We start from the raw sequence: 115,343 nt of genomic DNA on the forward strand, positions 1-115,343 counted from the left end.
CTCCCTCGTCAGCAGGTGCACCGGAATGCCGTCCCCGCTGAAGGCATCCACCGCTAAAATATCGAACTGCTGTCGATGTCCGTTCTCCAATTCCCGCTCGAGAGAAATTCGTCCATCTCCAAGGACAACCTGCTGGGCTCCCTTGGCATCTTTGAGAAACGTGAAGTACTCCCTGGCCATTCGTTCCACCTCAGGATTGATTTCATAAAATCGATACGTATCCCCGGGCCTGGCATACACTGCGGTAGTGCCAACCCCCAACCCGATGTTCCCAACCCGCAAGCCTCCTTGCCCTTTCCTGTCCTCGAGGGCGTTCAACCTCAGTTGTTGAGGATGACGGCTGATGGCTAAGCTGATTCCACTGAACGGCCCGTAATAGGCAGTGGGGTACGAGTGCCGGGGGGGAGACAGGAATTGCCTGCCATGGTTGATGCGACCGTGATAGAGGAAACGGCTGGCGGACTTCGTACCTTTATCCGTCTCCTTTATTCGCAGGACACCATAAAAATTACGCGATGTCAGAATAGTACTCGCTTGCTGCTCGTGAATATGCAGTGCCAGAAAACCTGCAAGAGTGGCAATTCCCCCAACAAACACAACCCTTTCTGACCAGAACATGAGTGGCGATCTGAGCGGATCCCTCGTCCGGAACAGACAGATTCCCAGGAGCATCATCGTGGCCACCAGCCCAAAATGAAATTCCCAGTATCCTTGAAAGAGAACGGGTGCGACCAGGTTGACAAACACCCCACCCAACGCTCCCCCTAACGCAACCATGAGATAGAAGGATGTGAGAAATCTGGCGGAAGGCTTCAAGCGAGCCAGTTCGCCATGACACACCATGCAGCAGGCAAAGAGAACGGCCGAGTAGATGAAAATCTGGAGGTAGAGATTGATCTCGGTCTCCGCATATTCCTGGTGCAATAGGTAGACAACTGCGGAGAGCAATACCAGCAACACGGGCACCCAGATCCGTCGGTCGTACCATCGCGGATGATCGAAACACAGAATGAAGGAGATAAGGTAGAGGCCCAGCGGGAGAACCCAAAGAAATGGGATGACCGCGATATCCCGACAAATCTGATTCGTGCTTGCGAGGAGGACCACCGATCCGCAAGCAGCGAGAGCGAGGGTCAAGAGCCTCTCAGGCCGACGCAGCTTCGTGTCTGTTCGAGACTCAGGATTTTCAGAGAATCCACTCCTCGTGGCCAATCGAAACAGCGGCCTGGCGCCCCAGGCGCACATAACCGCGTACAGGCCGTACCCGGCCGACCAGAAGAAGGTCTGCGTGCGCAACCCCATTTGCGGCTCGATAAAAAAAGGATAGGAGACCAATCCCAAGAGTGAGCCCAGATTCGATAATGCAAAAAGCCGATACGGTGACACAGTGGGATGGACCCGGTTGAACCAATGTTGCAGAAGAGGGCCAGAAGCCGAGATGAGGAGAAACGGCACCCCAATGGTCACCATGAGGAGCAGAATAATCGCCAGCATCGGATTTTGTGTGCCATCCGGCTTCCATCCATCCCCTGGGGTGATAGGGAGAAAGACCAGAGAACACACCACCAGACCCAGGTGAACCAGGGCCTGATGCCGAGGAGAGAGGTGGCTTGCGAGAAGATGGGCATAGGCATACCCGACCAGTAGAAAGACCTGAAAGAAAAGCATGCACGTCGTCCAGACCGCCGGGGTGCCTCCAAACCAGGGAAGAATATACCGGGCGATGATGGGCTCTACTTGAAACAACAGAAATGCACTGAGAAAAATCGCAACGGCATACGGAAGGACAGACACCTGGGGCATTTTTGGTGGAAAGAAAGTCATGGCCCTCATGTTGACAGACGATGGCGATGGGGCATTGTTCATACACACAGCCGATTTTGGATGGTCATTGCGGGATTAGTACTAGCCTGGCTCGAATACGGCCTTCTATCAACTCTTTCTTCCGTTCATACCCATGCACTCGATCCGCCCCTAAACGCGCTGAGCATCGGACCGATGAGCCCTGAGACGGAACCATGAGTCTATCTGCGTGCTCCGCCAAGCCCTGTCCTATAAAATACATGGCCTAAATGTCGGGCATCATACTATTCTTTTTCTAGACGATCCACGCTCCACAGGTTCAATGTGGCACATTTGGATGAGACCAAACATTCCAACTGCTGAATTTTGACAAAAAAAGGGAGAGATCGTATTGACCTCTCCCTTTTATGAAACGTATTGGTGTTCTGGTTAGAACCGGCTGCGACGTTTATCGCCACCAAAATCTCCACCGCCGCCGCCATAACCTCCGCCACCCGTGCGTGGGGCCTGGGGTTTAGCTTCGTTGACCGTCAATGTGCGACCACCAAACTCGGTAGAGTTCAGAGCTGAAATTGCGGCTTGCGCTTCCTCTCCCGAAGACATTTCGACAAATCCAAACCCGCGCGATTGGCCGGTAAACTTGTCGCTGATGACATTGGCTGACTCGACGGTGCCGTGTGCCGAAAACAAGTCGGTTAATTCTGTTTGAGTCGCGGAATACGGCAAACCACCTACATACAATTTTGAACCCATGGGGGTCCTCCTTTTGAAAAATGATATTGTCTTAGGCTCGAGAAAGGGTAAAACCTGGAGAAGGAGTAGGCCGCGGACGCTGCATTCATGCGACAGTGGACAGACACTTTCGAGTAATATCTCTCGGGCAAAACAACACCGGTTACGGGCTTTGGTAATTTGATTGCTCATCGCCAAGCCCTGGGCGTTAAGTTCATTTAAACTAGCACAAGAGAAGGGAAGAAGATAGTTAATTCCAGGAAGAGGGAACGGAAAGTGTTGACTGAAATATGGGCCTGGCTCTGAGCAATTGAGGCGAGAAAGTCTTTTTCTTTAGCATTTTCAGCTTTCTACGAGAGGGCCACCCCTTCCTGGCACGACAGTGCAGCGTGGGAACACGCCAGAAAGATCGTATCCAAACAGGAACTTCCATCGGCTTCCATGCGAGTTTTCCTCGGAATTCCGAAATGGTCCGACGGCTCCCGGCCAGAAGAACGGATTTCGCTTCAGTTACCCTGGCTTGAATGCCGATTTGTCGTCGTGAAGAGAGAGGAATTTGCTTTATTTTCTAACGAAACGAGGGACATAAATATTTAATAGGAGTGGCTGACCCGTTCAATTGGCTTCCCCATGATGGAATGAATTCACAGATATCGCATTCAAATCTGAAACCCGAGTGAAATCTATTCCTAGACACCTTGGAGTTCCTGTTCATAACAATTCCAAATACGAAGGGCATAATACAGGGGAGCGTGATCATTGAAACAATCAATGGGTATGTCACTAAACTCGCCATTGGACCATTGATTCATCACCTCACGAAGAAGTTGAACCTGGCCTCCCACACCACGCTGTACCCTTTCCAACATGGAGGGATTATCAAAAAGCTTACCAGTTTCATCAATGTATTTAAGGAGACCGACATGTTCATAACGACCCCACTTCATCAGGTTCAACGCATTGGAACCCCAAAGAGGGATTCGAGCAACCACATCGTTGTTGTTCACAAACCGATACCCACTGACATAGAAATCCCTCGCAAATCCCTCATCCCCTACCAGCGGAGACCCAAAGGTATAGAGACCTTGCACATCCCCATAACGATCGGCAGCTAATGTCGCTAGAGCCGCCCCAAGACTGTGCCCGGTAAACCAAAAAGTTCGATCCCGCTTTTCCTCTTTCAATCCATCTAAATATGCCTTGAGGGATTCCCACACTTCGTCCAATGCCTTTTTAAAACCCTCATGCACAGACCCACCTTGACCAGATACGATTAACCGAAATTTCCCGTCTGTCCACAAATCCTTTACGACCTGACGCCAGATCTCCCCAGGGAGCTTACTTCCTACCGGTTTCAGCACTTGCGTGCCACGAAAGGCCACAATCACAACATCCTGATTATGGGCCACATAGCATTGGGTACTTCCACCAATGCTAAAAGGCTGACTGCCTTCCACGGTTAAACCGGCCTTTGTGTATTGAGGAATAGCAAATTCTTTTTCGGCATAGGCCAGCAAGGCGGCTTCCGCCAACCACCAGGCATTCACCAGTTGAAAGCTTTGGGACCTAAACCGGAACGGATGCTGGCTGGCCTCGGCGAAATATGTATGATTCAAATTTGGAGGTAACACCACTTCTAAATTGGGACCAGGAATAATTTTTGGCATAGGCGTAGACTTGTTATGTCCTGAACGTATGTTCCCATGTGCCTGGAAACAGCGCCATTGCCAGAGAATGATTTCGAACGATGACGTTTACGAATTGCCCGTAGCAGGCGTAGATGGAGGGGTAGTCGCACTCTGCCATGCATCCTTGAAGGAGAAGAGGGAACGCTCTTTGAAGTTTGACTACAGACATCGCGAGTGCTGCATTCAAATGGAGGAATAGAAAATTTTGAATTACTCTTCTATCCCGCTGCTTATAACGCGAATCTTTTCTTTAAACTGTGCCAAAATTGTCAATTAAAAGCTAGACATGAAACGGGTAAGAATCATGGATTTGAGAGCCCGATCACAATAAGAATCTGTCATTCATCCACAGGACAAGGAAGGGATTCGGTCACGAAAAGTCTAATGGCTAAACGGAACGTCACTTGAACACGATTTTCCGTCGCGTAGGGGAAACTTAAACAACGTACACTTCAGACCCATGTTGGCCCTCAACATACAAGTCCGTCCCTCACTTTTTAAACAGACCACAATGTGGCATTCTCTCAGCCCGTAGACGCACCCTTCCCGGAATAGGCTGCATCCTGCAATACGACCCTCCTCCCCAAAGGCAAATCAAACGTCCCCGTGGCTGAAATCTGTCCCCCTTCGCTGTTTTCCGTCACAAATTGAAATGTTCCGGTAATATTGCTATCACCCGAATCAGCACTATGAGGAGCGAAATCCTCTAAAGTAATGGTCCCCTCGGTATTGGATTGGTATGAAATGGATCTTCCATCTTCTACCATTTCAACCTGCACATCAAAATTTTCCCCCACCCTCAAAGGATCGGGTGTCACCAAATCATAATGGCCAGGCTGCGCCTCACCAGGGACTCGAAAAATAATGAGAAACTCCCTTTTGTCATTACTCTCTGAATTGAGATTCGCAACCAGAAAGTAACCGGGACGCACTCCAGTCACGGGGTCCCCTTCCTTTGGGGGCAGATAGGTCACCACACCTGCCCCCGACACTTCACCACTCACAGATCCGGATAGGCTTGCGGTAAATCCTGCCTGATCCACCCCAGGCTCCTGGGAAGCAGGGGCAGTGGATGAGTCGGAACATCCACTGCTGACAAGCAACATAATCAAGGCCGCTGTTTGTCCAAGAATCTGATACATTGCTGGCATTTGCTCCCTCCCATCTGAATGCCTCTCCCACTCTGAAAAACCGGGCTTTTGTTGTTTGAGGCGTTCTTCTTTATCAAACAATCGGGTAGAGCGGGGATTATGACATTCTTTTATTGCGTTCGATTCAGTACCGTCATGAATTCTTCTTTGAGGGCCGGATCATTTTGAATTGATTGAAAAATGGCATTGTAGTCCTTGATGGTCAATCCATGATCCGTCACGGCCTGGCTCATCTTCCGGTTGGCCTCTTCTTGAAGAGCTTCACTTTTGCCAGGGTCACCTGCCTGGATGATACGCTCTTTGTATGTCGTATGGATCTGGGAGATTTCTTTGTAGGCTCCAGCAAAGGGTTCAAGATTCGGCTCAATTAATTCCTTCTGCATAGGCCGGGATTCAACTTTCTGAGGTTGGGAATTCACATTTTGCGCGTGTACCACAGAAAAAATTCCCAAGCCACATAGACTCGGAATCACTAGCAGCACACTCAATTTCTGTAAACTCGATGCCATGGAATTCATACCGGCTCTCCTTTGTTAGTTTGAATAAATATTCCCCAGCAAGCTGAGATCGAGCAACCATTCATGACACGTCTTTTTATCTTTTCGAAACGGAAACGTTGCAAACTCAAATAAGAGGTTTCCCGAAAAACTTTTTCTACAGCAATGAATTGGATCAGAGAAACGTGAAATCCATTCATAACCGTATTTTTCATCCCATACTTTTGTATATCAGGCAAAAGGCAGGCCAAAACTAGCGGCCGAAGTGAGGAAGTACCCTTTGGAAGGCATAACTTAAGTCATGGGCGCAAAATCCGCGTTGAAGGTTTCTTTTGTGGTGATCCTGATTTTTCTATAGGAAGCGTAGGGAAGACCCTACGAATACACATAAAAACCCTACAGTTTTCAAAAGAATTTAAACCAGGAGGATCTGAATAGTCATCGATATTGTGACCATAAAAATCCATATCTTATCCATTGCTTGGGTCTTTTTTCTTTCGGGGAGCAATCCCCTTTGCCTGAATTCCATTGGGTGAAAAAGAAATTTTCGTCCTATGCACAAAGGGATAACCCAAGAAGGAGTTGAAATGGCTTAAATGAAATACAAGAATGTATGGACCATGCTTGATCAATGACGCTAGGCAGAATATCAAATGATATGAGCTGGATTGAACCACAAGTCTTAGAACAATTTCTTAATCACGGGCCCGAAGGATTCTTGAAAAATAGCCCTTTCGATTCACAGGTCTCATGCACCTCTTTGCTCAGATAATTCGACCAATAGAGCCATCACCGGAAAGTATGGGAAGGGCAGGAGATTTGATTACCGATTAATCCTTTGCGCAAGAACTTCACGACTGCAAGCTACAGGGCTACCACCAGGCATGATTGAGAGATCAATTGAAAAAAAACAGGAAGATGGTGAGGAGAATTTTTTAACCCAGGAGATGCCCGAACACGAAAAGCCCTTCCCCGCATCCCCCTCTTAGACCTGCCTGCAAACAATAAAGGAAGGCTTGTCTTCAATTGCAGAGAGCACTAACACTCGAACCCCGAAGCAGGCCACGCGACGACTAGGCGATAATTTCATAACACGGCTTAAAGTTCTGTTGATCAATTTTCATGCGGTGTTGATTGATGAAGGATTGCAGGAGCTCATCCATGAGTTTCATAATCGTTGAATCCCCGTGTATGGTGAATGGCCCATTTATTTCAATGGCATTGAGCACTTGGGATTTCACATGGCCAGCGACGATTCCTGAAAATGCCCGACGCAAATTCGCGGCCAACATATGGATGGGTTGGTCGACATGGAGGTCCAATTGCGCCATCGACTCATGTGTGGGCGCAAACGGTTTTTGGAATTCATGGTCGATGGTTAGATGCCAGTTGAAATAGAAGGCGTCATGGGTTCGTTTTCGAAACTCCCGTACGCGTTGTATGCCTGTTGTCAATTCATAGGCCCCACGCTGAGGATCGTCAATAATGATTTGATATCGTTGCGCGGCTTGAGGTCCGAGCGTTTGCCTGATAAAGATATCAATCGTTTCAAAATAGCTGGCACTATTTTTGGGGCCGGTAAAGATAAGTGGAAAAGGTACCTCATTATTGTTTGGATGTAACAGGACGCCGAGCAGGTAAAGAATTTCTTCCAAGGTTCCCGCCCCGCCGGGAAACACGATAAATCCATGTCCGACACGAACAAACGCTTCAAGGCGTTTTTCAATATCCGGCATGATGACCAGTTCATTCACAATGGGATTCGGAGCTTCAGCCGTAATGATACCTGGTTCCGTGATGCCCAAATATCGACCGTTTTTAATACGTTGTTTCGCATGAGCAATCGTGGCTCCTTTCATCGGTCCCTTCATCGCCCCTGGCCCACAGCCCGTACAAATATCCATGGAACGTAGGCCGAGTTGATGCCCCACTTCTTTTGTGTAACGATATTCGGCCTCGCTGATCGAATGGCCTCCCCAGCACACCACCAAATGCGGATCATCAACAGAATGAATGATCTCGGCGTTTCGTAAGATATGGAAAATCGCGTTGGTGATCCCATTGGATGTCGTTAAATCAAATTTTTTGTTGTGCTGTATTTCGTTATGGACATAGATGATGTCACGCAGCACGGCAAAGAGATGCTCTTTAATTCCTTGAATAATCTTCCCATCCACAAACGCACTGGCCGGAGCATTGATGAGCTCAAGCTTCACTCCGCGATCCCGTTGCTCCAAGGCAATGTCGAAATCTGCATAACGGGCGAAAAATGCTTTTGTGTCGTCCGTATCATTGCCACTCGTCAGAACCGCCAAGGCGCTGCTTCTGAAAAGTTCATGAAGGCCGCCCTCACTGGTCTCTCTGAGCTTCTCAACTTCATGCTGCGACAGCATGTGCATTGAGGTATCCGGAGTGATACTCACACTCACACCCTGACCTGAGGATGTGCGCTTCGACGTTATGTACTCTCGATTGTTTTCCATTCTTACGCCCTAACTCCTAGTCAAATGAGAGCCCTTTTTTGTGTAAACGTTGCCCGATGCTGATCACGAGAAATGGATCAATTTATCACACCAGCGTGTTCAGGCTCTATGGGCGGTGTCAAACCACGCCCTATTGCGCAAATGAAATAGGGACGCATCCGGCAGAATATACCGCGCTATGATGATGTAAAGAATCTGGAAAGTCCGTAGAGGGCAGTTAGACGATTGCATTGTTCGATATGAGCGCGAGGCGGAATTTGAAATTCAGCACCTCTTTACCGGTAATTTTTTCGGCTTTTGTGTTCCCTCCCTTTTGCCATGATTGCTCAAAAGGTGCTCTCACTCCCCGAGCCATACCTTAACCCGTGTAACCAGTGCCCGCCAAAAATAGGGCTCTTGTTTCAACAAGAAGTAAACTGCATGAAGGAACGTTCTTTGCCTCGCTTCCAACTCATTCCTTATCTTAAAGCCATCCTCTTATGGGTTGGGGCTTTTTCAGCATCTCGGTTTTGCTAACACCGAAAAATCCTTATGTGTCCGCCTGGAAGACTATGATACGATCTCCGCCGTAGTTGATGTCTTTTTGACAAAGATTTGGGACGACCCGATCGTAAGTCAGTTTTAGTATGGAAATGGGAACTGCCAGCCTGGATCAATTACAACAAAAAAATAAAAATCCCTTGCGCTTCAACACAGGGAGACCCTTCCCGAAGAGCAATCGACCATGAGCACTGACCCATAAGGGCCTGGGGATCTCCGGCACCGCGCTCGATATCCCGGTTAACCATTTGGCTGCGACACTTCTGATATTTAACGTAGCTGAACGCAAGCATGATAAAGTGATGGCCAAAATCGGCAATCTGCGATCCGATATTGTTTGACGGAACAGTGAAAAAACATCGCGGGCTATCCAAATCATGTCCTGATTTTGGGGCACGCGCGCATGGCGTGCAGCTTCAGATCCGCCATACACCTTCCCACAACAACATGGAGACATTGTTCACGTGAGTCCGCTTAGGAACTAAGCAACCAGCCTAATCGTTGGCGATCATCCTCATATTGTGGGAGCCGATAGGTCAGATCGATTTGCACGACACGCTCCAGACAGCGAAGCGCCGAGATGTGATCATTTCGCTCCAAATAGACGTCAGCCAGTAGGCGCAAGGCTCCAGCCTCTCCCGTACTATTTCCCAATTTAATGAAATGTTCAGTCGCATTATTGAGACAGGCCTCGGCCCGGCTGAGATTGCCCAGATGAAAAAAGGTTTTCCCAAGTTGACCATAGGTGGTCGCCAATCCGTCTTCATTTCCGACTTTACGGTGATGGTCTAAAGCCGTATGAAAGGCTTGAATCGCTAGTTCGGACCGACGTAGCTTCAATTCTTGCAGAGCCAGATTGCTATATAAAATTCCCAAAGCCCGCTCATGGCCTAGAGGGGCCAAATAATCTATTGCTTCCAAATAGAACGCACGAGCCGTTTCCGGCTCACCCATGTCGGCTTTGAGACTTCCTAAATTCACCAGTGTTTCCCCGATAGCATGCCCTTCTTGCAAGGTTCGTTGAATTCCAAGGACTTCTCGATAACAGGCCTCGGCTTGTTCATAGTGTTCCAACAAGGCGCTGACATTTCCCAGATTGCCCAAAGCATCCGACAAGGCCTTCAGTGATCCCAGCTGCCTTGCCTCTGCAATAGCCTGTTCATAGCACTCACGCGCTTTTGACAGATCGCCACGATGGAGGAAAATTTCGCCGAGCCGAGAAGCAGAGCTTGCCATACGAGCAAAGAAAATCCCCTAAAAATTATACAGTTCTCAGACGAGAGCCGGTAAAACATCCATCCTGACCGACTCCCTGGGCTTGTCCCTCCATGAAAACCTATGACAGTTAAGTGCGCCTTAGCAAGCTTGCGCCTTTTCTCTGACAAGGGTCAGGGAGACCTCACCGGATCACAGGACTGTTGCGACATTCAGCCTGAAAAGCGCTCCATCTCCGTTGGTCTGCCCGGGGCCCCCTTAGCCTAAAAACACAACAGCCGAGTCCAGACATCTGGACTCGGCTGTTGTGAGACACTCAAAATAAAAAGGCAGGACCTCGCCTTTTCATTCATTCAAACCAACCGGCTTAGAGAGGGGAAAGCCGACAGGATAATGCCTTGAGAAGGGTACAGTTACTTTTTGACCCCCAAGATCGCATCTTTAGCTGCCTTGGCTACGCGGAACTTCACGACACGTTTGGCTGGGATTTTAATCGCAGCACCAGTTTGGGGATTTCTGCCCATTCTGGCTTTTCGGTGTGCAAGGACCAACTTACCAATTCCAGGTACCACAAACGCATTTTTGGCTTCCTTGTAAGCCAGCGCGGCAAAATCATCAAGAATTTGCGTGGCAATTTTCTTGGTAACATCCGCTTTTTTAGCCAGGTGATCGGCAATCTGCGACTTTGTCATGGCCTTTCCCATACACATTTCCTCCTCATTTGAATTGTTTTAGTAAGAGACACCATTTGTTGATTCTAAAATTCCAAGGAAGGATTGCCTTGTCTGTCATTTTGGAAGAAGGGTTAAACGCGGGAACACCTTTCCCCTCTGTCACAACGGCGGCAGAGTCTACCGAATGCCTCAAAAACTGTCAACAAAAAACAAGCCCAGTGCGGCGAATAATCTTTTGTCATAAGTTTTCCAATGATTTTTCTGTCTTGCTGCCTCGGCTTTTGTCACGGTAAAGTAGCCAAAATACATATTTTACTTACTTTAGTCATTTGTGCAAATGGCACAACACACACGAGGCATCGATCATGGCAAAAGAATTACCTGTTATTCCATTTCCCAAACAATCAGAATCCTCAGAACAAGAAGAGCTGATATATTCCAGGGTGTTTTGCACACGGGAGGATAGCCCACCCCTGAAGTTGCTTCTGGACTTTCTCAAATCCAAAAATCAGATTCCCCTGATTCCCAAAATGGACCCCGCCGCACTGGAAGATTGGGATTGGGTTCATGTATCGCTTGGTTATAGCCGGGAGAGGAAGCCCATCCGGTTATTTTGCCTGCGCGATCGGGGTACCTATCAGGACGTCTTTGAGGGAGAAAAAACCTCATTTTTCAACCGCATATCCGTCTTTGATGATATCGAAGCCGGGATTGCTCGTGAATGCATTTCAAAAGCCCGCTTCATTGCCACCACCCAAATGGTGAAAAAAGACATGACGGATGAGGGCTATGATTTTAACGGATGGATTCTGGAATTTTTTCAAGAAAACTGTAATGGCATTGTGCAAATCGATGGACAGGGATTTTATTCTCCGAAGGGCGAACTCATTGTGGATATGGAAGAAGTCGCTGAAACTGGCGATGATATAGCCCCTACACCCAAAACTGATACCCAAACATTGGCATAAGAATTAATATAGTTCACTCCTGCTCTAAAAAGAGCCTCAGGAAGAGCTCGAACTAAGGGCCAAGTCCACGCAATCCGGAAAGGTCCGTTGCCTCACACCCGGAAGTCCATTGCGGTAGGCCCAGCCATCTTTCAACACCTCCAGTAGGGCTCCGTTTTCAAATCGTGACGGGTCCTCCACCACATCTTCCTTGCAGACCAGGATATCGGCGCGTTTTCCCTCAGCGAGTGTTCCTGTATCGGTTTGGCCAAGTTGATCTGCCGCCAACCCCGTCGCTCCGAACCATGCTGCCAGAGGCGGTACGCCCTCTGCGATCAATGCCACCAACTCCATGTAATTCCGGCCATGCATATCGGGTAATACCGGATCAGTGCCAGCCAACAGTTTGAGCCCGCTGGCTTGCGCAGATTTGACTGCCTGGGCATGGCTTTCGGCCACCTGTTGAACTTTGGCCCGAATGAAGGCATTAAACTCATCTGACATGGCCAATCTTTGCCCCACCCATGCAGTCGGCGTGACCACGCACCCCTTCGCATAGGCCAATTCGGCCAGGTCCTCATTCATAAATGAAATGTGTTGGATATCTTTCACTCCAGCTTGAATAGCCAATTTGATACCATTTTGACTATGGGCATGGGCCGCCACATACATCCCCCGCCCAGCGGCTTCGTCACAGATCGCTTCCAGTTCCTCAAGGGTAAAATCCCGATGCTCCAAATGGTCGGTAGGAGACACCACACCCGGGCTGGCACAAACTTTCACAAGATCGCCCCCGCAGGCGGCAATCTCCCTTACCCGCTTTCGACATTCCCACGGCCCATCGACGATACTGGACGGACGACCGGGACCGGCAGGCCACAAACGGGAAAGCTCCCCACAGCATCGATCCGGCCCTCGAAAATCCGCATGTCCTCCAGTAGTGGAGAGCATGCAAATGGCCAACTTGAGACGTGGACCCAACACCGCCCCCTGATCCACAAGTCGCTTCAGAACAGAGGTGGCTCCACCCACATCCCGCAGGGTCGTCACACCTCCCTGAACTAGGGTGCGAAATAAGATGCGTTCGGCCCAAAACGGGGCCTCCGGGGAATTCATTCGGTCCAGTTCAGCACTTCCCACTCCCCAAAGTGTCACATGCCCATGACAGTCGATAAGCCCTGGGGTGACGGTATAGGTTGCGCAGTCGATCCGATGAACATCAGATCCCTGAGGACGGGCAGGGTTATGAGGAGAAACGGCCTTGATGGTTCCCTCATCTATCCACAGGTCAACTCGTTCGTGAATAGACCTGGTTGTTGCAGAGGTCCCATCATAAAGTTTGTGTATATTTGAGAGAACAATCATTACAATCCTCTCTTCAAGATGGAAATCTTATGAACCCTCCACTTTTTCTTTACCGTATATACCTCAATATCTGCAACACATTCGATATCCAGGGCAAATCCTTCTGACAAACAGGTGATGTTCAGCGAGCACCCTTCATCTGGTCGCGTTCATTTTTTCACACCCGGTCATAAATCACATCAATAAAATTTGTCGGCATCGAAATTTTGCGGATTCATCATAAACATGATAATCTTCGAGGATAGTGACTCATCTCTTTTCTCTATTTATGAGAGACGCATTTGTCAGTTATGTGTTCTTTCCGAATACCTCTCGAAGTCTTTCACCATTGGTCCCGAACTAGAAATCATCATTTCCTCAATACGGTTAACGCAACACATTTCCCATCTGCTTGAGGGATAACCTTCACATCACATGAGGTGTAGCCAGGCATGACCACGTTCGCCCACCGCCATATCGGATCCAGTGAGAGCCAAATTCAAGAAATGTTGGGGGCACTGGGACTTTCTTCCCTCGATGCCCTCATGCAAGCCACGGTTCCCCAGGATATTCGCCTCGCCCGGTCCTTGGACTTGCCCCCGGCACAATCGGAAGAAGAGGTGCTTGACGAACTTCGCCGCCTCAGCACACGAAATCGAGTCTATCGATCATTTCTCGGCATGGGTTATTACGATTGTCTGACCCCACCGGTGATTGGACGAAACATTCTGGAAAATCCCGCCTGGTATACCCAATATACGCCCTATCAAGCGGAAATTGCCCAGGGACGACTGGAGGCGTTACTGAATTTCCAAACCATGGTTGCCGACCTGACTGCGCTTCCCCTGGCTAATGCTTCATTGTTGGACGAAGCCACGGCGGCGGCGGAAGCCATGAGTATGTGCCGGGCACTCAGCACCCTGCAGGGACGTACCTTTTTCGTCGCGGAGGATTGTCACCCGCAAATCATTGGCGTCCTGCAGACACGGGCCAAGCCCTTGAATATCTCAATTAGCATAGGGAATCCAGATACATTCAAGTTTTCAAACGATGAGGTCTTCGGCATTCTCCTTTCCTATCCATCCACTGACGGGACCCTCCGCTCCTATGAAGTCCTGGTCCAGAAGGCGCATGAATCCGGTGCGCTCGTCGTGGTCAGTACGGATCTTCTCGCCTTAACCCTTTTAGTGCCACCGGGAGAATGGGGAGCAGATATTGCGGTGGGATCATCGCAACGATTTGGAGTTCCCCTGGGCTATGGCGGTCCCCATGCGGCATTTCTGGCCACAAAAGAGGCCTTTAAACGACATATCCCAGGCCGGATGGTGGGAGTATCCAAAGACGCTCACGGCCAAACGGCCTATCGCCTGGCTCTCCAAACCCGGGAGCAACATATCCGGCGCGATCGAGCCACGAGTAACATTTGTACCGCACAGGTGCTGCTGGCAAATATGGCCGGCATGTATGCGGTCTACCATGGGCCTGAAGGTTTAAAGAACATCGCCACCACTGTTCATCGCCTCACTGCGCTCACAGCCGAAGGACTTCGTCGCTTGGGATGTCAACTCGATTCCAATGCCTTTTTTGATACCCTCCGGGTTCGGTGCCCGCACCTGAGCCCGGCCCAAATCCTGAAGAAGGGTCAGCAAAATTTCATCAATCTTCGACAATTTCCGGACGGGTCCTTTGGCATCGCGTTGGACGAAGCGACCACCATCACAGACGTGAGTCAGCTCCTGACCCTTTTCACCGACAGTCCATCACTTCCCTTCTCCTTAAACGATCTGGCGGAGCAAGTCGGTTCCTCCATCCCAAGCACCTTTCAGCGACATTCTCCTTTTCTCACACATCCTGTTTTTCACGACTATCATTCCGAGCACGAATTGCTCAGATATATGTATCGGCTCCAATCGAAGGACCTCTCCCTCGTCCACTCCATGATTCCCCTGGGGTCATGCACCATGAAGCTCAATGCGACGGCGGAGATGGTTCCCGTGACATGGCCGGAATTCAGTCGGATTCACCCCTTTGCCCCCAGTGACCAGGCGCAAGGGTATCAATTATTGTTTCAGCAATTAGAAGCATGGCTGGCCGAGATCACCGGATTTGAGGCTGTTTCACTTCAACCCAACGCCGGCTCTCAAGGTGAATATACCGGATTGATGGTCATTCGGGCCTATCAAGATGAGCGAGGGCAGAAAGAACGAAATATCTGCCTTATTCCGGTATCCGCGCACGGGACCAACCCGGCGAGTGCGGTCATCGCCGGATTGAAGGTCGTTCCTGTCGCCTGTGATACCCATGGAAACATCGACATTCAGGATTTAGAAGCCAAGTCAGCCCAATACCATGACACCCTCTCCTGTTTAATGGTGACATACCCCTCTACCCATGGCGTCTTCGAAGAAGGCATTCGCAAGGTCTGTGAAATCGTGCACACGCATGGAGGCCAAGTCTATTTGGATGGCGCCAATATGAATGCCATGGTTGGCTTGGTGCATCCAGGTGCATTCGGGGCCGATGTGTGCCATCTCAACCTGCACAAAACCTTTTGTATCCCCCACGGTGGCGGAGGCCCAGGGATGGGCCCCATTGCCGTCGCATCGCACTTGGCCCCCTTTCTACCAGGTCATCCCTTGGTCCAGGTGGGAGGACCAAAAGGAATCGGGCCCATCGCCGCCGCCCCGTATGGCAGCCCCAATATTCTTCCTATCTCTTGGGTCTTCATTAAACTTATGGGCGGAGAGGGACTCACGAAAGCCTCACAAGTGGCCATCCTCAATGCAAATTATATGGCCAACAAATTGGATAAATATTATTCGATGCTCTTTGCCGGTAAAAACGGTATGGCGGCCCACGAATTTATTTTAGATCTTCGCCCTTTCAAAAAATCAGCGGATATTGAAGTGGAAGATGTGGCCAAACGGCTCATGGATTTCGGCTTCCATGCTCCCACGATTTCATGGCCGGTCCCCGGCACCATGATGATCGAGCCAACTGAAAGTGAATCCAAGGCGGAGTTAGACCGGTATTGCGATGCGCTCATCCTGATCCGCCAGGAAATTGCCGAGATTGAAGCAGGTCGCCTCCCTCGCGACAATAATCCTTTAAAACATGCGCCTCATACGATTGAAACCATCGCACAATCCGACTGGCCGCACCCCTATTCCCGTGAAACTGCGGCATTTCCAGCCCCCTGGTTACGGCAGCATAAATTTTGGCCATCTGTTTCGAGGATAGATAATGTCTACGGAGATCGGAACCTGATTTGTACCTGTCCACCCATGGACACCTATTCATCCTAGACGTCCTCTAGGCTTTTCATCGACCATTGGATAGCCCGTTCCTATTCTTGATGGGGAAACAGCATCCAACCACATGAAAGCCTCCAGCCCGCATCATCTGCTCATCGGCATGCTTTTGGGCATTGTCGTCGGCATTCTCCTGGGTGGGCTTGCACCATCCATCGGATTGAGCTTCGCATTTATCGGTGACCTGTTTTTACAAGCCTTGTTCGCGCTCGTCGTCCCCTTGGTCATGAGTTCAATGATTGTCGGCATTGCCAGCCTAGGCGATGTGCGGCAACTCGGATCAATTGGCCTTCGCACCATCCTATTTTTCATGACCACGACCGGACTGGCGGTGTTGGTCGGCCTGATCTTGGTCATCGTCATTCACCCTGGCACACCAACCGGACAAGCCGACCCTGATACGCCAACGGTACAGACCACAAGCCTGTCAGAACGCATGGAAGACAAACCCACCACCCTGGGTGATTTGTTTAAATCCATCCTCACGAGCTTAGTCCCCAAAAATTTATTCGCGGCCATGGCCGAAACACAAATCCTGCCGTTGATCCTCTTTGCCTTAGTCTTTGGTGCCGTCCTCACCACGATTGGAGAAAAAGGCACGTTAGTCATTCGGGTCTTTGAAGGCATCAATGAGGCGATGATGGCCATTGTCCACCTGCTCATGTGGGTCGCCCCGGTAGGCATTGGCGCCTTGTTAGCCGGGCGGTTAGGCGAAGCCGGGGGGTTCACAGGATTTGGGCCCCAATTGGCGAGCTTAGGAACCTATGTAGGTACAGTGCTTCTTGCCTTAGCCATTCATGGGTTGGTCATGCTTCCTTTATCTTTACGATTTCTCGGTCAACGATCCGTCCCGGCCTATGCCAAAGCCATGAGTACCCCACTGATGACCGCCTTCTCAACCAGTTCCAGTTCGGCCACCCTACCTCTCACGATGGAAGGCCTGATTGAGGAAGCAAAGGTTTCTCGACGGGTCGTGAGTTTCGTGGTCCCCTTAGGAGCCACCATTAACATGAATGGGACCGCACTTTATGAAGCGGTAGCCGCCATGTTTATCGCACAAACCTATGGGATTGAAATGGGTGTGGGGGAAACCATTGTGGTGTTGCTCACCGCCACCCTCTCTGCGATAGGCGCTGCAGGCATTCCAGAGGCCGGACTCGTGACGATGATCATTGTGCTCAAAGCCGTGGACCTGCCAATCGAAGGTATTTCCCTGATCTTGGTGGTGGATTGGTTTCTGGACCGCTGCCGAACAACGGTGAATGTCTGGGGTGACGCAGTCGGCGCCGCCGTCATTGATCGCTGGGAATCTGCGAACAAGACATAAAGCTTCTCTTCGTCTCAACCATCCTTTCGTTCCCGTAACTACCCCAAAGGAATGCCCACTCTAGGGATCATGAAATAGCTTGATCAACTTTTTCATTTGATGTTTGCCGGGTTTCGGCCCGGCAGCCGATCTACTTTTCTTTCGGGAAAAGTAGACAAAACCATTGACGCTCAGTCAGGCCAAATCAGATGGGACGGACGCCAGAGAGAGAGCGGCCCAACTCGCGGAGCCTGCCCTGAGGTTTCTCGAAGGACTCAAACAAGGCCCGCAAGATGAGCAAGAGCGTCCGTCCCTAAGCCCTGACTGCAGGCGTCGAACTTTTGAAGAGGGAGTAATATAGGGATGCGTGACACGAATACGTCAGATTGATGAGCAAGAACAAGGAAAGGCCCCCGCTTGCAGAACAGGGAAGAACGGGAACCGCATCAAACGGCCTCTTAGGACTCAAGATTTCTCTTATACAATATCAACAATACTTGCCCCTAACCCGACATTGTTAATCGAGAATCCATTCGGGATTCTTTCAAACAAATGTTGATGCTTTACGAGGTGCACAGATTGGAATAACTATGGCGTCAAATCCGTTTTCTGTGTTGCCGGGTTTCGGCCCGGCAGCCGAGCCACTTTTGTTTCGGCAAAAGTAGCCAAAACCATGTTGGCCGTGGCGTGGCCCTTCGGGTGCCCTGCGCGGTTCGCTGACTCCGGCGGCGCGCAAACTCGCTACGCTCAAACAGTGCGCGCCTTCTCTCCGGAGTCAGCTGTACTGCTCGGCCATGCCACCAGGCCAGAGGAACCAAAGAAAAGAGTCTCTCAAGTATCTGATGGTGGGATTTGGTCATGCTACATCTGGCGCTTAGTTTGGCCAAAGCTTCGGTAACGTAGTGTAAGAGGCAAAACGACTTGAAGGTAGGGGGATGACATGACATGGGAAAGGAATTCAGGCGTCCGGATCTTGGATTGCAGGACTCGACCCCGCGCTCCTCAGGGAATCTTCCCACTCATTCTGGGGCTTTACTCCAACTGCTGCGCGAGACACATTTAAGAAGGTTTCAAGAAACAGATGGAATAGATGGCGACGTCAATTAGTCAACAAAGGTTTTGCCCCGTATTTTTGTGCAACGACAGACTGGAATTGCAGGGACTAGCTTTTTTCCAGAAGAGTCGATGGCATGTTATTCTGACAGGAAATCGAAGACCCGCATCTTATGCCGAGCAGACTAATTATTGTTAGGGGAATTCCATTGTGCAATGCCGCCTTTGCCTGAAAAATCGCAAGTTGTGCGATTCGCACATCGTCCCAGAGTTTTTATATGGCGACCTCTACAACGATGATCACAAGATGATGGGGATTAATGGGCTGGGAAACCGAGGATGGAAAACTCTTCAAAAAGGAAGCCGTGAGCATTTGCTGTGCAGCGATTGCGAGCAACACTTGAACGAAAAGTATGAGAAACCGTTTCATAAACAGTGGTTGGTGGATCTCCCGTTGCCAGATCGTATCGCGGAAAATGCTGCGCATACTGTCGTCTATGACTACCTGACGTTCAAGCTCTTTCATTTAAGCATTCTTTTCCGCACTTCTGTGAGTTCTCTGCCTACCTTTCGAGAGGTAAATCTTGGAGTGCATGAAGAGCGCATTCGTAAGATGCTCATCTCCGAAAGTCTTGGCCAGGATTGGGAATACCCAATTCTCGCCTTTGCAGTGCTAAATGGGCATGGCGAAGTGGAGAAACGGCTAATTTCATGCCCTATCTCTGGACGGCACGAGGGGCATATCGCCTATGGGCAGATATACGGCGGTGCAATGTGGTGGATATTGGTCTCTTCCCATCGCAACGATCCATTTTGTCGCGCGGGACTACAATTATCCGGCCAGATAACGATGCTCGCGGTACCATGGAATGAAATTGGAGTGGTGCAAGATGCAAGCGAAGCGCTCAGGCGTAGACACCCCTAATACGGCACTCAACACAAACGCGGCAAAAGCACCGCGTCGATTAGTTTTCCGTTATTCGGATAGAATTATGAGTGCGAGATTAAAAAGGGGAGGCTACCTTTTAATGAACAGTACAGTTAAAAAAGTCTGGTTTTATGGTAGACTAACGCTTCTTAAGAAGCTGGCGCAGCGAGCGGGAAACAAGGGCTCAAACATAGTCGGCCAGGGCGGCCGAAGGCTCATAGCAAGAAAAGGTAGCGTCTCCTTTGCTGGCATTCTAAGGGCTCTTCTTTTATACACCCTGCCCTTATGTGTCAGCCTTTCCGGGTGTGCTTCTCCACGTTACTACGAAAGTCTTCCGGCAGCGCGATCAGGCATTCTCGCTTATCATGATGTCTCAGATCCTGAGGCGACGCGCGCTGTCTTAATAACACGTCGTCTTCTTGCGTCTCGCCCCATTCCTGTGGAAAATGTTTTTATCATCACGAGTAATTTAAAAAATCCTAAAACCGGCAACCAATTTTTTACTCTGGAAGATAATGCAGGGTCGCTCCGTTGCGGTGATGACTCGCCTCTCGACGGGTGTATTTTTGTTGGAATGAAGTTAATCCAGGGGCTTTCTGACGATGCACTGGCTGGCGTTCTCGCTCATGAGCTTGGACACCTGGAAAAAGGGCATATTGGCTCGGATCGAGTCAATACAGCTCTCGGTGTGGCCCGCTCCGCACCTCAATTCTGTACGCCGAGTCAAGATCCTACAGCAACATTGATAATGTGTGGAATAGGTTTGGGAATATCTCTCGTAAGTTTTGCTGTGGCTGCTGAAACTGCGGGGATGGACCGTGACATAGAACGGGAAACAGACCAGGCCGCATGGGATCGTCTGGCTCTCTCCGGGTATTGCGCTGGCCGGACAATGAAAACAGCGTTTGAAGAACTATCGAAACTTACTCCTGAAGGAGGTAAGAGCGATTTATTTTCGACCCATCCTAGTTACAGCGAACGATGGGCGAACGCAGATCCTAGTTGTGGAAGCTTAGCGACAGCCAGGGAACCAGTGAAGAAGCAAGACTATCTTGCAGAGAAACAGAAAACTATCGAAGAAGCGCGCGAGTATTACGTGAAAGCGGCTGCCCAGGGCAACGCGGAGGCGCAGTACAATCTCGGAGTGCTGTATGCCAATGGAAATGGCGGTCCCCAGGACTATGCCATAGCACGCGGATGGTACGAGAAAGCCGCAGCCCAGGGCTACGCGGGGGCACAGAACAACCTCGGGATACTGTATGAGCACGGGTGGGGCGTCCCCCAGGATTATGCCATGGCACAGCAATGGTGGGAGAAAGCTGCTGCGCAGGGCAACGCGGAGGCACAGTTCAACCTCGGGCTGCTATATCAGGATGGGTGGGGCGTCCCCCAGGACTATGCCATGGGACGGCAGTGGTATGAGAAAGCCGCAGCCCAGGGCTATGCGGGGGCACAGTACAACCTCGGGTTGCTGTATCAGAACGGGTGGGGCGTCTCCCAGGACTATGCGGCGGCGCGTGAATGGTATAAGAAAGCCGCAGCCCAGGGCGACGCGGGGGCACAGAACAACCTCGGGGTGCTGTATCAGAACGGGTGGGGCGTCCCCCAGGACTATGCCACGGCGCGCGGATGGTACGAGAAAGCTGCTACGCAGGGCTACGCGGGGGCACAGAACAACCTCGGGGTACTGTATGCCAACGGAAATGGCGTCCCCCAGGATTATGCCATGGCACGGCGATGGTTGGAGAAAGCCGCTGCGCAGGGCTACGCGCCGGCACAAAACAACCTCAGGAGGCTGTAAGCCAACGGAAATGGCGTCTCACAGGACAATGCCATGAAACGGGAGTGGTACGAGAAAGCTGCTGGGCAGGGCAACGCGGACGCCAGAACAACCTCGGGTGCTATATCAGAACGGGTGGGGCGTCCCACAGGACAATGTGCGTGCGTATATGTGGTTTACCCTCGCGGTCGAGCAAGATCAACGACAGGGTAGAAATATGTTGGAATTAGGCGCACAACGAGATGCTATTAGGAATCAGTTGACACCCGCGCAGGTTGCGGAAGCACTGCGGCTGGTGAATCAATGTCAGACACAGCAGCTCAAGGGCTGCTGAGTAGTACTCCCTAGCGTGGAGGCCACAGGCGGTGCGCAGCGGCTTTACTGCCCATGGACGGGTGGACCGCAGAATTATGTTTCAGCAAAACGGAGGAGAACATGAATTTTCTCCTCAATGATTTCACCGCTTGCAACCTCTCGCCCTTCCTCGTCTTGACGTGCCCATTCACCTCCTGTTCTGTCATAAACGTTTTGACACGCATCCTTGCGATAGTTCTCCCATGCAGATTGATATTCCTCGCGTTTGTCTTCGGGAATGAATACACGGAACTCCTCAACTGCGGCAGCTTGCCTGAGGAGTTCGCTCTTGATGAACTTAACCTCATCAGGCCGATCATGGGTTCCATGTTGCCTGGCAAGGTAAATCATAGCCAGAGCGGGAGCGAAGGCGGCTCGCAATTGTGCACAAGCTGCCCAATGTTTTTTGAGTTTTTCAAGGCGAGTGGCGAGCCAATATGCGGAGAGTGCCCCGATAACTCCGCCAATGACTGTAAATCCTCCACCAATGATTGCAAGCGTGTAGGCATCTATTTCCATGGAACAGTACCCCAGTTCTTTGGCACGTTAGTCATTGGGTTTATAGTTACCCTTATACGCATATTGGCGCTAAATGGAAAGTATGCAGGCAGATGAAACTTAACGTCACGGATGTTTAGCTGGAGCAGGCGACGCGGAGCGGCACTGGCGACGGCATATTTCCATTCGGTTGTTAGAGTTCTGTACGAAAAACCTGCGCCCATTCATGTAGCTTTTCCATTGCTTCTAAATCGTTCAAGCGCGAAAGTAGGTCGTTGCCTATTCTCACGCGAATCTCATTTCCAAATTCAATCAATTGCACCAACTCCTGTTCGGGATAGCTCGGTTCCACTGAACCGACTCTATTTCTGCGCAAGACATGCTCGGATCCGCCGTGGGTTAGGTCATGAAATGCCTTTAAATTTTTCTCCACAGTCGCATGAATCCAAGCGCCGCCAGATTCCGCATCCTTAGGAATTTCTGCAAGGAGATCACGGAATTTGGGGCATTTACCGTTATTGAATTTGAAGACCTGATCATCAGATGCATATTTGGATATCCAAAAACCACGAACATACGCTTCAAAGAGCGGTCGGGCGAGAGATAAAGCAGGCCCCGGAAACTGGGCATCGAGCAACACAATGATCGCGTTGGCGATATCCTCCGAGTGCTGGAGAAGAGCGTGCCCCGTCCGCTCCCTTATGCCATCGGGAAACATCCTTTCGTTCGTCTTCTCGTGCAGCCACACTCCGAAAGCCTTGGCCTGATTAATGCTTTGCGCAAGGGACATTGTTTGGAGCCCTAACTATTGAGCAAATTAGTCAGTAGCACTCACTGGCTTATGCAGTCTATCCGGCTAAATCCGAATCCGTTTAACTGGGATTCCTTCATGTTTCTCACCCCTTAGGACCATCCCACATTCCATTGTCAAAAACAAATACTGCAAGTCCGGTCAGCCTATCCTGGTCTCCGCATATAGCGGAATGATGGAACCCATCTACCTGGGGTTGTGAGTTGGTTTCACATCTTTAAATCCTGATTTTGGCCAACCGTATGCTGGAAAACCTCGTGGCTCCGTCCCGCGCCCATTCACCATTGATCGTCCCACCCCTCACTCTTTTCCCTCCCCGCTGGGGCGAGATTTAAAGCAATCTGGCCTGTGGCCGTGGCAAACCATACAGAGTATACGCATAAAAAAAGCAAATACGTCTTATTTGAATGTCTCAAATTCCTCCCTTTCCCTCCTCTTCCCAATGTCCGATGCCTGCTGGCCGGCCCTCGGGGCGGACGCTCTTTGTATCCGGCGGGCCTTGTTTGAGCGGAGCGAGTTGGTCCGCTCTTCAATCCTGCGTCCGACCCTTCCAATTTGGCCGGACTGGGCGTCAATGGTTTTGCCTACTTTTCCCGAAAGAAAAGTAGGTCGCCTGCCGGGGCGAAACCCGGCAATACAGAAAATCGACTACACTCTATGGGTAGATCAATAAGAGCAAAGGTCAACTTGCGAGGATTTTTGAATGAATAAACGAGATGGATTCTCGATAACTATTGTCGGGAATGGCAGCGAAGGAATTGACTGAATACAAGGTCATGGAATGAGACAACCACACATGACTGACCCATTGGATTGAACGAGGACTCTACCTCCCCTAGCCCCCTCCTTACAAAGGAGGGGAACTTCCAGATACCGGGAAGACTCTCACTTACCATAGGAAATTCAGAGGGATCGCATCCTAGAGCCCTTTGCGATCTTCTCGCGGAATAGCCAGCTTGGCATCAAGAAAATCCTGGTGACTAAGGTCCATGCCTTTCGCAATGCTTCGAATTTCCTCAATTTCCTCAAATGAGGTCTGTTCGGCCGCATTGGCCACTTCAAATAAACAATGGAGAAACTCTTGCCGTTCAGTCCTCGTCGTTAATTCTTTAAAACGTTTCACCAATCGCACGCTATCCAAACCCCGGAAAATCCGGTGATGACTAATTTCCGCCACCAGTTGTGCCTGTTCTTCTGTTAATCCCCAGTGACGTTTGAGTACAGCACTCATGGCCGTGGTTTCTACTGCATCCACCACATGATCAACGCCGGCTACCCGTGCCATCAATCCCGCGGCGAGACACAGCTTGCGAATCTCGGCGTCAGGGAGATCAAAGGTGATGCCCCGATCCCGTAATTCCATTGTGACCTGGAAATAGATGGTGTTTTTAATGAAATCCTCCAATCGGCTCTCACGATCATGCTCGCCGGTATAACGCTGCCCCCGCAGATTCAAGATTTGTCGAAATGGTCGTCGAAGGTGTTCTAAAAATCCGCTACTCCCCTCCTCAAGATCGTTCCTAAGCTGTTGGACCACTTCTGTCTGTTGATCCCCACCTGATGGCTCTGAGGACAGAAGTTTTTCAAGCGTTCCTAAAGCCAAGGCTTTATCCTCAGCCGATCCCATACGTCCTAGCACGCGATGTAAAAGACGTTGCCGTTCTTCCTCGCTCACCGGGGAAACCATATACAGCTCCAATTCCATCCATTCCTCTCCGGAAATATCCGGCAATTGAAACAAGAGTTCTTTTAACCCGTTCACTTCGGTGGACGACAGTTTCCCATCAGCCCATGCGGCACCGATCAAAAGTTTACCAAGTTCAAGAACAAAGCTTTTATCGACCATCCTTATCCTCCCTTTCTGTGGACTCTAGACATGGCATACCTGTAAATCATCAGGCTCGCCTGCCTTGTCAACAACATTCATAATGCTGTGGGAAATGCTAGGGTCAGTATACCGAAGGGAATCCAGAGGCTAAAGAAGCCGGTGAGATAAGATACAAGGGGCATCCCCCAACACCGTTATCTGTAGGAGGATACTTATGAATCACCGGCGAAAACAGGGGATTCCAGAATAGCTCTCAACACATCTTTCCACGTGACAATCCCCAGAACCTCACCACCAATAGTCGTGATCGGAAGGCAAGAGACCCCTCGGGCTAACATCAATTCGGCCGCTTCCTGCAAAGTGCAGGATGAACGAACCGTCACCGGATGATGCGACATAATTTGATGAGCACGTTTATTGAGGGTCGCTCGATCCCGGGTGGTTTCCGACATCGTTCCGACAAACGGACTGACGGCTTTTAACATATCCCGGTCGGAAATGATTCCCACTAGCCTGTTATTGTCCACGACAAGTAGATGATGAAACCGGACTTTCTTAAAAATGTCCCGGACCACCTCGAGTGAATCATCCATCTCAATGGTCACAACTCTGGTGGTCATAATTCTGCCGATTACCCTGGTTCTCGTCTCTGATTCCAACTTACGAGGTCCTCATGGTAGGGGGTGACTGAAATCAGACCTTTCCACAAAACTTGGCCGTCAGCGGCTATCGCCGTTACCCTTCCTCTTCGGTATCCGAGAATTAAAAGTTTACAGGGGGGTCTTCATCCCATGAACATGGCAACGGACAAGGAGATGTCAATCATGTGGAAAGCTCTGCTGTCCGCAGGATTCCACAGAGCACTGATGGAAGTATCCGCGACTAGGACTGCCATTACTGAGTTCACTCAGGCATCGCACACCAGACTCAATGACCTGTTCACCTCATGATGGGGCCATTCCTCATTCCGGTCTTCCCACCACCGTCCGTCCGTTCAGCATATTGCAGATTCATGGAATCTTTGCACACATCGCCCATCGGAGGTAAACAAAAGATTCACGTCGATGAATCAGGCAGAGTACTCAGCAGTTCTTTCACAAGGCTCACCAGATCATTCAGGAGAAAAGGCTTGGGGAGTGTGCGGGTGGCACCAAACTCAGCCGCCTCTACCAAAAATTCCAAATCACGATTCCCACCTCCCGACATGGCAATCATTAATGGAGGAGAAGGTTTCCCAGCAAGTGCCCGTATCACTTCTAGGCCGTCCATTTCAGGCATGAGCACATCAGTAATGACCAGATCAACGGGACTCTCATGATAAAGCCTTAGCCCCAGTCGGCCATCGGAAGCAGTCTGAACATCATAGCCTTCCATCACCAACCGATCTCGCAAGGTTGAACATAATTCGGGGTCATCTTCCAAGAGTAAAATTTTCGCTTTCACATATCCACCTCACCAAGGTCTCGATTACCGTTATCTCACGACGCAATTTTGCATATTTTTGAGGTTTTTATCGGATTTCATGAGCAAAAATTTCAAACCACTCCCTCACAAAACGGCTTGGGGGAGGTTATGGCTTGCCGGCTCGGGATACCAAGGCCAGAAGCTCATGATAATCAATCGGTTTTTCCAGAAACGCAAAAGCCCCTGCTTGCATTGCTTCTTTTTCAATTTCCCTTGTCATATTACCACTCACAAGTATGACTCGCACATCCTGTCCCTTCACACGGTAGGACAGGGCTTTCAGAAAATCCAGCCCATTGAGAACGGGCATATGATAATCTGATATGACAATATCCACGTCGAGCCCTCCATCCAACAAAACCAGGGCCTCCCGACCATCCTCGGCTTCCTTCGCAGTAAACCCGTGACTCTCCAAATACAGACGCAAGGCCTGCCTGAAAGGCCGGTCGTCTTCAATTAATAAAATTGGTTTTTTCATAATTTGGTACGCCAATGGACTAGCCACATAGATGTCGGGGATCGTCACATGGCCTGTGACATCGCCTATCGTTTCCATGCTCATGAATCGCAACCTGATAAAAGGTTATGAATCAATTGATCCCTGCTCGATCCAACTTCCTAAAGAAGCAAAAGTATTGCCAAGCTCTTTCTTTATAGCTTTCAATAGAATTTTCAAAGTAACGCATTGAAATTAAAAGTAAATTTTTCTTAGAACTCGACCCACTGCCCATTTAGAGTGAGGGAAGTCTCAATTCAGTTATCTAAATAGATAAGGGGCGTATCCCTTGGAATGCTTATAGAACGATGCATTTATCCTCCTCCCTAAAACCTCCCTGGATTTCTCAAGAAAGGAGAAGGCATCTCTACCGATAAGACGGGCCCACAGTCCTTTAACCCAGTAAACCCTTAAAGGGGTACTTTTGCGGAACATGCATCTCATTTCTCATTTGATACCCTATGGGAAACTTGCTAAAAGAAGGCTCCAAGTTTTATGAATCCAACCCTAACTTTTGATGTCCTCTGAAGCATGAAAGCCAATTTCTCCCAATTTCATCCTGACCAATTTTCGTTTGCCAAGGACCCCGTGTTGATCCTGGAAAATTTTTGGAGTCAGGAAGAACGGAAGGTTGTTCGGGAAGCCATGGCACAATCGAAATGGATTGCCTTGGCGGATATGCCAGCCGTAGCTCAAGCCTTTCCCAATTGCGGCAATTGGAAGAAATCAGACATTGGCCCCTCTGAGGCTACTCATTTCATCCAACGGGTCGGAATGTCCTGCATTGCCGCCTATGTTGAATCCTTCCCAAACATCAAAAAGCGGCACGTTAATTTTAACTATTATTCGTATAGTGCGGGTGACTGTCTCCCTACCCACGACGATACGGACGACCTCTATACCTATGCCAAGGGCCGTCGACCACCAACCCGTCGTCTCGCCTTGGTCACCTATTTCCACGAAGAGTGGCATCCGGATTGGGGAGGGGAACTTATTTTGTATGGTCCTCCCACGAATTCTAAAAAGAATACGTCCTTACAGGTGACACATTGCATTCCTCCATTGCCGGGATCTTTGGCCATTTTCGCAGTGCCTCGACAACATCGAGTCTGCCGGGTAGACGTTCTTGCTGGAGACCATACCCGCCTTTCCATCGCCGGATGGTTCATGACAGAACATTGAAACACTTCACAGCACCCAAACCTTTTTCAGTCTTTTCATTTCAAATCCGGAAGAGATCCCACTTCCCGAAGCTGTGATGCAGCAGGGCCTTCCCAGCTTGAAGCTCCTGCCATGAAGGCTCACAACGTGTCCCGATTGGGTGAGACGTTGCCGTACCCTAGCGAATGGTTGAAAAACTCAAAATTTTTTGAGAGCTTATCGGGATCAAAATTTTTACAATCATCCATGAGCGAAACAGGATACGCAAAAAGGCCCGTCCAGCAAGGCCGGGATGACCATATTACGCAGGGGGAATCTGAGGGCTGGCCACACAACCGCCTTGGGGATTACAATCGCACGACGGCTTCTTTGGGCAAAAGGGATGGAAAGACTGAGTACGCAATGGAGTGGAGAGGGTGCCATTTCAAGCTTCCACCTGCGACGTCAGACATCTGAATTTCAAGGAGATGCGCAATGGATAAGGTATCGGATTATATTTTTGTGACGAACGTGATTCCTCGACATATTTGCCAGGAAGTTCTGGAGGAAATTAAAAACAAAGCGTGGAAACCTCATACCTGGTATAACTATTCAGCCGATAATTTCAAATCCGAGCCTGAAAAAGAATTAGATACCCTCAATACCACCCAGGCCCTACAGGATAAGTTAGCCCCGTTTATCTGCCAATCCGTCGAAGAATACATGATGAAGTTTGCGAAGCAGGAAGATGAACGCATTAAAAGTTTTATCCAAACCTTCACGCCCATACGGTTTAACCGGTACCGCACCGGAACCATGATGAGGAAACATTACGATCATATTCATTCGATTTTTGACGGGAAATATAAAGGCATCCCCATCTTGTCCTTATTAGGGGTGCTGAACGAGGGCTATGAAGGGGGCGAATTTCTCTTCTCTTCCCACCATGAGGTGAAACTGAAAACCGGGGATATGCTTGTCTTTCCTTCCAACTTCATGTATCCACATGAAGTCAAAGAAGTCACCAAGGGTGAACGGTACACCTTTGTAGGTTGGGCATTTTAAATTGTGAGACTACGGGAAATCGCCACCTTCATGATTTACCCCATTTCCTCAATGCCTCGGCGCAGATGACCCATTCCACGCTCCTCTTCGGCGCGACCTCCATTCTTGGGTTCAACCTCGCCAGATTATTTCCGGACACCATTCTGCCGTTTATCTCCCCGGGCAATTCTTCGAAATCAGTTTGTGAGTGGCCGGTCCTTCAGTTGGAAAATTCAGATTGGGTGGAACGCACCTTGGCTCAATATCAGCCGAAAGTCCTGTTGTATTGCCATGCGGTGTGTGATGTGCCGAAGTGTGAAGCCGACCCCGATTGGGCGCATGAGATCAACGTCCAACATCTCGGTCGTGTGGTGGAGAAACTACCAGCCCATATCCGATTAGTGTATGTGTCCTCGGATCATGTCTTTGGCGGGGATGGGGAGTACCATGAATATTCTCCCCCATGCCCAATTAGTGTGTATGGCCAGACCCGTGTCAACGCAGAAAAGCTGGTTTTGAATCGACACGGGTCGCTGGTGATTCGGACGGGTCTGGCGATTGGCCCTTCCCCGAACGGGCGCACAGGGCATTTGGATTGGCTTCGTTACCGCACTCAACAGCATCTACCCATTACCATTGTTGAGGATGAATCTCGCTCCGTTGTGTGGGTGACAGATCTGGCCAGACGCGTCATGAAATTCGCACAGAGCACTGAGACAGGCATCCGGCATATCTCCGCCACTCGGGCTGTATCAAGAGTGGAATTGGCCAAGCATCTGATGTCGATTTTGGGAGCACCTCCCACTTTCCGGTGCGAGAGCCGTCATCAACGGCCGGCCCCACATTTGGGCCGGGTGGCATTAACCAGCGCCTATGCAGATAACCTTTCTCTGCCCTTGGCAAGCGTCCTGGATGGCTGAAGAATCTAATTCTCAAATACGCCATCCCCTAGATTGTCTTACAGATTAAGCTTGTGGCACACCAACCCCTCTGGCTTTCTAAACAAACAAATCCGGCCAACGCGCAGATGACTGGTTTTTGGAAAATTGAACTGTAGGGTTCAACAGCGTCCTGGAAGTTTCTTCCTAATTGTGTGGCGGGTGTATCCAATGCGAGGAGTCTGGGCCCTTTCGATCAACCTGTGACCGGCTAGGCGGATGAAGAATGAGAGGCTAGAAATACGAGCTGCAACCCGATAATTGTTTTGGCATCACGAATAGTGCCGTCCTGAATAGCGGCCAACGCCTTTTCAAGCGGCCATTCCACCACTTCCAACACTTCATCGTGGTCCAAATTCTGGCGTCCTTCCTTCAGATCCGTTCCCCGATAGATATGGATGACTTCATCCGTAAATCCTGGAGCGGTCCAAATACTGGTGAATAACTCCAACCGACCGGCCTGATAGCCAATTTCTTCCTCCAGCTCGCGTGCGGCACAGATGAGCGGGTCTTCCTGGGGATGTAGTTTGCCCGCGGGGATTTCATAAATAAACCCTCCCGCTGCATGGCGAAATTGCCGAATGAGGATAACGGTACCGTCATCTTTGACCGGAACAACAGCCGAGGCGCCAGGATGGCGAATTACTTCTAAGTCAGTGGACTGCCCATTGGGCAATGTTACCGTTTCGCGGTTGAGAATTAAGACTTTTCCGGCATAGATATGTTCAATCGACAAAGGAGTTCTCGTTTCAGTCAGATTGATGAATACAATGGCGTTTTAAGATTTTGGACGCTTGTAAAACGGAAGTGTGACGATCTTGGCTTGTACCCGTTTTCCACGAATGTCGATTTCAAGCGACATGCCTTCCTTGCACAGCGCAGGGGGCACATATCCTAAGCCAATCCCTTTTTGCAAAATTGGCGAAAAATTTCCACTGGTGACCTTACCCACCAATTGTTCCTTGCTGGAAATAGTCATGTCGTGGCGTGGAATACCGCGTTCCACCATTTCAAAGGCAGCAAGCTGACGAGTGAGACCATCCTTCTGTTGTTTGCGTAACGCGAGGTGTCCTTGAAACTCGCCTTTATCCCAGGCCACTACCCACTCGGCACTTGCTTCCAGCGGGGAGGTGTTCTCATCTATATCGTTGCCATACAGCAAGTAGCCCACGTCTAACCGCAAAAGATCTCGCGCCCCTAGCCCTGCGGGTTTGGCTTCGAATTCCGCTCCCGCCTTCAATAGTCGATCCCACGCGGAGGCCGCTTGCGCCGCAGGCACATACCATTCATATCCAAGCTCTCCGGTATATCCCGTTCGACTCAGCAAACCGGAAAATTCCATGCCCTCCAGCGCCAAACAATTTCGGGGCTTCAGGGTTTCAATTTGTACTCCCATGAGGTTTTGCATGATGGCTTTTGATGCCGGCCCTTGAATGGCAATTTGGGCCAACTCTGCTGATTGATCACGAATGATCGCTCGCGGAAATCTTTCCGACTGCTGCTTCAAGAACCACTGGAGCATCTTTTCCCGATTGGAGGCATTGACGCAAACCAAAAACGAGGCGGACCCGGTTTTATAGACAAATACGTCATCGAGAATGCCACCGGAGGGTTGGCAGGCCATACCATATTGGGCCTGCCCTTTCTGGAGGCGACTGATGTCATTGGTACTGACCCATTGAAGAAAGGCTTCAGCCTGGTCTCCTGATACCTCGATGCGTCCCATGTGACTGACGTCGAAGAAACCAGCCGCTTTCCTGACCGCAAAATACTCCTCAAGGACACCGGTATATTGGATGGGCATGAGCCAGCCGGCGAAATCCACCAGCTTGGCATTGAGCGCACGATGGGCGTGAACGAGCGGGGTTTCGTTCATCAACGCAGATCGAGCAGTTCGACTTCAAAGATGAGAGTGGCATTGGGGGGAACAGCTGCTCCGGCACCTCGAGAACCGTATCCCAATTGCGGCGGAATTACCAATTTGCGGATACCGCCGATTTTCATCCCTTCGACGCCCTCGTCCCAACCCTTAATCACCCGGCCCGCCCCTAATCGAAAGGAAAATGGTGAATTACGATCTTTAGAACTATCGAATTTTTTTCCGTCGGTGAGTGTCCCCGTGTAATGGACAATGGCGGTTTCTCCGGCATGGGCTTCACGCCCGGAACCAATGACGAGATCGACATATTGTAATCCAGAAGGCGTGGTCACCATCGCTTCTTCCGCCGCCTTACCAGCCAGAGGATTCAATACAAATATAATAAGAAGGATGATCCAAGACCCTATAATGAATACGGGTAATCGAAGACCTGATTGTAATGGTATACCGTTTTTCATGAACCTCTCTCTTTGCTAATGTGAAACGTATCCGATGCCATGCCCGTTTTTGATGGGCGAGACACTTCGTCGTAAAACAGGGCCATACTGGCCGTATAACCATGCAAAAAATTCTTCCCGCTCACGGGGCCAATTTCTCCACCTGCAAAGAACCCCGCTATTGGCATGGTTCCCATTTGTTGTTGCAGAGTGGACACATCATGGTGAGGAGTTTCGAAAAATCGCCGCCCGCGCCCATTACAACTAAATAGCAACGCGCCTTTAGGCAGGCTGTCCGGATGGGTCATTCGCTCCTTCGATAAAAGTAAATGGAAGTCTTCACTCGCGGCATGAGCATCCCGCACATGGAACTGAATCGTTTGGCCCTCCTGGACAAAGTCCGCGATGGCGAGACTCCCAGATTCCCGATCGGCTCCTAACAGGCCACGGATCAAAAAGTCCCCTTGGCCGAATTCGGGGCGATGTTCGTCCATGGCAATACCCACTTGCAGTCCGTGCGCCACTTGTTGTTGTTCGTGTTCATCCAACGCTTTCAAGGTGGTTTCCAACCGCTCCAACGGCGGAATTCCCCCAAGCTCCTGAATGATATTTCGATCGACCTTGGTCACAACATACCGTTCACCAATAGGTTGGCACCCTTGAGACACCACCGTCCGGATTTCCAATCCACCCTGAACGGCCACACCTACAACCCCGGACCCGATAATGTCGCGATTCAAGACCAGGCGGCTTTCCCCAACATCCATGCCTCCACTGGCAATTCCTCCAATAGCGGACGAGCCGGGAGCATGCTCCTCCAACTGAAACAATAATTCATCTATGGGGGTAGAAAACGGATCGGCAAAGAGGAAAAACGTGTAAGGATGGGTAATGTCTTCCAATGCCACCGGCCAGCCATCTAGTGACGCTTCCTCACCCTCTGTATCTGGCGTTAACTTGAAGGGCACCACTCGCAGATTAGTGGTTCTCAAGCCCCAGAGCACCAGACCAGGATGTTCTTCAATTTCCTGATCGCCTCCAATTACCCCTTGTCCCATACACCCCACCAGTACCTGAGGACGAAGGTTCTCGTGGATAATGTCGACCATGCGTTGAATATCCGAGGAATAATGGGGAGAAAAAAAGACAAATGCGAGATGACACTCCGCTTGGCCTAATGCCTCATACACCGATACTGCTACCGCCTGGGCGGCCGCTTCTGGATGAGCTTCTTGGGAAAGGGCAACGTGACACTGCATCATAATTCAATAGTTTCGAAGTCTAGCAATCCCCGCCAAACGATGTCCATGAAAGAGATTTGGTGAATTTTTTCCTCTTTGCCTACCCATTTGCGATAAAGCCAAAAAAACATTCATCCTGGACGGAAGCTGTTTACTGAATTGGGCGGCCATAGGTATTTAAAATCGAACGGAGTCTTTCAACAGAGATCGCCTCAAAGCGTCGTCCATCTCTACCTGTAACCGTCGTGGCTTGCAACAAGGCATTGAGAATGGCCTCTTCCGTGGCCTCTACCGCGGCTTGAAACAGGGGGTTGATATGGGTATCGGCAAGGTGGGCCATAAAAAATGTCCGGTGTTCCGGATAATGAGGAATAACATTGCCGGTGGAAAACGCCAGGACAAAATCTCCACTGCCATGATGGGAGATGGACCCGGTTCGTGCCAATCCTATGGTAGCCCGGCGCGAGAGTCTAGACAGTTGCCGTGCATCAAGGGGAGCATCCGTCGCAATAATGATAATAATGGACCCACTGTCCTGTCGTCTTTGAAGGATCTCTCCCGGAAGCTCGCCCAGAGCTGTTACAATCGACTCTTCGTGGGCTTTGCGTGAAACGGTTGACAGATCCGTATTATAGATTTTTCCCACCGGCACTCCCTCGATCGTTAATTCATGGCGACGGCCATGGTTCGCATTCACCAACACGCCGACACGATATCCTCCTTCTTCGGATGGAAGCACTCGAGAGGCGGTACCAATGCCACCTTTAAATTGATAGGACACCATTCCTGTCCCTGCCCCGACAGACCCCTCTGGAACAGGACCTATTGTTGCCGTTTCCAGGGCGTGAATCACATCTTCCGGAGACACATGTCTTCCCTGACTATCATTCAGTCGACTATCGTCGCATTCAGCCACCACAGGGGTGAGCGTATCATCAGTTATCCCAATGTCGGGATAGCGCTGAATCATCCAGCTCATGACCCCATCGGCCACGCGAGGGACATTCAAGGTATTCGTTAACGCGATGGGATATTCTAAAAACCCTGATTCCGCAACCCAGGCCAACCCCGTCATTTCCCCTGTCCCATTTAATACAAACGCACCAGCTGGAACTTTATGATGCCAAACATCTTCACGCGGGATAATAACGGTGACACCGGTCCGAACCGGGCCTTGACCTGCCTGCAAAGCCCCCTCGCCTTCATGAATGGTGACATGTCCCACTTTCACCCCTTGGACATCGGTGATGGCATTCATTTCCCCCGAAGCATACCGGCCAATGGTGATTCCAAGATCTTTCACATGGGGGCGGGGTTCTACAAAATCCTGTGTGGCAGAGGCATTGGCCACTACGGCAGAGGCAGTCCATACACAGCCAATTCCTAACATGCTCAAAAGAAAGACCTGTACGCCGTGATTCAATCCGGGAAAACGCATATTTCCAGTCCTATCTGTCCTCCAGCCCATTCACCCATAGCAGGGAAGATACAGGAAGATACATATCCGCCATTTATTATGGAAAGGACGGGGATGCCCAGGAAAACTCTTTCTCATACATATGGTAGGCGGTTTCTTGAAATCCGAGATGGGCATAGGCCTGGTGAGCCGGATGATTTTTCTCTTCTACATAAAGGCGACATCCACAAACCTGTTCCTGGCTCAAATGGGCTTGGCTTTGCACATACTCATAAAGCTGCCGAAAGATTTGCTGTTGACGCTGTTCTGGATGCACATACACACTTTGAAGCCACCAAAAATTCCCGTTTCGCCAATCACTCCACTCAAAGGTGACCAGTATTTGCCCAACTACTTTGAGCCGGTCACCATGAATAGACTTTTCTGCAACTGCATACCATCCCTTGGCAGAATCTTTGAGAAGTGCCTCTACACCTGACTCGAGAATCCGACAATCTAATGCGCGATTTTCAGTTTCCTTGGCTAAAGCCATGTTAAAACTTACAATAGTATTCAGATCAGACATGGTTGCCCGCCTGATTATCACTGGGGATGACATATCCATTCCCAGATCAACTATCCCTCGTCGGAACATGTGCTGGTGACAACCATCCCGGTCGGGGGCGGTAGAGTCCGGCAGAAAACTCCATTTTCATTGCCTCCTCTGGTCGTAACTGAATTCGATTCACACTTTCTTCTGGGACAAAGGCCAGATAGCCGGTAAACGGATGAATGGCTGTCGGAACAAAGACCATCATTAGAGGTCCGTCAGGGGATACTTGTAGCCTAGGTGGAGGTACTCCCATGTCAAAACCTAATGCCCAAAGCCCGTCACGTGGAAACGGAAATGCGACGACCTTGCTTTGACCAAATCGATCGCGGAACTTGAGGACATCCGCCATACTTTTAAGGGTGTAATAAATACTACGCACAAAGGGAATACGCTCCAAAGAATCTTCCAATTTTCGATGAATCTGCTGGCCAAGTAAATGTGTCGCTCCCATGCCCACCCAGAGGACAAGAAGGCAAAAAAATGTGATCCCTGAACCGGGAATCCTCACACCATATAACGCCCACACAATGTCTACCGTCATATGCTCTAAGGCTTCGAGTAGCGTATAGAGGATTAATAAGGTTCCCCAGGCTGGAATAATAAGAAATAGCCCAGTCAGGAGATACCGTTTGAAAGTATGATCAGAAAGGGTGTGCATAGAAAAAAAGAGGATTGAAATTCAATCAGTCTAGCAAAAACCCGCCCCCTCCGCAGCATCCAGGGACACAATGTTTTGTGTTCCCACAAATCCGAATTTTCTGAAAAATTCTTGCTACAAAGGAAGGTCAGTGCTACTCTTCATTTTGGGAAGAGTTGGTGATTTTGCTGCCACATTTTGAAAGGAGTTATATGGTGCGCCCTGAAGATTCAGCTAAAGGAAAAGGTGAGATCGCTGCTGACCTATTGGCAATACTCTGTTGTCCAGAGACAAAGCAAGAAGTGTGTTTATTGGATCAAACCGTTGTTCAACGATTGAACCAAAGAATTTCAAAAGGAGAATTGAAGACGAAGGGAGGTCAACAGGTCACTGAACAGATCGATGGAGGACTGCTTCGAAAAGACAAGAGCGTGGTCTACCCTATCCGTGACCAAATTCCAATTATGCTTATTGAAGAAGGCATTCCCATAGAGAAATCGGATCTTTCGTCCATATAAGTCTTTAGTTCCAGGGTTTTCTGAGGAAAATTCCATGATAGTTTTTCAGGGAATAGCCTTTTTATAGACCTTGAGTACTCCGACCTCCTTTTTTAAGCCACCATAGTGATCGACCAATCTGGACTACCACATAGATAAAGACTCCAAAAAAAATCCCGTAGTATCCATACGATTCAATCGGCCAATTCTGTCCACCATGCAGAAGAAATCCCAATGCCACATGGGCCCCCAACCCTAAACATAGGGCTAAGACAATCCACTCACGGACCATTGTTTTTCGAGACAATCCCATGTTAGTTCCGAGTACTCAGTTCAGAGAGCAGAACTTGGACCATTCCAGGAATGGTCCAACAATGATGGGCAGGCAATTACACAGGGCTTTTTGTTGATTCGATTTCCGTGGCAGTGATCAAACTGACGAGATAATCAGTTACAAAAATTAGGGCTTCTTCTCTTCCATCGGCGCGACGCCCTTTTTCCCTACGTTGAATGGAGAGCTCATGTTCCAGATCCGACTTGACGTCCCCTAATAACTTTTGGAGAGAAGCTGTCGTCAGGTTCATATCCACATCCTCTAATTCTTGACAGCGATCCAAAACCCAATTGAGCCCTTCTACCCGACCAAAATACCTTTCTTGTTCAGCTGCATCAATTCGGGCCATGGTTGAAGCAAATGCTTGCCCTTCATAAATGAGGTTGTAAAAACTCGCCACGGCACGATGTAAAATTGAATTCATTATCCGTTCCTCACAAAAAAAATTATTGTACTCTCTCTTCGATTATATACTGCCAACCAGAATCCTTCTAGGACTTTTTCATTATAATTGTACAGCTAGGTGGTCTTTTTATTGGTATGGTGGCCTCAGGTAAATAATAAGGGATGAAATTCAGCCATAAACCCATAATATAAGGGAGCAAATTGTTTCAGACTACTAGGGCTATTTTCTTTGAGCCGTTTAAAAAAGAACACTTGGTGAGTTGGGTCCATCTTTTCCAAAAGTTTCCCTAACTCCGACATTGAGAATTTCCCTTGCGGAACACTTAAGATATAGTGAACCAAACGTTCTACAAATTGATGCATAACATATTCACTGTCCAAATATTGTTTGGGAATTTCTCCATTTTTAATGATTTCGGCAAAGGATACAGCTTGAGCCGAAAACGGAAGTTCTTCTAGGGTTTTTGCAAATTTCGTCACGCTTCTTTATAACTCCAACTTTGTGCCATCGCCTAAGAAATCAACATTTTCAAATAGTTAATATGTAATTGTATCAGGGGTTCCCTGTATAGCAAAACATTTATAACAATTTTTACCCAAATTTTTGTAAATCTTTCCTAAAAGTCAAAAAATTAAAAATTTTTAAACCCACTCGACCACCCAATTCCGTTCTAAGTCAAATGCAATCGATTTTATAGTTCATCCCAAAATTTTATAGAGCGCCAATACATAAATTTTGTCTGGCAACTATAATAGGAACTCGGTAAATCCTCCCTTAACAATAAAGGCAGTTTCAGTTCAAAGATCTCCGTTCATTTTTAAATACAAGATCCTTTCTAAAAGTGGTTCGGCACCCCAGAAAAAAAAAGCAGGGGGCGACGAATGTCGCCCCCTGCTCTTCGGGTTCCCCTCTGGGCTCCCTGCTTACAGCCAGTTCACCCGCTCCGCCGGGCGGATGTAAATCGGCTCTTCCACTTGCTGCCGCACCGCTTCCTTGCCCGACTTGTTGAAGCCCAACACCGTGTCGTTGTACATCTCAAACTTCCGTCCATGGATCTGGGTTTCAAACACTTTCGGCCCCGGAATCACGTCATACCGGAAGATGATCTGCTGGCTCGCCCGCCACAACTGCAGCACCGCCAACAACTCCCGGCTCGGCACCAGATACTTCTCAATCGCATTATCCACCCCCGGCCCGAACATCTGCCGGATGTAGCCCCGCGGTGCCTGCCGCGGGGGGATGTAATACCCGTTGGGTTCCGTGCCCCATTGCGGATACAACGGCAACGCCACTTGTTCCACCCGAATGGCATAGTACAACGGATTCCAGCGATCTTCCGCCCAGAGCCCGTCATCGCCCACCTTCACCAACCCTTGCAGCCGGATTTTCCCCACGCACGCCGCCATACACCGCGTCTCCATCGGCTCGCCCCCCGTTAAGGGGTCTTTGCCTTCCACCCGCGGATAGCACGCGATACACTTCTCACTCACCCGCGTCGTGCCCCGGTACATCGGCTTTTTAAACGGGCATTGCTCCACACACTTCTTGTACCCCCGGCACCGGTTCTGGTCGATCAACACAATCCCGTCTTCCGGCCGCTTGTAGATGGCCTTCCGCGGACACGCCGCCAGACACCCCGGATACGTACAGTGGTTACAGATGCGTTGCAGATAGAAGAAGTACGTCTCATGCTCCGGCAAGCTGCTGCCTTGCATTTTCCACGGCTCTTCTTTCGTAAACCCCGTCTTGTCCACCCCTTCCACAATCGCCCGCATCGAGGTGGCCGTATCTTCATAAATATTCACAAACCGCCATTCCTGGTCGGTCGGGATGTAGCCAATGGCCGCCTGCCCGATCTTGGCGCCCGCATCAAAGATCGTCATCCCTTCAAACACCCCATACGGCGCATGGTGTTTGCGGCCCACCCGCACGTTCCACACCTGCCCGCCCGGATTGACCTGCTCAATCAACTGCGTGATCTTCACATCGTAGAACTGCGGATAGCCCCCGTACGGCTTCGTCTCCACATTGTTCCACCACATGTATTCCTGCCCTTTGCTGAACAGCCACGTCGACTTGTCCGCCATCGAACAGGTTTGACACGCCAAACACCGGTTGATGTTAAAGACAAACGCGAACTGCCATTTCGGATGCCGCTCCTCATACGGATACAGCATCTTTCGTCCTAACTGCCAGTTATACACTTCAGGCATTGTCGTCCTCCGTTTCTATTGTTTGAATTACCAAGTGAACGAGGCGGGAACCCAAAGGAATTGCTTTCTTTGGGTTCCCATGAACCCGTTCCTACACCTTAATCTTAATATGGTCACCCTTCAGCCATTTGATCATGAACTCATTCTCCTGGCCTGGAGTGAACCCGGTTCGAACCGGTTCCCACGGTCCCCGACCACCGATGCCGCCGTCTTCCGCCTTGGTAATACGGATCAGACATTCCTTCGGCACTGTATTGACCGCATGATTGTCCACTTGATAGCCAAATTTGAACTTCCAACCGACAGCATGTTTGCCAGGCAGCGAATCTAACTGCTGCATGGGCATTAACCAGTCACGGGTAAAGGACTGTTGCGCCCCATACCGGAAATTCGATTGATACCCGGTATCCAGCGCAATCGCCCGTCCATCCGGCCGGGTTTCATGCCCCTTCACCGATTTCGCCGTCGACACATACGGCGCATGTTTGGCCATCGTGACATGGTAGGGATAGGCCGGGTTGTACTTCGCCCGGATCATCAACCGCGCCACCTTGTAATAGGGGTCGCTGGGCTTCCAGCCACGATACGGCCGGTCCACCGGGTTACCATCGACGAAGACATAATCCCCGTCATTGATCCCACGATCTTTTGCCGCTTGCGGATTGATATGAATTTGATGTTCACCCACCCCCGGTGTCCGCTTATCCATTCGATAGGCATCGCCGAAGTTGGATTCATACATCTGCACCCAATCGTTCACCGACCATTGACTATGCACCCGATGCCGGGTCTTCGGCGTCACACAATAGAACTGATACCCCTTCTCCCAGAGCGGGTTGGAGTACCGCTTGATCTCCTGCCACGGCAACTTGATGTTCCGGACGGTTTTATCATCATGATGTTGCGCCGTGATCGGAATCCCATAGTCATCCGGCCTGACGTACGGATTGGACGACATAATCGCATTGGGCAAGTAAGGAGTGGCCTCCGTCCCTTCCCGATGCGAAATGAAGTTTTCCCCATACTCAATGGCCTCCGGCTCCACCCGGTAATTCTCATACCGGCCTGTTCGCGTCCACTGAGGCTTCGACTCGTTGGTCTCTTCCCAGAAAGGATGGCGAGGATATGTCCGACACATGACCATCCAGCCCTTTTCCGATTTCAACATCACATCCGCGTTGTAGCCATATGCGGTGGTACTGGCATCCAAAATTCGTTGCAAGTACACATCCACACGATTGTCATACACAAACTTGAAGTAATCGCGGAACCGGCCATCACCCGTCATTTCGCTGAGTTTGGCCGCAACGCCCGCCACCGTATCCAAATCGTTCCGGGTGTCATACAATGGTCTGATTCCACCCTTCCATACTTGGAACCACGGATTCGACACCGTCGCCGTATGCTCAGGATAGGTAAACTCCATCCAGGTATTGACGGCAAACGATACGTCATTGTGATTGACATCCGACGTCATCTCCACATCCTGATTGACCAACGTTTCAATGTGCGGATCAACGTTTTTCACCATGTCATAATGGTGCTTGGCGTTGTTCAACACGTTTACGTTGGCTACCCACCGGAATTTACTTGGGGTTGGCATGTGCGTTTTCCCCGTAAACACCCGACGACCATACTTTGGCGTATTCACAATCAACGCCGTATCGCCGTGGTTCCAATAGGCCACCTCTTCTCCGTAATAGTACCCTTTGACATGAATTTCTTTGCCATGGGCATTCGGATCCGTGGTAATTTTAAACGGATTTTCTCCGGTATGGGTTCCTAAACCGCCGCCGCCCCAGGGGGTGGCATTCCAAATTCCGGCCTTATAGTTACCCGCCCAAGTATGTTGGCCAGTCCCAAACTTCCCGACGTTGCCCGTCACAATCAAGACCATCGCCGCGCCGCGGGCAATGATGGTTTGATGGAAGTAATGGTTCGTCCCTTCACCGTTGTGAATGGCCGCCGGTTTAATCGTCCCTGAATCCCGCGCCCAACGCACAATCAAGTCCTTCGGACACCGGTTGATTTGATGGACGGTATCCAAATCATAGTCCTGCAGATGGACTTGATACATTTGGAAAATCGGCATAACGTCCACTTCACGGCCACTGAGTAGGGTCACACGGTAGGTCCCCGTCAAGGCCGAATCAATCCCGCTCTTCCGATAATGCCAGCCCACCAATTCCCGATGAAGGGGCACGGCTTGGTTCTTATTCAGATCCCACACCATAAATCCGCCCAAACGCGCAATGACATCAGGCTTCATAGTTTGCACTTTGCCTGAATACGAATTGGCAAAATCCGGGAACGCATAATCCTTAATCACTTCCCGGGGATCCAGGTATTGGAGGGTATCCGTTCGAACCAAAATTGGCATGTCCGTATACGATTGACAGAAATCATAATCGTACATGTTCTCGTCAAAAATGATTTTTAATGCACCCAGAAATAAAGCTCCATCAGTCGCTGGTCGTACAGGCATCCAATAGTCAGCCCTATAGGCTGTGGGGTTGTATTCCGGAGTGATAACCACCAGCCGGGCTCCCCGCTCAATACTCTCCAGCTTCCAATGCGCTTCCGGCATCTTATTTTCCACGAAGTTCTTACCCCAACTCGTGTTCAATTTCGAAAACCGCATGTCGTTCATGTCGACATCTGAAGCCTGGACACCATTCCAGAAAGGATGAGCAGGGTTTTGGTCACCGTGCCAGGTATAATTCGACCAGTACCGACCCCCTTGAGCCTGATCCGGCTGAACTTTTCTGATATAGGTGTCCAACAATGCCCCGCAACCTCCATTCATCCGGGTAATGCCCATTTTCCCAATCAAACCCAAAATTGGCATTCCGGCTCTGAATTTAAATGACCGAATAGCTGACCCTTTGGTCATTTCGATCATCTCCGGCGGATATCCCTGTTCCCGTAATCTCCGAGCACCCGCTTCTCCGCTATACCGCTCCGCAATGATGATCATAGCTTTCGCTAAATAGGTAAATGCGGTATCCCAGGAGACCCGCAACATATCATCCAAGTAGCGAGCGTTAAATTTATATTTGCTCATGATGGCCGGAGTGAATTCTGGACTCCCGTCATCCATCCAGGCTTTCCAGCCCCGCCGCATCAAGGGACCCTTCAGGCGGTACGGTCCATACACACGCCGATGCATCGTATAGCCCTTCAAACACATCCGCGGATTATGCGCAAACGTCCCACGGTTGCCGTAGAGATCTTCATAGGTTTGATGATCGTAATTTTGCTCTACGCGCATCACGACCCCGTTCCGGACAAATGCCCGGATACGGCAAGCATGCGTGTCATTCGGAGAACAACACCACGTGAAGGAACTGTCATACCGGTATTGATCGTGATAAACACGCTCCCATGAGCGGTCCGGATATTCCCCGAGAGGATTTCCCACTTCGATAACTGGCTGTAATGCCGTTAAGGCCAAGGCCTTATCGGCCAGAGCCACTGCTGCGACTGTTCCCGCTGAAACTTTCAAGAATTGCCGTCTAGAAAGAAACATTGCTTACACCTCCTAAGTGAGTGCAGGACATTAAGTCCATGATTTAATTCACAAATTCAAACTTAAAACTTGTATCACCTCCTTTACAAAAATTAAGATTTGGGTCAATTAATATTTATTTAATTTTTTAAAAAATTGGTGAAATTCATAGCAATGGCGAAAAAATGCAAGTTTTGAACCTTTTTCATTAAACATGAAAATTTCGTAAGTCATTGTTTAAGCAATAAAAAATTTAATTGCGATCTTTTACTAAAAACAAAATGATTCTAAATGGTAACAGCATTATTTTTTGGCAATGCCAAAATTCAATTCAAAGCGTAATAAAATCAAATAAGTCATTGAAAAATAAATTAAATTAAAAATAAAATGGCATATTATCCAGAAAAGATACCAATTGGTAACTATGCATTAAACGGTAACGCCAGTTTGCTTCAAAGAATATCCACCCGTAATAATTAGAAAAATCAGAATTGGCATCAATCTGAGGTGGATTCATCCATTTCGTATTGCTCCCTATTCTGATTGATTTTTCAGATATCCAACCTGATGTTACCTGAATCATCCCTACCTCCAAACAATAATTAGGTCCATGTGGAATAATCTATAATATTTGAGCTTAAGGAAAACCAAGTCCATTCTGGAAATTCGACAATTTTAATTAATTGGTAGAAAAAACAGCATTTTTGGGACAATATTGACTTAGAACACAAACACTGCACCTAGGCGAAACCGGCCTGCATATATTTTGACCAAATGCGACCAACATTCCATTGAGAGGAATCCACCACCTTCGTGGAAGCTTTTCCCGAAGCGCTTTTTCTGTTCCATCGGGATCGGTGGTAAAGACATAACCCCATCGATTGCAAATTCGATGGACATGCGTATCTACGCATATTCCAGGCATATTATAGGCTAATGTAACAACCAAATTAGCCGTTTTACGGCCAACACCTGGCAATGATAACAGGGCATCAATGGTACCAGGAGTTTCCCCGTGAAAATCCTTACAAATTTTTTGACTTATGGCCTTAATTTGCTTGGCTTTTATGCGAAAAAAAGCCACAGGAAAAATGGCTTTTTCTATGTTTTTTACCTGCATTTTTGCCATTAAAAACGGATCCGAAGAAATTGCAAATAACCTTTTACTAGCCTCTGCCATCACTTGATCACGGGTTCGCAAGCTCAAAACACAGGCAATCAAAATTTTAAAAGGAGCACTGCCTTGTTCGGCAAGTTGACTAAGGATTGGGGTAGGAAACGGCCTTATGGCCTTCTTAACCAAGCGGAGGAAGACAAGATTGTCATCCTCATTCATATTTTTTGAGTTGGAGATAAAAATTGAGGATGAATTACGATTTTGGCTGAATTACGGGAGACTAAAACATTCTATTCTTTGAAAGCCATTTTTGGCGACGCCTGGCGGCTTCACGCTCTTTACCCTTTTTCTTAACGCTAGGTTTTTCATAAAATCTGCGACGTTTTAATTCACGAAACAAACCCTCTGCGGCTAACTTTTTCTTAGCGACTTTCAATGCTTTTTCTACGTTGTTATTGATAACTCGTACTTCCACGTTTCCCTCAAACTAAAGATTAAACCAACATTTTACATTTTGCTTCCGAGGATGGCACTTTATCACGAGTTGTAAGCCTATGCAAGACGAAATTAATTCACAATTTTAAATTTTTGCCTTTAAAATCAAATAAATATATTTTCCTATCTGATATTTTAGGAATATCACACTATGAATCTTTTAATGCGGCAATAATATCCAATACCATCTTTTTGCCATCTCCAAATAACATCAATGAGTTATCTAAGGCAAATAATGGGTTTGGAATTCCGGCAAAACCAGGACTTAAACTGCGTTTTATTATCACAATAGTTTTTGCCTTATCGACATCAATGATTGGCATTCCCGCAATTGGACTACTTGGATCAGTTCTGGCCAATGGGTTCACCACGTCGTTTGCACCAATAACTAAGACAACATCCACCTGATCAATGGTTTGGTTGACCTCATCCATATCCTTCAGGGCATCATAGGGAACGTCAGCCTCAGCCATAAGGACATTCATGTGGCCTGGCATTCTTCCTGCCACAGGATGGATACCATATTCCACGGTGGTCCCACGACTCTCCAGAAGAGCAGCCAAGCTTGCGACCGGATGCTGCGCTTGCGATACCGCCATCCCATAGCCAGGAACAATTACCACTCGTCGCGCCGCATCAAACAGCAAAGCAACTTCCTCGGGAGAAGCCGACTTAACTTTTCCTCCATACACTTCATCTGCAGTTTGGCCACCCTCACCTGAAGGCCCCATTACTCCAAACAAGACATTGGTTAACGAACGGTTCATGGCTTTACACATAATGTGGGTCAAAATAATCCCGGACGCACCTACCAATGAACCGGTGATGATGAGAACATTATTGGAAAGCACAAAACCTGTTGCCGCGGCAGCTAACCCCGAATAGGAATTTAATAATGCCACCACCACAGGCATATCCGCCCCACCAATAGGAAGCACTAGCAAAATGCCTAATACAGATGCCACCCCAACCAACACCCAATACAGCGAGAAGCTATCAGGACTTAAAACCACCCCAATACTTAACCCCAGCACCAATAGGGCCAAGATAGAATTAATCACTTGTTGACCTGAAAACAAAATCGCATTTTCGGAAATCAGCCCCTTCAGCTTCCCAAAGGCCACCAAGCTGCCCCAAAACGTTACGGCCCCGATTAATCCTGAGGCAGCTGTGGCAATCGTTAATTGAATAATCGGTGAATCCGTTAACGAAGAGCCTTCAATCAAAGCGGCCCCCGCCACAAAAATTGAGGCAGCGCCACCAAATCCATTCAAAAGAGCGACCATCTCTGGCATAGAGGTCATCTCTATGCGCATCGCCAACACCGCGCCAATGGCACCACCCACTACCATTCCCAATATAATGTACTCATAACTGACAATGTGCCGGTCAGTGAGGGTTACGACCACGGCCAGCAGCATTCCACAGGCACCCAGGACATTCCCGCGAACTGCCGTTCGAGGATGGGTAAGCCCCTTCAAGCCAAAAATGAACAGGACGGACGCAACGAGGTAAGAAAAATTTATAATAAAATCGTACATATGTTTTACGTCTTCTTTTTGAACATGGCTAACATTCGGTTCGTTACCATAAATCCACCAATCACATTAATGGTCGCCAAGACCACAGAAAGAAACCCCAGAACCGTGGTAACCCACAACTCCGTTCCTGTAGAAACAATGGCCCCCACTAAGGTGATACCAGAAATGGCGTTAGAACCTGACATCAAAGGAGTATGAAGAGTGGGCGGTATCTTCGTGATGACCTCGAAACCCACGAAGATCGCGAGGACAAAAACCGTAAAGGACATGAGAAACATTTCCATAGCAATTCCCTCATTCTTACGCCGATTAAGCCGGAAGTCCCAATACTTCCCGAATGCGCGGCTGAACAACTTCCCCATTTCGCGTCAACATGGTTTCTTTTGTAATTTCGTCGTTCATATCAATTTGAATTTCCCCTTTTTTCACTAAATGGAGGAGAAAGGTCGCTACATTTTTGGCATACATTTGACTGGCATGAAACGGTACGGTTGAAGACAGGTTTTCAGGACCATGAATAGTCACACCATGCATTACAATTGTATGGCCAGGTTTAGTTAGCTCACAGTTTCCGCCCCGTTCTGCAGCCAGATCTACAATCACTGACCCTGGAGCCATAGCCCCAACCATATCAGCCGTAATAAGAATCGGTGCTTTCTTCCCAGGCACAGCCGCCGTGGAAATCACTACATCACTAGTGGCGATTACTTTCCCTAATAACTCCCGCTGCTTCTTGTAAAAGGTTTCATCTTGGGCTTTTGCATACCCCCCTTTATCTTCTGCAGCACCTGTCTCCAGTGGCAGCTCAACAAACTTGGCGCCTAAACTTAAAATCTGCTCTTTGACCGCAGGGCGAATATCATACGCCTCAACCGCAGCCCCTAACCGCTTAGCCACAGAAATGGCTTGCAATCCTGCAACCCCAGCGCCAATGATTAAGACCTTCGCAGGCGTGACTGTTCCGGCCGCTGTCATGAGCATGGGAAACATTTTTGGCAGAGAACTAGCGGCAATCAGTACCGCTTTGTAACCAGCCACTGTGCCCATGGAGGAAAGAATGTCCATACTTTGGGCTCGGGTAATGCGAGGCATCAATTCTAAAGCAAAGGCCACGACCTCACGAGAAGCAAGGTCTTGAACCGATTGCGGGGCGGTCAAGGCTTCGGCCATCCCAATCAGCATCTGCCCTTTGCGAAAACCTGCTAAGTCTGCCTGACCTTCGGTAAGGTTGGCTCCTAACAACCGCACTTGAACAACGCAATCAGCCTTTTCGAACACCTGTGCCCGAGAAGAGGCAATTGTTGCCCCTTTTTCAACATAGGCAGAGTCAGGATAGCCCGCTTGGTCTCCAGCCTTGGATTCAACCATGACGTCCATTCCCCCTTTTTTCAGCGAGGGAAGTACAGCTGGAACTAGAGCTACTCGGTGTTCACCAGGATACGTTTCTCGAAGGACGCCAACAATCATAATGGCCTATCTCTTAGGTATAAGGGTTGTGAGAACTTTACAATTTCATTAAGTCACTAGAGATTTTTTAAACCCCTTGGCAAGCCCTGTGTTGATATCATAGGGATTCAAAGAGAATCAATGTGTCTTTGGATCTATAAAGAAGTGCGACTAACGGCCCAGCGAGAAAGGCGAAACAGAGGCAACACGCCTCATGGCACATCGAATGAAATACCTCAGAACATCACCATCACCTCTAAGACCACATGATTCATTCACTCAATCAATGCCTCTTCGGTGAATAGAAGGCCTGTGCGATTTCAGTCGCTAGAAATAACATGGCCCGGCTTTGGGTATAACATGCATGGCCGAATAAGTGCTGTCGAGGAGACTCCTCTGCCTGAACCCCATATTCCACCAACAGGCATTGTCCGTCATTGGCGCACCGTGTCCCACGCCGAGTACATTCCAGCCACCGCTCAAAGCCGTCATAGGGTTCAAAAATTTCTCTGAAATCAACATTGGCCTGTTCAGCCTCCGGATTATTCGGAACCATATCCGTGCCGGCCACAGCCAATTGCTGTATGTAATCCCCACCAGATTGATAGGGCATTTCCCACGCAATTTGAGGTAATTCCATTTTTGCCAACCAACGCTTGCCATCAGTTCGAATGGCACGATGATTCACCAAATGCAGCAGATGACCAATTCCATCGATATCCCAGCCGTAGCGAACCGGAGTTCCTAACGTGACGACATCGACCATTGCCCCGTTTAACACCGTTTGATCCATGACAAGACCATACAAGCGTTCGAGCTGCTCTACGGACCGATCGGTTGAAGGGCACGCTTGCCAGTATGTGGCTACAATCTCAAAAACGCGGGCCCTCATTTCCGATTCCCCTCTAGCTAGAATATTCGACAATAAAGCCAGGACCTGACCCGCATGTCCATGGCCAACGAGAAGAAGCCGGTCATCGCTTGTTAGATCAAGCCGAAAAACCCAATTTTGAAGATACGCCAAAAGATGCATGGCGGCTTCGACGCGTCCAACATGATGGTTGATCGAAGACCAAAGGTATCGACCACAAGGAATAGATTGGCCGCTCCCCTTGGTCAGGGCGAGTTCAAATTTCCGTACGTACGACGAAGAAAAATTTCCTGCTTCCTGAGCAAGCAGGTCCACCCTTCCGTGAGTTGGTTCATCATTCGCTACAGGAGGGTGAATTGGATCATCTGGAAGACAAATACCGCTTGTAGCGGGGCGAAGAAGAGCCAGCAACGATTCCAAGCCAGAAATCCCTCGGGAATATCCTCGTTTTAATCCTCCAACCTCATCCAATCTGGCCGCACCGAAGAGATCCATAAATGGCAGGCCATTGAGAAACAGGATTCCCTTCACTCGAGATCGGGCCATCTGCTCGCCAACGCCAACCATTGCCTGGCTCCATGCGGGCGAATCTGAAGCTATTCCAGGCTGAAAGGTTCGATAGCCTACCCGTACTCCAGGGTCCGACTTGGTATAATTAGAATGTTGGAAATTATTGTCGTGGGGCATTGGAAATCACCTGAGTGTGAGGCCCCATTCATAATGGATACACTCTGCTCAGGGCAAGAGATCCTTGAATATTTTTGGTCTGCTAATCTTAATAAAAAGAAAATCCTGACCTTTTCAGTTGGTTGACCGCCTGAAAATCTGCATGATAAGTTCAGTTTCGATCATTTTCCTCACAAGCGAGGGAGAATTCTCCTCATGATATTCAATAAAGGTTCCTTACCATTTTCATCTTCATCTTCTTGTCGTGGAGCAGGGCAGAAATTATGAGTACTTCCCAACTACGTCCTCAACAACATCGTCCTGGTACACTCATTCGTTGTGTTTTCCTAGCATGGAGTGTGGCCTGGCTTTCCCTAATCGGAGGAACAGGCTCGATTGCTTTCGCCGCACAAGCCGAACACATTATTCTTGTCGTGCTGGAAGGGATCAAATCATCATCCATCCAAAACGGCGGGACTCCTAACCTGGCTCAGTTAGCCAAGGATGGGGCTGTGACCTGGTCCGCTCAATCCATTACCCCTCCTCTCACCGTTCCGGCAATGGCCTCTTTGCTCACCGGCCTTCAAGTTGAGAAACATCGGGTGACCGCCGCATGGGAAACATACGATTTTGCGCGTTCATTTATGCGATCACCCACGGTTTTTGACTACATGGATCTGGCTGGTGGAAAAGATACGGGCGTCTTCCTTATGGATGAACGACTTTATCAATTAGTTCGACCGGAAATTTACGTCGACTCCCAAGTCTGCGGCTACACCAAACCACAGTGTACGCCAGAAAGAGCGTCGGCATACATCAAAGACTTCTTAAAAAAAGTTACCAGTGAGAAAGGCTATGGCTTCCGGCTTTTTGGAGTACCAAACCTCCTATTAGTACATCTGCCTTCGGCGGTGAAGGTCGGACAGAAATATGGATGGGATTCGGAAAAATATTCCGCTACCCTATTATCTATTGATACCTCTGTGGAACAAATCATCCAAACGTATAAAGAGCTTGGCGTTTTGGACAAAACCATGGTGATTATTACTGGCCTGAATAGCGGACCTCTTTCTCCCCCGACAGGAAAAGAAGGCAAAACAGTCTCGACAAGCCTTACAACTCCTGAGCTAGATGCCACCATTCCCTGGATTGCCTGGGGCGCGAATATTAAACAAAATCATCCCATCTCCCAATCGGTCTCTTTATTAGATACCGGAGCAACTATTATGTATGCCCTCGGGCTTGAAACACATACTGAATGGGACAGCCACCCGATTGGTGATATTTTCCAAACTGTTCCAGAAAGACGGACCACCGACAATGAACCACAAAAAAAACAATGACACCTTGATTCGAACACACTTGCCGCGTCAAATCCTATATGGGATTTTCTTCCTGTTTCTAATGGGAATTTCTCCTCTGCTTGTTCACCACGGGCACGCAGCAGACCCTATCAATCCTCTGTTGCGAGAGTTTCCTATTACCGTGAATCCGAATGCACTCACTCCGCCAACCTGGTGGCACGTACCCGGTATCACTCCCTTGATTTGGACAAAAGATCCCATCAATATGGACGCTTACAAAACCTCTGAATCCAGGACCTTAAACCTCAAGCCTGGAGATTATCGTTTTGGGACTTTTACGTTTGATTTTTTATTCAAGGTGACCTTATCCGGAACCTTGGAATTCTCGCCAACACTCGATCAATGTGTAGATGGACGAGGAACACAGGTCCTGACAATTCGTTGCAGCCATACACAACCCTATCCACAAGAACCCGACTACCCGAAATAAGTCGGAAGGGATAAAAAGGAAGATCATGCCGAATTCTGTGCAAGATTGGATTGATGCCCTCGAAGATCCCGATGATGCCACCCGCGAAGAGGCTGCCAAGGCCCTTGCCGAAAAGGGTGATCCGAAAACGTTAGAACCCCTTCTGATCGCCCTTGAAGACGACTTCTGGTCGGTTCGAACTTATGTCGGCTGGGCGTTAGCCAAAATTGGCGGAGAGAAGGCCGTTGAAGGCCTCATTACGCTTTTCAATGACAATATGATGGAAGTTCAAGCCGAAGCAGTAAAAGCCATGGCCTCCATGGGAAAATGCGTCATTCCGCAATTACTGACTTGCTTGAAGGACAAGCGGTGGCGAGTGCGAGAACAAGCCGCTAAAACGTTAGGCGAATTGCGTGACCCTCAGGCCGTACCAGGATTGAACCTGGTGTGCCGGGACCGGGATGGGGCAGTCAAAAGTGCCGCCGCCGAAGCCTTAGGAAAAATTGGTGACCCAAAGGCCATTCCAACCCTGATTAAATTATTTAAGGATACATCCAAGATCGTGCGGGAAACCGCCGGAACCGCATTGATGTATATTGGAAAAGAATCAGTCGATGCCCTACTGGAGTCCCTCAAAGACCCTCACTTCGTTGTACGCTGTCACGCCGTTCGGGCACTAGGGGGCATGACGACGGACTATCAAATGGGGCGGGTGTGGGTTCGTGAAACTCGTGTCGTCGATGCCCTGATCGACATGGTTAAAGACCCTGATCGAGCGGTTCGCGAAGATGCCACTATCGCCTTGGGCAATATAGGCGATGCCCGTGCAGTAGATGCCCTTATGGAAGCCATGAAAGACGGTACAGTGAAACGCCATGCAATTGCTTCCCTCGGCATGATCGGAGATCCTCGCGCCTACCCTCCCGTCCTGGATGCGTTAAAGGGTAAGGGCATACATCAAGCGGGGAAGCCAACCCCTGGCTGCATTATTAGCGAAGACCTCTTAATTAAAGAAGCCGCTGCTACAGCCCTGGGTCATTTCCGCCATCCCAAAGTCATTCCGGATTTAGTGCTGTTACTCAAAGACCTGGTCCTTCGTGATTATGCCGCCAATTCCTTGGTGTTGATTGGAGACGCGGCCATTGAGCCACTCGTGTGGTTCCTCCATGACCCGGATTTGTCTAAAGTCCAGCAAGAAAGTGAGCGGGTTCTGGCATTTGCCACCACTCGAATGACGGCAGGTGGTGCTCTCAAAAAAACAGTCTTAGACACCCTGGATAAACTCGGATGGAAACCAACAGAAGGCATCAGCAAAGAGACCAGAGAGATTGAATATACCGACACCTCCAATGTGTTAGGTGAGGGGGGGGAAGGCCGCTTTGGCAAAAGTGGTGACTTCGCTATGCCGGCCAAACCACCAAAAATCGAACGATAGTAATTGCCAATTCCCCTGCCGGGAATTGGCAATTACGCTGGCGGAATTCGTTTCCTCTCTATTAGTCTCGCTGAAAGTGCAAAATTCCCCAACTGAGATGGCCACTTTTCCCAGCCTGAACCCAATGCTGAAGTCCCACCTTCATGGAAGCCAGATATTCTTCCGTACAAACCTGAATAAGCGCATGGTGTTGCACCGTTAATTCCTGCAGCACCCGCTCATAATGCGCGGCGAGATTTTCAGAAAGATCCTCAACCCGAATTTCCTGAAATCCTGATTGGGCTGCCAGCTTCCGATAATATTCAATCGACCCCAGCGAATCCAAATGGATACGATCTAAAATCGGTTGCAGCACATCCGGGGGACAAGTCGCACTCTTCATCGGATCGGTAAAAATAAATTGTCCGCCCTTGACCAACACCCGTTCGACCTCTTGAAAAACCTTTTCCCGATTTCCGCTATGTAACAGGGCGTCTTGCGACCACACCACATCAACGCTCCCATCCGGCATGGGAATGGACTCAAAGTTCCCGTCAATAACATTAATCGCTAAACTAATATTCTCTTTCTGATTAAGTGCCCGATTCCGTTTATTCTGGACTTCACTCAAATTCAGACATCCAACCTGACATCCGTATTGTCTCACGAGATGCCGCGCTGAGCCGCCATACCCCGACCCAATATCCAACACCCGTGTCGTTGAATCAAGATCCTTGATAGAAGCCGCCATTTTCTCCACGGTTCGTCGGCTGGCATCGAAAATCGAATCATTGTCGGATACATACAATCCAATATGAATATCTTCTCCTCCCCAGATCGTGGCATAAAACCGGTCAGCATCCGAACTGTTGTAATATTCCCGTGCCGTATCCACAGTGGTGGAATAATTCAGATTCCCAAATTTGCTCATGATCGTAGTGGGACGTTCTTCATTTTTATAGAGTTTTTCCGCCACATGTACATAAAAATCAGGGTCCTCAACTTTATGCGTTTCTTGAAAGTCCGCATAGGTTTTTACCTGCTGAAAGCCAACCTCATTCATAAGCCGACGCGTATATTCTTTCCGTAGCGGATACATATTCAAATGAAAAGTTGCTCCATCGGGAAAGGTATACTTAAACCTTGCGAGTCCTTCATCAACATGTTCCGGCTCCGCACTGACATTGTCTCCGCAATAATAATACACATGCTTCGAGGTAAACCCCTCATCTAAAATTCCATCGTAATTTCTTTGATCCAGAATCAGCACCCCATCGTGCCTCAGGGCGGTGTAAAATTCGGCCAAGGCTTTTCTCCGATCCTGCTCGGAAAAGAGATGAGTCAGAGAGTTCCCCAGACAAATCACCGCATCGTATTTATTGTGGATATCCCGGCTTAACCAGCGCCAGTCAGCATGAATCGTTCGCATAATAAACCCGGCTCGCCGGGCATTTTCAAATGCCTGCGCTAACATTTCAGGGCTGCCATCGGCACTCGTGACTTCGAACCCGGCACGCAAGAGCCGGATAGAATGAAACCCTGTACCCGTTGCGACATCCAATACACGCTTGACGCCCCGTTCCTTCAAAATCCGGATAAAAAAGTCGCCTTCACTCGAGGCCCTGGCCTCCCAATCAATCAAGGCGTCCCATTTTTGCACAAAACTCTGCACATATTCCTGTTTGTATAAATCCGTTTTTCGTTGGGCTATGGGGTTGTCCCCATACATTTGCTTGCTACCGGGCATCGTCGCTTTCCGAATCATTATAGAAACACCTCCTAGAGGGCTGTTGCCCTCAGCACCATTTGGAATAATGGGTGCAAGTGAATAAAGGTCTGGCGATTTCCTCTTTCCATTTCAATATTCAAATGCCAAAACCCGCAAGGACACAACCGTGGGCTGTCTCAGCGGACCAGAAATAAAAAAGGCCTCCGAACTTCTCCTGCGAGCGTAAGGTAGGCCCGACTGTTACGTGTGAGGCCTTCAATCTAACCCGTTAGGCTCTTCTTCGCAACCCCTTTTGACTACGACTCCATTTTTTATCAAATCTAAAATGGCCAATACGACATGCCGTCATAATCTTTAAAGAAAAAGGGAATTTCCCTTTAACAACTTCCAAAAATGTCCATTCATTGTCAACATTTTCGGTGTATCATGTTCCGAGTATTCCTTGTTCGACAACGCCAAATATGGTAAGGCCTACCCTTCCTCATTCAATTCTATTGCTCCATGAATCCACTGAAATCTACCACCCTTGTCTTCAACATCTCCTGCGCCATGGCCTTTTTCCTTCTTCTTTGGGGCGCCATAGCCCCCGAACATTTAGGCAAAATAACCGGGACATTTCAAACAGCACTTCTTGACTCGTTTGGCTGGTTATATGTTCTGGCAGCAACCGGTTTTCTTGTTTGTGCGTTCTGTCTGATTTTTTCCCGATGGGGCGATATTCCGCTTGGGCCGGATGGAGCCGAGGCTGAATTTCCTCTCCACACCTGGTTTGCCATGTTGTTTTGCGCAGGCATGGGCATAGGGCTCGTATTCTGGGGAGTGGCCGAACCCACGTCCCATTTTCATGATCCGCCCATCGGCGAGGGAGGAACGCCGCAAGCGGCCCGCTTGGCGCTGCAATATTCATTTTTTCATTGGGGCCTTCATCCCTGGGGCATTTACACCATGGTGGGCATGGCCCTCGCCTATTTCCAATTTCGAAAAGGCAGACCAGGACTGTTTAGCTCAGGTTGTCAACCGGTTCTCGGCAGGTATGCCACTGGAGGGCTGGGAACCACGGTGGATATCATCGCCGTCTTTGCCACGGTCTTCGGTGTGGCCACCTCACTGGGGTTTGGTGCGGTGCAAATCAGCGGAGGATTATCCTATGTCTTTGCCATGCCAAACACCCTTACCACTCAATTAACTGTCATCGCTATTGTGACCGTACTTTTCATGCTCTCCGCTCAAACCGGGCTCCAGCGAGGCATCAAATACCTCAGTAATATAAATATGATACTGGCGCTAACTCTCCTATTGTTCTTGCTGTTTCTCGGCCCGACCCACTTCATCATGACCGTATTCCCCTCAACTTTTGGACACTACATCCAAAACCTTCCAACCATGAGCCTGAATCTCGCACCATTCCGAGATTCGACCTGGATTCACAACTGGACGCTATTTTATTGGGCATGGTGGATCGCCTGGGCGCCATTTGTGGGCACCTTCATCGCGAGAATTTCAAAAGGGCGGACTGTGCGTCAATTCGTATTGGGCGTGTTGCTTGTTCCGTCACTCTTTTGTGCATTTTGGTTCACAGTTTTTGGCGGAACCGGGGTTGCATTAGAACTGTTCCAGGACACCTCCCTAAAAGCCATCATGGAAACGCACGGTATCGAGGTCCTTCTATTTACGGTATTAGAACAATATCCAATGGGCACGGCCATGTCGCTCATCGCCATTTTTTTGATTGGCACCTTCTTCATCACCTCAGCGGATTCGGCCACCTTCGTGCTGGGGACACTCACCACCAACGGTAGTCTCAACCCACCCAACCGGATCAAATTTACCTGGGGCATTATTCAATCTCTGTCGGCCGCCATCCTCCTGTGGTCCGGGGGCCTCAAAGGCCTGCAAACCGGCGCTATCCTCGCCGCCTTTCCGTTTGTCTTTGTCATCATTATCCTCATCATCTCCCTTCTCAAATCCTTTAAGGAGGAAACGAGGTAGGCTCAACGCGACGAGTCCCATCATCTCTCAAAGGTTGATTTGATCCCAAAAAATCGCTATTACTGCGAGTCCCTTTAAGCCCAAAGGAATATACTTGTCACGGAATGATTAGAGAGGAATAAATGAAGTTAGATGCGCTTCCAAAAGAATTTACACCTTACAAACAGTTAGAAATTGCCACAAACAAATTAATTGATGGTGTGGCATTGGTATCAGTAAATGGGTTTATTCCAGTTTTAATTGGAAAAGGTGAAACTCCGGAGATTTGGGTGACCATTCCTGCGGACCAAAAAGGCGCAGAATGGCGCCCATTAATCAGTAAAAACGAACCGTTGCTTGATGTGATCACGGTCATAGTCAAGGACAAGGTGATCCAGGTAGCCATGTCTGACAACATTGCTCTGGAAGTCAAAGAAATCACAAGCCAGAGTGCGGAAATTACTCAATGTAACCTTCGGCCATTTGGCATTAATGTGTTTTTAGAAGATGACTGCCTGAAAGTCATGACTAACCGGTATTCAGGCAACACCATAACCGGGGCAAAAATATTTATTGATGTGGGGAAAGGATAACCACGGCAAGTAAGCCGACAAAAATTTGATTTCCTGGAAACCTAATTTTAAGGAGGCCCCAATCGGAAGGTGAAGCATGGAAACTTTGGTAAAGTTCTGTAAGCCGGAATACAATATCTTGAACGGGTGCCACACTATCCGATTTGGCACTCTTGAGTACTACCGGGACTTGGATCCTTCTTTTGCAATTGCGGACGAAAATGAAGGAAAGGAAACCACGGGCGTGGGGAGTTTCCTAACCGACACTGCGTCCAGAGAGGCAGTTGATGCCGTACAAGCGGTCTTCCCTTTCCCATTAGGTGAGGGCGTCAGCCTTCAAAACTGTGAGTTGAGAATGACCTTTCCAAATTGCTTCATCTGGTGCTGTTCAAGAGCTGTTAAACCCATCTCCATTGAACAGGGCACTCAATTCGACTTAGAGTATACATCCTTTTATGAAATTAACGATGTGGGTCGTTTCTGTAGGCGACTCGGGGAGCTGCTTATTAATTCCCTCTCCAGTAGCGAATTTGCTAATAAGGCCAAAAACTTTCTTCAAGGGCTTCCTGCATCTGAGCAAAGGGTCAATCTTAATATAGTCCATCACGATGTGATTTATGTTGAGGAAAAAAGATCAGTAATCGACGAAGGCCAAATACACTCATATACAGAAAATAACCTGTTACCCATTAATCCTCTTTTTAGACCTCTATTCGTTAAGCCCAAAAAGTATGAAAAAGATCACGAATACCGATTTGTGTGTGTGTTTTCCCATGAGCGATACGGAATACTCGAGGCTCGGAAGGATCCTGTGGACCGACGAATCGATCCAGTTAGCCGAACTCTTATCGACCAAACATTAGCCTCCAACTATGTCTAATAAGTTACATGTTGAAAATCTGACGAAAATTTTTCATTTCCCCTTTCTCTTAGCAGTATTCTTTCCGGAAATCGCAGTTCCTTCGATTCAGCTCAGGACAGGCCTCTTTTTTAGAAGGGACATGAAATGGCGCTAGAAATGCTGGTGGGATTACATGTCGTGAACCAAGAGGGCTATCAATCGTATCGGAACGATTTGTCCTCTATAAATTTAGGACTCATTGTTTCCGCAGACTTCCCTGGCCTTGTGGTGTAGCCGAGCAGTGCGGCCGACACCGGAGAAAAGGCGCGCATTGTTCGAGCGCAGCGAGTTTGCGCGCTGCCGGTGTCGGCGAACCGCACAGGGGACCCGAAGGGCCACGCCACGGCCAACATGGTTTTGGCTACTTTTGCCGAAACAAAAGTGGCTCGGCTGCCAGGCAGTATCACAGCTTTTTTAAATCATTCCATTGGTGGAATTGTGTGCCCGAACATAACGGAATTTATTTGGGAGATCTTGAGGGCTTCATCTAGCTGTGTGACTTCCATATTCTAGACTTGCACCATCTCACCTTTATTGTCAGAATGGCGATAGGACGCATTGTCGGAATTCGGCACTGATTCCAGCAGCTGGCTTTATGGAAGAAGAGAAAGCATTGGCACCCTTACAAGTATAAGGCTTAACCTGAAAGGAACCATCATGACTGAACCTGACACGAATCTCCCACATATCACCACAACCGAAACCCTGGTGAGATTTTATGTCCTCCTCTCCCAATACATCGATCGATGCCTGGATGAGGCCGCCAAACGCTCACTCCCGGAGGGAGAATTTCAAAAACATCTGGCCGAGACTCACACGCAGGTGACGGAGCTTCTCACGACCAACCGGGTGGTTAAGAACAAAGCCGAGGCGGAATTTCAACGGATCACGACCCTCTGTGAACAGTTTTTGAAAACCCCAAACGATCAGACCATTAAAAGTAGTCTGCACCACGAGCATGATGTCCTGAGAATAAAAATGTTAGCGTTAAGCGACCTTCTAGCGGTGTTTCGATCGGTGTAGCATATTCGTCCACCCGCAACCGACGACCTTTCTCCTGCCTCATTGACCGCCCAAAAAATCGTGTGGTAACGTCGACTTTCGGGTTTTCCCTAATGGTAGGGGAACCAGTGAAGCCCAAATTTCTCCACTTGGAACAGACATGGTCGACTCGGTCGCCGAACATATTTCTGCCCTGGACGACGAGGATTGGGGGGTGCGCGAAGACGCCGCGGTAGCCCTCGGACGTCTTGGCGATCCCCGCGGCGTTCAACCATTGATTCGGACGCTTCGTGACTCGGATCGAGCCGTGCGGGAGGCTGCAACTGCAGCCCTAAAAGCGCTTGGCGAACCGGCCATTCTCTCATTAGGGTTTTGCCTTCAGGATCTGAATCCTCAGGTGCAGGAATCGGCCGCGTGCATCCTGGCCGATATTGCCAACGAACAGGTCTTAGATCCCTTGCTGTCCGCGGCATTAAGTCCTAACTGGATTGTGCGCATGTCGGCAGCCAAAGGCCTTAGTCGCATTCAGAATTCCCTTGCCATTGATACGTTAATTTTGCTTCTCCAGGATAAAGTGCCCGCCGTGCGGGAGGAAGCGGGACGGGCCATACAGGCCATCGGCAATACCAGCATTCCAAAATTGTTGGAAAAATTAAAGGATCAAAACTGGAAAATCCGGTTGCGGGCGGTGGAAGCGTTAACCCTGTTGAAACCCCTGGAAGCGGTAGGACATCTGATGATTCTGGTTCTCGAAGATTCCGATACTGCCGTGCGCCAAGACGCCGTGCGAGCACTTGGACAGATTGGGGATCCCCGGGCCATTCCTTTATTGCTATCGTCCCTTGCCCTCGAAACGCCATCACTCAAATTGCCGTCGATTGAAGCACTTGGCCAGCTCAGATCCACCGAAGCCATTCCCATGTTAATCGCCTTGGTCAACTCGCTACCCAAGGAAGCCTACGAAGACCGCATGGAAGGATGCACCGACCCTCAATATAAAAAAGATCTCCCTCCCTTGGAAGCCGCCATCAGGGCCCTGGGGAAAATTCGCGACCCACAGGCTGTTCCAGCCCTTATCCAGGCGCTGCAGAGTACGCTCTTGCGGACGGAAGCTGCTGAGGCCCTCACGCAGTTTGGCCAGACAGCCGTGAATCCATTGCTAAAGCTCTTAAAAACGACCAAGAATGACAATCTCCGTCGTCATGTGTTGGAATCCCTTTCTCACCTTGGCTGGAGGCCGGGACAGATACGTATCTAGCGGAAAGACCTGACGATGCCGAAAGAAACATTCGAGACCATCATTTCTGAACTGGATCATGAGGAAGATTGGCGCCGAATGCGGGCCACCTCCACCTGCATGAAAGGTGGGCCCAAGGCCGTCGAAGCCATCATTCAAGCCATGGCAACGGGCTCTTCTCACTACAAGGTGGAAGCGGCAAAAATGTTAGCCCGCCTACGGGATCCCCGAGCCGGTCAGGCCCTTGCCCATGTCCTGAAGGATGAGGATGAACAGGTAAAACAGGCAGCTGTGGATGCCTTGGAGCATATGGCTGGCATTTTGGACGAAGCCACCGCCTCTGCACTCTTAGAATATTTACGTGACGATACGCTCCAGGAAAAAGTCACGGCCCTACTTGGTGTGATTCCCACCTCGATCGGCCCTCTGTCGGAACGGCTCAAAGATCCCGATCCGGCCATCCGTCTCCGGGCCGCAGAGATTCTCGCCCACCTCCTTGATCCTCGATCGGCAAATGCGTTTGTTGATGCCATGTCCGACCCCGATCTTCGTGACTTGGCCACCGATACGTTGCGGAAATTGGGTGCGATTCGTGACCGTGTCGATCAAACGATGAACGACCTCCGGGCTGTGGACGAATCCGAGTTAAAAGAAGGCGTCCGGCAGGAAGCGGTTATTCAACTGCATCGTATTGGACGACCAATCGTGGAAATTCTGATTGAATACCTGGAAGACGATGACTGGGTGGTTCGGGAAGCCGCCGCTGACACCCTTGGCAAAATTGGCGATATTCGCGCGGTGGAACCGCTGATGGTCCGGCTCCGGTCTGACAAAGACACAGGGGTGAAAGAACATGCGCTGAAATCCCTTGGGCTCATCGGCGACCCACGGCCGGTAGAATTATTCATTGAAGCCATTCCTATTCGCCCTCTTCGCATACTCGCTGTCGAAGCTCTGGAGAAAGTGAAAGATATCGAGGTCCTGAGGCCCCATATGGAATTATTTGCCCGATTGAAAAACGACCGGGATGGCTTAATTTCCTATAATTCCGGTGTCATCCTTGACAAACTCGAGGCTGCCACTGCACAAATGAACATGGCTGAAGAGACCTGGGCCGCAAAGGAATAAAGGAGTGATGACCCATGACGGAAGGTAACCACGTAGACCCCTTATTGTCGGCGCTTCGCGATGACAATGAAGCCCTTCGAAATCATGCCGCTTCTAGACTCGGGGAAGCCGGGTCAGAAGCAATCCCCAAGCTCATTAATATGTTTCTGGAAGACGATTGTGTGGTGCGTGAGGCAGCCACCAGTGCGTTGGTTCAAATTGGAGAACCGGCCGTGGATCCCCTGATCGAGGCGTTAAAAGATGATGAGGAATGGTCTGTCCGGGAACAGGCAGCGACCGCTCTCGGGAAACTCCGGGCAATGAAATCGGTGGAACCTTTAATACAAGCTCTCCGTCTTGATAAAGACGGAGGCGTGCGCACGGCCGCCATCTGGGCATTGGAACGCATTGGCCATCCTGATGCCGTTCCCGCCTTGGTGGATGCTTTGATGGACGCGACTCTTCGTGAGGATGCCGCAAGAGTCTTAAAAAAACTGGGGGATTCCCGCGCGACTGATGCTCTGGTTGAGGGCTTACAGGCCTCAAACTGGATTGTGCGCCGGCACGCGGCAGAGGCGTTAGGGAAAATTGGCGATCCTCGCGGTTTAGATCCTTTAATTCATGCTCTGGCCGATGAGGACTGGTTGGTCCGTCGTAATGCTGCAGAATCACTGGCTCGCTTCAAGGATAGTCGGGCCATCGACCCCTTGGTCCCCTTGCTCGAAGATGAAAATGAAATGGTTCGGGACACTGCCGAAGGTGCTCTGGCAAGCTTGGGATGGACACCGGATTCTTCACATTCATAGTTCATGGCAATCAATGCTCTTTTGACTTTTTTTTAACTCTTACTAAGGACACTGACACATTATGGCTAACGAAGCACCCGCAAAACTCATTTCAATCGGGCCCAAGAGTGGCACGAAAAAAGATGGGTTTAATCTTGTGACCGAAAACGTCACCGCGATCAATCTTGAGACAAAACAAATTGAGGTCGAACTCCTGGCATACGATGGAAAGACCGTTCTGATGGATGTCAGTGAAGAGGCTGCCGAAGACCTCCAAAAGATCAAAATCGGTGACGGGGCGACTCTTCGCGTCGTGGAAGAAGACGGCAAACGAATCGTCAAAAGCTTTCGCATCCGCTCGAAGGACCCCAATATTCAACGAGCCGATGCTGCGCTGCAGGATCTTACCGATACGCACTGGCTCAATCGCAAGCATGCCATTGAAGTGCTTGGCGAACTCCGGGTTGAAGCAGCCGTAAAACCATTGGTGGAAATGCTCAGTGATGAAGTCGGTGACGTCCGGCAGCGTGCCTATGAGGCCTTGATAAAAATAGGTGCACCCTGTGTCCCTGATGTCATACCTCTTTTGGTTTCTGAAGATGATGACCTTCGACAATCGGCAACCGAAATTCTTCGAAAGATTGGGAAACCCGCAGTGGAGCCTTTGGCACTGGCATTAGGCGAGGCTGATGAAAGACTTCAAAAACGCATAATGAAGGTGTTGGACCGCATGGGCTATAAACGCAAATAGGATACCCGGCAGGATACACCAAAAGCCGACCATCTATCGCACACAAGACCCAGAAGGCCATTGGGACGCGTCTTTATCCCTAATCCTTAATTTTGGTGGAGGTTTGCGAATTAAGGCTAGGCTTCGAGCAAGAGCCATGCCTTTCGATTCTTAGCTTTTTTGAGAAGGATGGGTTCCCACGGTTTTTCGACCCACCGAAAGATAGTAAAATCCCTGATCTTCCATGCGTTGCGGTTCATAGACATTGCGAAGATCAATGAAAATCCGTGACTTCACCGCGGCCCGAACCCGGTCAAAATCCAAATTTCTAAATTGGTTCCATTCCGTAACCAACAGCACGGCATCGGCCCCTTCTATTGTTTGATAGGCATCCTGACAGGGGACCATGGTTGGTAATAGCTTCATCGATACCTCCAAGGCCTCCGGATCGTAGGCCCGCACGCTCCCGCCCGCTTTCATGATCTGCTCTGCCAGGAATAAAGCTGGTGAATCCCGGATATCGTCCGTGTTAGGTTTAAAAGCCAATCCGAGTATGGCAATGGTTTTTCCGCGTAACTCCCCGACCGCTTCTCGAATTTTCTCCATCATCCGGACTCGCTGATCGTCATTCACTCGTTTGGTGGCCTTGGCTATGGTCATTTCATAGCCATTTTCATTTCCGATATTGATTAACGCGGCAGTATCTTTTCCAAAACACGACCCTCCATAACCCGGACCTGCATGCAGAAACTTCGACCCGATTCGTTTGTCTAATCCCATCCCCTTGGCCACCATCTGCACATCGGCTCCAACCCGTTCGCAGAGGTTGGCCATTTCATTAATAAATGAGATTTTTGTGGCCAAAAACACATTCGAGGCGTATTTGATCATTTCTGCGGTTGGAATATCGGTAATCACAATGGGCGTTTCAAGGATATACAAGGGACGGTATAAATCTTTCATAATCGCCACCGATTCCGGACTGTCGGCTCCAATTACCACACGATTGGGCCGCATGAAATCCTCAATTGCCGATCCTTCCCGAAGAAATTCAGGATTCGAGACCACGCCAAAACTACAGGCCGTTTCCTGATTCGCCTGAATAATCGATCGAATACGTTTGGCCGTTCCAACCGGCACGGTGGATTTGGTCACAACCACTTTATATCCTGTCATCCGGGTCCCCACATTTTTGGCCACTTCATCGATAAAAGACAGATCGGCAGACCCGTCCTCACGGGAAGGGGTTCCCACGGCAATAAAAATGACAAGGGCTTCATCGACGGCTTTATGTAAATCGGTGGTAAATCGAAGACGCCCGGCCGTCAGATTTTTGGTCACGAGTTCGGAAAGGCCTGGCTCAAAAAATGGCACCTTGCCTTTTTCTAAATCCGCAATTCGTTTGGCATCGGTGTCCATACACAGCACATTCAAGCCAAATTCCGCAAAACAAGCCCCTGTGACCAATCCAACGTACCCCGTTCCTATCACACTGACATACATGAAATTATCCCCCTTGATCTCAATATAATATATATTATCCCCATTTTACTCGGTTAAAACCTTATTGCACTTAAAAAAGAACGAAACAGTATACCCTATTCAATGTTGCTTGACAGCCTCCAGGGTGCCAACTAGAATCAGTTCAAAGTTTCCAATAGAGCGGGAATAGCTCAGTGGTAGAGCATCGCCTTGCCAAGGCGAGGGTCGGGGGTTCAAATCCCCTTTCCCGCTCCAATTCAAGCGGGTCCTTTCCGAATTAGAAGTACCTCTCTCCTTCGCCCTTTACTTGCCTGGCTGCTGCGGCTCAACCTTTATATTCATACCGTCTAGCGGCTCCCACAGACATTCCTCCTTGGTTGGCCCGGGAATTTTGACCAATATTTCTAAGTCCTCATTCAAATCTTTGAGAAAATCTTTCATTTGGCCGACTGTCATGGTTCGTGCCTTTCTAAAAAAATTGTTATTTCCTGCGCTGCCCTCTTAGAGCAATTCAATTCTTTTCTACTTCTACATTTAAAATAGTTAGGCTCTGACGGGTCAGATAGATGAAATTTTTCACTATTTGACGCATATTGGGAAGAATTTTTTTCTTCCCTTCAATGGGTCACCAAAATCACCCACCACGGCGTGGATTCTTCATGCATCCGTGAAAACTGCCGTGCCGTAAAACTGCTGGGGACGCCTTCCAACACTGCTCCACGTCGAATTTCCACGTACCTGAACCGGCAAGACATCTGCACATCTTCCTTTTTCGAACCCACAAAAGGCATAGGATCTCGCAGAGTGGCCACCCGGGATAGGTCTTTTCTCTCCCCGACAGCCATGGTGGACAACTCCTCATAGACCTTCCCGAAAATTTCCGGAAGGAGGGCTTTGGTAAAAACCTCATTTCTTGGGCGAAATCGATCATCGTCCAGCAACTGGCTGAGCATCTCCCAAAAAACCTCATTATCGATAGCCGAAAAAACGCTTACCCTGCTTCGTTCGGCCATGAATCCTAACAGCGCCAGGGGACCCAGAATGTCAAATTTCCAATCGGGGAAGGTTAATGTGCGCCCCTGGTGAGAGACCTCTAAAACGGGTTCACCTTCATAGCGACTCTGATGATAATTTCCCCGGCTGGATTGGAGATGAGCATGGATAATTTCAGGAGCCACTCGACTTGGTTCATATGCGAAGGTGGGATTGGCTGGAGCATGGCAGGTGCTGACCGTGTAACGGGGCAACCGCCCTTTGCTCTTCGCAAACGTTTCCAGGCCGATGCCTCCCCAAAATTTAAAGCGTAATTCCTCGGGCGGGTAATTCTGTAAATATCGCTCACGATCCGGATTTTTGTGATAGACGCCGCCCACCCGAGATCCCGGCATCAACCGATCAAACGCATGCAAGGTCAGAGAAGTACGTTGTGTCCGTAAATACGGGAGATAGTGATCTACCAATTCCTGCTCAAAGGACAAATCTCCAGCCCCGACATCTAATAGGGAGGGTGTGGCCGTGTGCCGTAACGCATCATAGGGATTTGAGACATTCCGAATTATTTCCTCCAATTGAGCCCCGGACAGCCCTTCCGGATCTTCCTTGCTTCCGCCATCGGCTAAGAGTCCCCATACCATGAGCGCACGCACTGCTTTGGAAGGGGGAAAGCCGGTTAATTCTTTGAGTACCTTGTTTCCCTCTTTGTTTCCAGTGGATTTGGAGAATTGTTGCAGGGCATCCCCTAATCGATCGCGAAGTGATGAATCAAGAGAGGACTGTTGTATATGTTGAAGTAGTGCGGGCAGCATGGTTTGAAAGGTTTCAGGAGCCATGCATTTCCTACTTGCCTCCCAGTGGTGTGGAAAGGATTCCCGACTGACCCTGATTGTCTCCCGAAATGCTGCCAACCCGATTTTTTGATCATCCATGACGTGTCATCCCTTATGGAAGTGTTGAAAAAGGCCAATTATTTGAATTTTTCAACCGCCCCCTTCTGACAGTCCCCTCATACAGTCCCCTCATCCGATTCTTCACGCACCTTAGCCGCTCTGAATATTCTGAAACAACCGAATGGCTTCCGAAATATTGCCCAAAAGAGAGAACTATGCTACACCTTGGCTCGTTATGATCACCCATTATTTCCCTCGTGCGAAACAACACTTCCTCTCCCTACTCCTGGGAATCATGGTGATGAGCGCTAACGCCGGATGTGCGACGTCACAAGCCAATCCGACGATATTTGCAGTCAATCACATTTACGGTGTCTCCCGGCAGCAGGTCACCACATTCGACGATCTGCTCCCTCAACTATTAGCCGCCGATGTGATTTATATCGGCGAAGAACATTATACCCCTTCACACCTTGAGGCAGCCCAGACAATCTTGAATGCCCTCCTGGCCCATGACCGGCACCCGGCGCTGGCCATGGAAATGTTTAGTTGGGATGGACAATCCGGGCTAAACCGGTACATCCAAGAATCCGAATTTACGACCGAACAACTGATAAAGGACTCACAATGGAACACGAATTGGGGTGGGGATTTTGCCGATTATCAACCATTGGTGACCTTTGCTAAATCGCATAAACTCAAAATTTTTGGCCTCAACCCACCACGCCCCCTTGTTCGCTTGGTCGCGACGAAGGGATTAACCGAAGCCTTGCAAGAGCCGGAAATGAAAAACTGGCCAATTCAAGAAATCGTGACCGATAATCCCGCATATGAGCAATTGATCTTTGAACAAATTGAAGCGTGCCATCCTGGCTTGCCAAAGCACGTGTATCGCCGAATCTTCGAAGCCTCCATCTTCCGGGATGAAGGCATGGCTCAGATTATCGCCAATTACCTCAGCACGCGATCCCGGACTGACGGACCGCTGGTGAGCTACACGGGCGGCGGTCATATTCAGTATAAAATCCCTGTCCCTAAGCGAGTTGAACGAAAGCATCCCGGCGTCAAATCCATTACCATTTATCTCGAGGCCTGGGATCCCTCCAAAGAACAGGAGGTTCGTTCGGAGATGCAAACCGGCATTGCCGATTTTCTCTGGCTTACCCCTTTGGGCCCCAAAGGCCTTCAGCCCCGTTGCGGCTAACAGTATGTAATCACCCAATTTCTTGAAAAATGAAGGAGAACCAAGCACATGGGCGACCCGATTATCATTGCACAACGAATCCCCTACGTCCTGGACATGGAACCGGGAACCTATTATTGGTGCCGATGTGGACGATCAAAAACCCAGCCGTTTTGTGATGGGTCCCACACCGGAACCGAATTCTCCCCAATCGAGGTGGAACTCAAAGAACCACAAAAGGTGGCTTGGTGCGGGTGCAAGCACAGCAAAAAATCCCCATTCTGCGACGGCACACATTCCAGACTGGAGTCGTAAAATACGGCCCTCGGCCCATTGAATTCAGCCAGACTTTTTAAACAATCGAGTTGGCCCTATTTTCCCCTGCATGTAGCCCATAATATCGAGGTCATCGCTTGCTACCCATACTCAATACTTCATTCCAAGTTTATGTATTATAAACTAGTATGAAAATTCTAATTATAATTTACTATTCAATGGCTTGCATCACGGAAATAAAATTTACTACAATCCCCAACGATTGTGGGTAGCTGTTCTTGTGATTGGAACGCTATCCCAAAAATAAAGTTGTGTAAGATATTTTCAATGTCCGAAAGTGAGGATTTTCGTATGAGGCGGATTACTAGCTTTCTGAGTGCTTTTCTTGTATTAGCCGCAAACCCAGTCTTTGCCAATGAACCAGGCGGAGGATATGAAGGGATTACGGCCATGTACTATGGAATGATCGGAGTTATCCTGGCTTATGGGGTCTATGACATTTTCTTCAAAAAGTCATAACGCCTCCCGCATTCCGTAACGCACCATTTAGAGAATTCCCCTTCTTACCCCTTCCCAATTCACGGGGAGGGGTGATATCTACTCCATGGCCGGGTGACCCGTTCCATTTGTGAGTAAAGGCTCCAATGTTTGAAAAACATTCTGAGCCACAATGGTATAGCCTTCTGCCGTAGGATGAACTCCATCCGCCTGATTTAAACCAGGTTGAGCAGCCACTCCTTCTAATAAAAATGGAATCAGTGGAAGACTCAATTCCTTGGCCAGCCGTTTATACATGTCGAAAAACTCTCCCGTGTAGGCTTCGCCATAATTTGGCGGAATGCGCATACCCGCTAAAATGACCATCACCCCTGCATTCTTGAACCGGTCAATGATGCTACGAAGATTTGCATAGGTCTGTTCCAGCGGTAAGCCCCGGAGACCATCATTCACTCCCAATTCTAAGATGACAACCGTCGGCTGATTTTTTAAAATCCACTCTACCCGTCGCAATCCTCCCGCTGAGGTGTCTCCGCTAACCCCCGCATTAACCACCTCATAGTGAAATCCACGTTCCTGTAAATGTTTTTCCAATTGAGCCGGATAGGACTCCTCCGATGACACACCCAATCCAGCCGTTAAGCTATCACCAAAGGCTACGATTTTAGGCAGGGTTTTGTTCTTTCGCACCAATGGCCCGGATAAAGACGTTTCGACCGGAATTTGGTCACGAGAGTCTGACAAGTCGGAACTGGGATTCATGGACTCTGATAGACCGGGTGAGGCACTCTCTTCAGGACCACACCCCCAGATACCCAGACAGAAGAATACGAGGACTGATAGGATACATGTATGCATAATAGCTGGGTAAGATTTCCTAACTTTATTATTCACCATTTGAACCCGTTTGTGTAATCAACGTGAAGGTTCCTTCATTCTCTACGTCGCTTTCGCCCTCTTTGACCTCCCAAACTCCAATATCCCGGCTTCTCATTTCCGTCAATCATCTTGGAATGCAGCTTCGGGCGGGCACCCAGGTCGTGAAGATTTTACAGGACATTTCCTTCGAGGTCTTTACTAATCAGGTGGTGGCTATTGTCGGACCGTCTGGAAGCGGTAAATCAACTCTCCTGGGATTGCTTGCAGGCCTCGACCGACCAACACAGGGGTCTATCCGCATTCACCAGACCGACATCACGACCTTAAGCGAGACCGAAATGGCGCACTTTCGACGCAAGCACATCGGCTATGTGTTTCAAGCCTTTCATCTCATTCCCACTTTGACGGCACTGGAAAATGTGGCACTACCTTTAGAATTGCAAGGAATAACCACGGGCACATTACGAGCCAAAACCCTTTTACAATCCGTCGGATTAGAACATCGTCTTCACCATTATCCCGTTCAACTCTCTGGTGGCGAACAGCAACGAGTGGCCTTGGCCCGAGCCTTTATTGTCCGCCCTCCCCTTCTGCTTGCCGACGAACCCACCGGCAATCTGGATAGCTCAACCGGTGCCATGGTCATTGATCTGCTGTGGGAACTTCATCAGCAACACGGCAGCACTCTCGTCCTAGTCACTCACGACATGTCATTGGCCGCTCGCGCACAACGTATCCTAACCTTGCGGGATGGAGCAATGGTGAACGAGACGGCCCCTCCGCTGTTATCCTCCGGCTCAGAGACATGATTTCCGTTTCTGTCAAACTCTCCTGGCGGGAAATCCAGAGCGCCTGGTCTCGTTTCCTCTTTTTATTTCTCTGCATTGCACTCGGTGTCGGCGCCATTGTGGCAGTGGACCTGTTTGCCGTGAATGTCGCACAAGTCATTCTGGGGGACACCCGTGCTCTGTTAGGCGGTGATGTCGAGCTATCATGGCGGCGGGCGATTTCAGACAAGGGCCGTCAGGTGCTGGACTCCCTCACTGAACGTGACATCGTTCTCTCCCATGTGACTGAAATCGCCGCAATGGCGACGGTGAACAATCCTGGCTCCCAAGCGCCCCTCCCCCAAATGGCTTCTCAATTGGTAGAACTCAAGGCCATCGATTCGACCTATCCTCTCTATGGTCGGTTGGTAGCGGAGCCTGATCTCCCGACAGCGCAACTGCTGGATTCGATTCAATCCGGTTGTGGTCGTACGCCGTGCTTTGGAGCACTTGTCCAGGAATCCCTGCTGATCCGGCTCAATCTGACCGTTGGCAGCGAGCTGCAGATTGGCCAAGGAAACTTTCTTATTACCGCCGTACTAAAAAAAGAACCCGACAAAATTGCCAATGGATTTAGTTTGGGCCCCCGGGTCATGATTTCCCAGGACGCGCTCAAGGCCACCGCATTGATCCAGACCGGAAGCCGAATTCAGGAACGCTATCGTCTGTCCATATCCAACTCCACCTCTCTTGAGCTCTTGATGGGTGAGTTACGCGGGCGCCTCAGCCAGGAAGGGGCCCAGGTCACCTCATTTCGCGATGCCCAGCCACGACTCCGCCGGTTCCTTGACCAATTAAATCTCTATCTTGGGCTTATCGGGTTTACGATCTTATTGGTCGGTGGGATCGGAGTAGCTTGCACGATTCAAGGCTTCCTCACACAAAAAATACCCATTATTGCCACACTCAAAACACTGGGAGCGGATTCTTCACAAATCATTCGCCTCTACCTCACGCAAAGCCTCATCCTGGGAGGGATCGGTAGTCTTCTTGGGGTCATAGTGGGCGTAGTGCTCCATCGAGGCTTACCGCTATTGCTTCAAGGCATTATCCCTGAAACCATGCACATGAATCCCACTGTTGCTCCTATCCTGCGTGGGATCGTTCTCGGCATCCTCACCACGCTGGCCTTCTCACTCTGGCCTCTGTTGGCCATCCGTCATGTCTCTCCGGCATTGGTGTATCGACAAGCAGTAAACCACTCTCAAGCTATGGCCAGCACCCAATCCAGATTAACCCGATGGCGAACCATCCTGAAGCATTGGTGGAATGACCGGGCACAGGTCGTGGTCAGCATCAGCATGATGGTGGGCGTGACCGGCCTGGCTATGTGGCAAGCCCACTCACTGACTCTCGGTTTATTTTTTTCCGTTGCCTGTGCGGTGGCAGTTCTCCTCCTCATCGGAGGCACTGGAGTGCTCTATAGCGTTCTCCGGCATGTGCCGATTCCTCAACGGTATTTGTTGCGTCATGCGGTGAGGAATCTGCAACGGCCTGGAAATTTCACCAAAGCCATGACGTTGGCCATTGGAATTGGTGTCATGCTTTTAACCACGCTAACCATTGTGCAACGATCCTTACTTGATCTGATAGGAAACCAGATACCCTCCCAGGCTCCTTCGTTTTTTTTCATAGACATCCAACCGGACCAACATACCCAATTTGTGGACGTGCTCCAACAACAATTCCCGGATTCACCGTATAATTTGGTTCCTGTCGTGAGGTCTCGTCTCACGGCCATCAACGGAAAACCCATCGATCCTGAAGAGCATAAAGGCCAACGAAACGGATGGTATTTCACCAGGGAATACGTCTTGACGACATCCCGGGATCTTCCAAAAGATAACGTCCTCACCGAGGGGCAATGGTGGGATCACGCCAAGCAACCAGGCTCGGATGAAGCAATGAGAACGCCTTCAGATTTCCCCCTGGTCTCAGTGGAGGAAGACGCCGCAAAAAACCTGGGGCTCACCCTGGGCTCAACCCTGACGTTGGACATTCAAGGGGTGCCACTTGTCGCAAAAGTGAGCAGTCTTCGGCAGGTCGATTGGGGAAGTTTTTCCATAAATTTTTTCATGATCCTTCAGCCCGGCTCTTTTGACGGCGCCCCGTTCACCTACATCGCCACAACCAGAGTGCCCACAACCCTCGAGATCCCCTTACAGCAAGCCATTGTCGCCGCCCTGCCCAATGTGACAGCCATTAAGGTGGGAGATGTGCTGGAGAGTATTAGTCGGATCTTTCGCCAATTGGCCCTGGGAATCCAAGCCTTGGCCCTTCTCTGTCTGGTCACCGGCGCCATAGTCATGATTACGGCGATTTCAATCAACCGGTACCGGCGTCTTCATGAATTGGCAATCGTGAAAGCCCTGGGAGCAAGTCGCGGGCTACTAGTATTTTCGCTGGGGGTGGAATTCGGTGTCATTGGAGCCTTTGCAGGATTGGTTGGACTTGGATTGGGGTGCCTCCTCTCCTGGTCTCTCCTGTACTTCTTTTTTGACCTCACCTGGACCTTCGATCTCATCATATTGAGCACAGGTTTGCTGTTGACAATTCTGCTATGCCTCGCGACAGGCTTTCTCGGAACTTACCGGTTGCTGGGCTTTCCTCCTCTGTCCGTCCTCCGTCAAGAATAGTCAGGGGCTGTTGAAAAAGTCCGCCAACTGCGTTCTCAGCCCTTTGTCGTGTTCACGTAACAACCGACAACATGTACGTTCCACGCGCCAAATGGCCTGCGGACTTGCTGGCCGAATCTTTTTGAACAGCCCCCAAGAAGATGCCGGCATTTCCTCATCCCGATGAACCAAGATTAACTGACCGTGTGCAAATTTCGAATGTTCAACAAGCCTCTTTCGCCAAAGCCCAATCCCTGAACCTCACAAGTGCCCATTTAATCCTTGATCCCCTCCCCGATGTTATCCATTTAGATACAGACTGTATGCTGTTGAATAACAACCTGTCCCACAACTGATGGCCTAATACCTCAGCCTCTTTACATTTTTTAAAGAATTTCAAAACCCATTATAAAAATTTTTCCCTCCATTCAACAGTATTTCAAGGAGTTATATGCATGAGATCCATAAAGGATCATTTTATTCCATTTTGGGTACGTTCTTTGCTTTTTAAAATGGCAAACCTCAAAAATTTTGAGAAAAGCCATGGAAATTATTTTAGCCATCTGTGTCACGGGTCTTGGAATCTTCGGAGGAATGCTCGTCATTTGGAATGGTCAGAACCCTGTCCCTTCTAAGGCACCTGGCACTTCCCATACACGTTAGAGAGATGGCCAAAACAACACAGATCTGTGCGTACCCGAGAGTTGTTCATGAGCCTTCTTTGAGTGATGTTACCAACGGCGAATCAACCTTGAAGGGGCTCGATCCATCAGGATGGTGGATTCAGTCATAGGGTAAAAAGGAGACCTTGATGTCAAAAAACATACTCATTATTGATGATGATGAAATGAGTCGCAGATTGCTCCGGATGGTCCTGGAATATGATGGATGTCAGTGCGTGGAAGCCGAAAACGGAGCCAAAGGGTTATCACTGCTTGAATCAAAATCATTTGACGTTGTGATTCTGGATAATGCGATGCCCGTCATGACCGGCATGGATTTTTTGGACCAATTACGGCATATTCCACACAAACCGGACATCCCTATCATTATGGTGACCGGTTTCCTCAACGCCGTCGTCCGCGAAAACGCCACCCGCTTAGGAGCCTATGCGATTATTGGTAAACCGTACGATTTTGGGGAATTACGGGCCATTGTCACTCAATTATGTCCTTCTGCCGGTTCCCCACAACCCCATTCCTTCGTGGTGGCCAACATGTCCCAAACTTATAGTCCCCCTCCGGCCTGAGCTAGGGATGAAGGAATCATTCCTTAAAAAAAAGCGGGCTCCAGGGCTATTGTCCAAATAACTGTTTCAGAACGTCCGCTCCGTCTTGTAAGAGTTGCTGTAATTCCTGTTCATCCCCCTGTAAGACTTTCTCAATCCTCCGCTCCACATTCGCTTTGACCTGCTGCCCAAAGGATTGCGTATCCAACTGCAGTAGCGGTTTCTGAACGGTTCCCATTACCGTAAAAGGCAGCACCAACCTTCCCTGATGCCACGCCACTTTGGCCATCGGAAACCGCTGAATAATCCGGTCGCCGATCGTCCGTGAAACGGCCAGATTGCCTTGCAGATTCAACGATTCATCAAAGGCGAGACTTCCCACCCCTGTCATCGAGAAATCTGGGGCCTCAACGTTCAATTGCCGAATCACCAGTCCCTTGCCTTCCAGTTCCACGTTGGTATCAATCAAAGAAAATTTCGTCGCACCGGTGGATTCCTCCAGAAGGTCCGGTAGCTGAAGGGCATCTTCAATCCCCTGCATGACATCAAATCCAACTAATTGCCCATCCCGAATCATCAATCGGATTGGTCCGGTCATCTTTGACGGCCCGGATGGCGAGTGTGCCGCTCGCGCCACGATCCAATGCAATTCTCCCACACCGGTCAACCGGTGGGAGGAAGACCGTAAGGCCTGCATCATTGATTCAACCGAAAAATTCGTCAAGGTTCCCTGGAACGAGAGCAGGGGAACAGCTGGGGTCCCGTCCCATCTTCCATGCGCCTCAAGATTTCCCCCAAACGCTTGGGCCTTGAGGAACACCAGGTCCACCCTTGGCCCTTGGCTTACGGTTTCAAAACGAATCTGCTCCAGTGAAAACGGGCGTTGCACGGAAAGCACCCAGGGAAAATCTTCTGAGGACAGAGTAGGGGCCTCACCGGATAAAATCAGACGGCCAGGCGTACCTTGACCCGAAAGATGAATGGTCGCCTCACCCGTTTGGAGTTCAACGGTCAACGGATCAATCCTCACTCCTGTGAAAGGTTTCGGTGATTCCTTGGAGATCAGAGATGCCATCAGATGAGCCTGAAGGTCCTTGACGAACACAGGTTTGTCCAACGCTATATTCAGGGGCATGTCATCCGTCGATAGGTCTGAAATCTGCACGTCTAACTCAAGTCTTCCATCCATCACTTGGCCCTGTGCGGTTCCCTCTACCCTGCCTATGCTGCCCGCGAGATCAATCATCGGAAGATCAAAAGTGGATTGAAGGGGACCAAATCGCCCGGTCATCTCCAATGGAAGCTGATTGGGCATCACCATACCCTTCAGGTGCAGGCTCGCCGTCTGACCTAATTGAACGGAATCCGTGACCAACTCCAGTTGCTCAAGGTGGTAGGACCGGAAGGGTTCTTTGGCACGATCCTCATACTGAAGAGTCCCTCCAGTCATGGAGAACCGCTCCACTGCAAACACACCGAATAAGGGCTTGAGAGCATTGGCTGGATTCGAACCCGCCTTCTCAGGCGAATGGAGAGCGGGATCTTTTCCGACAGTGGCCATATTCAATGCCCCATCATGCCTGCGGATGATGTGAACTGTCGGATCCTGAAGACGCACGTGTTCAACCTGAATATGCCTGCGCAGCAGTGGGAGCCATTGAATCTCCACCTCAACCGAAGGAATCGTGACAAACGCCTGAGGACTGAACGCCGGATCATCTCCAATCGTCATGCCCTGCATCCGAACACCCAGTTGAGGAAAAAGCGTTAAACGGACATCCTGAATTTCCACCGGACGATGAAGAGCCTGCTCCAGAACAGGAAGATACCGATCCCGGTACCGATTCAAATCCAGCAAAACCAGAAGGAACAGGATGGCCACAAACACTAGAACAATGATCAGAGCAAGACCTACCATGATTTTTCGTCTCACAGACACATGCTCCCTTTCCAAGCCAGATGATTGAGGATTCTACCATGTCCCATCCCTTGGTTAAGAAATTTTCCTGGGAAGTCGACACCTCAAGGGCTATCAGGTATCTTCAGTGGGCCAACAATCGCACAAAAAGGATATTTTCCCGTGAACACCGTGAGTGAACCAGTTTCCCCTCTCCCGATTCGTCATGTCGTGTTAGTCGATGCCTCAGGATTTATTTTCAGAGCATTTCATGCCATCAAGATTTTGAACAGTCCGAATGGCACTCCCGTCAACGCCGTCTATGGATTCATTACCATGTTGATGAAACTCCTGGACGATATGCAACCGGACCACATCGCCATCATCTTTGACTCCGCACGCAAAACCTTTCGAAACGATTTAGACCCGAATTATAAGGCTAACCGCAGCGAGCCACCTGATGAATTGGTGCCCCAATTTGGTCTCGTCCGTGAGGCGACACGGGCCTTTAATTTTGATTGCATTGAGCTGAACGGGTTCGAGGCCGACGATTTGATCGCCACATACACCAAGGAAGCTCTGGCAGCCGGCGCGGAGGTAACCATTGTCTCGTCGGACAAAGATCTCATGCAGTTGGTCTCGGATCAAGTCAGTATGTTCGATTCCATTAAAAACCGGCGAATCGGGCCCGACCAGGTTCTAGAGAAATTCGGCGTGCCGCCTGAGAAAGTTGTCGACGTGCAGTCATTAGCAGGAGATTCCACGGACAATGTGCCCGGCGTCCCGGGCATCGGCATCAAAACAGCCGCACAACTCATTCAGGAATATGGTGATCTGGACACCCTCCTGGCGCGCGCCTCAGAAATCAAACAGAACAAACGGCGGGAAAGTCTCATTGAGCACGCCGATAAGGCCCGCCTCTCGCGCGAACTGGTTCGACTTCGCTTCGATGTCCCGCTGCCATTTCCGCTTGAACAATTGGAGCGACGCCAGCCGAACATGGAATTATTAGTCAACTTCCTCAATGAACAAGGCTTCAAATCGATTCTGGCTCGCATACAAAGCCGCTCAAAGGGAGAACAGGAAACCGGGATCACGTCTTCTCCAACACCGGCCAGCGATGCACCAGTAACCCAAGATCCCGAAACAAGTCCGCTGCCAACAAAAGCCCAGTACGAGTTAATTCAAACAGTGTCAGCCCTTCAAGGCTGGATAGATGAAGCGACTCGTCGCGGGGTGGTGGCCGTCGACTGCGAAACCACCTCTCTCGATCAAACCAGAGCTGAGTTGGTTGGGTTTTCACTGAGCCTGGAATCCGGCCGGGCCTGTTATGTGCCTGTGGGTCATGTAGCCCCGGGATCCACCTCTCATCAGGATTTACTTTCACACGATAGGTCTGCTGCCTTACCGGAAAGACCGGAACAGATTCCCCTTCAACAGGCCCTCGACATCCTTGGGCCACTGCTGACAGACCCCGGTGTGCTCAAGATCGGACACAATATTAAATACGACATGGTGGTGTTTCGCCGGTATGGCCTCAACATCTCCCCCGTGGACGATACCATGTTGCTTTCATACGTCTTAGAAGGGGGCATGCATGGCCATGGCATGGACGAATTGGCCGAACACTTTTTGGGGCATATGACGATCAAATTTAAGGACGTCACCGGTACCGGAAAGGCTCAGGTCACGTTTGATCAGGTTCCCCTGGAAAAAGCCTTGGAATATGCTGCGGAAGATGCCGATGTGACCCTGCGACTGCATCAGGTCCTTAAGCCCCGTCTCATCAGTGAACACATGACCGCCGTCTACGAAACGCTCGAGCGTCACCTCATCCCCGTGCTGGCCACCATGGAGCAAACAGGCATCAAAGTCGATGTATCCCAACTCAAACAAGTCAGCCAGGAGTTTTCTCTCCGTCTCCGGGACCTGGAACAAGAGATCCATCGCCTGGCCGGAAAGACCTTTAATGTTGGTTCCCCCAAACAACTCGGCGAAGTGATGTTTGACGACCTTGCCTTGGGAGGAGGTCAAAAAGGTAAAGCCGGCAGCTATAGCACTGGGGTTGAGGTTCTCGAATCCTTAGCGGCTCAAGGCCATGAACTCCCGTCACGTGTGCTGGAATGGCGGCATTTGGAAAAACTGCGCAGCACGTATGCCGATGCGCTCATCCGTCAAATCAATCCCGACACGAACAGGGTGCATACCTCCTACGCCATGGCATCTGCCGCAACCGGAAGGCTCTCATCCACAGACCCCAATCTCCAGAACATTCCTATTCGCACCGAAGAGGGTCGAAGAATCCGGCGGGCCTTTGTCGCGGAGCCCGGTTGGACACTGCTCTCCCTGGATTATTCACAGATTGAACTGCGTCTGCTCGCCCACGTCGCGGATATTCCCGTTCTCAAGAAAGCCTTTTGGGAAGGCCAGGATATTCATGCGCTCACCGCCAGCCAGGTCTTCGGCATCCCCCTGGAACAGATGGATCCGGGAATTCGACGAAAAGCCAAGGCCATAAATTTCGGCATCATTTATGGAATCAGCGCCTTCGGGTTGGCCCGCCAATTGAGCGTGGAACCGGGCGAGGCCGCTGCCTATATCAAAACCTATTTTGAACAGTATCCCGGCATCCAGGATTACATGGAACGCACTAAACAATTTTGCCGGCAACACGGATACGTCCAGACATTGTTCGGACGCCGGTGCCACGTCCCGGGCATTCATGATAAAAATCCTGCCAGACGAAATTTCTCTGAGCGGGCCGCCATCAATGCCCCATTGCAAGGCACGGCGGCCGACATCCTGAAGCGCGCCATGATCCGCGTACCTGCGGCATTGGCAGAGCATGGCTTAGCCCCATTGGCGAAAATGCTCTTAACCGTCCACGATGAATTATTATTCGAGGTAGAAGAAGCGGCGGTCGAGCAAACTACTGCGATCATCAAACAGGTCATGGAAGCCGCCACACTCCCTGCCTTGCAATTGTCGATCCCGCTGACGGTCGAAGCCGGACATGGCCCATCCTGGGACAAAGCCCATTAAACACCAAAAAGAGTCGTATAGGAGAAAGGAAGTTCAGAAATAATGGAGATACCGACCTATCGTGAATTATTAAAACTTGTCTGGTTTCTGGTGTGGCGACATGTGGTGATTCTGATGTTTGTAAGTATGACGATCGGATGGGCGGTTCCTGTGATCTTCAATAGCACGATCTCGGAAGACTCTCAGTATATTTTAGAAATCTGCATTTATGGCGTGTTATTCTTCGGCATCACCCCGTTTATTTTGAAGACCCTGTTTCAAAAACAATTTCAAGGCTTTCAAATAATTTTTCAACGTGATTCGTCCTCAACACCACTTTCCTCACCATAATATTGGGATCGTATAAAATAGATGGCTCCTTTTCTCTTTCATCTGGGTCAATGATATGTCCGTCTCCCATGATCCGACGCCTGCTGTCTGCCCCAAAGGAGGGACGCTCTTATCCGCCTGCGGGCCTTGTTTGAGTCCTTCGGCATGGCTCAGGATAGACTCCGCGAGTTGGCCCGCTCTCCCTAAATTCGCGTCCATTGTGACCGTCGACAATACGGAGGAAGCCCGGCCTGCAGCCCTGTCACGCAGCTGCATCGCGTGCAGCCTACTCGGATCGTGAGTGGAGCCACGGGCGGATATGAACAGCTCGTGGTGCGCCTGTTGGCGGTGGACGCAGGGTTGCCGATCATTGTGGTCAATCCGCGGCAGGTGCGCGCAGCACTGCCAAAACGACAGGGCAGTTGGCCAAGACCGATGCGATTGACGCCCGCCTGCTGGCTCTCTTTGCGGCTCGCGTGCAACCCCGCCCTGCGGACCCAGCCCGATCAGCCACGGCGTGGCTTCTTGCTGGCCCAATCGGCGACAACTGGTGGCGATGATCACCGATGAAACATCGCCCGGCACTGGCCACACCACCCCATTCGCCAGAGCATTCAGAAGCATCGGTTGGTTGGAGCGCCAATTGGCTACCCTGGATACCGAGTTCACCGCTTGATCCGGCAAAGTCACGTCTGGCAGGAGCACGAAGACCTTCAAGGTGTGGCGGCGTGGGCCTGTGCTGATCCGGACCTGCTGGCCGATCTGCCGGGTTGAGGGACCTTGTCCCGTCGGCAAGTGCGACCTCAGCCAAGGAATCGCGCCTTTTAATCAGGACGGTGGCACCGGCGCGGAGCATCGGGCGTGTTGGGGCGGACGGGCCCTGTGCGCACGGCACTGTATGGCGACACTCGTGGCCACCAAATGCAATCCAGTAATTGCGGTCTTCTATTACCGGCTCCTCATGGCGGGCAAACGGAAAAAAGTGGCGCTGGTCGCCTGCATGCGAAAGTTGCTGACAATTCTGGGTCACAATGGTCAGCATAAGACGAAGTGGGTAGAGATACGTAGTTAGGCGAGTTGACATTGAAAACAGTTGCTTACAAAGGGGAGGAATATTTCGGCACATGTTCTCAAGCATTGGCCGATGGGTTTGCCCACACTAAACCCGGAAGAACCAAAGGATAAAGGGAGAAGGCAAACGTGAAACCTAAGGGGTAAGGGACCGGAGGATCCTTTCCACTCACTCCCGACTTTTCACTTCTCCCTCCCTGGTTCACTTTTCAGGAATGGCGGTATATACTTTTGGTGATACCTGAAAGGAGGGAGAGATGAGTAAAGTGTTATCCCTAAAACTCGACGAAAACGCCTACCAAGAAACTGAAGCCATTCGAAAACGTTTGAACATGCCTCGAAACCTGTATATCAGAAAAGCTCTGGCTCACTTCAACGCCCTCTACACGAGAAAAGCGTTGGCCCAGGACTATCAAAAGGCCTCTCAGCAGGTATCCGCTGCTCATCTCGCCTATTTGAAAGAAACCGAACTTCTCGATGATCTGCCAAACGACCTATGACGCCCCAATATGGCCATCTGTATTTGGCAGACTTGAATCCACGATTTGGAACCGAACCCGGAAAGATTAGACCGGTTGTCGTCGTTCAAACTGATGCCTTGAATCCCTACCACCTTTCCACGCTCATTTGCCCATTAACGACCCAAGTGGTTGATGTCCACACTCCCCTTCGAGTATCAATTCCTGAAGGGGTCTCAGGGCTGACCAGTATCTCTGACATTTTAGTGGATCAAATCAAGGCCATTGATAATCAACGCTTTCGCAAGGAACTCGGGGCCCTACCCGATCCCTATCTTGCCGAGCTTCGGAAAAAACTAATGCAAATTTTGGACTTCGTCGAGGAAAGTCTCTCTTTGGCACCGCCCACTTGAGTCATATCCCATATTCAGAAACCCATGGGTGACCAAAATGCAAACATGGAAAATTGGGGGAGTGTTCAAAAATTCCCGTCCAGCAAGGCCGCAGCCACTTGGACGAGCGGAGCGTATGAAGGAGTACGTGAGCACGGCCAAGGGGCGAGAACGCCGCTGGCGGCATTTTTCAACACTTCCCATAAATCTGTTACCCTCTGGAACGCTGTGCTGACAAAGGAGTCATATGGAAATACCAACATATAAAGAACTGTTGAAATTAATGTGGTTTCTGGTGTGGCGACACGTGGTGATTCTGATGTTTGTGAGTATGACGATCGGATGGGCGGTTCCTGTGATCTTCAATAGCACGATCTCTGCAGACTCTCAGTATATTTTAGAAATCTGTATTTATGGGGTGTTATTCTTCGGCATCACCCCGTTTATATTGAAGACCCTGTTTCAAAAACAATTTCAAGGCTTTCAAGTCATCTTCCAACGCGAACCCGACTCACCACCACTTTCCTCATCCTAAAAATGGGATCGCACCGAATAGATGATTCCCTTCTCTTTCATCTGGGTCAATGATATGTCCGTTTCCCATAATCCGACGCCTGCTGTCTGGCCAAAGGGAGGGACGCTCTTATCCGCCTGCGGGCCTTGTTTGAGCAGAGCGAGTTGGCCCGCTCTCCCTAGATTCGCGTCCGTCCTATTGAATGAGGCAGACTGGGCGTCAATGGTTTTGGGTCCTTTTCCCGAAAGAAAAGGACCTCGGCTGCCGGGCCGAAACCCGGCATTATAGAAAAGCACGTTAACACGAGAATTGGTGGCACCAGTGGGATTAGTTCACATGGCAAAATTTTTTCATGGTAAGACCCGAAAAGAGATATCCAATTCACACCTCAAAACTGTGAAACCTGAATCATAAATTATCTCTGATCCTATTTATTGCTCATCACACATTCTGAAGCTCATATGAAAATCGCCACCTGGAACGTCAACTCGATTAAAGTCCGGATCCCTCATTTGATGGAATGGGTCAAACAGGCCAGCCCGGACATTGTCCTGCTGCAAGAGCTCAAAACCACTGAGGACCAGTTCCCCAGAATGGCCATCGAGGACCTGGGCTATAATATGGCCATAGTTGGACAAAAAACCTACAACGGAGTCGCCATTCTCTCAAAAGCCCCGATCGAGATCGAACACACCTCATTGCCTGGTGCCCACTCTGACGAACAAGCCCGCTACGTGGAAGCGGTGGTGGGGAACGTTCGAGTAGCTTCAATTTATTTACCCAATGGGAATCCGGTGGAAACCGAGAAGTTTACATATAAACTTGCCTGGTTGGATCGACTGATCACGCATGCGCAATCGCTCTTAGCTCTGGAAGAAGCCGTGGTGTTAGGGGGAGACTTTAACGTCTGTCCCACCAACCATGACGTGTATGATCCAAAAGGATTTGCCAACGACGCCCTCTGCCGTCCCGAATCCCGCGCCCGCTTTCGTGCCCTCTGCCATCTCGGGTACACCGATGCCCTTCGAGCCCTGCACCCCGAATTGGGGCTCTACACCTATTGGGATTACCAGGCCGGCCGATGGAATCGGGACGAAGGGCTCCGCATCGACCATCTCCTGCTCTCACCACAAGCGGCAGACCGGTTAGTCGCAGCAGATGTAGATCGGGGACCACGCGGAATGGACAAACCTTCCGATCACACTCCCGTCTGGTGTGAACTGTCCCCCTCATAAAATAGGAGACATCGCCTGGGCATTGCCTGATCAATAGGAAAGATCAACATTTTTCCTATCCAAACAATTTTTATCTTTCCTTCCAGCTAAGGTCATAGCCCGTTAAGGCGATTTTTCCGGCACCTAAAAAAAAATCCCACGCTACCCGATTGGCAAATGAAGAAAAATCTTCTATTCTGTAACTCTTTTGGGAATTAACACCCAAAATCCTGTAATGCTTAATTTCTGCTGAAAAATTCCTGCTCCATTCCGACGAGCATTCATCACGCATGGACTCCATTAAATTCGGGACTTCAGGGTGGCGGGCCATTATGGCCGAGGACTTTACGGTCAGGAATATCCGTATCGTCTGCCAGGGAATCGCTCAATTTCTCCGTCAACAGAAGCTGGGGCAACAAGGCATCCTTATCGGCTACGACGCACGATTTTTAGGGGAGCATTTTGCCAAAGTGGCTGCAGAAGTCATGGCGGCCCATGGAATCCCTTGTCTGATTTGCGACCGGGACACGCCGACCCCAGCCATCTCCTACCACGTGGTCAGTCGGAAATTATCAGGAGGCATGAATATCTCAGCCAGCCACCATTCTCCTGAATGGAACGGAATTAAATTTACCCCGGACTGGGGGGGACCGGCGCTGCCTGAAACCACCAAGGCCATTGAACTCCGCATCCTCCCCCTGTTGCATGGAGAACACATCAAATGGCTCCCCTGGGAACGCGCGACACACGATGGCATGGTGCGGCATTTCGATCCGCAACCCGAGTATTTGAAAGCTCTGGGATCCCTGGTGGATCGCGACCGCATCCGGAACGGCCGGATCCGGGTGATTTTTGACCCCCTCTATGGAACCTCCAGGCATTATCTGGATGAATTCCTCCGACAAGCCGGCGCAAAAATGGCCGTCTTACACCATTGGCGAGATCCGTATTTTGGAGGATTTCGACCGGAACCAACCGACGAGACACTTGAGGACCTGAAAGAGACCGTTCGCCGCGAAGGTGCACACCTTGGCCTGGCGACCGACGGAGACGGAGGCCGGTTTGGCATCGTGGATGCTGACGGCACCTTTGTTCAAGCCAACTACATCCTGGCCCTCTTATTGGATTATCTCATTCGCAGTCGGCAATGGACCGGTGGAGTTGCCCGCTCGGTTGCCACCACCCATCTCATCGATGCCGTGGCGGCACACCATGGACTTACCGTCCATGAAACCCCGGTCGGATTCAAATACATCGGCGAATTGCTCGCGAAAGGGGAAGTGGTCTTTGGCGGGGAAGAAAGCGCCGGAATGTCCATCAAGGGCCACGTACCGGAAACAGATGGGATATTGGCCGGAGCGTTGGTCGCAGAGATGGTGGCCTTTACGGGACAGACCATTCAGGAGTTACTGAAAGACCTCTTTGCACGAGTCGGCGCTACTTTCACGACACGAGAAGATCTGCCGGTGAGCGAACACCTCAAGGCACAGGTCAAGCAGGTGCTTGAACATCCGCCATCGGAGCTTGCGGGAGCAGAGGTCATCCATGTCAATAAACTGGATGGCTGCAAACTCCTCCTGCCGGATGACGCCTGGTATCTTATTCGATTGTCCGGAACCGAATCCCTCGTTCGGTGCTATGGCGAGGCCAAAACCCCTGAGCGACTCACCAAGATCATGAACGCCGGCAAAGAACTGCTCCTTTTTCCCGTCAGGTAAGTCCTTAAAAATTCTTCAATTTTTCGCATTTTTTCTCTCAAATTGCCCATTTTCTCCTCATACCTTCTTGGTGTATTACGCCTAGATGGAGAACAGAGCTTTAAAAGGCCCGATGTCCATCCAACATCAAGAGACGGTGGACTAACATAGGAGGCCACGAGAGGAGTGCCAGATTTTTTGTGAAAATACAATATATGGGAGGATTTAAAACAATCTCGGAGCAGGATGGGGGGATGAGAAAGAGGTCATTCGGGGGTGGACAAAATGCCCACCCCCATGCGTCTCATTAAAAATTTAATGTCAGACAGCAGTTAGCAACATCGCTTTTTCAGCCTTTTTGGCTGCGGCCTTGGCATTGCGGGCTAACCGTTTTTCTTCAACTTTATCGAGTTCATGCTCTATGGCCTGAAAGGCTGAGCGAATGGCTTCTTCAAAGGTTTTTGACTCTTTTCTGGCGGTCACCGTTCGACGCCGGGGAAGCGTCACGACAACCAGCGCCTCCGCGTTATCAGCCCCTTTTTTATGGTGGGCATTTTTCGTGAGAGTCACACGGGCATGAATGATGCGAATGGTATCCGTTTGCAACGCCTCAGTCCGCCTCTCAATTTCGGCTTTCCACCGAGGGGTCATGCCAACGTTCCGGCTCTCAATTTTTACATCCAGCGATTGTTCATCCATAGACACTCCTTCTTTGGCTGTTCGTTCAAGCTGTGAAACATCCAACACCTTCCGGTCTGTTTTTCGGATGACGAAATCCTGAGTCAACCCTCCTTTTCTTTTGGTTTCCTACAGTGTAAAAATTTCTCTTTCTTCAGTCAAAGGTCTCATCACCAAATCTGTAATTTTTTTTCTCTTTGCAAGACTGATACAGTATATCAGTGGGGGTGGCATGCCAAGGCGTCTCCACCCCCTCAGCTCAGAGGAGGGCCATCAGATGTCTATAAACGTAAATGTCAACAGGAGAAATCTTATGAAAATCGGCATGGCATTAGGGTTCGGAGTTCTCGCCAAAACTCTCGGTGTGGCATTGGCCGCTCCCACGCCCCCAACCGGAGGTTCGGATATCACCAAAATCACGAAAACGGATGAAGAGTGGAAAGCGCTGTTAACCCCCATGCAGTACCGTGTCTTGCGGCATGAAGACACCGAGCCGCCCTTTACCAATGAATATCATCAAATTAAAGCCAAAGGTATTTACCAATGCGCAGGATGTGAGCTGCCGCTCTTTTCTTCCGACACGAAATTCGACAGCGGGACCGGCTGGCCTAGCTTTTGGCAACCGATTTCGGAAAAAGTGGTCGAAACCCGCACCGATTGGAAATTGATTTATCCACGAACCGAAGTCCATTGCGCCCGATGCGGTGGCCACCAGGGACACATATTTGACGACGGCCCACCGCCGACGGGATTACGCTATTGCATTAATTCCGCGGCGTTGAAATTTGTTCCGGCCTAGCAAAGCGTTGCTGCACTAACTGCTCGACTGCGGGAAAATGCCGCTCCGGAAGATTGCGAAACCGTTTTCGGCAATCAGCCACCGCTTCTTCAGCAGACGTATAGTGTCTGGAAGGCGGAAGCAGGTTTTTTGAATACTCGCGCAGCCGTCTCGCGACCATGGGGGCCAACGTTTCTTCCCCGGCCAACGCCTGCGCCGCCGCTTCAATATTTCCCTGATAGGCGACTAACGCCTGAAATCCGAGACCTTTCAATCGTTGGGTGACGGTGCTGCGATCCCACCCCAAAGCTTTAGCTGTCACCTGCATATCGAATCCATGACGGCGCAGGCATTCCAACACCATGTCATCCTCCAATCGCTCCAGTTCCAACCGACCCTGCCCCTCACCCTTCACGTAAGGCATGACGGGTCTACTCAGATGCAAATCCGCTTCGGTAATGAGGGACCCGTTTGCCAACGCCACTGCCTGAGCCACGGTTTGTCGAAGCTCTCGAATATTGCCTGGCCATCGATAGGCTATGATCGCATCCAGTGCCCCTTGCGTAAACCTCACATCCATTCGATTCTGTTGCCGGGAAAAATACTGTAGGAAGGATTGTGCCAATAGCAGACAGTCCTCCTCCCCTCGTTCCCGTAGAGGAGGCAGCGTCAACACAATACTCCGTAATCGATAATAGAGATCTTCCCGGTATCGGCCTGCCTCCACATCCTGTTGAAGATTGCAATTTGTCGCCGCGATGATTCGCACATCCACCTGAGTGAGACGGCTTTCTCCAACCCGGTGAAATGACCCGTCCTCCAGAAACCGCAGCAATTTTGCCTGCAAATCGGATGGGAGTTCGCCGACTTCATCCAAAAAGAGCGTTCCACCATTCGCCGTTTCAATATACCCCTCACGACCAACCGCGCCGGTAAAGGCCCCCTTCACATGGCCGAAGAGTTCTCCTTCAAATAACTCCGCCCGGATCGCGGCCATATTCACCGACACAAATGGGCCACGATGCCGGAGACTCAACGTATGGGCCGCTCGAGCAAACACCTCTTTGCCAGTGCCTGTTTCTCCCAATAGAAGAATGGGGCTCAGGGTCCCGGACGCTTTTTTTAAATCCTGAAAAACGCGCAGAACCGAAGGAGCACGGGTCAGAATATGTAGCGACTCACATTCTTGTAGTAATGCCTGATTGTCGGGGAATTCTGGTTTTTGATGCCGGGCATGCTGCATGGCGGGCACCTGCCGACGAAGATCCTCCAATTCAATCTGCAACCGGTCAATCTGCCGTCGGGTTTCTTCCACTTCGGCTTGAGAACACTCCAATTGGCGGGACACCCCCCCTTGCTGGGTTTCTAAACCTTCAATAACCGTCGCCGACCGGTGTGCATGATCTTGTGCCACACGTAAGCGAGTCTCGAGTTCCCTGACATGTTGCTGTCTCTCTGCCAGTTCTGTTTCCAATTGTTGTAGATGCTGTCGCCCTTGAGTGATCCGCCGTTGGATAATCGACCGGGACCGGGACAACCGCCAAGCCAGCGTTCCCCCTAAGGTCATCCCTAAAGCCAATCCTGGACTCAAAATCGGCCACACCCAACCACTATGCAGGATCCACAACAGAGCAAACCCCGCAAGAAGAATACCGGCTAGGCCCAACATCCCCAGGCGGATTGGCGGCGTCTCCCAAAGAAAGAACCAGGCAAAGAACAGGGCTACACTTGCTGTTGCAGGAAAAGCGACCCACAGAGGAGTCCTGGAAATCCATCCGTTTGTCAGTACCGCGTTGGCCAATAAGGCATGAACAAATTCAGCCGGAACCTCAGATTCCCACGGGGTGGAAAGAGTGGGTTTCCTCGACACAAGAGAAAAAAGCATCACTACTTTTCCCCGAAACAACTTCGTTAATTGATTGCGATCATTACTCTGAATGATGTTCCACACATCCGCAAAGGCATGCCTAGGGAAGGGTGAAGTGGCCCAACGTCCAATAAACCGAAATTGAGGGTCGTTGGTCTTCGGGTTCATAGTTGGGGCCGCTTCCGATGACCACGAGGCCATGACGAGACCGATCGGAGGATGCGGCGATGAACCTGCAGAAAGGGGATGGGACTTCACACCCCTCACCACCCCATCCGCATCAGGGATCAAGTCCAGCGTCCCCAACGCGGTTGCCGCATCGGCCAAAGCGGGAGGAACCGAATCCGGGTAGACCACAGACCCGACTCGTTTGGTCACCTCAGCCAGCCGAACCAGTCCAGCCAAACCACCACATTCCGGGGCTGTCGGGGAGGACGCATCAATTGAGGGAGCAATCACAGCAGCGCCAGCCTCATGAAGGGCTAGCAGTGTGGACTCCAACACGGAAAAATTCCATCGTCCTTCTCCACATAACGCCGTACTGGTGCTCTTTGTGACCGTCACCAGGACCAGTGAAGGGTCGACAGGTCCAGGAGTCATGTGAGCCAGTTGCCAATCAGTCAACCATTGTTCTCCCCGGGGAAAAAGGGAGGAGACGCTAAAAGCCAACACCGTGCTCACGAGTGAAAAGACGAGGGTCAATGCCATGGTCTTGGAACGATCCGTCATTGAGGTCCTAATGAGAATGTTGAATTATAATAATTTCCAAGGGCATATTGACCCACAGGCACGTTGCATATTAGAGGCCTCGGGGCTGGTCAAAAAAGTTGTCCAGTCCTGCCCTGAGTCATGCCGAAGGGAAGGCCGAAGTCATTTTTGCGCGCAGAGCGTACTTCTAGTACGTGAGCACGGGAAAATGACTAGAACGCCGCTGGCGGCTTTTTTCAACAGCCCCTCATCATGGAAAATTCAGGAAGTCCTCACTCCCATACATACAACCCGGCTCAGCATTACCATCCCGGCACGACGGACTGATCCGGACATCCATTTGCCGCCAATTGCCAGTCTGCTGAAAAACGTTCAGCCGATTCAGGAGCAACGGCTCGAACGACCTGACAGGAAAAGGGATTGCCTTCCTTCGCCGTTTGCAGAAAATAATTTCTGATCTGAGGATCTGCTGGAACCAACCGACCACGCTCTCCATTCACATACCAGTCATGGAGGGTATGCTGGGCAGACTGATCACCGGCCAAGGCCTGGTCAATCACCCATGCCATAACGGGTTCACTGGGAGTCAGGTGATCCCAGTTCCCTTCATCATTGGCCACCTGAGTAGACACGCGATGGGGAGGAGCCAACCGGTGAAGATCTTCTCGAATGAGACCAAAGCCGGACAACACCTCCTGCCGGTCACTGGCCGAAAAGAGGTGTCGATGCAGGCCGCGACGGAATTGTGAGAGCTGTTCTCTGGCGGTCTGCGTGAGCGAATCAGACATGGTGGCCCGACCACTCCGAAACCACCATAACATCGCCAAGGGGATGTTGCGATCCACGCCACTGCCATTGGCATACATCGAAGCCAACAGGCTTTGGGCTTCGCCCGATCCACCTTCCGCCGCTAGACGGAGCGGCTCGACCGCTTCACCGGTACGGTTCTGAGCACGCAGCACGACCCCCAAATGATACCATGCATCGACCAATTGAGGCTCAACCTCGACCGCTCGTTGAAAGGCGGCCACAGCCTGAGACAAGTTCCCCGCTTCAGCCTGGGCTTTTCCAATGGCAAAATGGAGGTGCGCCCATGCCGGTTGCAATCGAGCAGCCGATTCCAGGGCGGCCACGGCCTTTTCCCATTGTCGGGTCGCCAGAAGCGCCGAGCCCAACTGGGACCACCCCAGAGCCCATTCAGGACGCTGGCCGGTCACCACATCAAATTCAACCGCCGCCTCCTCGATAAGTCCCATGGCAGCCATGGCCACTCCCAAATTGTAATGAAGCCATACTCCATCTTTGGCAAAGGGATCCCGACGTAATGCCTCTCGCCAGAGTGAGGCGGCCTGCGCCCAATTTCCCTGACGACTCCATACGACACCAAGCAGCAATCTCGCTGAAGTCAATCGGGGATCAAGAGAAAGTGCCTTTTCCAGGGAAGGGACACTGGCTGACTCGTCTCCTTTCGCAAACATCGCCACACCGATATTGTAATGCGCGGGCACAAGGTCAGGTTGAAGTGTCAACGCCTGCCGGGAATGTCCGATCGCATCTTGATAATTCCCCTCTTGTAAACGGAGTAATCCCAAATTGGCATGGACCTTGGGGAGTTCGGGCTCCAAATCCAGGGCACGCCTCCAGGCCTGCTCGGCCAGAGTATTTTCATGTGAGGCATAGTAGGCCAACCCCAAGGCTTCATAGGCATGCGCCCACTTAGACGCATCGTGCAGGGTCGCCTGAAAATGGGCCACCGCTTGCACGGGATCGCCTGCCGCCAAATACCCCAATCCCAACGCATAATGGGCTTCGAAAAAATCGGGCTGGAGACGAAGGGCCGCCCGCCATTGTGCCAGCGCCTGTGCCAGCCGACCATCTCGAACCAGAGAAATACCATAGTTATACGAAACCAGGGCTGACAGGTGATATCGTAAGGAGGCCGTGTGAACATCCAACCGTTCCGCTTGCGACCAGGCCGCAATGGCCCCGGTTAAATCCCCCGTTTTGGCCAGAGCCACCCCGAGATTATGATAGGCCTCGGCATAGCCAGGTCGTTGACGGGCAGTCTCCCGAAACTCGTCAATGGCCACATCCAGTTCATTCGTGAGAAAAAAATCAATCCCTAACTGCAAATGCGCTTCAGCGGAATCCTGAACAGGAGATGAATCCGCTTGGGCGGCACCAGTCACCTCTGCAGAGCAGGGGTAAACAACAAGAAGTCCCAGCGAGAGGGAAACTCCCAACATCGCCGCCCAGACCGTCAAGTAAGCAGGTACCCCTCGATTGATCATCAGAAAAATTTGGCTATTAGGGATGGATAAGATTCAAGAAGGCACACGACACCCTCATGAACACCAACTTCAATGTATTAAGAAATCAAGGAAAATGGAAGGGCGCACAGGGAGGATCAGGCCTTCACTGCCATCCCCTGAGAGAAATAGGCGAAAGGCTTCGGAACGCCTGGAAGATAAAAGGTTTCGAGTGCGGAAACTGTCCAACCCTGGGCCTGAATCATCTGAACCATTGGACGGTTTAAATGACAGCCATCGCCAAGGTGTTTCCACGCCGGCGTGAGACGATCCTGCCACCGGCGAACCGAACAATCCGGACTTTGGCCATGCTCTAAAAACAAAAACCGTCCTCCAGGTCTCACGACCCGAAGCAATTCCTGCAGAGCTCTCGAAAGTTGAGGAACGCTGCATAAGGTCATCGTGCTCACCACCGTATCAAAGCAGGCAGAGGGAAAGGGGAGCGCTTCAGCCAAGGCCAAGGCAAGATGAACGGGAATCATTGCCTCCGCCTGAATCGAGCGGACCAACGGGATCATCCCGGGATTAGGATCAATCGCTGTCAAAGAATGGATCCGCGAAGGATAGTAGGAAAAATTGGCGCCGGTTCCAAACCCGATTTCCAAAACCAACCCTGACGCCTTTGCAATCAACGACTGCCGCAAGGGAACAAAACCCGCTTGTCCCATACTCCAATGGACCAGCCTGGGAAACACTCGCCGTGAATACCACCCGCGTTTCATGAATGCCCTTCAAGGCAATTGAATAGGCCTTTCAATTTGCCTTTTCCTAAACATCAGAATAACGCTTATCCTCCTAATATAGTCCGCAAACAAGCCCATGAGCCGGAATCCCGTCAACAATCTCTTTCAATTTATCCCGGCTCCTGAATGAATTACACGAACACCAAAGGTCGCTTATAAAGGTTTTATCTCGAGAATGTTTGCGGTGACCGTGACATACCTGAAGCATCATCGATAAGATAATTCGGAGGAAAGGATTGGAGGCTGAAGACCTGAACTAAACGAACAGGTGCGAAAAGTCTGGATTCTGCTCTCACAAAGGCCCTCACGCATGCCTTCGCTTCATTCCGAGCACCCTTAATGAATGGGGAACTCCCCATTCAGAACCCCTGCTCAAATCTTGGCACAATTTTTATGTAAGGGTAGAACTCATGACAGAGACAATCTAGGGACCGGAAGGAATATTGGTGCCGAAGGCGGGACTTGAAGTCGCAGGAGCGGAAGCCTGGCTCCTTCTTCCACTAAGAAACCACCCCCCCTCGTGCCTCCGCCAAACTCCGGGCATCGCATGAAGGGGGAGCACCGCCACCAATACCCCCAGTTCAAGCCCCGCTTTTTACCCCATTGAGAGTATGAAGAGTTTTGAAGTACCAGAAGTATATGCAGTCGGGGGAATTGTTGGTGCCGAAGGCGGGACTTGAACCCGCATGGGTTTCCCCACACGCCCCTCAAACGTGCGTGTCTGCCATTCCACCACTTCGGCACGAAGTAGGCAGATTATGAAACCTCTTGATGTCCTTGTCAACGCGTGGGGCGCGGGGTAGAATCCTGGCCATTCTTATTAATCAATTGTCCGCTCGGATTAGAGCTCACCATGACCCGCTCGACCTCTTCACCCGCACCTCTGACTTATTCTCAACACTGGATCGGTGCCTTTTTCGATGTGGATAACACCTTGATTCCGGGCGCGTCGATTGAAATCGGATTTTTCCGGTATCTCTGGCAAGACGGTGTCGTGGGTTGGCCGGAGGTATGGCACAGCCTGGAATATGCCATTCGGCACATGCCCCCCATTTCGTTCAACCCGTTGCGACGGCGGAAGTTGTATCTAATGGGGCATGATGTCTCCCTCATTGAACAGATGGCCAGCGAGTACGTGGAGTTATATGTTGTTCCAAGGGTCTCAGCGAGGGCTTTGAATCGTTTATCCCGTCATAGGGATGCGGGACATGTCGTGGCCTTTGTTAGCGGATCACCTGAGTTCTTGGTGAAACCACTGGCCGAGGCCCTTGGAGTCTCATTGGTTTTTGGCGCGAGACCGGAATCCCAGGAAGGACTTTATACGGGAAAGGTGTTTGCCCCGTTGCCCTATGGTGAGGGAAAAGGCCGGTATGTGGAGCGCCTGGCCGCCCGTTTCAATCTGGACTTGACGCGTAGCTATGCCTATGGCGATAGCCCTGGAGATTTCCACGCACTCCAACTGGTTGGCCATCCCTTTGTCGTGAATCCCATTCGCGGCATGGCTCGTATTGCCCGCGAACGGGGTTGGCCGATTACACAATGGGCTTAGGAGGGGCCATCCGGGATGAAATCGCCCTGCTTCCTTGCGCCAAATTGACCGCTTCTTCGGTCCATTTCATCGAATGGCCCCCTATTCGCCACACACCATCGAAAATATCACTCAACCCGATCCAACCTTGTGACGATTACTCATCTCCGACAGCCACCTAGCGCACCTTTCTCTATCCCCTCCCCCTCACCCCATAATTTGAGTACAATATCCTCTGATGCGTGCTGGAGTTGAGAGTGTTTATGACCACTTTGCCTTCCTTAAAGATCACCGAAATCTTTCATAGCCTTCAAGGGGAATCCACCCGTGTGGGACAACCGTGCGTGTTTGTCCGGTTAACGGGGTGTCCACTTCGGTGCACCTGGTGTGACACGGAGTATGCCTTTTATGGTGGGAATACCATGCCGATTGAGAAAATTCTGGCACAGGTACAATCATACGGCTGTCCGCTGGTCGAGGTGACCGGCGGTGAACCATTGCATCAACCTGGCTCTCTGGTATTGTTAACACAATTATGCGAGGCCGGTTTTCAGGTGATGCTGGAAACCAGCGGGGCGTTTGATATTGCCAACGTGGATGAGCGGGTTTCAATAATTCTGGATGTGAAATGTCCGGGTAGTGGAATGACCGACCGGATGCGGTGGGATACCCTAAAGCATTTGTCCGGAAAAGACGAAGTGAAGTTTGTCTTGAAGGACCGGGCCGATTACGAGTGGGCGCGGGATATCGTAAAGCGGTATTCATTGGTAGACCTCTGTCCCGTCCATATGAGTCCGGTCTTTGGAGTCCTCCACCTTCAATCCTTGGCTGAATGGATCCTGGAGGATCGACTGCCTGTTCGTTTTCAACTCCAATTGCATAAAGTGATCTGGGATCCTCAAACCCGGGGCGTGTAACAATCCCACGGGAAGAGGATCTGTTTACGGTAGGGGCGATTTATTTATTGAGGAGGCCTATGAATATTCTTGTGAAGAGTGGGGAAGCCACCGCTACGACAACGGATGTGTTGGTATGTTTGGAATATGAACAGGACAAAACCTGGAGCAAAGCCGTCCGGCCGATCGACCAGAAACTCGGTGGACAATTGAACGCCCTGCGCAAAAGTGGAGAATTTTCCGGCAAGCCGAATAACACCGCCCTACTGCATATCGATGGGAAATTGTCCGCAAAACGGGTGCTTCTTGTCGGCCTTGGAACACGGGAAACGGTAACCTTGGATCGAATTCGTCAAGCAATGGGGACCGCTGCCAAGCGCGCTCGTACCGCCAAAGCCAAAGGGATTGTTTGCGTGATGCCGGACGTGCCAAAGAGCACCGGCCCCATAGATGACGTGGCTCAAGCCATGATGGAAGGCGTCATTCTTGGGGAATATCGATTTAATGAGTACCGCACGGACCGCACGGACGACACCCACTCCTTGCAATCCTGCACCCTACTCACCACCTCCAAGGCTCACCTGAATGAGGCCAAAGATGGCGCCAAACGTGGCCAAATCCTTGGGGAAGCAACCTGTTTCGTCCGGGATTTGTGCAACCACCCCGCTAACGTGATGACCCCCTCACGGGTTGTCACCGAAGCCAAAAAAATCGCCAGGGAGAACAAAGTCCGGCTCAAAGTCTTGGACCGCAAACAGCAGGAAAAGCTCGGCATGGGCGGATTACTGGGGGTCTCTCGAGGCAGCATCGAACCGCCCCAATTCATCATTCTGGAATATATGGGTGGCTCTCGCACACAAAAGCCCATTGTTTTTGTGGGTAAAACGGTGACATTTGATAGCGGCGGCATCTCCTTAAAGCCATCGGAAAACATGGAACAGATGAAGGCCGACATGACCGGTGGAGCCGAAGTGTTAGCGACGATTCGAGCCGCCTCTCGGCTCAAACTGCCGATAAATGCGATCGGCCTTTTGCCTGTGACGGAAAACATGCCTGGAGGACGGGCAACTAAACCCGGCGATATCCTTACCATGCTCTCCGGAAAAACGGTGGAGGTCCAAAATACCGATGCGGAGGGTCGTTTGATTCTGGCTGACGGCTTGGCCTATGCCTCGCGGTTCAAACCCGCCTGCGTAATTGACATTGCCACACTAACCGGTGCGGCTACTGTTGCACTGGGACAGTTCGCGATTGGCATGCTGGGTAATGACGACCCCCTGAAAGCCGACATCAAAAAGGCCGGCAATCATGCCGGGGAACGGGTATGGGAAATGCCCCTGTGGGATGAATATTTTGAACAGCTAAAAAGTGACGTGGCGGACATGCGGAATATCGGTGGTCGCGGAGGCGGAATGATTACGGCGGCCATGTTCTTATCAAAATTCGTTGGAGACCATCCCTGGGTCCATTTGGACATTGCCAGCACCGATTGGGGTACAACAGAACGTCCGTATATTCCTAAAGGTCCGACAGGTATCGGGACCCGGTTGCTCATTCAATATTTGCTGAATCACGCCAGTCACTAGGCGACAATACACCCGATGTCCATCGCTGAACTCGTAGGGCAACTGTGTATGATCGGGTTCGAAGGGACGGAGGTCACTCCGGACCTTCGAGCCTGGATGCAGGAATTCCGACCAGGAGGGATCATTCTTTTTTCCCGCAATTTGGTGGACCCTGTCCAAATCGCACATCTTACAAACGACCTCCAATCCCTGGCCGGTGACATCCCGCTGCTCATCGGCATCGATCAAGAAGGCGGGCGCGTCTCCCGCCTTCCTTCAGGGTTTACCATCTTTCCTCCTGCAACAACGGTAGCCCACTCGGGATCCACGGAACTGGCCTATCAGGCGGCAGCCGTAACCGCCAAAGAATTACGCGCCGTTGGGATTAATATGAATATGGCACCGGTTTTGGACATCCATACGAATCCCTCCAATCCCATTATCGGAGACCGGGCATTTGGGACCGAGCCGGAACAAGTGTGCCTCATGGGAGCAGCCACTCTCGCGGGCTTGCACGATCATCGGGTATTGGCCTGCGGAAAACATTTTCCTGGTCATGGCGACACCAGTACCGATTCACATGTGGAACTGCCGGTGGTCCACGCCACCCGGGAGCGGCTGCAGAGCGTGGAATTCAAACCTTTTCAATACGCCATTGCTCATGGCCTACAAGCCATCATGACGGCCCACGTCCACTATCCCGCTTTAGACCCCATAAATCCCGCAACCCTCTCTTCCATGATATTGACAGACATTCTTCGCCAGCAGATGGGATTTTCCGGCGTCATCTTGAGCGACGACTTGGAGATGGGCGCCATTGTGAACCATTCGACGGTCGGCGAGGCCGCTGTGCACTCATTGCAAGCCGGAGTGGATATGCTTTTAGTGTGCAAAACCCGCAGACTCGCGACCGATACGATTAAAGCCGTCAGTCGTGCTGTTGAATCTCATGTATTAGATCAAAACCGCCTTGAAACGAGTTTGGCACGTATTCTCTCGGTCAAACAGCAATTTGTCTCACCCTATAACCCAATCGACATTCCCTCCATCGCTAATATCGTCGGTATTTCTGCCCATCGCCATGTGTTAGCCCAGATCCAAGAACAGTTTCGCACCCTGACCTGAATGCACAAAAAGACGAGACGAATTCCCGTTCGGAATCCATTAAGCAGTGGGAGGTTCGCTGCGCTTTATGCCATGTTGCGGATGCAGGCTGCTTTCCCCTACTTACGTGTAAAAAAGAAGGGTTTGGCCCAATTCTGGACATTCCCTACAAAGATTTGTTTAGCTATCAACCTTGCTGCATAAATCGACACATCCATTCATCTCTTCCTATTGCTGATGACCGAATTTCATGATTCATTTTGGGAGTAAGGAGCATCGCTATGGCATTGAAAAAAGGGGACATTATCGACGAACGCAAACGGTTTCCGAACTCTTGCGGACTGGTACTCAAGGTGATGAGCGGTGGGGAAGGTTTTGAAAAAATTCGATGTTGCGGACATGACCTGACCCAGGAAGACGTGGTTCCTTCGTTTAACCAGGAGCGTGGCCGCCGAGCAGGAGCCTTGGCAGTCGGCATGCCACTTGATGAAAAAATAGTTGCCACTGATTCCTGTGGACTTCGCCTAATGGTAATGGCGGGTGGGGAGGGATTTCAGGAAGTCATCTGTTGTGGCCATTCGTTTGGTGCGAAAGCCATTCAGAGTTTAGAGTTTGGTCAGATGCGGGGAGAGAGCACCAACCGAGAGCAAACCCCAAACACCCCACATCAAGGGACCGCATAAGAGAACATATTCAACATGTTAGGGTGGACACCAGAATCAATTAAACAATGGGTCCGATGGATGCAGTTCCTCGACCGGTGGGGCTACATCACCGCCTGCTTGAGTTTTCTTCTCGTGGGCATGCTGGTCTTCGGTTATAGTTGGGTAGCCTATGCTCAATCGGTACAGACCGAGTTTTTGCCAGCAACCATTACTTTACTGAATGACCTGCTGTTCGTCATCATTCTTTTGGAGTTGTTTCGCACGGTATTAGGCTTCCTCCAAAACGACCGGATTCGACTCGAACCCTTCCTGCATGTGGGAATCATCGCTTCTGTTCGAAGAATTCTCACTGCTGGCGCTGAATTCTCCCACCAGGAATCTGTCCCTGAAGACATGTTTCGTCTTTACCTCATGGATATGTCCTTGCATGTCATCGTAATTCTGGTCCTCATGATCGCATTATATCTTCACCGAAAATCCGAGCTGCCGGGAGAACCCCTTCTCAACAAATAGCCCTTCCGAATTTCAGAAAAATTCTGCTTCTCATATCTCTTCCCTCAATCATAGAATTGTCATAAATTCCTGATGAACTTCTTCGGCTCATATTGCATACCGCCCGGGGCTGTGGCACTATAGCCTCCTTTTTAGATGACAATCTGTTGTGTTGGTATCATGGATTCTCTTCCTGAATTAGTCGGCACGGTCCATATTATTCTGGGCCCTTATCGAGGAAATCCGATTGCACTGTATATGTGCCAGGATGAGTCTACCTGCCGGATTTCTCCTCGCATCTATCCGTGGAATCAAACTGTTGGAACAGGAGAAACTCCCAATAAGGCCGCCGCAGACTTTGAAGCCAGGTGGAAAGAGACAGACCTGGCCGACGATATGTATACCGGCCCTCATTGGGAAGGTGGCATCAAGCCGGAAAAGCCGAAACCCGCGCCTGCTCCAAAACCTGCTACCCCTCCTGCTGCCAAGACAGAGACCCCACAAGAGACCAAACCCCCTGCACCCAAATCGCCGCCCCCGTCGGATCCACCACAACCAGCTCCAGAAGCCGAAGACTCGGCTCCACAATAATTCCCAGTCCTCTTATCCGTATTGAGGGCTCTCTTTGGTTTGGATTGTGTGCAAACCAAGCCAAAATGTCCCGAACAGCTATGTTCGGCTGGCGGCAAACTGTCTGGCAGATTGTATCAACGCCGTAAATAGGCGTTTTTGAATCGCATCCTGCCGGTATAAAAACTCCGGATGCCATTGGACTCCAAGCCAGAATGGATGACGAGAGGCTTCAATCGCTTCAATGACTCCATCCGGAGCAACTCCAGTAACTTGAAAGGATGACGGAACAGATTTGATAGATTGATGGTGGGAACTATTCACCGCAATACTTAACCGCTTGGCGATGCGCTGCAGTAGGCTGTTGGGTTCAATGTTAACCAGATGGGCTGTTTTCGTTGCCGATTTGGTGGGTCGATGTTCAATTTTCGTCGACAATTGAGAGGAAATATCCTGCACCAGGGTTCCTCCCAAGGCCACATTCATGGATTGCATCCCTCCGCAGATGCCTAGGGTCGGCAACCCCTGGCGAAAGGCCAACCTGGATAGTCCAAGTTCAAGTTGAGCCCGCTCTTCGCTCATTCGCTGAAAAGGATACCGCTGTTTCTCCCCATACAACTCTGGGGCTAAATCTGCTCCGCTCCCGGTCACCAGAAGACCGTCCAGCCGTTGTATAAGATATTTCTGTTTCGTTAAACCACGGACCAGGGGAAGCACTAAAGGCACTCCCCCAGCGTCCTGAATTGCCTGAAGGTATCTGGCGCGCAAAAAATAGGTGGGTTCTTTTCCACCCATATCCTTCCGATTTCCGGGGTTAAAGTCCGGGGTGATCCCAATAATAGGTTTGACCATGCCAGTCAATTCAACTTAGGCGGGTGAAATCTTTTGGTCTATAACGCTTGATCCTCGTATGCGGAGACCCCAATGAATCGAACGGGCTCATTCCCCTTCAGATGGTCAGGAGTGATGACATACGTACCGTAGAAGCTCGGCTCCCACACCGCTTTTGCGGTTTCAAGGTCACCGCCTGTTAATCCATAGGTAAACGTTCCGACAACCCCACCCAAGATGGCATAGGCAAACTTCACAGGGAAATAAATCACGGTCAGCAAGGCACTCCCGATCCCAAGGGCCGCTTCATTGGTTGGGCTCGATAATTCTTGTTCGGCAGCCAAACTCACCCCCGTGCCTCCCAGACATACGATCAGGGAAAAAGCCAACAATACGCAAACCCCCGTTACTTGCTTAAGGACACCTCCCCACAAACCCTTGGATTGCCGCATAAGGAATACTCCTTCCTGTTTAATTTTTATGCATACCTTCTCATTGGTATTTTAAACCTGAATGATTCATTAGTCTTCTGTTTTTAAATACAAAGTGAGGAATTATAGCAAATTTGGTACCTTCATAGTGTCTGGGGTCCCTCTTCGGTTTCAACCAGATCCAACTCGATAAAAATCTGCCTTTTGATTTCCTCAGCCTCCCGCTCAACGACCTCATCAGTCTCAGCAATGAGCGCGTCCCCTGAAACTTGGATATTTTCCTGCTTGATTCCCTGCTGAATAAAGGCATGAAGCTTGTGAAAGCACAGCAACTGCACCAATAAATCATGGCTTTTTTCTCGATAGCCTCCCCGGCTTTCCACCGGAACGCCCCTCAGAACAACTTCCAACCATGACGAATGCTGAAGGATTTCTTCGAGCCTGTCTATTTGGTTTCTTTTCATCACCACCTCGACTTGAACCCCACCTTTCCAGCTGCGTTTTTTGACATTAAACACACAGCGCACTGAATCTGATGCACCTTCAACGGCCTCAGGGCCGTAAAACAAGGTAATGCGAAAAAGTGGAATTTGGGGCGGTGAGAGTAATGACATCCTGGATCTATTCGTTTCTTTCAAGGGCATAACACAAACTGAAGAATACGCAAAAACTTGGCTTTGGCATAGTATCCCAAGCCTACCGCATTTAGGTTGACACTCGTCAATCTTGAAAGATAGAGTCTTTTAAGTCTTAAATTTTCACACTGAGCTGAAGCGAAAGGGTTTTCTCTATGTTCGGAACCATGGGGTTCTCTGAACTCATGATCATTCTGGTGATCATCCTGATTATTTTCGGGGCAGGTCGGCTTCCGCAAATCGGAGAAGGTGTGGGTAAAGCCTTAAAAGGCTTTAAAAAGGAAGTCGCCGATATACCCCCGCCTGTGGACCCCAATGAGGCACTACCCAACACACCGACAGAACCGGTACAGGCTCAATCCCAACCGACTACCCCGGTGGGCACTCCGACAAATCAGCCATTTCAGCCTGGTCCTGAACAAACCCCGGGAACCACTGCAGCATTACTCTACAAGGGAGCAGGTCCTGAGGTGGTCCACCCTTCATCTAAATCTGCCGGGGCTTCCAGTTCTCCTCAAGCCACGCCAACTCCTTCTTCCCCCCCACCGATGTCGATGGAGGATAGGCAAGCGCAACCAGCCCCCGTGGCTTCCAGGCAATATCCCGCTCTCCCCGCTGGGGCACAAGCTAAGCCTGTGCTGAAGCGACCTGCGGCTGTTGTGAATAAGCAAGCTGTAGCCCGTGTCCAGGCTCAACAAGCTGCAATGAAAGCCCAGGCCTCCCAACAATCCGGATTAGCTCCACGAGATATGCAATCATTGGGTGAGGGCCTTGGAAGTGCCGTACGTACCTTCCGGGATGCCGCGGCAGATATTAAAAATTCGATTGATCCTCAAATGCGCACCATCCAAGCGGAACTGGAGTCTGCCGAAAAAGAGATGCAGGACTCCATTGAAGTAGCCAAAGAGCCTCTAACCCCCAAAGAACCCTCTGGATCTGCATAAACCTTTCTTGCTCACGTTCTCTGCCAATTCTGCTATCATTGTCGGAGCAATTTGCTTTTTCGGACTCTTTGGTTGTGTCATTGAATCCCCACCTGAATCAGCTGAAACCGTCACCGAACGACTCATTCCACTTCTGACGGATACTCAGCTTGATACAAGACGGACCGCAGCCTTATCACTTGGAAAAATTGGGGACCCGCAGGGCATTCCAGCCCTTGTCCTCGCGTTGTCGGATCCAGACGATCAGGTACGACAATCAAGTGCGTGGGCCTTGGGAACGATGGCCGATTCATTACCAGACCAGGCTTTCGTTGCATTGGTTCAGCACCTTACGGATCCTTCCGATTCAGTCAAACAGGCTGTGGTATTGGCCTTGGGTCGGACAGCTGTGCAGAAGGAATTAATACAAGTGTTAACCGAAGCCTATGCTATTTCCACCATTGCCACTCAAAGAACCATTATCCAATCTCTTGCTCACTTTGAATTTCCATTTTCCTATTCCGTGTACCTTCAAGCTTTGGAAAGTCCGGATTCTCTCACTCGACAATCTGCAATTGCCGGACTCGGTGAATTAGGCGACCCCCGAGGACTTCCGTTCTTACGCACCCATCTTCTCCAGGATCCAAGTGTGGGCGTGCGATCGGAAGCCGCGTATCGTTTAGGCAAATTGGGAACCACCGAGGATATGCCTGCACTGAAACAAGCCATGGAAACAGACCCGACTCCCAATGTGCATTTTTGGGCCTCCTGGGCTCTTGTCCAAATTGGTCAGAATACCTGAATTCCACGAATTTGCTTCGGCGTCATATTCCCTTCCCTGCCTGATTTCCATCCAATATCACCCTGGATCAGAATTTTTCCATGTTCAATGCGTTTGATTGAATACTCGAGATAAAATCATTACAATTCGGCTTCTTTTTCTCCATGAGGAAAAAATTGAAGAATCTAAAAATTGATGTGATCGTAAGCCTTCTGGCAATTCTTCCAGTCGTGAGCTGCGCTTCCACACCGGTAAAATGGTTCAAGCCCGGGACCTCGCAGGCGACCTTTTCCAAGGATAAAGCTGATTGCGAAGAAGCCTTGCTCTCAACAGGAACCACTCAAAGGACCAAAGAAGTTTATTCCCTAGAAGGGTGTTTGGAGGCGAAGGGTTATACAGCCATCCCCATTTCTTCTCAATAACGAAAAATCCCAGCTTTGGTTTTGGAAATCCTGGGGAGGATATTTTCTGGAGCTTTCGTTAAAAAGAAAACCCGCTAGTCTCTTAGGGGGGTGGACAATGTGTTATTCTGATCATTTAAAATGAAGGGCAATCGTTTATGTGTTTGTTAGGAATCGATTGAACAAGCGAACGAGAGCATGAAAAAAGTTCTTCTAGTAGATGATGATCTTAATGCTCGTGAGGCACTTCGCTTAGTCCTGGAATCTCAGAAATTAGAATGTATTGAGGTCGGCAATGGATCAGAAGCCATCGCTTGGCTATCCAACAACCGGGCAGACCTGATTATCTCCGACAATCAGATGCCGACTTTGGGAGGTCTAGATTTTATAGACCAAATCAAACTGCAGGCGAAAGATCCCATCCAAATCCCCGTCATCTTACTCAGTGGCCATCTCGACGACCAAGATAAACAGCGAGCGCGTCAGGCAGGAGTCTTTGCTATCCTCGATAAACCCTGCAATTTCAGCCAATTCCTGTCCATGGTTCAGCTTGCATTGGACCAATAAACTTGCTCTTCTTCTTCCTGGTCCTCTCCTTCAAACAGCGTTACTCTTAAAATATCAAAAAAAATCCTCCCTACCTCTGACTTTTACGACGTAGTCTTCAACTGCTAATCCATTAGCGGTATTTCTTCATTAACCCTTTTCACGATATCTCTTCACCAGGGTGACAGATCTACCACTTTATAATAATCCTTGCCCCATATTAGGAAGTAACCGACCGAAGAAATCGAAAAAATTCTTGTTAAACATCCTCTTTAACAAAAGGAGTGCGCTCATGCTGAAAATATTCGGAGGAATGATTATTGGTTCCCTCATGACCATGATACTTTTTGGTGGGGTATCTGCTGCAGACAAAGTTCTGGCCAATGCGCAAGCCTTATATTTTGAGCAGATCCAACGACCGGACGCCACCACCACACTTCTACTTCTGGTCTTTTTAAGTATCTTCCTTGCTTCACTGACTCTATGGCCTGTCAAGCCTGCTTTGGACACAAAGAAGTTTGCCAAACAATTGCGCCGGCACTGTTAAAAATCAGAATTCTTCAATCCCAAAACAAAAAAGCAGTCGGTAGAGAAACTATTGGGTAGGGAGGATAATGCAGACTGAGACAGTCAAGTCGACTACCAGACATTAATGGGGACAAAACCGTTATTTTGTGAGCGAACAAATCTGTCTAGAAATCCGTATATTTCTCAATGGGTCTTGTGTTTTCCCAGTGAAACCCACAATGGTGGCTGAATGGCCTCGACATGTTCATGATTCAAAATCCTCAGCCTGAACGGGTTGGATAAGGCTTTTTCCCAATAACGATGTCGTAAAAGATAATTGAATATGCAGGTGACACACGACCACCCTTTCAAGGGTAAAACAACCATGCCGTTTTTCTGATATTATCATTTCCGCGCCGCCTCTACAGAATCCTTCACAAGAACTTACTCCCATGACTGACTCATTCCGGTCGGCTAAAAAAACATTAATTTATATCCAAAAAGTCCAAAGTTGATGAGTCCAGGATTTTCCCAAAAATATATCCTCCTCACCCTCACCGTTTGCACTTCATATTTCCCGATTAGGTTTCCGGATCCATTCTGACGGATATGAGGCCTTACAGTCAGAAGATGCTCCCTCTACTGGTGGAAATACCCTAGAACCTCAGAGTCGCGACAGTGCAGTCCGAAATCACGAACAGTGGAAAATAGTGGCAGCCGAAGTCCTAACCAAAAGAGGCGATTTTTTCTTCTCCACCATGTCTGGCGGAAAACTCCATGCTATTGGAAGAGAAGTCAGTATTGACTCTTTTCCTGTCCCAGGTAACCAACAAGCCACTTTACAAAAAGCCAAGCAAGTTCGGGCAGTACCCCTGGCACCAGCCGATCCTTCAGCCCAGAATCGGACGGTGGCCTTGTCAGCCAATGCCATCAAGGCAGCAGCCCCCAGGAACGGCACCGAAAGATCGACGAAGGCAGAGGACTCCCTCTGAAAAACCAACCGATGCTTTACCCGCTTATATTGATCTATTCGTTTAACACTTTTTCATGCACTCCTCGTTCAAAATCCCAATATCTCTTTTCTGGAAAACCGGTAATTTTTTTTGCCCCTATCAAAAAGCATGTTCTACAAAAGTTCAAACATCGCTTTATCGCAAGGCAACTGGCTATAGGTACATTACTTTAATCACTAAATCTTAAAGCTGGGCATACCTTTCCACGGCCAAGAATCTCTTGCCCATTCTCTTCTGCACATTGAATAAACTCCTTCGATTTCTTAAAAAACACCTTTCACAAGCCTATCCTGAAAATTGTGATCCCAATACGCTGCCGGTACCATTACCACCGAAGTTGGCAACGGACTTGCTCAATCGTATATTCCAAGAAAAACCATTGAGGACTTATTCTTAACAAAGCAGTGCCAAATAGGGATACAAAAAGATACCCAAGGACACGCGAATATGGAAACAACCTCAAACATTTGCCCACGGAAAATACCTCGAACTGATGGAGATGCGGAGACCTATGAACATTGGGGAAAAAATGAAACATGACTGGAACGAACGGGCCCAACACCATGCCAGATTTTGGATTGCCACCGAGGATTACCACACAGAAGAAAAGTTCGCTCAATCGGGAAAAGACACTGCCCAGGCTCTGTTGGCAACCATTCCTGTTCCTCCCCTACCGTCGTGGAATGTCCTGGACATCGGATGCGGCATTGGCAGAGTCCTCAAAGCCCTCGCTCCCTATTTTGATTTTTTAGTTGGAGTCGATGTCTCCTCCGCAATGATTGCCCAGAGCAAACAATGGTTAGCCGACGATCCCCATGTTCACACGTATGAAACCTCTGGGATGGATCTTCGAGAATTTCCTCACTCCTCATTTGATCTGGTCTATTCCTATGTTACATTTCAGCACATGCCCCGTCCTGTGTTTGAACGTTACCTGGGAGAAATCCACCGCGTCTTAACTCCTCATGGCTATCTGATTTTTCAACTGCCAATAGGCCATTTTCATGATGTTCCTTTCGAGGACACCATTGGGATACGGTCGTATTCCCATCAGGAAATTGAAGGAAGCCTTCGGCGGAACGGTTTAGGCTTCCTTCAGCACTCATCATCCAATTCCGAATTCACAGAACGGTCTGAACCGCATAGTCACCGTTTCCGGTTAGCACAAAAGATCGGACCAATAGGCCGCACTGTCCCAATGGACTGGGACGAATTGGAACAACCCCACCTGGTTTCTGACTTGGAGAACCAACTTTATGGCATTTATGCTGACCATTGCGCGTCTACAGGAAACTATCAAGAAGGAATTCAGACGCTGCTAACCCTGATCAACAAGAATCCCACAACTCTGGAAGGAAGATTACGGTTGATCGCATTATTGATCGAGACCGGACAACTCCCACAAGCTTTGGTCACCCTGAAAGAAATCATCGCCCTCTATCCTGGATATAAAGAAGGCCATCGAACACTCAGGCAACTTCTCGAGCAATGTCCGAATCTACATCCTTCTCAGACTCCTTCTTTATCCACAACCAGCAAGTACTCTCCGGGCCATACATCCCGAAATACTCCTGCATTGGCATAAAGGATATATTCAACCATATAAAGCCTAAACACAATTCATTATCCACCGTGCCTCCCGTCAGCCAGCCATAGGAGATCAACATACATGAGGGAACCTCTAAAAACTCTGGTTTTGTCTGAATGCCCGGGGTCTCAGTTCGAAAAGTTGAGATTGTCCTGGAGGCCGAGTCGGCCCAGACATCCCGGCCGGCCTCCACAGACAGCAGAATTTTCTCAAAAACCTGACTATTATGCCCCGCCGCATCGGTGACCGTATACTGCCGAATCAGCTTATGCGTCTTATCCACGTTCACATGGTTTTTGTACCCATACTGATTCTCGCCCTGCTTCACGACCCAGCGCGCCTCCGTGTCTTTCTGCCCTCGCTTCGCGGGTTGACGGTCCCACTCCCTCGGACACTCCCCGGACTTGATCGTCGGATTTTTGTCGCGCAAGTTCCGTTGTTTCGGGACGGGAACCAGTGAGGCATCAATCAGTGAGCCGCCACGGGGCTGTCAGCCCTGCTCGGCCAAATCGGTTTCAAATTGCGTAAAGAGAGTCTCCACAACCTGGGCTTGGGCGAGGGTTTCGCAAAACAACCGATGGGCTTGGTATCGGGGATACGGTGATCCAGGTTCGCATGAAGGACAAACGGTCGCGAATCTGATACTTCGTCTGATCATCGGATAAGTTGTAGAGGGTTTGCAGGACGAGGATTTTGAATATTAGCACGGCATCAAAGGGGGCCCGTCCGCCTTGCTGGCGCTTGGAGCGGCGGGAAACTTTTTCCACGGCCGGACGGGAATCCGTCCATGGCAGATGCGCGGTGAGTGTTTCTAAGAGATCCCCGTTGTGACTCAGGGCCTCGTAGCAAGTGACAAGGCAAAAAAAACCCGGGTTGGGTGGGTGTTGGCATACGCACTCTCCTTGGGCAGAAAGTATCGCAATTATTGCTCAGATGGTCAGGGGTTTTTAGAGATGTCCATGTGTAAATTTTGACTTTCTAATAGTCTTTCTTTTGTTATAATCAAGCTTACGAGTCGTAAACCAATTCCTTTATCTCTCACCACCAAATTAGGAGGAAAGCATGGGGAAAAAACCATGGGCATTGGTGTCAACCTTTTTTCTGATCATGGGAATGTCAGGCATGGCGTTAGGGAATCCGCCAAACAATGGCCCAGGTTGCGGATTAGGGAAACTCGCGTGGGAACAGTCCAGCCAAAATGAAAGCATTGGGGGTCAGGTTCTGATGGCCACCACCAATGGTACCGGCTTTCAAACTTTTGCAATCAGTTCAGGCACTTCCGGCTGCACCAATGATGGGAAAATTTTTGCATCCGAAAAAGTCAATGTGTTTACAGCCCTGAATTTCGACAACCTATCCCAAGAAATGGCGCAAGGCCAAGGTGAACATTTGACATCACTAGCCACATTGATGGGGATACCTCAAGAACAGCACCCAGAGTTTTTTTTAATGACGCAAGAGAATTATTCGACTCTGGTGCAAGCCGGAGAAAGTTCACCAAAAGCCGTTGTGAAAGCTATAAATAACGCGATGCAGGGCCGCATTATTTTAGCCCAATCCACAACCAACAAGTAAGTTCCGAAAGGCTCCGGCTGTTAAAGCCGGAGCCTTTTCTTCTCTCACTTTTCTCTCCCCGCATGTGGTAATACGCCTTCTTATTGGCCTTTGGCTATTTTCTTTCCATTTTTTTGTTGCCCCCATACAAGGGGCAACCCCACCATATCTTCAAGAATTGAATGAGCAAGCTGGCAGGGACAAACTCCATGAGCAACGCTACTGGCACCTCTTACTTCATTACCAGCAAAACTTCCTTGGTGGTCACACCAGCGAAGTGGACGATCCAGAGTTTTTCCTAGCAGAAAATGGAAAAGAAGATCCTGAGGCTGAGTTACGGGCAACACTTTCCTTCTTTTTTTCTGATGAATTGGTCGGTCGGTCACAACAACCTGCCCAATGCGCTTTTGTCGCCCGCTATCATTGGTTGAAAGAGAAATTAAAGTTTGAAGAGACCAAACTCCCTTCTCACGCATGTGAACGATTTCATCATTGGTATGATGAATTTGATGCCGAATTTATTTCCATGATTTTTCCCTCAGCCTTTATGGGGAACCCAGCTTCCATGTTTGGGCACACTTTCCTCCGAGTTGATCCAAAAGGCCAAACCGAACAAACACGGATTCTCGCCTATACCATCAACTATGCGGCAGAGGTGCCGCCCGATCCTGGAATTGAATACGCTTATAAAGGAATATTTGGAGGATACAAAGGGTTTTTTTCGACTATTCCCTATTACATGAAAGTCAAAGAATACGGAGACATTGAGAATCGAGACATCTGGGAATATCACTTGAATTTTTCTTCCGATCAAATTCATCGGCTATTGATGCATGTGTGGGAATTAGGGAATGCCTATTTCGACTATTACTTCTTTAAAGAAAATTGTGCGTACCATATCCTGTCTTTATTGGAAGTGGCCGATCCCAATCTGCACCTGACCGATCAGTTTCATTTTGCGACGATTCCTGCCGATACCATTCGCCTCCTTTTTCGTTACAAAGGATTGGTAAAAGAGAGCGTGTACCGACCAGCTCGCAGCACTTTAATTAAAAGAAAGCGCAACGCTTTGGAGGAACAAGAAACCTCGTTACTTCCTAAACTCCTCAAGGATCCTCATTTGACAGAACAATTCGAATTTCGCCAACTACCAAGGAATCGCCAAATTTTCCTTCTGGATTTCGCATCCGACGTATTACGATATAAAGTCGCAACCGATCAAGACAAGGCTCAAGACTATAAGGCCAAAAATCGATCTATCTTAGTGACGCGTAGTCAAATAAAAATTCCTTCGCCTTCCTTTCATGTAGAGCCATTTTCCCTTTCTCCCGAGCACGGCCACAATTCACTTAGGGTCGGAGAGGGATTCGGATGGAGAAACCATGAAATTTTCGAAGAAATCAGCGTCCGAGCCGCCTATCATGATCTCCTGGACCCTGATCCAGGATACACCCAAGATGCCCAAATAGAATTACTCGATTTACGGTTAAGGCATTATCACGAAAAAAATCAATTTCGAATAGAACGTTTTACCTTTGCCAATGCCCTCTCCTTGGCCCCCATTAATTCCTTGTTCGTTTCGCCATCATGGAAGTTTAATGTTGGAATGGACACCGTCAAGACCTCAAGGTGCGACCTCTGTTCAAATGGGAATGCCAATGCAGGAATCGGTGGAGCCCTTGAAACTCAGGTGTTTCAGCGGGAAGTCTTTTTTCTCTTTGGGGAGATGGATGCCAACATCAGTGGCGGGTACAAAGAAAATCACCGGGTGGGGGGAGGAGTATCCGGCGGCGTAATGGCCACCATTACTCCAAACTGGAAATGGCTGATCTCAGCAGGATATTTATATTACCCCCTTGGAGATCGATCCCATGACATCCCCATTTCTGTTGGCCAACGATGGACATTTGCCAAAAACTTCGCGGTGCGTGCCACCTTCACCCACCATGAACAGGACAATGAAGTCCTTGCTGTTTTTCACGGGTATTTCTAATTCTCCAAGAGATCAGTGAAGCCAAACCCTTGCCTCTTAAACCCTTTAACCAAAACATAAAGCCAGGACTAAAACAAAAAACCAATCCCCCCCAAAAAATATTCACTCCTAAAATTTAATGAAAGTTCCTTCCAATGGTAATTCGCAGAGAAGTACTTGTATTCCCCAAATACAAACCACCTTTCAGTAATGACTACTTGCATGCCTCCCAAAAACTGATATCCAGGAGCCGTTCCTGTTTCAAAACTTTTATCTTTTCTGCCAGGAATATCGGAATTTCTCAATATTCCATTTGAAAGCCCGCCTCCAATGCCCGCATACGGCCTGAACACAGCCCCTGGATACCGCGCTATAAGATTGACCATAGATTGGTGGGTGATAAGGCTGCTATCACCTTTTGTCATTCCGAAACTATTGACTATGGGGAAACGGATTGAATTATTATTTCCAAATGATTCCAATTCAAGGCCAAGATACCCACCGGCAATATGAGGGAATAACCCTACCTTAAATCCCAAACCAGGACCTCCATTCACCTTCTCGCCTGAAACCACTCGACCTTTATACGAAACTCCCTTATTTAAGGGTTGTGAGCCCACACCATAGCCTGCCAGATAAATCTCAATGTCATCCAAAGCCTCTAAACGACAGGGAAGTGAAATGGCCCCAATGCAGGTAAGGAGCACCACAAATTTTATGGAAAAATACAATTTTCCTCCGAGGAAATCCTAAATCAACATATCTCAGAAACTTAAAAAGAACGCCTGTAATTATATTCCAGGTGCTCCTGCCTATGATGTCAAGAAAATTTCCTAATCAATGAAACCCGCCACTTGCTTTCCCCACCTTTTTGTCCATCAAAATCTTCGGACAAAATGAACACCCCCCAGGCACCGTGTTGCAGAAAGATGTGGTTTGGATCATGGCGGAGGCAACCCTCAGTATTGCCAGACGCTACGACTGCCTAGGCGTTGATCGGGGGTACATCCATCTGATGTGTTCAGCCGATCCGAAGATTTTGCCTTGGCAAATGGTGCGCATTTTCAAGACTTACACGAGCCAAGTGTGTTTCGAGGGAAACCGTCGTTTAAGAAAGAGTCGTGGGGAGAGAAATTTTGATCGTATGTGCATTATGTCAGGACAGTGAGGGAGAGAGGAAATTGGCAGGTTGTCCAACAGTATGTGCAAGATCTAGACAAACCGCGAGGAGAGCTTCGTCAGTTAACACTTTTCTAATATCCAGTGATTTGCCCACTTTGACCACGGGGATCTTTATTTAAAAAAAGCCATCCCCTTTGAACTGGAAATAGCCTTTCTGACAATGAAGGCCCGTATGGGAGAGTCTTTCCTAGGCGGTAACAATTGAAATCAATATCTTAGAATCATTTCGGTTTTACATATTTTCACAAATAAAACAAAGGGGATTGTCCTAAGAATAAATTAGGACAATCCCCCAAAGTCATTTACTGGCCGATTACGATCCCTTTACGACAGTACAGTACTCACCCCAGACTCCAAGGATATTTTTTGAAGTATGATCCACGTGTGAAATCTGAGTTATTCCACCATTTGCTTTGGCCGTTTCCAGGCTGGCATCACCTGTCGCAACCATCGCAAGAATTGAGGTGGCACAGGCTGTTCCTGTTTTTGTCGGAGCAGGGCCATCATTAATTACGCCGTCCCATTTGGCTTCAGTATAAGCCCACCCGGCAACGGGAGAGGCTACTCCCATACATCCAGTCAGATTGAGTAAACAAAACCCCAAGACAACGGCCATTAGCGCATTCTTCATCTTCTGCCTCCCTTTAAAATGTTAGGTTTGTGAATGCCATTTTCACTCATGTAGCGAGTTTCTCTTACGTAACCGATTGCCACAATAATGTCAATGAAGAAACCAACCTTTGATTGGACAATCAAGCCATTGAGGTCCTCATTACCCTTGGTGGCTTCTGGCTATCCAGCATTTATTCCCCGCCCGCCTCAGGATGCAATAACCCATTGTTATTTGCATAATGATCATGACTCGTGGCGACACTGGCACCCAAAAAAATTCTCCATTCTGAAGAAGTGACCTTATGTGGAGCCCTACTCCTTTTTCAACGAAAAATGCGCTCCCGCTCACAAGAACATATCGAATTGTTCAAAAGCCCAGAATCGAAAATAGACAGATAGCCCTTTCCTCAGCCACCTCTTTTTTGCTTAGATGAAGCAGGCAGAAAAGGCAAGGAGCTTCCACAACTATAGCCAACTCTACTTTGAGCATATTAATGAGTTTAGAAGACGAATTTTGCGATATCATAAAAAAAGCCCGCTTTGGCCAAGGGCTGGGAATTGAGACCCTGGCGGAATTGGCGAAATTGGAGCAGGCCGAGGTGGAGCATCTTGAGAAAGGCCATCGACCTCCGACCAAAGGAGAAATTCAAAAAATTAGCCAGGCCTTACACCTGCGCGTTGGACCCCTGGTAAGTCTGACTTTGGAAGGATGGTTACCTCAGCCTCAACCCGTATGGACGACTGAACACGATCTTGTTCAGACCATCAAAGGGGATATTGGCGGGTATGAGGTCAAAGGCTATCTGGTAACTGATCCAGCCACCAAACAAGCCCTCATGATTGATACAGGGTACAATGCCAAGCAAATGCTTGAGAGCATCTCCCGTCGTGATTTGACCTTGATCGGTGTTTGCCTCACCCATGGGCATACGGACCATGCGGGAGGGCTGGAAGAGATTCTTGCTCGTTGGCCAGTGCCGGTCTATCTGGGTAATGGAGATTTCGATCTGCTCCCATGGAGACCACCTGACGCCTCCATAAAAATACCAGCCGACCATCAGGTGATTGCCTTAGGAGAGTTGACGGTTGAATGTTTGGCCACCCCGGGTCATACCCCTGGAGGATTTTGCTACCTGTTATCACTCAAAGGCCAAACCCTGTGTTTTGTGGGCGATACGCTCTTTTCCGGTTCGGTGGGGCGTTCCAACCCTTTTTCGCTTTATCCACAGCATTTGCAATCCGTTCGCCATACCCTGTTACACTTACCAAAGGACACCGCCTTGTTTCCTGGCCATGGTCCCTCCACAACAGTGACTCAGGAACAAGCGCACAATCCATTTGCCTGATATTGCATGTCAATCCAATTACTGGCTTGGCATTTAATAAGGACGTGTTAATGGATCACGAATCGCCTGAACCTTCAACTCCCTCGGATCCTTCGAAGAGTAAGCCAACTCCACCACCTTCTCTGTTGAATCCTATTGGTCCCACCGATCCACTGCCCCGGACCACCCCCCCTGCTTTTCCGCCTCGAGTCAGGCCTATCTCCAAAAACGACATACGTCAAGAACACACAACACAGACATCCTCCAGTGAAAGAGATCATTGGCAATCACTTCAAACTGAACTACCCGAAACTGGAGATGAGGTGGACGAATTCCCTCCTCCAACTCCCAGCGCCTTTTCTCAATGGGGCCTTCCTATTTTGCTTTTTGGGCTCACCGTATTCACCACGCTCTGGGCAGGAGCATTTCAAGTGAATACGAAACCCGTCAATGGGGCCTGGGATTTTTTAATGCGCTATCCTGGCTCTTTAGTCAATGGAATCCCCTTTGCCGCAACCCTTTTAGGTATCCTCGTCACCCATGAATTCGGGCATTATCTCCTCTCTCGCATTCATCGTGTACCCGCGTCCTTACCGCTGTTTATCCCTGGCCCTCCACATTTCATCGGTACCTTTGGGGCCGTGATCCGCATGCGATCGGCCATTATGAATCGCCGGGCGCTTTTTGATATTGGCGTGGCGGGTCCCATTGCCGGTTTTATCGCAGCAGTCGTGGCAATCATTATCGGACTCTCCCTTTCCCATATCGTTCCACGATCACAAACATACGGCTTACAGTTGGGCGAACCACTCCTGCTGCAATGGTTTGGCTGGCTCATGTTTGGCCCGATTCCTCCTACACACGATATTGTACTCCATCCCATTGCCTTCGCCGCGTGGTTCGGATTTTTCGTCACCGCAATTAATTTACTGCCTTTGGGTCAATTGGACGGAGGCCATGTGGCATTTGCGGTGTTAGGCCACCGGCAACGTTCACTGGCCTTGGGGACAATTCCCATCCTTATTTATTTGGGGCTCACGGGTTGGCCTGGATGGATTCTCTGGGTCGGTCTGGCTAGCCTTGTCGGGATTGCCCACCCCCCGGTCATTGACCCTGACATCGTTTTGGGCAAACACCGCCGGTGGGTGGCTTGGGCAGCCTTGGCTATCTTCATTGTGACTTTCGCCCCGGTGCCGTTTTCCGTTGGCTGACAGACATGTTAGCCTTCCCTATGCCCTGGTTGTTCACGGAATATCATCCGTTTTCTCCACCAACGTTTCCAGGCTGGAATTCCCAGCTCAACTACAAAAAGGAATCGTGATCTCATGAGTGACTATCAGTCCCAATTACACACCTACATTCAAGATCACCGCGCCAGCTTTGAAGACCTCCTGGGTCAAATGGTGGAAATACCATCAGTGAGTTCAGACCCTGAACATGTCCCCGATATGCACCGGATGGCGCAGTTAGCCGTTCAGTATCTGGAACAATTTGGAGCCAAGTCCTCTATTGTGAATACCAGTGGTTTTCCCAGCGTGTCCGGAGAATGGATGGCCGGGCGCCAATACCCCAGCCTGACCATTTACAATCATTTAGACGTCCAACCTGCGAAGGAACCCGAATGGCGGCAGCCTCCCTTTGCCTTTCATACAGATGGTGATCGGTACTGTGGACGTGGAGCGACAGACGATAAAGGCCCGGCATTAACCGCCCTCTTTGCTGCAAAATTTGCCAGAGAAGCCGGTATCCCCCTGAACATCCGGGTCCTCTGGGAATTGGAAGAAGAAATTGCCAGCCCGAATTTTTCAGAGGTCCTTCAGGACCGTAAAGCGGTCCCTGCGTCCGATTCGGTTCTGGTGTCTGATACAATTTGGGTATCGAAGGATCGCCCCGCCCTCTCCTGTGGACTTCGCGGTTTGTTAGTGGCCAAGTTGGGGCTTCGCACAGGAGAAACCGATATTCATTCCGGTCTCACGGGCGGCGGGGCGCGCAACCCCCTGGCGGAATTATGTGAAGCCGCCTATTCCTGCGTGGATGCAAAAACGGGCCGGGTGAAAATACCGGGGTTCTACGATGACGTCGTCCCGCCCACCCGAACCGAACTCAAAAATTTTCTGGCATCAGGATTTCAAGTTCGGCTTTTTAAAGAAGCCTATCAACTGCGATCCCTGCGAACATCCGATCCTCAGGATTTACTCAAACGAATCTGGGCCTCTCCCACATTTGAAGTTCATGGGTTAACGGGTGGGCATATGGGCCCAGGCGTCAAAACCATCGTGCCCGCCTGGGGTGAACTTAAAGTGAGTATGCGATTAGTTCCCAACCAACATCCTGCAAAAATTTTCCGCCTCCTGAAAAAACACCTCCGTACTCGCAATCCTGATATTGAGGTGATTAATGATGGGGAACTGGAACCCTATCGTGGAATTTCCGATGGCCCTTATGCAGAGGCATTACAAGAGTCGGTAGCACAGGCTTTTGGACGCCGCCCGGTGTTTGTACGGGAAGGTGGATCGATCGGGGCCATTGCGGTGTTACAACGGGCATGGAAGGTCCCGATTCTGTTTATGGGTCTCAGTCTGCCTGAACATGGGTATCATGCACCCAATGAATATTTCGATTGGAGACAAGCTTCAGGGGGAATACAAGCCTTCGTCCACTATTTCGATCACTTGAGTGGGATGCGATCAGAAAAACCCAAAACCCGATTCCAGCCAAAAACAAGCTAAGGTCCAGAAGAAAGTATCTGAACTGAAGGTAGGTCTTGGAAATGCACGAGGGTTCGGATGTAGGCGAGAATATTGCGCCGCTCATCAGCCGACAATTGATGACTCCAGCCACTCATGGCTGTCCGGAGAACCCCCTCAGCAATAATCTCGAACAATTCAGCATCCGTTTTGGCTGAGGTGGCTGCCGAAACTAAATTTCCTGGGCGTGGGGCTAACAGGGCCGCCCGTGGCCCATCTGCCCTTCCTTCCGCCCCATGACATTCCAGACAATGAATACGATAGAGGTCTCGCCCCTGCTCCCCTCCTGGTTGGGCGCCAACCGCCCCTGACTCATAGAAGGCCCCCAAAACTGAGATAATCAGACCGTTCAAAAGAATCAGGACACCTATCCCCACCAGGCGA

At 49.8% G+C, this 115,343-nt stretch carries 105 protein-coding genes, 2 tRNA genes and 1 pseudogene (1 of these 108 running past the window's edge); 55 read left to right on the forward strand and 53 right to left on the reverse strand.

Going from position 1 to position 115,343, the window contains the following annotated elements; translation table 11 throughout:
• The 8 genes from H6750_08505 to H6750_08540 form a co-directional block, all read right to left on the reverse strand.
• Positions 1-1,824, reverse strand: partial view of a fused MFS/spermidine synthase gene (locus H6750_08505; protein ID MCB9774350.1) — the 5' portion only. The gene continues 309 nt to the left of window position 1, outside the view; the window shows 1,824 of its 2,133 coding nt (coding positions 1-1,824); it begins with the start codon at positions 1,822-1,824; its stop codon lies off the left edge, out of view.
• 408 nt (positions 1,825-2,232) lie between these two features.
• Positions 2,233-2,556, reverse strand: a complete 324-nt coding sequence (locus tag H6750_08510; GenBank protein MCB9774351.1) for an RNA-binding protein — start codon at positions 2,554-2,556, stop codon at positions 2,233-2,235.
• 668 nt (positions 2,557-3,224) lie between these two features.
• Positions 3,225-4,202, reverse strand: a complete 978-nt coding sequence (locus tag H6750_08515; protein MCB9774352.1) for a lipase family protein — start codon at positions 4,200-4,202, stop codon at positions 3,225-3,227.
• A gap of 545 nt (positions 4,203-4,747) precedes the next feature.
• Positions 4,748-5,374 (reverse strand): hypothetical protein, encoded by a 627-nt coding sequence (locus tag H6750_08520; protein ID MCB9774353.1) that lies wholly within the window; start codon positions 5,372-5,374, stop codon positions 4,748-4,750.
• A gap of 110 nt (positions 5,375-5,484) precedes the next feature.
• Positions 5,485-5,892 (reverse strand): DUF4168 domain-containing protein, encoded by a 408-nt coding sequence (locus tag H6750_08525; GenBank protein ID MCB9774354.1) that lies wholly within the window; start codon positions 5,890-5,892, stop codon positions 5,485-5,487.
• A 1,052-nt stretch (positions 5,893-6,944) separates the two neighbouring features.
• The gene (locus H6750_08530; GenBank protein MCB9774355.1) at positions 6,945-8,300 is read right to left on the reverse strand and encodes an LOG family protein; all 1,356 of its coding nucleotides are present in this window, start codon (positions 8,298-8,300) and stop codon (positions 6,945-6,947) included.
• Between the two features lie 1,068 nt (positions 8,301-9,368).
• A complete protein-coding gene (locus tag H6750_08535) occupies positions 9,369-10,130 on the reverse strand; it encodes a tetratricopeptide repeat protein (GenBank protein MCB9774356.1) in 762 nt (253 codons plus the stop codon).
• Positions 10,131-10,522: 392 nt separating this feature from the next.
• Positions 10,523-10,813: an HU family DNA-binding protein gene (locus H6750_08540; GenBank protein MCB9774357.1), complete on the reverse strand. Its 291-nt coding sequence runs from the start codon at positions 10,811-10,813 to the stop codon at positions 10,523-10,525.
• Between the two features lie 335 nt (positions 10,814-11,148).
• Between H6750_08540 and H6750_08545 the strand changes: the two genes are divergently transcribed.
• Entirely contained in the window at positions 11,149-11,751 is a 603-nt protein-coding gene (locus H6750_08545; protein MCB9774358.1) for a hypothetical protein, read from the forward strand.
• 36 nt (positions 11,752-11,787) lie between these two features.
• On the opposite strand, the gene H6750_08550 is transcribed toward H6750_08545, so the two are convergent.
• Positions 11,788-13,095 carry an amidohydrolase family protein gene (locus H6750_08550; protein ID MCB9774359.1) on the reverse strand — a complete coding sequence of 436 codons (1,308 nt, stop codon included), beginning with the start codon at positions 13,093-13,095 and terminating at the stop codon, positions 11,788-11,790.
• A 431-nt stretch (positions 13,096-13,526) separates the two neighbouring features.
• On the opposite strand from H6750_08550, the gene gcvP reads away from it, so the two are divergent.
• From gcvP to H6750_08575, 5 genes and pseudogenes are all read left to right on the forward strand, one after another.
• On the forward strand, positions 13,527-16,379 hold the full coding sequence (gene gcvP, locus H6750_08555) for an aminomethyl-transferring glycine dehydrogenase (protein ID MCB9774360.1): 2,853 nt from the start codon (positions 13,527-13,529) through the stop codon (positions 16,377-16,379).
• A gap of 73 nt (positions 16,380-16,452) precedes the next feature.
• Complete coding sequence (locus H6750_08560; GenBank protein MCB9774361.1) at positions 16,453-17,712, forward strand: dicarboxylate/amino acid:cation symporter; 1,260 nt, start codon at positions 16,453-16,455, stop codon at positions 17,710-17,712.
• A gap of 1,243 nt (positions 17,713-18,955) precedes the next feature.
• Positions 18,956-19,669 (forward strand): hypothetical protein, encoded by a 714-nt coding sequence (locus H6750_08565; GenBank protein MCB9774362.1) that lies wholly within the window; start codon positions 18,956-18,958, stop codon positions 19,667-19,669.
• Positions 19,670-20,564: 895 nt separating this feature from the next.
• Positions 20,565-21,665, forward strand: a pseudogene (locus tag H6750_08570) (sel1 repeat family protein).
• Entirely contained in the window at positions 21,571-21,786 is a 216-nt protein-coding gene (locus tag H6750_08575; GenBank protein MCB9774363.1) for an SEL1-like repeat protein, read from the forward strand. Before H6750_08570 ends, H6750_08575 begins: the two are co-directional and overlap by 95 nt.
• Before the next feature lie 74 nt (positions 21,787-21,860).
• On the opposite strand, the gene H6750_08580 is transcribed toward H6750_08575, so the two are convergent.
• From H6750_08580 to H6750_08605, 6 genes are all read right to left on the reverse strand, one after another.
• Entirely contained in the window at positions 21,861-22,325 is a 465-nt protein-coding gene (locus H6750_08580; protein MCB9774364.1) for a hypothetical protein, read from the reverse strand.
• 172 nt (positions 22,326-22,497) lie between these two features.
• Complete coding sequence (locus H6750_08585; GenBank protein ID MCB9774365.1) at positions 22,498-23,094, reverse strand: hypothetical protein; 597 nt, start codon at positions 23,092-23,094, stop codon at positions 22,498-22,500.
• A gap of 940 nt (positions 23,095-24,034) precedes the next feature.
• Positions 24,035-24,961 (reverse strand): TerB family tellurite resistance protein, encoded by a 927-nt coding sequence (locus tag H6750_08590; protein ID MCB9774366.1) that lies wholly within the window; start codon positions 24,959-24,961, stop codon positions 24,035-24,037.
• 194 nt (positions 24,962-25,155) lie between these two features.
• On the reverse strand, positions 25,156-25,563 hold the full coding sequence (locus H6750_08595) for a CBS domain-containing protein (GenBank protein MCB9774367.1): 408 nt from the start codon (positions 25,561-25,563) through the stop codon (positions 25,156-25,158).
• 436 nt (positions 25,564-25,999) lie between these two features.
• Positions 26,000-26,386 carry a response regulator gene (locus H6750_08600; protein ID MCB9774368.1) on the reverse strand — a complete coding sequence of 129 codons (387 nt, stop codon included), beginning with the start codon at positions 26,384-26,386 and terminating at the stop codon, positions 26,000-26,002.
• A 127-nt stretch (positions 26,387-26,513) separates the two neighbouring features.
• Positions 26,514-26,969 (reverse strand): response regulator, encoded by a 456-nt coding sequence (locus tag H6750_08605; protein MCB9774369.1) that lies wholly within the window; start codon positions 26,967-26,969, stop codon positions 26,514-26,516.
• Positions 26,970-27,434: 465 nt separating this feature from the next.
• On the opposite strand from H6750_08605, the gene H6750_08610 reads away from it, so the two are divergent.
• The 3 genes from H6750_08610 (at position 27,435) to H6750_08620 (ending at position 30,007) form a co-directional block, all read left to right on the forward strand.
• Positions 27,435-28,085 carry a 2OG-Fe(II) oxygenase gene (locus H6750_08610; protein MCB9774370.1) on the forward strand — a complete coding sequence of 217 codons (651 nt, stop codon included), beginning with the start codon at positions 27,435-27,437 and terminating at the stop codon, positions 28,083-28,085.
• A 453-nt stretch (positions 28,086-28,538) separates the two neighbouring features.
• Complete coding sequence (locus tag H6750_08615) at positions 28,539-29,108, forward strand: 2OG-Fe(II) oxygenase (protein MCB9774371.1); 570 nt, start codon at positions 28,539-28,541, stop codon at positions 29,106-29,108.
• Between the two features lie 65 nt (positions 29,109-29,173).
• Positions 29,174-30,007, forward strand: a complete 834-nt coding sequence (locus H6750_08620; GenBank protein MCB9774372.1) for a sugar nucleotide-binding protein — start codon at positions 29,174-29,176, stop codon at positions 30,005-30,007.
• 229 nt (positions 30,008-30,236) lie between these two features.
• Here H6750_08620 and H6750_08625 read toward each other — a convergent pair whose 3' ends face one another.
• The 7 genes from H6750_08625 to H6750_08655 all read right to left on the reverse strand — a co-directional run bounded on the left by H6750_08625 (position 30,237) and on the right by H6750_08655 (position 36,249).
• Positions 30,237-30,797, reverse strand: a complete 561-nt coding sequence (locus tag H6750_08625) for an NUDIX hydrolase (protein MCB9774373.1) — start codon at positions 30,795-30,797, stop codon at positions 30,237-30,239.
• Between the two features lie 6 nt (positions 30,798-30,803).
• A complete protein-coding gene (gene gcvT / locus H6750_08630) occupies positions 30,804-31,901 on the reverse strand; it encodes a glycine cleavage system aminomethyltransferase GcvT (GenBank protein ID MCB9774374.1) in 1,098 nt (365 codons plus the stop codon).
• Positions 31,901-32,239, reverse strand: coding sequence for an FKBP-type peptidyl-prolyl cis-trans isomerase (locus H6750_08635; protein MCB9774375.1), 339 nt, complete (start codon positions 32,237-32,239; stop codon positions 31,901-31,903). The genes gcvT and H6750_08635 overlap by 1 nt, the downstream gene beginning before the upstream one ends.
• A gap of 119 nt (positions 32,240-32,358) precedes the next feature.
• The gene (locus H6750_08640) at positions 32,359-33,603 is read right to left on the reverse strand and encodes an FIST C-terminal domain-containing protein (GenBank protein MCB9774376.1); all 1,245 of its coding nucleotides are present in this window, start codon (positions 33,601-33,603) and stop codon (positions 32,359-32,361) included.
• Positions 33,604-33,733: 130 nt separating this feature from the next.
• Complete coding sequence (locus tag H6750_08645; GenBank protein MCB9774377.1) at positions 33,734-34,972, reverse strand: P1 family peptidase; 1,239 nt, start codon at positions 34,970-34,972, stop codon at positions 33,734-33,736.
• 124 nt (positions 34,973-35,096) lie between these two features.
• On the reverse strand, positions 35,097-35,597 hold the full coding sequence (locus tag H6750_08650) for a GNAT family N-acetyltransferase (protein MCB9774378.1): 501 nt from the start codon (positions 35,595-35,597) through the stop codon (positions 35,097-35,099).
• Between the two features lie 13 nt (positions 35,598-35,610).
• Positions 35,611-36,249, reverse strand: coding sequence for a DUF502 domain-containing protein (locus H6750_08655; GenBank protein ID MCB9774379.1), 639 nt, complete (start codon positions 36,247-36,249; stop codon positions 35,611-35,613).
• A 158-nt stretch (positions 36,250-36,407) separates the two neighbouring features.
• Between H6750_08655 and H6750_08660 the strand changes: the two genes are divergently transcribed.
• The gene (locus tag H6750_08660; GenBank protein ID MCB9774380.1) at positions 36,408-36,746 is read left to right on the forward strand and encodes a hypothetical protein; all 339 of its coding nucleotides are present in this window, start codon (positions 36,408-36,410) and stop codon (positions 36,744-36,746) included.
• 61 nt (positions 36,747-36,807) lie between these two features.
• On the opposite strand, the gene H6750_08665 is transcribed toward H6750_08660, so the two are convergent.
• From H6750_08665 to H6750_08720, 12 genes are all read right to left on the reverse strand, one after another.
• A complete protein-coding gene (locus H6750_08665) occupies positions 36,808-37,038 on the reverse strand; it encodes a hypothetical protein (protein ID MCB9774381.1) in 231 nt (76 codons plus the stop codon).
• Positions 37,039-37,114: 76 nt separating this feature from the next.
• The gene (locus tag H6750_08670; protein MCB9774382.1) at positions 37,115-37,483 is read right to left on the reverse strand and encodes a hypothetical protein; all 369 of its coding nucleotides are present in this window, start codon (positions 37,481-37,483) and stop codon (positions 37,115-37,117) included.
• A gap of 125 nt (positions 37,484-37,608) precedes the next feature.
• Entirely contained in the window at positions 37,609-37,944 is a 336-nt protein-coding gene (locus tag H6750_08675) for a hypothetical protein (GenBank protein ID MCB9774383.1), read from the reverse strand.
• Positions 37,945-38,388: 444 nt separating this feature from the next.
• Positions 38,389-39,678: a nitrate oxidoreductase subunit beta gene (locus H6750_08680; GenBank protein MCB9774384.1), complete on the reverse strand. Its 1,290-nt coding sequence runs from the start codon at positions 39,676-39,678 to the stop codon at positions 38,389-38,391.
• A gap of 91 nt (positions 39,679-39,769) precedes the next feature.
• On the reverse strand, positions 39,770-43,207 hold the full coding sequence (locus tag H6750_08685) for a molybdopterin-dependent oxidoreductase (GenBank protein MCB9774385.1): 3,438 nt from the start codon (positions 43,205-43,207) through the stop codon (positions 39,770-39,772).
• A gap of 355 nt (positions 43,208-43,562) precedes the next feature.
• Positions 43,563-43,769 (reverse strand): hypothetical protein, encoded by a 207-nt coding sequence (locus H6750_08690; protein MCB9774386.1) that lies wholly within the window; start codon positions 43,767-43,769, stop codon positions 43,563-43,565.
• Positions 43,770-43,865: 96 nt separating this feature from the next.
• Positions 43,866-44,522: an endonuclease III gene (locus H6750_08695; GenBank protein MCB9774387.1), complete on the reverse strand. Its 657-nt coding sequence runs from the start codon at positions 44,520-44,522 to the stop codon at positions 43,866-43,868.
• A 61-nt stretch (positions 44,523-44,583) separates the two neighbouring features.
• Positions 44,584-44,778, reverse strand: coding sequence for a 30S ribosomal protein S21 (locus tag H6750_08700; GenBank protein MCB9774388.1), 195 nt, complete (start codon positions 44,776-44,778; stop codon positions 44,584-44,586).
• A 169-nt stretch (positions 44,779-44,947) separates the two neighbouring features.
• Complete coding sequence (locus H6750_08705; GenBank protein ID MCB9774389.1) at positions 44,948-46,339, reverse strand: NAD(P)(+) transhydrogenase (Re/Si-specific) subunit beta; 1,392 nt, start codon at positions 46,337-46,339, stop codon at positions 44,948-44,950.
• A 5-nt stretch (positions 46,340-46,344) separates the two neighbouring features.
• Positions 46,345-46,623 carry an NAD(P) transhydrogenase subunit alpha gene (locus H6750_08710; GenBank protein MCB9774390.1) on the reverse strand — a complete coding sequence of 93 codons (279 nt, stop codon included), beginning with the start codon at positions 46,621-46,623 and terminating at the stop codon, positions 46,345-46,347.
• A gap of 25 nt (positions 46,624-46,648) precedes the next feature.
• On the reverse strand, positions 46,649-47,806 hold the full coding sequence (locus H6750_08715) for an NAD(P) transhydrogenase subunit alpha (GenBank protein ID MCB9774391.1): 1,158 nt from the start codon (positions 47,804-47,806) through the stop codon (positions 46,649-46,651).
• A 262-nt stretch (positions 47,807-48,068) separates the two neighbouring features.
• Complete coding sequence (locus H6750_08720) at positions 48,069-49,343, reverse strand: hypothetical protein (protein ID MCB9774392.1); 1,275 nt, start codon at positions 49,341-49,343, stop codon at positions 48,069-48,071.
• 263 nt (positions 49,344-49,606) lie between these two features.
• On the opposite strand from H6750_08720, the gene H6750_08725 reads away from it, so the two are divergent.
• From H6750_08725 to H6750_08735, 3 genes are read left to right on the forward strand one after another with little or no spacing between them, the layout of a single operon-like run.
• A complete protein-coding gene (locus tag H6750_08725) occupies positions 49,607-50,665 on the forward strand; it encodes an alkaline phosphatase (protein MCB9774393.1) in 1,059 nt (352 codons plus the stop codon).
• Positions 50,643-51,116 (forward strand): hypothetical protein, encoded by a 474-nt coding sequence (locus H6750_08730; protein ID MCB9774394.1) that lies wholly within the window; start codon positions 50,643-50,645, stop codon positions 51,114-51,116. Before H6750_08725 ends, H6750_08730 begins: the two co-directional genes overlap by 23 nt.
• Positions 51,117-51,141: 25 nt before the next feature.
• Positions 51,142-52,530 (forward strand): HEAT repeat domain-containing protein, encoded by a 1,389-nt coding sequence (locus H6750_08735; GenBank protein MCB9774395.1) that lies wholly within the window; start codon positions 51,142-51,144, stop codon positions 52,528-52,530.
• Positions 52,531-52,591: 61 nt separating this feature from the next.
• On the opposite strand, the gene H6750_08740 is transcribed toward H6750_08735, so the two are convergent.
• Positions 52,592-54,274, reverse strand: a complete 1,683-nt coding sequence (locus tag H6750_08740; protein MCB9774396.1) for a methyltransferase domain-containing protein — start codon at positions 54,272-54,274, stop codon at positions 52,592-52,594.
• 465 nt (positions 54,275-54,739) lie between these two features.
• Here H6750_08740 and H6750_08745 point away from each other — a divergent pair, with 465 nt between their 5' ends.
• The 8 genes from H6750_08745 to H6750_08780 all read left to right on the forward strand — a co-directional run bounded on the left by H6750_08745 (position 54,740) and on the right by H6750_08780 (position 62,561).
• On the forward strand, positions 54,740-56,227 hold the full coding sequence (locus H6750_08745) for a BCCT family transporter (GenBank protein MCB9774397.1): 1,488 nt from the start codon (positions 54,740-54,742) through the stop codon (positions 56,225-56,227).
• A 122-nt stretch (positions 56,228-56,349) separates the two neighbouring features.
• On the forward strand, positions 56,350-56,799 hold the full coding sequence (locus H6750_08750; GenBank protein MCB9774398.1) for a hypothetical protein: 450 nt from the start codon (positions 56,350-56,352) through the stop codon (positions 56,797-56,799).
• A gap of 76 nt (positions 56,800-56,875) precedes the next feature.
• Positions 56,876-57,658: a hypothetical protein gene (locus H6750_08755; GenBank protein MCB9774399.1), complete on the forward strand. Its 783-nt coding sequence runs from the start codon at positions 56,876-56,878 to the stop codon at positions 57,656-57,658.
• 678 nt (positions 57,659-58,336) lie between these two features.
• Complete coding sequence (locus H6750_08760; protein ID MCB9774400.1) at positions 58,337-58,702, forward strand: hypothetical protein; 366 nt, start codon at positions 58,337-58,339, stop codon at positions 58,700-58,702.
• Positions 58,703-58,841: 139 nt separating this feature from the next.
• Complete coding sequence (locus H6750_08765) at positions 58,842-59,939, forward strand: HEAT repeat domain-containing protein (GenBank protein MCB9774401.1); 1,098 nt, start codon at positions 58,842-58,844, stop codon at positions 59,937-59,939.
• Positions 59,940-59,954: 15 nt separating this feature from the next.
• Positions 59,955-61,046 (forward strand): HEAT repeat domain-containing protein, encoded by a 1,092-nt coding sequence (locus H6750_08770; protein ID MCB9774402.1) that lies wholly within the window; start codon positions 59,955-59,957, stop codon positions 61,044-61,046.
• A 14-nt stretch (positions 61,047-61,060) separates the two neighbouring features.
• Entirely contained in the window at positions 61,061-61,831 is a 771-nt protein-coding gene (locus tag H6750_08775; protein MCB9774403.1) for a HEAT repeat domain-containing protein, read from the forward strand.
• Between the two features lie 61 nt (positions 61,832-61,892).
• On the forward strand, positions 61,893-62,561 hold the full coding sequence (locus H6750_08780; GenBank protein MCB9774404.1) for a HEAT repeat domain-containing protein: 669 nt from the start codon (positions 61,893-61,895) through the stop codon (positions 62,559-62,561).
• A gap of 150 nt (positions 62,562-62,711) precedes the next feature.
• On the opposite strand, the gene H6750_08785 is transcribed toward H6750_08780, so the two are convergent.
• Entirely contained in the window at positions 62,712-64,043 is a 1,332-nt protein-coding gene (locus H6750_08785; protein MCB9774405.1) for a UDP-glucose/GDP-mannose dehydrogenase family protein, read from the reverse strand.
• Between the two features lie 159 nt (positions 64,044-64,202).
• Between H6750_08785 and H6750_08790 the strand changes: the two genes are divergently transcribed.
• Positions 64,203-64,277: transfer RNA gene (locus tag H6750_08790), tRNA-Gly, on the forward strand.
• Positions 64,278-64,639: 362 nt separating this feature from the next.
• On the opposite strand, the gene H6750_08795 is transcribed toward H6750_08790, so the two are convergent.
• Positions 64,640-65,947, reverse strand: coding sequence for a hypothetical protein (locus H6750_08795; protein ID MCB9774406.1), 1,308 nt, complete (start codon positions 65,945-65,947; stop codon positions 64,640-64,642).
• Between the two features lie 262 nt (positions 65,948-66,209).
• Here H6750_08795 and H6750_08800 point away from each other — a divergent pair, with 262 nt between their 5' ends.
• The 3 genes from H6750_08800 (at position 66,210) to H6750_08810 (ending at position 67,886) form a co-directional block, all read left to right on the forward strand.
• Positions 66,210-67,112 (forward strand): ChaN family lipoprotein, encoded by a 903-nt coding sequence (locus H6750_08800; GenBank protein ID MCB9774407.1) that lies wholly within the window; start codon positions 66,210-66,212, stop codon positions 67,110-67,112.
• Positions 67,113-67,160: 48 nt separating this feature from the next.
• A complete protein-coding gene (locus H6750_08805) occupies positions 67,161-67,406 on the forward strand; it encodes a CDGSH iron-sulfur domain-containing protein (GenBank protein MCB9774408.1) in 246 nt (81 codons plus the stop codon).
• Between the two features lie 312 nt (positions 67,407-67,718).
• Positions 67,719-67,886: a hypothetical protein gene (locus H6750_08810; GenBank protein ID MCB9774409.1), complete on the forward strand. Its 168-nt coding sequence runs from the start codon at positions 67,719-67,721 to the stop codon at positions 67,884-67,886.
• A 78-nt stretch (positions 67,887-67,964) separates the two neighbouring features.
• Here H6750_08810 and H6750_08815 read toward each other — a convergent pair whose 3' ends face one another.
• Positions 67,965-68,723 (reverse strand): arylesterase, encoded by a 759-nt coding sequence (locus tag H6750_08815; GenBank protein MCB9774410.1) that lies wholly within the window; start codon positions 68,721-68,723, stop codon positions 67,965-67,967.
• Positions 68,724-68,878: 155 nt separating this feature from the next.
• Here H6750_08815 and H6750_08820 point away from each other — a divergent pair, with 155 nt between their 5' ends.
• The 3 genes from H6750_08820 (at position 68,879) to H6750_08830 (ending at position 73,435) form a co-directional block, all read left to right on the forward strand.
• Complete coding sequence (locus H6750_08820) at positions 68,879-69,553, forward strand: ABC transporter ATP-binding protein (GenBank protein MCB9774411.1); 675 nt, start codon at positions 68,879-68,881, stop codon at positions 69,551-69,553.
• The gene (locus H6750_08825; GenBank protein MCB9774412.1) at positions 69,550-72,207 is read left to right on the forward strand and encodes an FtsX-like permease family protein; all 2,658 of its coding nucleotides are present in this window, start codon (positions 69,550-69,552) and stop codon (positions 72,205-72,207) included. The genes H6750_08820 and H6750_08825 overlap by 4 nt, the downstream gene beginning before the upstream one ends.
• Before the next feature lie 790 nt (positions 72,208-72,997).
• Complete coding sequence (locus H6750_08830) at positions 72,998-73,435, forward strand: response regulator (GenBank protein ID MCB9774413.1); 438 nt, start codon at positions 72,998-73,000, stop codon at positions 73,433-73,435.
• Positions 73,436-73,481: 46 nt separating this feature from the next.
• Here H6750_08830 and H6750_08835 read toward each other — a convergent pair whose 3' ends face one another.
• Positions 73,482-75,347 carry an AsmA family protein gene (locus tag H6750_08835; GenBank protein MCB9774414.1) on the reverse strand — a complete coding sequence of 622 codons (1,866 nt, stop codon included), beginning with the start codon at positions 75,345-75,347 and terminating at the stop codon, positions 73,482-73,484.
• Between the two features lie 147 nt (positions 75,348-75,494).
• On the opposite strand from H6750_08835, the gene polA reads away from it, so the two are divergent.
• Positions 75,495-78,353, forward strand: coding sequence for a DNA polymerase I (polA, locus tag H6750_08840; GenBank protein ID MCB9774415.1), 2,859 nt, complete (start codon positions 75,495-75,497; stop codon positions 78,351-78,353).
• 42 nt (positions 78,354-78,395) lie between these two features.
• Positions 78,396-78,683: a hypothetical protein gene (locus H6750_08845; GenBank protein MCB9774416.1), complete on the forward strand. Its 288-nt coding sequence runs from the start codon at positions 78,396-78,398 to the stop codon at positions 78,681-78,683.
• 355 nt (positions 78,684-79,038) lie between these two features.
• Here H6750_08845 and H6750_08850 read toward each other — a convergent pair whose 3' ends face one another.
• On the reverse strand, positions 79,039-79,746 hold the full coding sequence (locus H6750_08850; protein ID MCB9774417.1) for a hypothetical protein: 708 nt from the start codon (positions 79,744-79,746) through the stop codon (positions 79,039-79,041).
• A 244-nt stretch (positions 79,747-79,990) separates the two neighbouring features.
• Between H6750_08850 and H6750_08855 the strand changes: the two genes are divergently transcribed.
• From H6750_08855 to H6750_08875, 5 genes are all read left to right on the forward strand, one after another.
• Complete coding sequence (locus H6750_08855) at positions 79,991-80,233, forward strand: hypothetical protein (GenBank protein MCB9774418.1); 243 nt, start codon at positions 79,991-79,993, stop codon at positions 80,231-80,233.
• On the forward strand, positions 80,230-80,604 hold the full coding sequence (locus H6750_08860; protein ID MCB9774419.1) for a type II toxin-antitoxin system PemK/MazF family toxin: 375 nt from the start codon (positions 80,230-80,232) through the stop codon (positions 80,602-80,604). Before H6750_08855 ends, H6750_08860 begins: the two co-directional genes overlap by 4 nt.
• Before the next feature lie 226 nt (positions 80,605-80,830).
• On the forward strand, positions 80,831-81,118 hold the full coding sequence (locus tag H6750_08865; GenBank protein ID MCB9774420.1) for a hypothetical protein: 288 nt from the start codon (positions 80,831-80,833) through the stop codon (positions 81,116-81,118).
• 440 nt (positions 81,119-81,558) lie between these two features.
• A complete protein-coding gene (xth, locus tag H6750_08870) occupies positions 81,559-82,332 on the forward strand; it encodes an exodeoxyribonuclease III (protein MCB9774421.1) in 774 nt (257 codons plus the stop codon).
• Positions 82,333-82,601: 269 nt separating this feature from the next.
• Positions 82,602-84,029, forward strand: coding sequence for a phosphoglucomutase/phosphomannomutase family protein (locus tag H6750_08875; GenBank protein MCB9774422.1), 1,428 nt, complete (start codon positions 82,602-82,604; stop codon positions 84,027-84,029).
• Between the two features lie 300 nt (positions 84,030-84,329).
• Here H6750_08875 and H6750_08880 read toward each other — a convergent pair whose 3' ends face one another.
• Complete coding sequence (locus tag H6750_08880; GenBank protein ID MCB9774423.1) at positions 84,330-84,794, reverse strand: HPF/RaiA family ribosome-associated protein; 465 nt, start codon at positions 84,792-84,794, stop codon at positions 84,330-84,332.
• A 169-nt stretch (positions 84,795-84,963) separates the two neighbouring features.
• On the opposite strand from H6750_08880, the gene msrB reads away from it, so the two are divergent.
• Complete coding sequence (gene msrB, locus H6750_08885; protein MCB9774424.1) at positions 84,964-85,485, forward strand: peptide-methionine (R)-S-oxide reductase MsrB; 522 nt, start codon at positions 84,964-84,966, stop codon at positions 85,483-85,485.
• On the opposite strand, the gene H6750_08890 is transcribed toward msrB, so the two are convergent.
• The 4 genes from H6750_08890 to H6750_08905 form a co-directional block, all read right to left on the reverse strand.
• Positions 85,451-88,060 (reverse strand): sigma 54-interacting transcriptional regulator, encoded by a 2,610-nt coding sequence (locus tag H6750_08890; protein ID MCB9774425.1) that lies wholly within the window; start codon positions 88,058-88,060, stop codon positions 85,451-85,453. The two genes, msrB and H6750_08890, sit on opposite strands and share 35 nt — an antisense overlap.
• A 281-nt stretch (positions 88,061-88,341) precedes the next feature.
• Positions 88,342-90,303, reverse strand: coding sequence for a tetratricopeptide repeat protein (locus tag H6750_08895; protein ID MCB9774426.1), 1,962 nt, complete (start codon positions 90,301-90,303; stop codon positions 88,342-88,344).
• Between the two features lie 143 nt (positions 90,304-90,446).
• Entirely contained in the window at positions 90,447-91,070 is a 624-nt protein-coding gene (locus tag H6750_08900; GenBank protein ID MCB9774427.1) for a class I SAM-dependent methyltransferase, read from the reverse strand.
• 679 nt (positions 91,071-91,749) lie between these two features.
• Positions 91,750-91,833: transfer RNA gene (locus H6750_08905), tRNA-Leu, on the reverse strand.
• A gap of 111 nt (positions 91,834-91,944) precedes the next feature.
• Here H6750_08905 and H6750_08910 point away from each other — a divergent pair.
• The 7 genes from H6750_08910 (at position 91,945) to H6750_08940 (ending at position 97,932) form a co-directional block, all read left to right on the forward strand.
• Positions 91,945-92,640: an HAD family hydrolase gene (locus H6750_08910; GenBank protein ID MCB9774428.1), complete on the forward strand. Its 696-nt coding sequence runs from the start codon at positions 91,945-91,947 to the stop codon at positions 92,638-92,640.
• Positions 92,641-92,882: 242 nt separating this feature from the next.
• Entirely contained in the window at positions 92,883-93,536 is a 654-nt protein-coding gene (queE, locus tag H6750_08915; GenBank protein ID MCB9774429.1) for a 7-carboxy-7-deazaguanine synthase QueE, read from the forward strand.
• 59 nt (positions 93,537-93,595) lie between these two features.
• On the forward strand, positions 93,596-95,101 hold the full coding sequence (locus H6750_08920; GenBank protein MCB9774430.1) for a leucyl aminopeptidase: 1,506 nt from the start codon (positions 93,596-93,598) through the stop codon (positions 95,099-95,101).
• A 15-nt stretch (positions 95,102-95,116) separates the two neighbouring features.
• Entirely contained in the window at positions 95,117-96,205 is a 1,089-nt protein-coding gene (gene nagZ, locus H6750_08925) for a beta-N-acetylhexosaminidase (GenBank protein ID MCB9774431.1), read from the forward strand.
• A 260-nt stretch (positions 96,206-96,465) separates the two neighbouring features.
• Positions 96,466-96,867, forward strand: coding sequence for a hypothetical protein (locus H6750_08930; protein ID MCB9774432.1), 402 nt, complete (start codon positions 96,466-96,468; stop codon positions 96,865-96,867).
• A gap of 15 nt (positions 96,868-96,882) precedes the next feature.
• The gene (locus tag H6750_08935) at positions 96,883-97,362 is read left to right on the forward strand and encodes a phosphate-starvation-inducible PsiE family protein (GenBank protein ID MCB9774433.1); all 480 of its coding nucleotides are present in this window, start codon (positions 96,883-96,885) and stop codon (positions 97,360-97,362) included.
• A gap of 159 nt (positions 97,363-97,521) precedes the next feature.
• A complete protein-coding gene (locus tag H6750_08940) occupies positions 97,522-97,932 on the forward strand; it encodes a hypothetical protein (GenBank protein ID MCB9774434.1) in 411 nt (136 codons plus the stop codon).
• Positions 97,933-98,010: 78 nt separating this feature from the next.
• Here the strand turns inward: H6750_08940 and H6750_08945 are convergent, their stop codons facing one another.
• The 3 genes from H6750_08945 to H6750_08955 all read right to left on the reverse strand — a co-directional run bounded on the left by H6750_08945 (position 98,011) and on the right by H6750_08955 (position 99,637).
• The gene (locus H6750_08945; protein ID MCB9774435.1) at positions 98,011-98,763 is read right to left on the reverse strand and encodes a gamma-glutamyl-gamma-aminobutyrate hydrolase family protein; all 753 of its coding nucleotides are present in this window, start codon (positions 98,761-98,763) and stop codon (positions 98,011-98,013) included.
• 38 nt (positions 98,764-98,801) lie between these two features.
• A complete protein-coding gene (locus tag H6750_08950; protein MCB9774436.1) occupies positions 98,802-99,194 on the reverse strand; it encodes a hypothetical protein in 393 nt (130 codons plus the stop codon).
• A gap of 122 nt (positions 99,195-99,316) precedes the next feature.
• Positions 99,317-99,637, reverse strand: coding sequence for a hypothetical protein (locus H6750_08955; protein ID MCB9774437.1), 321 nt, complete (start codon positions 99,635-99,637; stop codon positions 99,317-99,319).
• 326 nt (positions 99,638-99,963) lie between these two features.
• Here H6750_08955 and tatA point away from each other — a divergent pair, with 326 nt between their 5' ends.
• The 7 genes from tatA (at position 99,964) to H6750_08990 (ending at position 105,564) form a co-directional block, all read left to right on the forward strand.
• Positions 99,964-100,752 (forward strand): twin-arginine translocase TatA/TatE family subunit, encoded by a 789-nt coding sequence (gene tatA / locus H6750_08960; GenBank protein ID MCB9774438.1) that lies wholly within the window; start codon positions 99,964-99,966, stop codon positions 100,750-100,752.
• Positions 100,753-100,759: 7 nt separating this feature from the next.
• Entirely contained in the window at positions 100,760-101,533 is a 774-nt protein-coding gene (locus H6750_08965) for a HEAT repeat domain-containing protein (GenBank protein MCB9774439.1), read from the forward strand.
• A gap of 155 nt (positions 101,534-101,688) precedes the next feature.
• Positions 101,689-101,934 (forward strand): hypothetical protein, encoded by a 246-nt coding sequence (locus H6750_08970; GenBank protein ID MCB9774440.1) that lies wholly within the window; start codon positions 101,689-101,691, stop codon positions 101,932-101,934.
• Between the two features lie 177 nt (positions 101,935-102,111).
• Entirely contained in the window at positions 102,112-102,480 is a 369-nt protein-coding gene (locus H6750_08975) for a response regulator (protein ID MCB9774441.1), read from the forward strand.
• A gap of 271 nt (positions 102,481-102,751) precedes the next feature.
• The gene (locus H6750_08980) at positions 102,752-103,006 is read left to right on the forward strand and encodes a hypothetical protein (GenBank protein MCB9774442.1); all 255 of its coding nucleotides are present in this window, start codon (positions 102,752-102,754) and stop codon (positions 103,004-103,006) included.
• A 499-nt stretch (positions 103,007-103,505) separates the two neighbouring features.
• The gene (locus tag H6750_08985) at positions 103,506-103,958 is read left to right on the forward strand and encodes a hypothetical protein (protein ID MCB9774443.1); all 453 of its coding nucleotides are present in this window, start codon (positions 103,506-103,508) and stop codon (positions 103,956-103,958) included.
• Positions 103,959-104,490: 532 nt separating this feature from the next.
• Positions 104,491-105,564, forward strand: a complete 1,074-nt coding sequence (locus tag H6750_08990) for a methyltransferase domain-containing protein (GenBank protein MCB9774444.1) — start codon at positions 104,491-104,493, stop codon at positions 105,562-105,564.
• Here the strand turns inward: H6750_08990 and H6750_08995 are convergent.
• Positions 105,449-106,039 (reverse strand): transposase, encoded by a 591-nt coding sequence (locus H6750_08995; protein ID MCB9774445.1) that lies wholly within the window; start codon positions 106,037-106,039, stop codon positions 105,449-105,451. The two genes, H6750_08990 and H6750_08995, sit on opposite strands and share 116 nt — an antisense overlap.
• 43 nt (positions 106,040-106,082) lie before the next feature.
• The gene (locus H6750_09000; protein ID MCB9774446.1) at positions 106,083-106,334 is read right to left on the reverse strand and encodes a transposase; all 252 of its coding nucleotides are present in this window, start codon (positions 106,332-106,334) and stop codon (positions 106,083-106,085) included.
• Between the two features lie 295 nt (positions 106,335-106,629).
• On the opposite strand from H6750_09000, the gene H6750_09005 reads away from it, so the two are divergent.
• Both H6750_09005 and H6750_09010 read left to right on the forward strand, forming a co-directional pair.
• Positions 106,630-107,142, forward strand: coding sequence for a DUF3015 domain-containing protein (locus H6750_09005; protein MCB9774447.1), 513 nt, complete (start codon positions 106,630-106,632; stop codon positions 107,140-107,142).
• Positions 107,143-107,299: 157 nt separating this feature from the next.
• Positions 107,300-109,114, forward strand: coding sequence for a DUF4105 domain-containing protein (locus tag H6750_09010; protein MCB9774448.1), 1,815 nt, complete (start codon positions 107,300-107,302; stop codon positions 109,112-109,114).
• Between the two features lie 68 nt (positions 109,115-109,182).
• On the opposite strand, the gene H6750_09015 is transcribed toward H6750_09010, so the two are convergent.
• Together H6750_09015 and H6750_09020 are read right to left on the reverse strand one after the other, a co-directional pair.
• Positions 109,183-109,824, reverse strand: coding sequence for an outer membrane beta-barrel protein (locus H6750_09015; protein ID MCB9774449.1), 642 nt, complete (start codon positions 109,822-109,824; stop codon positions 109,183-109,185).
• Positions 109,825-110,588: 764 nt separating this feature from the next.
• Positions 110,589-110,891, reverse strand: coding sequence for a hypothetical protein (locus H6750_09020; GenBank protein MCB9774450.1), 303 nt, complete (start codon positions 110,889-110,891; stop codon positions 110,589-110,591).
• A 490-nt stretch (positions 110,892-111,381) separates the two neighbouring features.
• Here H6750_09020 and H6750_09025 point away from each other — a divergent pair, with 490 nt between their 5' ends.
• From H6750_09025 to H6750_09035, 3 genes are all read left to right on the forward strand, one after another.
• Positions 111,382-112,233 carry an MBL fold metallo-hydrolase gene (locus H6750_09025; protein MCB9774451.1) on the forward strand — a complete coding sequence of 284 codons (852 nt, stop codon included), beginning with the start codon at positions 111,382-111,384 and terminating at the stop codon, positions 112,231-112,233.
• Between the two features lie 50 nt (positions 112,234-112,283).
• Complete coding sequence (locus H6750_09030; GenBank protein MCB9774452.1) at positions 112,284-113,423, forward strand: site-2 protease family protein; 1,140 nt, start codon at positions 112,284-112,286, stop codon at positions 113,421-113,423.
• Positions 113,424-113,537: 114 nt separating this feature from the next.
• Positions 113,538-114,941 carry a M20/M25/M40 family metallo-hydrolase gene (locus tag H6750_09035; GenBank protein ID MCB9774453.1) on the forward strand — a complete coding sequence of 468 codons (1,404 nt, stop codon included), beginning with the start codon at positions 113,538-113,540 and terminating at the stop codon, positions 114,939-114,941.
• Here the strand turns inward: H6750_09035 and H6750_09040 are convergent.
• Complete coding sequence (locus H6750_09040; protein MCB9774454.1) at positions 114,938-115,312, reverse strand: cytochrome c; 375 nt, start codon at positions 115,310-115,312, stop codon at positions 114,938-114,940. The two genes, H6750_09035 and H6750_09040, sit on opposite strands and share 4 nt — an antisense overlap.
• Positions 115,313-115,343: the final 31 nt, after the last annotated feature.

The sequence above is a fragment of the Nitrospiraceae bacterium genome (assembly GCA_020632595.1).
Taxonomy (GTDB): Bacteria; Nitrospirota; Nitrospiria; order Nitrospirales; family UBA8639; genus Nitrospira_E.

What these genes read in the sequence shown, in the direction of transcription:
- H6750_08510 (MCB9774351.1), bottom strand. Translation starts at nt 2,556, where the DNA reads ATGGGTTCAAAATTGTATGTAGGTGGTTTGCCGTATTCCGCGACTCAA.
- H6750_08515 (MCB9774352.1), bottom strand. Translation starts at nt 4,202, where the DNA reads ATGCCAAAAATTATTCCTGGTCCCAATTTAGAAGTGGTGTTACCTCCA.
- H6750_08520 (MCB9774353.1), bottom strand. Translation starts at nt 5,374, where the DNA reads ATGCCAGCAATGTATCAGATTCTTGGACAAACAGCGGCCTTGATTATG.
- H6750_08525 (MCB9774354.1), bottom strand. Translation starts at nt 5,892, where the DNA reads ATGAATTCCATGGCATCGAGTTTACAGAAATTGAGTGTGCTGCTAGTG.
- H6750_08535 (MCB9774356.1), bottom strand. Translation starts at nt 10,130, where the DNA reads ATGGCAAGCTCTGCTTCTCGGCTCGGCGAAATTTTCCTCCATCGTGGC.
- H6750_08540 (MCB9774357.1), bottom strand. Translation starts at nt 10,813, where the DNA reads ATGGGAAAGGCCATGACAAAGTCGCAGATTGCCGATCACCTGGCTAAA.
- H6750_08545 (MCB9774358.1), top strand. Translation starts at nt 11,149, where the DNA reads ATGGCAAAAGAATTACCTGTTATTCCATTTCCCAAACAATCAGAATCC.
- H6750_08550 (MCB9774359.1), bottom strand. Translation starts at nt 13,095, where the DNA reads ATGATTGTTCTCTCAAATATACACAAACTTTATGATGGGACCTCTGCA.
- gcvP (MCB9774360.1), top strand. Translation starts at nt 13,527, where the DNA reads ATGACCACGTTCGCCCACCGCCATATCGGATCCAGTGAGAGCCAAATT.
- H6750_08560 (MCB9774361.1), top strand. Translation starts at nt 16,453, where the DNA reads ATGAAAGCCTCCAGCCCGCATCATCTGCTCATCGGCATGCTTTTGGGC.
- H6750_08580 (MCB9774364.1), bottom strand. Translation starts at nt 22,325, where the DNA reads ATGGAAATAGATGCCTACACGCTTGCAATCATTGGTGGAGGATTTACA.
- H6750_08585 (MCB9774365.1), bottom strand. Translation starts at nt 23,094, where the DNA reads ATGTCCCTTGCGCAAAGCATTAATCAGGCCAAGGCTTTCGGAGTGTGG.
- H6750_08590 (MCB9774366.1), bottom strand. Translation starts at nt 24,961, where the DNA reads ATGGTCGATAAAAGCTTTGTTCTTGAACTTGGTAAACTTTTGATCGGT.
- H6750_08595 (MCB9774367.1), bottom strand. Translation starts at nt 25,563, where the DNA reads ATGACCACCAGAGTTGTGACCATTGAGATGGATGATTCACTCGAGGTG.
- H6750_08605 (MCB9774369.1), bottom strand. Translation starts at nt 26,969, where the DNA reads ATGAGCATGGAAACGATAGGCGATGTCACAGGCCATGTGACGATCCCC.
- H6750_08610 (MCB9774370.1), top strand. Translation starts at nt 27,435, where the DNA reads ATGAAAGCCAATTTCTCCCAATTTCATCCTGACCAATTTTCGTTTGCC.
- H6750_08615 (MCB9774371.1), top strand. Translation starts at nt 28,539, where the DNA reads ATGGATAAGGTATCGGATTATATTTTTGTGACGAACGTGATTCCTCGA.
- H6750_08620 (MCB9774372.1), top strand. Translation starts at nt 29,174, where the DNA reads ATGACCCATTCCACGCTCCTCTTCGGCGCGACCTCCATTCTTGGGTTC.
- gcvT (MCB9774374.1), bottom strand. Translation starts at nt 31,901, where the DNA reads ATGAACGAAACCCCGCTCGTTCACGCCCATCGTGCGCTCAATGCCAAG.
- H6750_08635 (MCB9774375.1), bottom strand. Translation starts at nt 32,239, where the DNA reads ATGGTGACCACGCCTTCTGGATTACAATATGTCGATCTCGTCATTGGT.
- H6750_08640 (MCB9774376.1), bottom strand. Translation starts at nt 33,603, where the DNA reads ATGATGCAGTGTCACGTTGCCCTTTCCCAAGAAGCTCATCCAGAAGCG.
- H6750_08645 (MCB9774377.1), bottom strand. Translation starts at nt 34,972, where the DNA reads ATGTTAGGAATTGGCTGTGTATGGACTGCCTCTGCCGTAGTGGCCAAT.
- H6750_08650 (MCB9774378.1), bottom strand. Translation starts at nt 35,597, where the DNA reads ATGTCATCCCCAGTGATAATCAGGCGGGCAACCATGTCTGATCTGAAT.
- H6750_08655 (MCB9774379.1), bottom strand. Translation starts at nt 36,249, where the DNA reads ATGCACACCCTTTCTGATCATACTTTCAAACGGTATCTCCTGACTGGG.
- H6750_08665 (MCB9774381.1), bottom strand. Translation starts at nt 37,038, where the DNA reads ATGGGATTGTCTCGAAAAACAATGGTCCGTGAGTGGATTGTCTTAGCC.
- H6750_08670 (MCB9774382.1), bottom strand. Translation starts at nt 37,483, where the DNA reads ATGAATTCAATTTTACATCGTGCCGTGGCGAGTTTTTACAACCTCATT.
- H6750_08680 (MCB9774384.1), bottom strand. Translation starts at nt 39,678, where the DNA reads ATGCCTGAAGTGTATAACTGGCAGTTAGGACGAAAGATGCTGTATCCG.
- H6750_08685 (MCB9774385.1), bottom strand. Translation starts at nt 43,207, where the DNA reads ATGTTTCTTTCTAGACGGCAATTCTTGAAAGTTTCAGCGGGAACAGTC.
- H6750_08690 (MCB9774386.1), bottom strand. Translation starts at nt 43,769, where the DNA reads ATGATTCAGGTAACATCAGGTTGGATATCTGAAAAATCAATCAGAATA.
- H6750_08695 (MCB9774387.1), bottom strand. Translation starts at nt 44,522, where the DNA reads ATGAATGAGGATGACAATCTTGTCTTCCTCCGCTTGGTTAAGAAGGCC.
- H6750_08705 (MCB9774389.1), bottom strand. Translation starts at nt 46,339, where the DNA reads ATGTACGATTTTATTATAAATTTTTCTTACCTCGTTGCGTCCGTCCTG.
- H6750_08710 (MCB9774390.1), bottom strand. Translation starts at nt 46,623, where the DNA reads ATGGAAATGTTTCTCATGTCCTTTACGGTTTTTGTCCTCGCGATCTTC.
- H6750_08715 (MCB9774391.1), bottom strand. Translation starts at nt 47,806, where the DNA reads ATGATTGTTGGCGTCCTTCGAGAAACGTATCCTGGTGAACACCGAGTA.
- H6750_08720 (MCB9774392.1), bottom strand. Translation starts at nt 49,343, where the DNA reads ATGCCCCACGACAATAATTTCCAACATTCTAATTATACCAAGTCGGAC.
- H6750_08725 (MCB9774393.1), top strand. Translation starts at nt 49,607, where the DNA reads ATGAGTACTTCCCAACTACGTCCTCAACAACATCGTCCTGGTACACTC.
- H6750_08730 (MCB9774394.1), top strand. Translation starts at nt 50,643, where the DNA reads ATGAACCACAAAAAAAACAATGACACCTTGATTCGAACACACTTGCCG.
- H6750_08735 (MCB9774395.1), top strand. Translation starts at nt 51,142, where the DNA reads ATGCCGAATTCTGTGCAAGATTGGATTGATGCCCTCGAAGATCCCGAT.
- H6750_08740 (MCB9774396.1), bottom strand. Translation starts at nt 54,274, where the DNA reads ATGATTCGGAAAGCGACGATGCCCGGTAGCAAGCAAATGTATGGGGAC.
- H6750_08745 (MCB9774397.1), top strand. Translation starts at nt 54,740, where the DNA reads ATGAATCCACTGAAATCTACCACCCTTGTCTTCAACATCTCCTGCGCC.
- H6750_08750 (MCB9774398.1), top strand. Translation starts at nt 56,350, where the DNA reads ATGAAGTTAGATGCGCTTCCAAAAGAATTTACACCTTACAAACAGTTA.
- H6750_08755 (MCB9774399.1), top strand. Translation starts at nt 56,876, where the DNA reads ATGGAAACTTTGGTAAAGTTCTGTAAGCCGGAATACAATATCTTGAAC.
- H6750_08760 (MCB9774400.1), top strand. Translation starts at nt 58,337, where the DNA reads ATGACTGAACCTGACACGAATCTCCCACATATCACCACAACCGAAACC.
- H6750_08765 (MCB9774401.1), top strand. Translation starts at nt 58,842, where the DNA reads ATGGTCGACTCGGTCGCCGAACATATTTCTGCCCTGGACGACGAGGAT.
- H6750_08770 (MCB9774402.1), top strand. Translation starts at nt 59,955, where the DNA reads ATGCCGAAAGAAACATTCGAGACCATCATTTCTGAACTGGATCATGAG.
- H6750_08775 (MCB9774403.1), top strand. Translation starts at nt 61,061, where the DNA reads ATGACGGAAGGTAACCACGTAGACCCCTTATTGTCGGCGCTTCGCGAT.
- H6750_08780 (MCB9774404.1), top strand. Translation starts at nt 61,893, where the DNA reads ATGGCTAACGAAGCACCCGCAAAACTCATTTCAATCGGGCCCAAGAGT.
- H6750_08785 (MCB9774405.1), bottom strand. Translation starts at nt 64,043, where the DNA reads ATGTATGTCAGTGTGATAGGAACGGGGTACGTTGGATTGGTCACAGGG.
- H6750_08795 (MCB9774406.1), bottom strand. Translation starts at nt 65,947, where the DNA reads ATGGATGATCAAAAAATCGGGTTGGCAGCATTTCGGGAGACAATCAGG.
- H6750_08800 (MCB9774407.1), top strand. Translation starts at nt 66,210, where the DNA reads ATGAGCGCTAACGCCGGATGTGCGACGTCACAAGCCAATCCGACGATA.
- H6750_08805 (MCB9774408.1), top strand. Translation starts at nt 67,161, where the DNA reads ATGGGCGACCCGATTATCATTGCACAACGAATCCCCTACGTCCTGGAC.
- H6750_08810 (MCB9774409.1), top strand. Translation starts at nt 67,719, where the DNA reads ATGAGGCGGATTACTAGCTTTCTGAGTGCTTTTCTTGTATTAGCCGCA.
- H6750_08815 (MCB9774410.1), bottom strand. Translation starts at nt 68,723, where the DNA reads ATGCATACATGTATCCTATCAGTCCTCGTATTCTTCTGTCTGGGTATC.
- H6750_08820 (MCB9774411.1), top strand. Translation starts at nt 68,879, where the DNA reads ATGCAGCTTCGGGCGGGCACCCAGGTCGTGAAGATTTTACAGGACATT.
- H6750_08825 (MCB9774412.1), top strand. Translation starts at nt 69,550, where the DNA reads ATGATTTCCGTTTCTGTCAAACTCTCCTGGCGGGAAATCCAGAGCGCC.
- H6750_08830 (MCB9774413.1), top strand. Translation starts at nt 72,998, where the DNA reads ATGTCAAAAAACATACTCATTATTGATGATGATGAAATGAGTCGCAGA.
- H6750_08845 (MCB9774416.1), top strand. Translation starts at nt 78,396, where the DNA reads ATGGAGATACCGACCTATCGTGAATTATTAAAACTTGTCTGGTTTCTG.
- H6750_08850 (MCB9774417.1), bottom strand. Translation starts at nt 79,746, where the DNA reads ATGTCAACTCGCCTAACTACGTATCTCTACCCACTTCGTCTTATGCTG.
- H6750_08855 (MCB9774418.1), top strand. Translation starts at nt 79,991, where the DNA reads ATGAGTAAAGTGTTATCCCTAAAACTCGACGAAAACGCCTACCAAGAA.
- H6750_08860 (MCB9774419.1), top strand. Translation starts at nt 80,230, where the DNA reads ATGACGCCCCAATATGGCCATCTGTATTTGGCAGACTTGAATCCACGA.
- H6750_08865 (MCB9774420.1), top strand. Translation starts at nt 80,831, where the DNA reads ATGGAAATACCAACATATAAAGAACTGTTGAAATTAATGTGGTTTCTG.
- xth (MCB9774421.1), top strand. Translation starts at nt 81,559, where the DNA reads ATGAAAATCGCCACCTGGAACGTCAACTCGATTAAAGTCCGGATCCCT.
- H6750_08875 (MCB9774422.1), top strand. Translation starts at nt 82,602, where the DNA reads ATGGACTCCATTAAATTCGGGACTTCAGGGTGGCGGGCCATTATGGCC.
- msrB (MCB9774424.1), top strand. Translation starts at nt 84,964, where the DNA reads ATGTCTATAAACGTAAATGTCAACAGGAGAAATCTTATGAAAATCGGC.
- H6750_08890 (MCB9774425.1), bottom strand. Translation starts at nt 88,060, where the DNA reads ATGACGGATCGTTCCAAGACCATGGCATTGACCCTCGTCTTTTCACTC.
- H6750_08900 (MCB9774427.1), bottom strand. Translation starts at nt 91,070, where the DNA reads ATGAAACGCGGGTGGTATTCACGGCGAGTGTTTCCCAGGCTGGTCCAT.
- H6750_08910 (MCB9774428.1), top strand. Translation starts at nt 91,945, where the DNA reads ATGACCCGCTCGACCTCTTCACCCGCACCTCTGACTTATTCTCAACAC.
- queE (MCB9774429.1), top strand. Translation starts at nt 92,883, where the DNA reads ATGACCACTTTGCCTTCCTTAAAGATCACCGAAATCTTTCATAGCCTT.
- H6750_08920 (MCB9774430.1), top strand. Translation starts at nt 93,596, where the DNA reads ATGAATATTCTTGTGAAGAGTGGGGAAGCCACCGCTACGACAACGGAT.
- nagZ (MCB9774431.1), top strand. Translation starts at nt 95,117, where the DNA reads ATGTCCATCGCTGAACTCGTAGGGCAACTGTGTATGATCGGGTTCGAA.
- H6750_08930 (MCB9774432.1), top strand. Translation starts at nt 96,466, where the DNA reads ATGGCATTGAAAAAAGGGGACATTATCGACGAACGCAAACGGTTTCCG.
- H6750_08935 (MCB9774433.1), top strand. Translation starts at nt 96,883, where the DNA reads ATGTTAGGGTGGACACCAGAATCAATTAAACAATGGGTCCGATGGATG.
- H6750_08940 (MCB9774434.1), top strand. Translation starts at nt 97,522, where the DNA reads ATGGATTCTCTTCCTGAATTAGTCGGCACGGTCCATATTATTCTGGGC.
- H6750_08945 (MCB9774435.1), bottom strand. Translation starts at nt 98,763, where the DNA reads ATGGTCAAACCTATTATTGGGATCACCCCGGACTTTAACCCCGGAAAT.
- H6750_08950 (MCB9774436.1), bottom strand. Translation starts at nt 99,194, where the DNA reads ATGCGGCAATCCAAGGGTTTGTGGGGAGGTGTCCTTAAGCAAGTAACG.
- H6750_08955 (MCB9774437.1), bottom strand. Translation starts at nt 99,637, where the DNA reads ATGAAAAGAAACCAAATAGACAGGCTCGAAGAAATCCTTCAGCATTCG.
- tatA (MCB9774438.1), top strand. Translation starts at nt 99,964, where the DNA reads ATGTTCGGAACCATGGGGTTCTCTGAACTCATGATCATTCTGGTGATC.
- H6750_08975 (MCB9774441.1), top strand. Translation starts at nt 102,112, where the DNA reads ATGAAAAAAGTTCTTCTAGTAGATGATGATCTTAATGCTCGTGAGGCA.
- H6750_08980 (MCB9774442.1), top strand. Translation starts at nt 102,752, where the DNA reads ATGCTGAAAATATTCGGAGGAATGATTATTGGTTCCCTCATGACCATG.
- H6750_08990 (MCB9774444.1), top strand. Translation starts at nt 104,491, where the DNA reads ATGAACATTGGGGAAAAAATGAAACATGACTGGAACGAACGGGCCCAA.
- H6750_09005 (MCB9774447.1), top strand. Translation starts at nt 106,630, where the DNA reads ATGGGGAAAAAACCATGGGCATTGGTGTCAACCTTTTTTCTGATCATG.
- H6750_09020 (MCB9774450.1), bottom strand. Translation starts at nt 110,891, where the DNA reads ATGGCCGTTGTCTTGGGGTTTTGTTTACTCAATCTGACTGGATGTATG.
- H6750_09025 (MCB9774451.1), top strand. Translation starts at nt 111,382, where the DNA reads ATGAGTTTAGAAGACGAATTTTGCGATATCATAAAAAAAGCCCGCTTT.
- H6750_09030 (MCB9774452.1), top strand. Translation starts at nt 112,284, where the DNA reads ATGGATCACGAATCGCCTGAACCTTCAACTCCCTCGGATCCTTCGAAG.
- H6750_09035 (MCB9774453.1), top strand. Translation starts at nt 113,538, where the DNA reads ATGAGTGACTATCAGTCCCAATTACACACCTACATTCAAGATCACCGC.